Origin of the sequence: Leifsonia sp. Root112D2 (assembly GCF_001424905.1) — a bacterium.
Lineage (GTDB): Bacteria > Actinomycetota > Actinomycetes > Actinomycetales > Microbacteriaceae > Root112D2.
Window position 1 is genome coordinate 1,872,625 of sequence record NZ_LMCU01000001.1, and the last position, 112,496, is coordinate 1,985,120.

Consider the following 112,496-nt stretch of genomic DNA (forward strand, 5'->3'; position numbering starts at 1 on the left):
TCGGGGTCGACCGTGAGCCGGTTTCCTTGCACAGCCCGACCGGCGAAGATTCGGGCTCCGAACTCGGCGACCTCATTGAAGACGGTGACGCCGAACCGATCGCCGAGATCGTGAGCATCGGGGTGCGCAACGATGAACTGCATAAGAGGGTGCACGCACTGCCTCAACGCGAGGCAGAGATCGTGACCCACCGGTACGGACTCGACGGGTGCAGCCCCATGACTTTTGAACAAGTCGGAAAGCTGCTCGGTGTCTCGCGTGAGCGCGTGCGCCAGATCGAAGCCCGCGCGCTCAAGATGCTGGAGTGCCCGGAGCTCGAGGGATACCTCCAGGAGTGAGCCGGGGCGCGAGTCGCGCGAAACTCCCCCGTGTTACCGGGATTCCCGCGCGTGCCCACGTAGTGTGGCCGTGTGTGGCGACTCGATAGAAATCACGATGAAGACGACATGATGTCGGATGACGTGAGCGACGACGCTTTCCACCCGCAGAACACGACGGCTCCGCACACGCTCAGTCTGGGCGATCCGTCGATTCTGGCGGGCAACGTTGCCGATCCGGTGTGGCAGCGCTGGCGCGCGGAGCTCGAGAGCCTGGGCGGGCGCTCTCCGCTGCTGCACTTCGTGGACGGGCCGCGCACGCGCATTGAACTCAGCAACACGCATCCGGGTGGCCTGCCGCCGTTCATCACTGGCAAGAACACGTTGCTCTCCAGCCTGATTCGTGACGAGTTGGCGCTGCGCAACGCGCGTCTGGCCGCGAACGCCATCACCACCAAGGGCATCGAACTGCGCTCGGTGCGCGGCCTGGAGTCCGTACATCTGGCCATTGGGCTCGCGCAGTGGCGCCACGACGGTGACGAATTCACTGCACCCGTGCTGCTGCGTCCGCTGGCGATCCGCCGCTACGGCCGGGATTACGAGCTGAAGTTGCGCGGCAAGACTTTTCTGAACCCCGAGCTGGCCCGCGCGCTGCACGAACAGTTCCAGATCACTCTCGACGCGGATGCCTTCGTCGCGCTCTCTGTGAGCAACGGCGTGTTCAAGCCGCAACCGGTGATCGACAGGCTGCGCGGTCTCACCTCGCACCTGCCCTGGTTCAACGTGCAGCCGCGCCTGGTCGTCTCGTCGTTCGCCGATGTGGCGAGGGCGATGAGAGCGGATGCCGCTGACCTCGAGTGCACCGTTCTCGATGCGCTTGCCGGCAACGCTTCGGCCCGTCGACGGGTGGAGGAATCCTTCCACCCGGTCGAGACGGTGGATGCCGACCATCGCCCGCCGTCCACCGACACCCTTCTGCTTGACGCCGACGACGAACAGGAAAACGTGGTCGCCCAGATCGGGGCGGGCAATTCTCTCGTGGTGAAGACGCTGCCGGGCACCGGTGGAACGCAGACAATTGTCAACGCCATCGGCACCCTCGTCGCCCAGCACAAACGCGTGCTCGTCGTGAGCCCCCGGCGATCGAGCCTGGAGAGCATCACCCACCGCCTGGAACAGGTGGGCCTGACCGGAATGGCGGTGAGCCCGCGCACGCTGCGTCGCGACGTGATCCGTTCAATCACCCGCAGCGAGAAGGTGACCCAGCCGCGCGCGAGCGAGGTGGACGATGCCCTCGTGCGCCTGCGCAAGGTTCTGCTCGACTATCGCAGGGCGCTCGGCCGTCGCGACCCGGCGCTCGGCGTCTCGGTGCTGGATGCCCTCGGTGAGCTGGCAGCGCTGTCGCAGCGAGCGACGCCTCCATCGACCACTGCTCGCCTCGACCGGGCCTCGATCGAGGCACTCGCGGGCAAGAGGGAGAGCGCCGCAGCCACACTGAGCAAGGCGGCAGCCCTGGGCGAGTTCCGCTACGGCCCGAATGACTCGCCCTGGTACGGCGCGTCGTTCACCTCGAGCTCCGAGGCATCCGCCACGCACGAGCTCGCGAAGAAGCTCAACCGCACGGAACTGCCGCGGCTGCTTGAGCGCGCGAACGCCGTCATCGGGCAGACGCGCATGCGCCCCTTCGAGTCGATCACCGAGCTGGGCGTGTACCTGCGGCTGCTGCTGGACGTGCGCGAGACCCTCGACCGGTTCAGGCCGTCCGTCTACGACCGTTCCCTCGCCGAGCTGATAGCTGCAACGGCGAACCGTCGCGAGGCTCCCGGCATGTCGGGTGCGAACCGTCGACGCCTGCGCAAGCTCGCGCTCGAGTACGTGCGCCCCGGGGTGCACGTGACCGATCTCAACGAGAGTCTGCGTCGCATCCAGCAGCAGCGAACGCTGTGGCAGCGTTTCGCCGTCGCGGGAGTCACCCCCGAGGTGCCGGTCGGAACCGCCGACGTGCAGGTGGCCTACCAGCGCGTTTCCGAGGACATTGCGCGACTGGATGCCCCGCTCGGCCGGCTCGCGACGCCCGCCTCGCTCGCGCTCATGCCGATACCGCAGCTGACGGCCATGGTCGCCGGGCTCGCGGCCGAGTCGCAGGTGCTCGCGAATCTGCAGGAGCGCACCGCGTTGCTGGCAACGCTGCGCAGCCTCAACCTCGACCCGCTTCTCGCCGATCTCTCGTCGCGGCACGTTCCCGAGCGCGAAGTCGCGGCCGAACTCGACCTGGCCTGGTGGCAGTCCGTGCTCGAAACGCTGCTGGCCGATGAACGTGCCCTGTTGAATGCCAACACGGGCGTGCTCGATCGTCTCGAGGCCGATTTTCGTCTCGTGGACGAGGCGCACGCATCCGCCACGGGGCAGCAACTGGCATGGCAGCTGGCCGAGACGTGGAAGATCGGCGTGGTCGACTGGGCGGATGAGGCGGCCGAGTTGCGTCGTCTGCTTACCTCCGACCGCACCACGGCCGAGAGCCTGGAAACCGCTGCGCCGCACCTGTCGCGCTCGCTCGCTCCCGTGTGGCTGGCCTCGCCGTACGAGGTACCCCAGATCAGCGACCGGGTGACATTTGATGCCGTCTTCCTGGTAGACGCGGGAGCGTCGGGACTGGCGGAGAGTGTTGGTGTGATTCGCCGCGCCCGCCAGGTGGTCGCCTTCGGGGACCCGGTCACGCAGACTCCGTCACCGTTCGAGATCGCGGTGGGGGAGACATCCGAGACGCATGGCGAGCAGGATGTCGACGCCCTGCACGCGGATTCGGCGCTCGCGCAGCTCAGCGAACTGCTGCCGGTTTTCACGCTGACGCGTAGCTATCGCGCGGGCGGCGAAGACCTTGCCGACCTCGTGAATCGCCGCTTCTACGGTGACAAGATCGACTGCCTGCCCTGGGCGGGAACGTTCCTCGGGCACGGCAGCCTCAGCCTCAACTACGTGGAGGGCGGCCACGGCATGCCCGACGAAGACAGCGGGGCGGTCGAGAGCGTCGACGCCGAGGTGGCGAAGGTGGTGGGGCTGGTCATGGACCACGCCGTCAACCGACCGCGTGAATCGCTCATGGTCATCACCGCCAGCACGCGGCATGCGGTGCGCGTGCACCAGTCGGTGCTCGCGGCATTCGCCAAGCGCAAGGATCTGGCCGACTTCATTCTGAAGGATCGCGCCGAGCCGTTCACCGTTGTCACACTCGAGCAGTCGGTGGCGCAGAGCCGCGACCGGGTGATTTTCTCCATCGGCTATGGGCGCACTCCGCACGGTCGCCTGCTGTCGAACTTCGGTGCGCTGGCCGAGCCGGGTGGCGAGCGGTTGCTCGCCGTCGGCATGACGCGCGCGCGGCGTTCGATGGACATCGTCTCCTGCTTCCGCCCCGAAGACATCGACGAGTCGCGCATGCGCTACGGCATCCGGGCTCTCGCGCAGCTGCTCAGCGAGGCCGAGGCGCTCGAAAGCGCCGAGCACACGCCCGTGCGGAGCGAGCCGATGCTGGTCGATCTGGCCGCCAGGCTTGAGCGCCGTGGACTGAGAGTTCAGCTCGGTCACCGGGGCAAGCTGTCGCTCGTTGCCTCGCACGCCGGCCGGGCGGTCGTTGTCGAGACCGACAGCATCGTGAACGACGGCAGCCTGCGCGAATCGCTGCGACTGCGACCCGAGGTGCTACGACGGCTCGGCTGGCACTACCTGCGCGTGCACAGTTTCGAACTCTTCAGTGATCCGGATGCCGTGGCCGCCCGCGTCTCGCGTCTCATCGGCGTGACCGATGTGAGCACCGAGACGGCGCCGATCCACATCCCCGTCTGATCGCCGGGCAGGGCGCGGGAGCGCGAGGCGTTCGGCGAACACCGCGCGGCTATTCTTGAAGCATGGCTGACACGGAGCGTGGGCGACGGCATCGCCGCGTGCAGCGGCCGGGGGCCGCGGGCGCCGACCCGACCCCGAAGCGCGTGCCACGCGCTGTCACGCCGGCACGAGCATCCGATAACACGGGCGCAGCCCAGGCTCCTCGTGGCGACTCCAACGACGCCCGCCTGCGCGAAGACGTGCCTCCGCACTGGGGCTGACCCGCCCCGCGCGTGTGTACAAAACGACGGAGAAAGTGCCCGGATGCGACGCTTTCCGATGATTTCTGTGCGTTCCGGGCAAAATCTCCGTCGTTTTGGACACAGGCGCGGGTGGAGGGGGCAGGCGGGCGGACCGGGCGGGGAGGCGGCGCGCGGGAACAGCGCGGCGGCCGGTCCCCGAGGGGAACCGGCCGCCGTAGTGTGTGAACGGTCTGGGTGACTAGCCCTGGTGCTTGCCGCCGGTGGTGTCTTCGGGCGCGCGGGCCAGCAGGTCGCGGATCTCGGCGAGCAGATCGAGCTCGGTGGCCGGCACATCCTCGGCCTCCGGCACTCCCGCTGCCTTGCGGGCCGCCGCGCGCTCCTTGAACACATTGATCGGCATCACGAAAACGAAGTAGATGATGACGGCGACGATCAGGAAGTTGATCAGTGCCGCGATGACCGCGCCGAAGTACAGCGTGGCATGGCCGCCCGACGAGGTCGGAATAACCACGGGGAATGCCGTCGCCAGACTGTTTGCGTTGAAGAGAGCGCCGATGAGCGGGTTGAACACCTTCTCGACGAGCGCTGTCACCACCGTGCTGAACGCAGCGCCGATGACGACCGCAACAGCGAGGTCGAGCACATTGCCGCGGAGGATGAATTCCTTGAATCCCTTAATCATGAGTTTCCCCTACTTCCCTGATGACGAGGTATTACTTGTTGAACTGGATGAACTGCTCGAACTGCTCGAACTCGTTGAGCTGGATGATGACGTCGCGGGCGATGCCGCGGGGGTGCTGGACTTTCCAGCGGCTGCCGCCTCCTTGGTAGCGGGTCGTGACGGGGGTTCCGAGTGTGAGGTGCTCGCCCGTGAGTCCGTCCGGTAGAAACCGGAACCATTGAACGTAACGCCGATGGTATTGAAGACTTTACGCAGTGTTCCCCCGCAAACGGGGCACGTCGTCAGCGAGTCATCCGTGAATGCCTGCTGGGCGTCGAAGGCATTTCCGCATTCGGTGCACTTGTATGAATAGGTGGGCATGTCAGTCTCGACTCTCAAATGGTGTCAGTGATGCGGATGCCGCGCGCGGCATCCGTGGTTCAGCTTCAGGTGAATTGCACGATTCCGTTCGGCGTGACGGCGCCGTCGACGGGCTGATCGTGCTTCTCTCGTGGCACCGCGTCGAGCAGCTCTGCGTCGTAGAGAATCGCGTACACCGGGGGGCATTTCTCCATGCTGCCGAGCATCTTGTCGTAGTATCCGCGCCCCCAGCCCATGCGCAGGCCATCTTTGCCGACGGCGGCGGCGGGCACGAGGATGAGGTCGACATCGTTGATGGCGATGGGGCCGAGCAGCTCTCCAACGGCCTCGGGCATGCCGAACAGGCCTTCCATCTCGGTTTCGCCGTCACCGGTGGTCCAGTCAAGCAGTCCGTCTTCGCGGCTGATCGGCAGCAGCGTTCGCACACCGTTGTCGTTCGCCCAATTGAGAAAAGGGCGGGTATCCGGTTCCGTCGGGGTCGACAGATAGGCGGAGATAGAGCGAGCGGAAAGGTCAGTGGCGAGGTCGATGAGGTGCCGGGTGATGCCCGCCGTGGCCGCGGCGTTCTCGGTGCTGGTCATGTTCTGGCGGCGTTCGCGAAGCTCCGCGCGGAGTGCGCGTTTTTGGTTGCCGAGTTCTTCGCTCATATACGCCATCATAAATGCGGATAATCTACCCACATGGCAAACGTAGTTACCAAGGCCGTCATTCCTGCGGCGGGGCTCGGCACCCGCTTCCTTCCTGCGACGAAGGCAATGCCCAAGGAAATGCTGCCCGTTGTCGACAAACCGGCGATTCAATACGTGGTCGAAGAGGCCGTGGATGCCGGGCTCAGCGACGTTCTGATGATCACTGGGCGCAACAAGAACGCCCTCGAAAACCACTTCGACCGGGCCACCGAGATCGAGGCAACTCTCGAGCGTAAGGGCGACACCGACCGCCTGGAGAAGGTGAACTACTCCACGGATCTCGCCGATATGCACTACGTGCGCCAGGGCGACCCGAAGGGGCTGGGTCACGCGGTGCTGCGCGCGAAGATGCACGTGGGCAACCAGCCGTTCGCGGTGCTTCTCGGTGACGACATCATCGACAGCCGCGACGTGCTGCTGAAGCGCATGCTCGAGGTGCAGGCGGGTCGTAACACGACCGTTGTCGCCCTGCTTGAGGTAGACCCGAGCCAGATTCACATGTATGGGGCCGCGGCCGTTGAGACGACCGATGAAGACGACGTCGTGCGAGTGACGGGACTGGTGGAGAAGCCCGATGCCGACGTCGCACCGTCGAACCTGGCCATCATCGGCCGTTACGTGCTGCGCCCCGAGGTCTTCGAGATTCTCGAGCGCACCGAACCCGGCAAGGGCGGCGAGATTCAGCTGACGGATGCCCTGCAGGAGATGGCGGGAGACGTCGAGGGCACGGGCGGCGTCTACGGCGTCATCTTCCGCGGCCGTCGGTACGACACGGGAGACCGGCTCGACTACATCAAGGCCATCGTGCAGCTTGCCGTGGACCGCGAGGACCTCGGCCCCGGACTGCGCCCCTGGCTGAAGGCATTCGCGTCGAACCTCGATTCCGAGAAGCCCGCGACCGACAACGGTCACTGACCGGCGAATCATGGTCATTCCCACTCTGAGCGAGGGGCCGGTCACCTTGCGGCCGGTGCGCCTGCGCGACGCTAAGCCGTTGGAGCATTCCCTGCTCGACAACCGAAGCTGGTTGCGCAAGTGGGAGGCGACCAGCCCGTATGCGCCGACGAGCTTTGATACTCGCGCCAGCATCCGCTCTCTGCAGGCCAATGCGCGTGCGGGTCATGGGCTGCCGTTCATCATTGAATGCGACGGCGAACTCGGCGGGCAGCTGAACGTGTCGTCTATCACCTACGGCTCGCTGTCGTCGGCGACCATCGGCTACTGGGTGGCCGAGCGATTCGCCGGCCGTGGCGTGACACCGACCGCCGTGGCGCTCGCCACCGACTACTGCTTCTACCAGTTGGGCCTGCATCGCATGGAGATCTGCATCAGGCCCGAGAACCAGGCGTCCCTGCGCGTGGTCGAGAAGCTCGGCTTTCGCTATGAGGGCCTGCGCCGTCGCTACATCCACATCAATGGCGACTGGCGCGATCACTTCTGCTTTGCGCTGGTGACCGAAGAACTGGGGCAGGGCGTTCTGCGTCGCTGGCTCGATGGCAATGTTGCACCGGATGCCGCAACCGTCACGAGCGAGGACCGCGCGGCCGCCGCATTCCCGCTTCCCGTCGCACGAGATCGATGACACACCTGAAATCCAGCGGCCGTTCTCGAGGCGTCGCCCTTACCGTAGAGCCATGGGTGGAGTCTGGAGCGGTGGGCTGGTCGTTCTGGCTGCCGCTGCGCTCTGGCTCGTCTATCTGATTCCCACCTGGCTGCGCCGTCGCGAGTACCTCGCCACCGAGCGCAACGCGGTGCGACTGCAACAGACGCTGCGCATCCTGGCCGAGACATCCGAGGTGCCGGAGCAGGTGCGACTCGAGGCGAATGCCCGCACGGTGGCCGAGCAGCAGAAGCTGTTGCGTGAGGCCGAGGCTCGTGCAGCGGCGCTGGCACGCGCAGAGGCCGACGCGAAGGCTGCAGAAGACGCGCTCGCCGCCGCGCAGGCCACGGCTCGTGCACAGGCGACCGCGGCCGCGGCGCGCGCCGCGATGCCCGTGGTGCGGATGCCTGTCGTGCCGGCGGAGACCGGCACCGAGGCCGTGGACCGTCGCCGTCGCATCCGTCGCGCGCGAGCGAGCGTTTCGCTCGTGATGCTGCTTTCGCTTCTCGGCGCGGGTTTCGGCGTCTACGCGGTGCTCGCGCTGGCAACCTGGCTCGTGCTCGCAGCATCGCTCGTCGTGGCGCTCGGATGCGTCATCACGCTGAGCGCCCTGGCTCGCTCAACGCGCGCGGCGACCGCCGTTCGCGCGTCGGCTCCGTCTCGCACCTCACACGAGCTGTTCGACCATGCCGATCATGTCGAGGCAGCCCCGGAGGTCGCGGCGCCCACCTGGACACCACGTCCGCTGCCCAAGCCGCTGTACCAGTCGCAGGGTACCGCCGCTGCCGGCGCCATGGCGTCGGTGGATGCCGTGGTCGCGCTGCGCAGATCGGCCGCCGCTGCGGATCTCGCGCGACGTGCCGCGGAGCTGGAGCCTGCGGTGCCGAGACTGCGTCCGGCGGCGACACCGGCTGCCGTCTCGGTTGCGCCCGCTGCCGTGGCTGAGACGCCAGAGACGCCGGCCGCACCCAGCCGCTTTGCGAGCATGGGCATCGTGAATGGCGCCGAGGGCGCATCCATCGATCTGGATGCGGCGCTGCGTCGTCGTCGCGCCGCGGGCTGATGAGCGACGAGGGCGGGGACCCCGCCTGCTGGTTGCAGAACGTCTGCCCCGAGTGTGGTTTTCTGGTCGAGGGCCGACTGCCCGAGACGTGCCCGCGTTGTGGCGCCCCACTTGTAGAGAACGGGCCCCCCGAGATACCGGGCACTTCTGAGAGGTGAGGTGACAGATATCGACCTTCGTTCGCGAACGAACGTCGATTTGCGTCACCTCGGGAAGAGACCCGGCTGCGCTGCGTTGTATCCGGTACACCACCGAAAGGGAGAACTATGTCTTTTGTCGTCACCGGAGCCACCGGCCACCTCGGCCGCCTCGCTGTCGAGGCCCTGCTGAGGCGGGGCACCGCGCCCGAGCAGATCGTCGCGGTCGGTCGCACCGTGCAGAAGCTCGATGACCTCGCCGCCCGTGGTGTGCGTGTCGCGCAGATCGATTACACCAGGCCCGAGACTCTCGGTGCGGCATTCGAGGGCGCCGAAGCCCTGCTGCTCGTCTCGGGCAGCGAGGTCGGACAGCGTGTGGCCCAGCACACCAATGTCGTTACCGCTGCGAAGGCGGCCGGGGTAGCACGCATCGTGTACACGAGCGCTCCGCATGCCGACACCTCCGAGCTGGTGCTCGCGCCCGAGCACAAGGTCACCGAGCAGCTCATTCGTGACTCCGGCATCCCCTTCACGCTGTTGCGTAACAACTGGTACACCGAGAACTACGTGTCCACGCTCGAGCAGGCGCGCAAGACCGGCACGGTCGTGGGCAGCGCTGGTGCTGGCCGTGTCGCCAGTGCCACCCGTGCCGACTACGCTGATGCCGCGGCCGTGGTTTTGACAGGAACCGGTCACGACAACGCGGTGTATGAACTTTCCGGCGACGTGGCCTGGAGCTTCGATGAGCTGGCCGCCACCATTGCGACGATCGTCGGCCGCGAGGTGAGCTACGAGGCCGTGACGCCTGAAGAGCATCTCGCGATCCTCACAGCGGCAGGACTGGACGAGGGCACGGCCGGGTTCGTGGTAGCGCTGGATGGCAACATCCGAGACGGGGCGCTCGCCGAGACATCCGGTGAACTGAACGGGCTTATCGGGCGGCCGACCACATCGCTCGAGGCGGGCCTGCGCGCGGCTCTCGGCGCCTGACGTCGCTCACAGGAAGGGCGGGCACGGCACCAGGCGTGTCCGCGCCCTCCCGTGAACGCGTGATATCGTAGCTAAGCAGTTTGAGGGGCTATGGCGCAGTTGGTAGCGCGCTTCGTTCGCATCGAAGAGGTCAGGAGTTCGAATCTCCTTAGCTCCACCATTCAGGCGTAGAGGTCAGGCCGCGGGCGGCACGGCCACGACCTTGCCGTGGATCTCGCCTGCTTCGGCCTGCCGATGGATCGCGGGCAGCTCGCTCAGCGGCACACGCCTTGCGATCTCGACGGTCAGCTCACCGCTGTCGATCAGGGCGACGAGTTGCGTGAGCGCATCCGCGTCGGGGTGAAGGAAGATCGTGACCGCGCGAACCTGTCGCTGCTCGTCGCCGGGCGTCGGCACGGTCGGCGTCGTGGACACCACCACGCCGCCGTCTCGAACCCGCGCCACCAGGGCGGTGAACCCCTCGGGGCTGATCGGGGCCAGGTTGAGCAGCATGTCGACGGGCTCAGTAATTGCATCGAGCACCGTGGTCGCCGTGTGGTCGATGATCTCGTCCGCGCCGGATGCCGTGACGCTCTCGATGCTTCGCGGGCTCGCGGTGGCGATGACGAACGCGCCCGCACGCTTGGCGAGCTGAACCGCGTACCCGCCTACGGGGCCGCCGGCGCCGTTGATGAGCACTCGCTGACCGGCCGTGAGGTCGCCCGCCTCGAACAGTGCCTGCCACGCGGTGAGCCCGACAGAGGGCACCCCGGCGGCATCTACCAGAGGGATACTCGATGGGGCCTTCACCAATGACTCCGCCGGCGCGACGACATACTGTGCCGCCGATCCGTCCGCGGTCATCGGGATGAACCCGACGACGTTCTCGCCGACGGTGAGACCGTTCACCCCGTCACCGAGCGCGTCGATCGTGCCGGAAACGTCGTAGCCAGGAACGTGGGGGAGCGTCACCGGAAACGGCAGGAAACCGCCTCGGATGCCTCCGTCTGCCGGGTTGTACGCAGACCCGGCAACCCTGACACGCACCTCACCGGTGCCCGGAACGGGCCGCTCGGTGTCTTCGTAGCGGAGAACCTCTGGACCGCCTGTCTCGTGGAACCGTACTGCCTTCATGGTGTCTTCCCTTCAATGATGTACTTCGAATTTGAAGTAACTGACGATCACGCTAGCACTGCTTCGAATACGAAGCAAGTACTTTGAGTTCAAAGCACTGATACGCTGGGTTCATGAGCTCCTCGCCGCCGCCCCTGGATGCCACACAGCTGGGCGCGTACTTCGCCCTCATCGAGACGAGCAGCCTGCTCAAGCACGCCGTCGAGCAGCAACTCGTGGAGGTCGGAGGCCTCAGCTATGTGCAGTTCCAGCTCCTGGCCACCCTGGGTGACTCCCCGACGGGCAGTTGCCGAATGACCGACCTGGCCGACGGTGTCGTCTACAGCCGCAGTGGCCTGACCTACCAGGCCCAGGTGCTGGAGAAGCGCGGGCTCGTGGCCCGTTCGCACTCGGCCGACGACGAGCGCAGCATCACCGTCACCATCGCCGACGAGGGGCGAGCCGTGCTCGGAACCGTCTTCCCCGGTCACATCGCGGTGCTCGACGAGTTGCTGTTCGCACCCCTGTCGCGTTCCGACATCGAGACGCTCGCTGACATCCTCACCCGCGTGCGGGATCACATGCGCAGCACGCCGCCCCGCTCCGCGGCCCCACGCCGTCGCCGCAAAACGGCCGCGCACGACTAGCAACGCGCGATTGATGAGCATTGCGCTGAGGGTCGCATGCCTGCACTCAGTGGAATCTGGCTCAATCAGTTTTCACGCATGTGGCCGAAGCCACCCGCCTCCACCATCACTTGAGCAGGCGTGACAGCAGGCGATCGGCGAGCGGTTTGCCGCCGGTCTGGCAGGTTGGGCAGTACTGCAGGCTCGAGTCGGCGAAGATCACCTGCCGCACGGTGTCGCCGCAGACCGGGCATGCCTCTCCCGCGCGGCCGTGAACCTGCAGGCCGCTCTTCTTCTCCCGTTTGAGTTCGGATGCCGCGAGGCCGTCCGCGCGCGCTATCGCGCCGCGCAGGGTGGCTTGCATCGCTCCGTAGAGCCGGGAGCTGTCATCCGGGGGCATCGAGGCGGGCTTGAACGGCGACATGCGGGCGGCGTGCAAAATCTCGTCGGAGTATGCGTTGCCGATGCCGGCGATGATCGACTGGTTGCGCAGCACGCCCTTGATCTGCGACCGCCCAGCGGTGACGAGGATGTCGGCGAAGACCTGCTCGGTGAATGCCTCGTCGAGCGGATCGGGCCCGAGCCGCGCAATGCCCGGCACGTCCGCCGGGCGGCGAACCACATAAATGGCGAGGCTCTTCTTGGTGCCCGCCTCGGTGATGTCGAGTCCGGAGCCATCGTCGAGCACCAGCCGGGCGGCCAGCGGGCCCTTGCCCGGTCGGCCGGTGCGCACCGGTGCACCCTCGCGCCACCGGATCCAGCCCGCCCGCGCCAGATGAATGATGAGATGCACTTCGCCGACGGGAATGTCGAGGAACTTGCCGTGGCGCGTCACTGTCGCGATGACCCGGCCGGCCAGGGCGGAGACGGGCGGATCGAACGTCTTCAGCGCCGCGAACGACACGACCTCAAGCCGATCGACGGTGCGGCCGCCGAGGCGCGCGCCGAGATCTGTCACGAGCGCGTGGACCTCTGGCAGCTCTGGCACGCCACCAGTCTGCACCGCACGCCGGACATCCGGCTAGAGCCCGAGCGGCCGCCTGCACCACGGCGTCGCTCGGCGGCGACATTCAGCGCGCGGTCTGCGCATCCTCCGCGTCGATCTTCTCCAGCACGGTGCTCGCAATCTCGGCGAGGGTGTCGAGCTGCTGGGTGCTCAGAACATCTGCAACGTAGCGCCGCACGGCGGCCTCGTGGTGGCGACGGGCGGCCTCGGCGACGGTACGGCCCGCCTCGGAGGCGCGCACGATGAAACCGCGGTTGTCTTCGACGCACTCCTCCCGCACGAGGAGGCCGCGTTCGGTCATGCGGCGCAGTTGGTGCGAGAGCCGGCTCTTCTCCCAGTCGAGCCCGCAGCGCAACGCGAGCGAGCGAACCGAGCCGTCCGGTGATTCGATGACCGCTGCGAGAATCTCGTAATCGGCCTCGGAGAGCCCGGTCTCGCGGGCGAGCTCCCGGCCGAGCCGACCGCTGAGCTGCGTGCGCATGCGCTGATAGCTGGCCCAGGCATCCGCCTCGCGTGCGCTGAGTTCCGAATCGGCCATGACGTCATTCTAGTTGATGGATCAACCAAATGCGCTATGGTGGTTGATGTATCAACCTAGTGAGGAGCGGCGAATGACCACTATCGGCATTCTGGGAGCGGGACGGGTCGGCACGGCCATCGCGCGTGCAGCGGTGGGCGCGGGCTACCCGGTCAACATTGCCGCGTCGTCGGGTGCGGAAGATATCGCCCTCATCGTCGAGATCATGGCGCCCGGTGCCACGGCGATGACGGCTGCGGATGTCGCTGCATCCGCGGATATCGTCGTGCTCGCGATACCGCTGCATAAGTACCGCAGCCTCGAGGCGGAGCTGCTCAGCGATCGCGTCGTCATCGACGCCATGAACTACTGGGAGCCCACCGACGGCACCATGCGCGATTTCGCCGACGAGAAACGCGGCACGAGCGAGGTCGTGGCCGAGCACCTCGCCCATTCCCGCGTGGTCAAGAGTCTCAACCACATCGGCTACCACGAACTCGAGCAGGATGCGCTGCCCGCCGGGCATCCGCGGCGTCGCGCACTGGCCGTTGCCAGCGATGATGCGGATGCCGCGCAGCGCGTCATGCGGTTCATCGACGCGCTCGGTTACGACGTTGTGAACGCCGGACCGCTCGCATCCGGCCGCGCCCTGCAGCCGGGCGCGGTGATCTTCGGTTCTGCGCACGACCGTGCGCAACTCATCGACGAACTCAATCGGCAGCCGCGGGCGGATGTCGCGGACTCACCGACGGCGGTTGTCGCATGAGCGGCGACCAGGCGAAGGCCGACATGCAGATCGGCGCATACAGTTTCGGCGACACCCAGCGCACGAGCGACGGCGGACTGCACACCACCTACGGCGCCATTCGCAACCTGTTCGATGCGATAGTGCACGCCGACGCGGTGGGCCTCGACTATTTCGGGGTGGGGGAGCATCACACGCCCGAGATGCCTGCATCCTCGCCCGGCACCGTCGTCGCGGCCGCCGCCGCGGCCACCCGGCAGATCACGCTCGGCAGCTCGGTGAGCGTGCTCAGCACCGACGACCCCGTGCGGGTCTTCCAGCAGTTCGCGACAGCGGATGCCATTGCTCCCGGTCGCATCGAAATCACCGCCGGCCGCGGCTCGTCCACCGAGTCGTTCCCACTCTTCGGCTACGACCTCGCCGACTACGACCGGCTCTACGCCGAAAAGCTGGAGTTGCTGCTCGCCATCAACGCGAGCGAGCGCGTGAGCTGGTCGGGCACCGTTCGCCCGGCGCTGAACGACGCGGTGGTCGTGCCGCGGCCCACATCCGGTGCGCTGCCGATCTGGCTCGGAACCGGTGGCAGCCCCCAGTCCTCCGCCCGCGCGGGTTCGCTCGGCCTGCCCGTGGTGTACGGCGTCATCGGCGGCATTCCTGCCCGTTTTGCGCCGCTTGCCGACCTGTATCGCCGTGCCGCCGCACAGACCGGCCACAGTGGACCGAACATCAAGGTTGCGGTCGCCGGGCTGGGGTTTATCGCTCCAACGACGCGGGAGGCGAAAGAGCGCTGGTATCCGGGTTGGCACACGGCGTTCGAGGAAATCGGCCGCATCCGTGGCTTTTCGGCTCCGTCTCGAGCCGAGTTCGACGTGATGGCCCAAAGGGAGGGCGCCTACTTCGTGGGGTCTCCCGACGACGTCGCCGCGCGAATCGTCGAGCTGCACAGGCGCCTCGGGCATATGCGTCATTTTCTGCAGATGGATCTCGGTGGACTGCCGCAGGAGTACCTGCTCGAATCGATCACCCTGCTGGCGACCGAGGTGAAGCCGCGCGTCACGCGGCTGCTCGCGAAGAAATAGCTGCGGTCGGTCCAAGCGCGGACCCGGCACACGCGTCTGCCTAGGATGGAGGCATGGCCCGCACCCCCGTCTCCCCGCGTCGTGTCGTCTGGGCCCTCGTGCTCGACGTCGTTCTCGTTCTCGTCTTCGCGATCATCGGCCGCGCCAGCCACACAGAGAGCCTCGACGTCGTCGGCGTGCTGGCAACCTTCTGGCCGTTCCTGGCCGGTCTGGCCATTGGCTGGCTCGCCTCGCAGGCCTGGCGTCGCCCGTTCGGCATCGCGCTGCCCGGCATCTCGATCTGGTTGATCACGGTGATAGGCGGCATGCTGTTCCGCGTGATCAGTGGGCAGGGCACCGCCCTCGCGTTCGTGATTGTCGCAACGGTGGTGCTCGGCATCCTGCTGGTCGGATGGCGTGCCGTCGCGGTTGCGATCACCCGGCGGCGTGCTGGCTCCTGACGCCGCAGTACCAACGGGCGCCGCAGCGCCGATCGACCCGCCTCAAGGGAGAGGAAACGCATGTCGCACAGTTCATCGCACGACCCCGTTCGCATCGGCATCGTCGGCAGCGGCGCCATGGGGCGCCTGCACGCCGAGTACATCGCCCAGGAACCGCAGACCGAACTCGTGGCGGTGGCCGATCCGGTCAACGGCGCCGTGGCCGAGAGTTATGGTGTGCGCCAGTTCGCCGATCATCACGAGCTGATCGCATGGGGCGAGCTCGATGCCGTCATCGTCTCAAGCCCGAATTCCGTTCATGTCGTAACGGCGCTCGACCTGCTTGAGGCAGGCATCCCGACCCTCCTGGAGAAGCCGGTGGCCACCTCGTTTGCCGAGGCCCAGCAGCTCGTGGCGGCGACCAGGGATCACGCGACCCCGATTCTGGTGGGGCATCACCGGCGGCATCACCCGGCCGTTCACGCGGCGCACGAGCTGATCTCCTCGGGCGGGCTCGGCCGCATCGTGGCCGTCAACGGCATGTGGATGACGCGAAAGACGGATGCCTATTTCGAGCTGGAGTGGCACCGCAAGCCCGGAGCGGGCGTCATGCTCATCAACCTCGTGCACGACCTCGACCTGCTGCGACACCTCTGCGGCGAGATCGTGTCGGTGCAGGCGCGAACGAGCAATTCCGCCCGGGGCAACGAGGTGGAAGACACCGCGAGCGTGATAGTCGAGTTCTCCGACGGCGCCCTGGGCACCTTCGTCGTGTCGGATGCGGTGGTCGCGCCGTGGGGATGGGATCAGACGACACAAGACGACCCGTCGTATCCGTTCAATCCGGATGTCTCGGCCTTCTTCATCGCAGGCACCGAGGGCTCGCTCGCCTTTCCCGAGATGGCACACTACTTTCACACCGGCGTCTCCGACTGGAACCACCCGCTCAGCCGCAGCTTCGAGCCGCACCTGGCGGGCAACTCCTATGTGAGCCAGTTGCGGCACTTCGTGGATGTGGTGCGCGGCGAGGCGCAGCCGCTGGTCACGGTGGCCGACGCGGCGCAGACGCTCGCGGTCATCGAGACGGCGCACGAGGCCGCCCGCACGGGCAGTTCGACGCGGGTGCCGACCCTCGACGCGCCGACGAGCTGAGGTCACAGCACTCGCAGCGCCCGAAACCGAAAGCAGCCGGCGCTAGGCCTGCGCGCAGACCCAGCCCTCGGGCATCCGTCCCGCCTCGAGGAATGCGAGAAGCTCGGTACTGGCCTCGCCGTCGAGCACCGTGTCGGCCTGCGTGTAGATGATCGGCTCCTCCTTGGAGTTGTGCGCATCCAGCAGCGCCAGCAGCTCGCGGCAGGCGTCGAGCATCGTCGCCGAAGGCGTGTCGTCGCCGAGCAGCGCCTGCAGGGAATCCATGGTGCGCCAGAGCTCGCCGTGCTCGCGCAGCATCACGAAGATGGGCATGGTCATGCCGGCCTCGCGCAACGGCGGAAACAGGAACGCCTCCTCAAGATAAATGTGTCGGCGCAGGCCGTCCGTGGCGCGCACGAGCGGTTCGGTGTCGGTCGTGCCGACCGCAAGCGCCGCGGTGTAGGTCTCGATTCCGCCGTCGATCTCGCGGTGCTCGCGCTCGAGGGCGCTGCCCAGCGTTTCCATCGGTCTGCGGCCCCTTAGCTGCCGGCCGGATGCTCGGGCAGAGCCTGGTGCGTGCTGATGGCGAGCCGGTTCCACACATTGATCGCGGAGATCGCCATGAGCACGACCACAATCTCCTTCTCGTCGAAGGCGGCGGTGGCCCGGCTCCAGGTCTCGTCGGGCACGCCGCGTTCGCCGATGAGCGTGACCGCCTCGGTGAGCGCAAGCGCGGCCTGTTCCCGCTCGGAGTAGAGCGACGGTGCCTCGTGCCAACCGGCAAGCACGTCGAGGCGGCGCTCGTCGATTCCTGCGGCGCGTGCCTCGCGACCGTGCATGTCGAGGCAGTAGGCGCATCCGTTGATCTGCGAGGCACGAATCTTGATCAGCGCGAGCAGAACCTCGCCGAGGCCGCCGGAGTGAATGTATCTCTCCATGGCGAGCATCGGGGCGTATGCCGCCGCATCAATCTCCTGCACGGAAAGGCGTTGGTCGAAGGACATCGAGACCTCCTGGTCTGTGTGTGTGAACGTCGCAGCGTATCGGTTATATAAATGATCGTAGTCCTTCAAATTGCCAGGGACAGGCGATCTCAGGCGGGGTCATCGATCGGGCCGAGCCAGGCGTTGGCCACGGTGGAGTGCGCGGACTCGTCGTCGGAGGGATGGAAGAGCCCGGCCAGCACGTCGCGATACAGCCGCCCCAACTCGCTGCCGCTGAAGTACGAGCCGCCGCCCGAGACGCGGATGGCCTGGTCAACGACGAAGCGCGCGTTCTCGGTGGCGCGCACCTTCAACCCCACCAGTTTCGGGAACCACTGTGAGCCGTGGTCGGCCAGCGCGTCGACGTCGCGAGCCAGCGCATCCAGTTGCGGGCCGATGCCGTCCTGGGCGATGGCGGCATCCGCCACCCGCCAGCGGATGTCCGGATCCTGCGCGTAGGAGCGACCGTCGTTCTTCATCGAGGTTCGCCGCTTGGCGCCTGCGACGGCGAGTTCGAGCGCGCGAGCGCCGATGCCCGTGTAGACGGCGGCGAGCAGAATCTCGAAGTTGGCGAAGATGGCGAAAATGAGCGGGTCGGCATTGGGGCCGGGATCGAGACGCCGCACAATGCGATCCGCGGGCGCGAGTGCGCCGGTGAGCACCGTGGAGTTGCTCTGGCTGGCCCGCATGCCCACGGTGTCCCAGTCATCCTTGATCTCGAAGCCGCCGCCATCGCGCGTGATGAAACCGTAGACCAGCTTCGGGGCATCCGCGCTGGTGGCGTCCAGACCCATCGTGCCGAGGCGCGTCCAGGCGGGGGAGAGCGAGGTGAAGATCTTGGTGCCGACGAATCGATAGCCGCCATCGGACTCGGGGCGCGCATCCGTTCGGGAGCCGAATAGCACCAGATCGTTGCCGCCCTCGCTGATGCCGAACGCGAAGATTTCGCCCGCGCCCGCCTCACGCAGCACGAACTCGAGCGAGTCGTCGCCGCGATCGCGCAGTACCTTGGCCACGCCGGTCCACACCAGGTGCATGTTGACGGCCAGCGCGGTTGCGGGGGCCGCGGATGCCAGTCGCGACTGCTCGTGGGCCACACACTGAAGCGACAGGCCGAGGCCACCGAACTCGACGGGCACGAATGCCTTCAGGTACCCGGCCGCGGTCAGCTCGGCGAGATCCTCGGTGAAGAAGGCGTTCTCGCGGTCGTAGCCGGCCGCCCTCGAACGGATGCCCTCCAGCAGCTCATCGCTCAGCACTTCTTGGACCGGCACTTCTTGGACCGGCACTTCTTTGACCGGCACAGGCGCGTTCTCACTCACGCCCCAAGCCTACGCAGAGGGCGTCGGCCGCGCTGCCTGAGTTGAGGGACTCTGCGGCTTGCCGCGCCTCGTGCGGCGCACGATCAGCAGCACAACGCCGGCAATCACGGCGAGAACCACGAGCCACGGCAGCAGAACGCCGAGGGCCACCAGCACGCCGGCCCCCGTCGCGGCCAGGGCATTCCAGCCGGCGACCAGGCCACCCCAGAAGCTGTCGGGCGCGCCCGAGGCGACGGTGCCGAGCGGATGCAGGGTGAGCGTCAGCGTCGACATCGAGACCTGGTCTTTGAGGTAGGCCTGCTGCGCCTTCAGGCTGTCAAGGTCGGCCTGTCGGCTCGAGAGGGCGGACTCCAGATCGATGAGGTCCTTGGTGTTCGTGGCGGTGCTCATGAGCGTGAGCAGACGGTCGACGGATGCCTGCAGTGCGCTCACCCGCGCATCCGTGTCTTGCACCTGCGTGGTGACGTCGTTGGCATTGAGGGTCAGCTCGTTGACGGTGCCGAGCTTCTTCAGCGAGGCGATGGTGTTGTCGAGACGATCGGAGGGCACGCGGAGCGTGAGAGACGCGCTGGCCCGGTGCGTGTCGGTGGCCGGCTGTTCGCTCTGTTCGTCGACCCGACCGCCCGCGGTCGCCACGGTGCGCGTTGCGGTCTCGGCGGCGGCGACCGGGTTCTTCACGCTGATCGACAGGCTGCCTGTCGTGACGACCTGGCGTTGCACGATGGCGTTCTTCGATTCGCTGTCTATCGCGGTGCCGCTGGCGGCCTTCGGCTTCACGGGCTGCGCGAGAGACTGACCGCCGCCACCGTTTCCTGCATCGGCGCGCGAGGAGGTGCCGCCGGCCGTGCATCCTGCGAGCAGAAGAACGGCGGCGACGACCGCGACGGTCGAGAGTGAGCGCTTCATTCTTCAACCGTATGTGGAGGCCACGAGGGCGAGCGCCGAGAGCGATCACAATCCCGTCTCGTTACGGTCACGGAAAGGTTGCGGCGATAATGGGCGCATGGAGTGGCTGAGGGAGCTGGTAGGGCGGCGCTCGCGGCGGGCCCCGGTGCTGCACATCGCCGGCGACGAGGGAACCGGCCCCGTCGTGGTACTCGTGCACGGCATCGCCTCCTCGTCCGTGACCTTTCAGAACCTGGTGCCGCTCATCGAGCCGACCCATCGGGTCATCTCGGTCGACATTCTCGGATTCGGCCGCTCGCCCACGCCGGAGGGTGCGCAATACACGCTGGAGGAGCACGTGGACGCGTTGCGCGCCACGCTTCTCTCGCTGCGCTTGCGGGAACCTTTCACGCTCGTCGGCCATTCCCTCGGCAGCCTCATCGTGAGCCGCTATGCGGCGGTGCATCCGGCGCATATCGCCCGGCTCGTGCTCGTGGGGCCGCCCATCTACGTGGCCCCGGCCGAGATCGGTGACCGCCGCGTGCGGGCGCGGGTGGGCGCCTATTTGCGCGCCTATGAGTTTCTGCGACGGCGTAAGGAATTCACGCTGCTCAACGCACGCATACTGGGCCGGCTGCTGCCCATCAAAGGGGTCTTCGAGATCACCGAACGCACATGGGAACCCTTCGTGAAGTCGCTCGAGAACTGCATCGAGCAGCAGACCACCATCAGCGACCTGGCGGCCGTGCACGTGCCCGTCGAGGTGATCTACGGATCGCTCGACGCATTCATCGCGCCCGGCAGTCTCTCGGTGATCGAGCGGATGCGCCACGTGACGATGCACCGCGTCGAGGCTAACGACCACCTGATTCGCAAGCGGCTGGCCCGCGTGGTGGCAACGGCCATCGGGTGAGGTCCTGGCGTGACCTCACGCTCCACCGCGCATCTAGGCTTGAGTCATGGATCAGCGCACACTCGGAAGAACAGGGCGGACCGTTTCCGCCATCGGGCTCGGCACCTGGCAGCTGGGGGCCGACTGGGGAGACGTGACTGAGGCCGACGCAACCGCCGTACTCGCAGCATCCGCCGACGCCGGCGTCACCTTCTTCGACACGGCGGATGTCTATGGTGACGGCCGCAGCGAACAGATCATCGGGCGCTTTCTTGCCGCGAACCCCGGTCACGGCATCACGGTGGCCACCAAGATGGGGCGGCGCGAGGCGCAGGACGCCGCGAACTTCACTCTCGCGAAGTTCCGCGAATGGACCGACCGGTCACGCGCCAACCTTGGCGTCGACACGCTCGACCTGGTGCAGCTGCACTGCCCGCCGACGTCGGTCTTCTCCAGCGACGCCGTCTACGATGCCCTCGACACGCTCGTTGCCGACGGCGCCATCGCCAACTATGGCGTGAGCGTCGAGACCTGCGACGAGGCTCTCGCCGCGATTGCCCGCCCGGGCACGGCGAGCGTGCAGATCATTCTCAATGCGTTCCGGCTCAAGCCGCTCGAGAAGGTGCTGCCCGCCGCACGCGAGGCGGGGGTGGGCATCATCGCCCGCGTGCCGTTGGCATCCGGACTGCTGACCGGGCGTTACACGGCCGAGACGACATTCGCCGAGAACGACCACCGCAGCTTCAACCGGCACGGCGAGGCCTTCGATCAGGGCGAGACGTTCTCCGGCGTGGATTTCGAGTCCGGCGTTGCCGCGGCGCAGGAGTTCGCGGCACTCGTGCCCGAGGCTCTCACGCCGGCGCAGGCCGCCCTCGCCTGGGTGGCGCAGCAGCATGGCGTGAGCTCGGTCATTCCGGGCGCCCGGTCCATCGAGCAGGCGCGGGGCAACGCCGCCGCGGGCTCGGTGCCGCCCCTGGGCGAAGCATTCGAGGCCGGCGTGCGTGACATCTACGACCGCTACTTTCGCGCCGCCATCCACACGCGCTGGTAGCGGCCGCTGGAAGGTTGGTCAGTCGAGGTCGTCGGGGTCGCGACCGGTGCGTTCGCCGTTCTCGAGAGTGGCGATGGCCGCCAGGTCGTTGGCGTCGAGCGCAAAGTCGAAGACCTCGAAGTTCTCGCGGATGCGCTCTGCGTGCACCGACTTGGGAATCACCACATTGCCGAGCTCGATGTGCCAGCGGATCACCACCTGCGCCACCGATTTGCCGTACTTCTCCGCGATGCCGGCGAGCAGCTGCGAGTCGAGCAGGCGCCCGCGCGCGAGCGGCGACCACGCCTCGGTGAGTATGCCGTGGGCCGCGTCATAGGCGCGCACCGCGGTCTGCGGCAGCCGTGGGTGCAACTCCACCTGGTTGATCACCGGCGCGATCTCGCCCTCGGCGAGAACGCGGTCGAGGTGGTGCGTGTGAAAGTTCGAGACGCCGATGGATCGCGCGAGCCCGTCGGCGCGGATCTTCTCGAGAGCGCGCCATGCCTCGAGATAGCGCCCCTGCTTCGGTGCGGGCCAGTGGATGAGATAGAGATCCACGTAGTCGAGGCCGAGCCTGTCCAGGCTCTCATCGAATGCGCGCCGAGTCTCGTCGATGCCGTGCCGGTCGTTCCAGACCTTGGTCGTCACGAAGATCTCGCTGCGGTCGATACCGGATGCCGCGATGCCCTGGCCGACTCCGCGCTCGTTCTCGTAGAGCGCCGCCGTGTCGATGTGGCGGTATCCGGTCTCGAGGGCGAGGCGCACCGCGGTGGCCGCGTCGGCATCCGGAATCTTGTAGACGCCGAGACCCAGCTGGGGAATCGAGTGGCCGTCGCTCAGCGGCAGGATCGGGGAGGGGATGCTCATGCTCCCATTATCGCCGCGGTCGCCCCACGCTGGTTGAGGAGTGCGAGGAACGAGCGCGTCTCGAAACCAGAGCCGCGCGTGGGGGTTTCGAGACGCTCGTTCCTCGCTCCTCAACCGACGTGCTCAGCTGGGCTGAACCGCTATCGGCTCGGTGTCGGGAATGGGGCTGGCGTCGCGCCCGCGCAGGTCGGGATGCCAGCGCACGGCCACGACCGGAATGATGAACCCCACGAGCGCGAACGCTCCCGCAACCCAGAACGCACCGACCGCGCCCGAACTGTCGATGTAGAACCCGGCCAGGGCCGAGCCGAGGGCGGCGCCGATGAGCTGCCCGGTGCCCACCCAGCCGTAGGCCTCTGCCGTGTCGCTGAATTTGACGCTCGCCGACACAATCGCGAAGAGCACGGCCAGGGCCGGGGCGATGCCGAGCCCCGCGATGATGAGCGTGAGCGCGAGACCCCACCACGACCACAGCATGAACATGGAGATGGCGATGCCGACGAACACGATGAACATGCGTCGCGCGGTGGCCCACGGACCGATGGGAACGTGCCCGAGGGCGAGGCCGCCGACGAGCGAGCCGAGTGACCAGATGCCGAGCACAATGCCGGCGAACGGCGAGCCCTCGCCGAAGTTCGCGACGACGCCCGCCTCGATAGCCGCGCAGGAGCCGATCAGGAGAAAACCGACGACCGTGGCCAGCATCACGGGCGGTCGGCGCAGTACCGCGCCGAGCCTGCGTTTGCTGCGTGGGATGCGCACCCGGCCGACCTCCGGCGAGGCGATGAACCAGAGTCCGCCGGCCAGCATGATCGCCACGGACATGAGGATGCCCTCGACGGTGCCGAGCTGCGTGGCCACAAAGGTGATCACCACGGGGCCGGCGATCCAGATGATCTCCTGCGCCGAGGCATCCAGGGAGAACAGCGGCGTGAGCTGGCGGGAGTTCACCATCTTGGGATAGATGGTGCGAACCGCGGGCTGCACCGGCGGCATGGTGAGACCGGCGAACGCCGCGACGGCCATGGTGAGCGGAATTGGCAGGGGGAGCACGCCGATCACCGCGACGGCGACGGCGCACAGGCCGAGCGTGAGGCTCAGCACGAGCCGCATTCCCCATACCCCCATGAGGCGGCTCGTCAGCGGGCCGGCGACGGCCTGGCCGACGCTCATGGCCCCGAGCACGAGGCCTGCCGCGGCGTAGGAATGGTGCACGCGTTCGATGTGCAGGAGAAAGGCGAGCGAGAGCATCCCGAACGGGAATCTGGCCGTGAGCTGAGCCGCGATGATTCGCCCGACGCCCGGCGTCTTCAGAAGGCTCGAATAGATACTCACAAGGTCTCAAGTGTAGCTGGCCGCGCGCGTCTGAGCGGATGTCGGCGGTGCCGTTTAGCCTGTGTATAAGTCCGCGAAGTTATGCACATCTGTGGATGACACGCCCACTACATCTAGGGTTGGCCTTTGGCGATCAACCCGCTATATAGTGGTCACACGCCCGTTGAGCGCGAGGAAGAAAACCCCGCCAAAGGCCGTGAAAAGCAGTATGGAGCGCCGCATGGCGTGACCAGGGGAGCCGGTATCGCAGCGGCGTCGTACGCGACGCCGGCCGGCTGGAAAGATAGAGGGAGAAACTGTGGCAATCACTGTCGTCAAGCGCAACGGAGAGCGCGAGCCGTACGACGCGAACAAGATCAACCTGGCGATCGAAGATGCCTCGCAGGGTCTCGACGAGAACATCACCTGGGTGACCCAGATCGCCAGCGAACTCGAGCTCACGCTCTTCGATGGCATCACCACCCAGCAGCTCGATGAGGCCGTGATTCAGGTCGCCCTGCAGAACGTCAAAGATGACCCTGCATTCGACGTGGTTGCCGCTCGCCTGCTGCTCAAGACGATCTACAAGCGTGTTCTCGGCGACTACAAGAACAACGACGAGCTGATCGCCCTTCACCGCGACGGTTTTGCGGACTACATCGCGCGCGGCGTCGACGAGCAGCTGCTCGACCCGCGTCTCGCCACGCTCTTCGACCTTCCCCGTCTGGCCGAGGCCATCGAACCCGCGCACGACGATCTGCTCAAGTACATCGGCGTGGTCACGCTGAACAACCGCTACGGCATCAAGGCGCGCAACGGCGATCCGCTCGAGGTTCCGCAGTACTTCTGGCTGCGCATCGCCATGGGCCTCTCGCTGAACGAGGCCGACCCGACGGATGCCGCTATCTCGTTCTACGAGAAGATGAGCTGCCTCGACTACCTGGCCGCAGGATCCACCCTCGTCAACGCCGGCACCAAGTACCCGCAGCTCTCCAACTGCTTCGTCATGGAGATGCAGGATGACATCGAGCACATCGCCAAGACGACCCGCGATGTCATGTGGCTCACCAAGGGAACGGGTGGCATCGGGCTTTCTGTCACCAAGCTGCGTGCGCAGGGTTCGCCCATCCGCTCGAACAACACCACGTCGACGGGCCCGATCCCGTTCATGCACACGATCGACTCGATCCTGCGTGCCGTCAGCCGTGGCGGCAAGAAGTTCGGTGCGCTGTGCTTCTACATGGAGAACTGGCACATGGACTTCCCCGAGTTCCTCGACCTGCGCCAGAACTCGGGTGACCCGTACCGCCGCACCCGCACGGCCAACACGGCGGTGTGGATCAGCGACGAGTTCATGAAGCGCGTGCAGAACGATGACGCCTGGTACCTGTTCGACCCGCTGGAGGTGCAGGACCTCAACGAGCTCTACGGTAACGCCTTCAGCGAGCGGTACAACTTCTACGTCGCCGAGGCCGAGGCCGGCCGCATGAACATGTTCAAGAAGATCACCGCGCGCGAGCAGTTCAAGGCCATTCTCATGAGCCTGCAGACCACCAGCCACCCGTGGCTGACGTGGAAGGACACGATCAACAACCGGGCGCTCAACAACAACACCGGCACGATTCACCTCTCCAACCTGTGCACCGAGATCACGCTGCCGCAGGACCGCGAGAACGTGGCGGTCTGCAACCTGGTCTCGATCAATCTCTCCCGCCACCTGCACGACGGAAAGTTCGACTGGGCGCAGGTCGAGAAGAGCGCCCGCCTCGCGGTGCGCCAGCTGGACAACCTGCTCGACATCACGCTCTCCAGCGTGGCCGAGGCCGACTTCTCCAACCAGCAGAACCGGGCAATCGGTCTCGGCGTGATGGGCTTCACCGACGTGGTCGAGAAGCTGGGCTTCAGCTACGAGAGCGAAGAGGCATACGACCTCATCGACGAGATCATGGAGCACGTCTCCTACGCGGCGATCTCCGAGTCGGTGGATCTGGCCGAGGAACGCGGGGCGTACCCCAACTTCGAGGGCTCCCGATGGTCGCACGGCCTGGTGCCGTTCGACACCATCGCGCTCACCGAAGCCGACCGCGGGATTCCGATCAAGGTCAACCGCACGACCCGCCTTGACTGGGATGCCCTGCGCGAGAGGGTCAAGGGGGGCATGCGCAACGCAACCCTCATGGCCATCGCGCCGACGGCATCCATCGGTCTGGTTGCGGGAACCACGCCCGGATTCGACCCGCAGTTCACGCAGATCTTCAGCCGCTCCACCTCGTCGGGCAAGTTCCTCGAGGTCAACCGCAACCTCGTGCGCGACCTGCAGGGTCTGGGCTTGTGGGAGAGCGTGCGCGAGCCGATCCTGCGTAGCCAGGGCGACATCCAGGGCATCGAGGCGATTCCCGACCACATCAAGGCCGTGTACAAGACGAGCTTCCAGCTCTCCCCGTACGCGTTCATCGAGGTCGCCGCGCGGGCGCAGAAGTGGGTCGACCAGGCCATCAGCCGCAACATGTACCTCGAGACGCGTGACCTCGGCGACATGATGGACATCTACTACGCGGCCTGGGAGCGGGGCGTGAAGACCACGTACTACCTGCACTCCAAGCCGCGGCACCAGGCCGAGCAGTCCACCGTGAAGGTGAACAAGTCGGAAGAGATCTCGGGCGGCGCACGCAAGGGTTTCGGCGCGGCCAAGGCCACACCCGTCGGCGTCGCCGCGGGATCCGGATCCTCGGATGCCGCGCCCGAGCAGTCAGCACCGGCCGCGCCTCGTCGTGGCTTCGGTTTCGGTGGTCTCAGCAACGGGGGTGACAAGTAATGAACGAGAACGAGTACGTCGTGCCTGTTGACCCGATGGATGAGTTGCAGTGTGAGTCCTGCCAGTAGGCCGGGCATCCGCAACTTTTGATGTAACGAAAGAAGAGACAACATGGGTATTTTGGGCACCGGAATCCAGGAAGGCCTGCTGCTGAAGCCGGTCAAATACAAGTGGGCGATGGATCTGTACGACCAGGCTGTTGCGAACACCTGGTTCCCCAATGAGATTCAGCTCGGCGAAGATATCGCCGACTTCAAGAAGATGACCGACGAGGAACGTCACGCCGTCACCTTCCTGATGAGCTACTTCAACCCGAACGAGCTGCTGGTGAACAAGGCCCTCGCCTTCGGCGTGTATCCCTACCTGAACGCCGCGGAGGCCCACCTCTATCTGGCGAAGCAGATGTGGGAAGAGGCCAACCACTGCATGTCATTCGAGTACGTGCTCGAGACCTTCCCGATCAACCGGGACGAGGCCTACAACGCCCACGTCGACGTTCCTTCCATGGCGAAGAAGGAGGAATTCCAGGTCAACTTCATCAAGCGCATGACCGAGGAGACCCTCGACATCACGACGACCGCCGGCAAGCAGGACTTCGTGCGCAACCTGGTGGCCTACAACGTGATTCTCGAGGGCATCTGGTTCTACTCGGGATTCATGGTGGCGCTGAGTTTTCGCCAGCGCAACCTGCTGCGCAACTTCGGCTCGCTCATGGACTGGGTGGTGCGCGACGAGTCGCTGCACCTCAAATTCGGCATGAACCTGATTCTGACGGTGCTCGAAGAGAACCCCGATCTGCAGACGGCCGAGTTCGCCGAAGAGATCAAGCAGATGATTCTTGACGCCGTGGAGATGGAAGAGCAGTACAACCGCGACCTGCTGCCCGGCGGCATTCTCGGTCTGAACGCCAACTACATCAACCAGTACGTGCGGTACCTCGCCGATCGGCGCCTGGAAGAACTGGGCTTCGAGCCGGAGTACAAGGTGTCGAACCCGGCCAAGTGGATGGCGACGGCGAACGACACGCTCGAGCTGGTCAACTTCTTCGAGTCCACGAACACCTCATACGAGGCGAACGCGAAGGCCACGGTGGGCGCCAAGGCCGAGTAGTCACAACCGAGTGGCCGGCGGAGACATCGTCGTCGGCAACTCCGACGCCTTCCGCGCGCAGAATCTCAACGGTTCTGCGCGTGGTGGCGTTAATCGTGCGTTTGCGCGGCGATTATGCGCGGATGCGTGCGTGACGCGCGCGATTTGCGGTGATTGAGTGCCTGATCTCTGCGGTAGCCTCAAAACACCCTGCATCACCAGCTCAACGAAGAGAAGGCCCCCATGAGAAAACGATTTGTGGTCCCCGCGATTTTCGCGGTCGCCGCGCTTGCCCTCACCGGCTGCGTCAACAACACCCCTGAGACGGGCAGCTCGACGAAGCCGAGCGACTCGACGACCATCAGCAAGGACACTGCCGCCGCAGCCCTGCTGCCCGACGCGGTGAAGACATCCGGTCAGCTGCAGGTCGGCGTCGACGCGACATACCCGCCGAACGAGTCCAAGGACGCCAGTGGCAAGGCTGTCGGCTGGGACATCGACCTCTTCAACGCCGTCAGTGCCAAGCTCGGTGTGAAGGCCGTGTACAACATCGCCGGCTTCGACACGATCATCCCGAATATCACCGGCGGCAAGTTCGACGTCGGCGTCTCCTCCTTCACTGACACTGCCGAGCGTGAGAAGCAGGTGGACTTCGTCAACTACTACTCGGCAGGCATCCTGTGGGCGTCGGCGAAAGACAAGCCCGCCGTCGACCCTGACAACGCGTGCGGCCTGAAGGTCGCCGTTGAGTCGGGCACCGTCGAGGAGCAGGCGGAGGTTCCCGCGAAGTCGAAGGCATGCACGGATGCCGGCAAGGCCGCCATCCAGATTCTCAAGTTCGACGGCCAGGACCAGGCGACGAACGCAGTAGTGCTCGGCCAGGCGGATGCGATGAGTGCCGACTCCCCGATCACCGAGTACGCGATATCGAAGTCGAACGGCAAGCTGCAGATCGCCGGCAAGACGTTCGAGGTGGCCCCGTACGGTTTCGCTGTCGACAAGGGGTCCAAGCTGGGCGACGCCATCGAGAAGGCGCTGCAGGCGCTCGTGGATGACGGCACCTACATGAAGGTCCTGACGAAGTGGGGCGTTGAGGACGGCGCACTGAAGACGATCACGATCAACGCCACGACCAAGGGCTAATGATGTCCGAGGCAGGCTCCGGCCGTTCGGCGACGGGCAACGTTCCGTCGCCGGACGGCGCCGACGAGGCTGAGGTGATCAAGGCGGTCAAGCTGCGGCATCCGTGGCGCGCCCTCATCGCTGCCGTTCTGATCATTTACCTGATTGCGTTCCTCTGGGATGCGGCGTCGCGCAAGGCGTTCCAGTGGGACATCTTCGCCAAGTATCTCTTCGATCAGCGCATCTCGGAGGCAGCGCTCAATACGCTGCAGCTCACGGTGTATTCGATGGTCATCGCGATTGTTCTCGCGCTCATCCTGGCGGTGATGCGGCTCTCCTCGAACCCCGTCTTCAAGAGCATCGCCTGGTTCTACCTCTGGATCTTCCGCGGAACACCGGTCTACGTGCAGCTGACCTTCTGGGGGCTGCTGTCTGTCATCTACCCCACGCTGACGCTCGGGTTGCCGTTTCTGCCGCCGCTGGTGGCGTTGCCCACCCAGGGAACGCTGAGTTTCTTCACGCTCGCCATCATCGGTCTGGCGCTCAACGAAGCCGCGTACCTGGCCGAGATCGTGCGCGCAGGCATCCTGTCGGTCGATCGCGGCCAAGAGGAGGCCGCGACGGCACTCGGCATGAGTTGGTCGCAGACGATGTGGCGCATCGTGATTCCGCAGTCAATGCGCATCATCATTCCGCCCACCGGTAACGAGGTCATCTCGATGCTGAAGACCACCTCGCTCGTCACGGCGGTGCCGTACAGCTTCGATCTGTTCACGCGATCGCGGGACATCGCGTCCACGCTGTTCGCGCCGATTCCGTTGCTGGTGGTGGCATCCGTCTGGTACCTCGCCATCACGTCTGTGCTCATGGTGGGGCAGTACTTTCTCGAGAAGCGTTTCGCGCGCGGCGTCGGCGCGGCCAGGCCCGACAAAGGCGACGGTGCCTCGGTCACGGGGTCGACGGCTGCAATACAGGTGGATGCCCACGGTTCGGAGCACACGAAATGACCGACGTTCCCATGGTGGAGGCCGTGCAGGTCTCCAAGAGTTTCGGCTCGAACCGCGTGCTCAGGAGCATCTCGCTGACTGTCGCCAAGGGCGAGGTGCTGTGCATGGTCGGGCCGAGCGGCTCGGGCAAGTCCACCTTTCTGCGGTGCATCAACCACCTCGAGACCGTGGATGCCGGTCGGCTGCGGGTCGACGGAACGCTCGTCGGTTACCGCGAGAGGGGCGACAAGCTGCACGAACTCAAGCCGAAGGAGGCGGCCGGTCAGCGTCGCGACATCGGCATGGTGTTCCAGCGGTTCAACCTGTTTCCACACATGACGGCACTGGAGAACGTGATCGAGGCACCCATGCGGGTGAACAAGGTCTCTCGGTCGAAGGCGGTGGCGCGAGGCAAGGACTTGCTCGCCCAGGTAGGACTGGCCGAAAAGACCGGCTCATACCCGGCGCACCTGAGCGGCGGACAGCAGCAGCGCGTGGCGATAGCCCGGGCGCTGGCCATGGACCCGAAGCTCATGCTCTTCGACGAGCCCACCTCGGCCCTCGACCCCGAACTTGTCGGTGAGGTTCTGGATGTCATGAAGGGGCTGGCGCAGACCGGCATGACCATGATCGTGGTCACCCACGAGATGGGCTTCGCACGCGAGGTGGCCGACTCGCTGGTGTTCATGGACGGCGGCGTCGTGGTGGAGTCGGGCGATCCCCGCGAGGTGCTCGGCAACCCGCAGCACCAGCGCACCAAGGCGTTCCTGTCGAAGGTGCTGTAGGGGCGCTACAGCCAGTCGAGGCGCCGGAACTGAATGTAGAGCGTCACGGCGCTCGCCGCCATGATGCCGGATGACACCCAGAAACCCGCCACCGTGTTCAACAGCGGGAAGAGCACATTCTGCCCGAAGAAGCCGGTGACGAGTGTGGGAACGGCGATGATGGCCGCCCAGCTCGTGACCTTCTTCATCACCAGGTTCATGCGGTTGCTCTGATTAGTGAGGTTGGTGTCGATGACGGTGCTCACAAGATCGCGCAGGGAATCGGTCCAGTCGGCGGCGCGCAGCACGTGATCGTAGAGATCCTGAAAATACGGCTGAAGCACCTGGCGATCCAGGTCGACGTTACGGTGCAGCAGTGAGGAGACCACGTCGCGCATCGGAACCGTGAGCTGGCGCATCAGAACGAGATTCTTGCGCACACGATAGGAGCGCTCCTGAATCATGCGGATATCGGGTGTGGTGTCGAGCACATTGTCTTCCAGCAGCTCGATCGCGTCGTCCAGTCGCTGCACGGTGTCGAAGTGCGTGTCGACGATGACATCGAGCAGCCCCCAGAGCAGAAAGTCGACCCCGCAGCTTGCGATCTCGGTATGGGCGTCCCAGGTTTCGAGAACGGGCACCATCGAAAAGCTCTCGTCGGCGCGTACCGTGACCAGTGCTCGCTGGGTGATGAAGGCATCCACCTCGTGTCGCTGCAGATCGACTACCCCCTCGGGCAGGGCCAAAACATATGCCGCCATGAATTGGTGGGTGTTGTAGCGCTCCAGCTTGGGGCGCTGGTGCGGATGCATGGCGCTTTCGATCGCGAGCGGATGCAACTGCAACGCCTGCGCGAGTTGCGCGAGCTGCTCCTCGCTGGGGGCGACGTAGTCGATCCACAGCACGGCGGTCTCATCGTGCAACAACTCAAGGGTCTGGGACCAGGGCACGTCGTCGCGTTCGAGTGCGCCATTGCGATAGAGCCGGGTGCGGGGCATGGGTCGAGATTACCCCGCGAGCACCTTGCGGATGCGCTGCAGTGAGACCGATTCCGCTGTGCCGAGGCCTTGGGCGAACAGGCTGACGCGCAACTCCTCAAGCATCCAGCGGGCGTGACGCAGGGATTGCGTGGCGTTCGGCGCGAGCGGCAGGCGACCGCCGGCATCCGCATAGAGGGTTTCGGCGGTCTGCACCTCGGTGAGCCAGACGCGGTCGCGGCCGGGGTTCTCGCTCAGTTTCTCGACGCGGTGCGTGATGCCCGTGACGTACCGGGGCAGATGGCGCAGTTGCGCCAGCCCCGTTGCCGACACGAAACCGGGGTAAACCAGGTCGCCGAGCTGGGTGCGCGCATCGCTGAGGGCAGCCAGCAGGCTCATGCTGTTGGCCGCACCGATGGCCTTTTCGGCTGTGCGCGCGGCCGTGAGGATGCGGGCGAGAAGGGCGACCGTCTCGAACATCGAGTCCATCACCACGCCCGAGACACGGTCGCGGATGCTCTCGAATTCCGCGCGCATGAAGACCTGGCCGTCGGGGCGCATGCGATAGAGCACATCGTCGACGACCGCGGCGAGGCAGTCGTCGAACAAGGCCTTCGTGTTCGGGTACGGGCTCGCGGCGAGCGTGAGCTTCTCGGCGCCGGTGAGGTGTTGCTGAACGTACGAGACGGGCGAGGGCACCGCGTTCAACAGCAGCCGTCGCACGGCGGTCGGAAGCGACAGGGCCTGCTCCTGCGGTGTGCCCATGAGCCGCAGTGACACGGTCTGCGCGGAAGGGCCGTCGTCGACCAGCGTCGGGTACGCGCGAATGGTGTTCTGGGTGCCGCCGGGCCCGGGCTGGGTGCTGTCGAGAAATCGCGGCAACTCGTCGAAATCCCAGGTGGTGAGGCCGGAGCGTTCCAGGGCGTTGGGCACGCGGGCGGATGCGACGGCCGCGACGGACTCACGGGCCCGAGTGCGCAGGCGCTCCTGCAGGGCGGCGAGTTCCTTGCCCGCGGCGACGGTGCGACCGCGGCCGTCGATGACCCGGAACGTGACCCGCAGGTGCGCGGGTATGCGTTCGGAGTCGAAATCGGATGCCGTCATGAGCGTTCCGGTGAGGCGCTTGATGACGGATGCGACGGCATCCGCAAACTTCGCCGGTTCGGCGCCAGGCTCCGCCGGCAACTCCGCGACGATGCGCCTCGCCCAGTCGGCGGCGGGCACGACCGTGCGTCGAATCGCCTTGGGGAGTGACTTGATCATGGCCGTCACCAGATCGTGCCGCAGGCCGGGCACCTGCCAGTCGAAACCATGCGCGTCAAGGCCGGCCAGAAGCGCAAGTGGCACGTGCACCGTGACACCGTCGTCGTCGGCGCCCGGCTCGAAGCGATAGCTGAGGGTGAGACGCTGGTCGCGCTGCTGCCAGGTGGCGGGAAACGCCTTCTCGTCGATGTCGGGGGTCTCTTCGGGGGCGAGAGCATTCGCGGTCATCGTGAGCAGGGCAGGCGTCTTCGCCCGGGTCTCGCGCCACCAGGTCTCGAAGTCGCGGGTCGAGGCGATATCGGCGGGAACGCGCTTGTCGTAAAACTCGAAGACGGCCTCGTCGTCGAACAGAATGTCGCGACGCCGGGTGCGCTCCTCGAGTTCGGCGAGTTCTGCGCGCAGCGCACGGTTCTCGCGGTCGAAGTCGAAGGCATGGTCGCGACCGAGCTCAAAGGGCCATTCGCCATCCACGAGCGCGTGCCGAATGAACAGCTCGCGGGCGTACACGGGATCGATGCGCGCGAACTGCACGCGGCGGCGCACCACTATCGGCACGCCGTAGAGCGTCACGTTCTCGTAGGCGACCGCGGCGCCCTGCTTCTTCTCCCAGTGCGGCTCCCCGTAGCTGCGCTTGACGAGGTCACCGGCGAGCGGCTCGGCCCAGGCCGGGTTGATGGCGGCGTTCATGCGGGCGAACAGCCTGCTGGTCTCCACGAGTTCGGCGCTCATCACCGCGTTCGGCTGCTTCTTCGCGAGCGTGGAGCCGGGGAAAATCGTGAACCGCGCCTGCCGGGCGCCGATGTACTCGCCCTTGGTATTTCGACGCGGGGCGGGGATTCCGCGCCCGGGCGCACCTCGACCGGATGCGTTCGCGGCAGCCGCCTGCGCATCCTTGAGCCCGATGTGTGAGAGCAGTCCGGCCAGCAGCGATCGATGGATGCCGTCCGGATTCGTGCTGGGCTCGCCCATCGTCAGCCCGAGCGGTTTGGCGAGCCTGCGCAGCTGGCGGTAGACATCCTGCCATTCACGCACGCGCAGATAATTGAGAAACTCGGCCTTGCACAGGCGACGAAACGCGCTGGAGGAGAGCTCTTTCTGCTTGTCTTCCAGGTAGTTCCAGAGGTTCAGCAGGGTGAGAAAGTCGCTCGTGGGGTCGGCGAAGCGGGCGTGCTGCTGGTCGGCGGTGGCGCGGCGCTCGAGCGGTCGTTCGCGCGGATCCTGAATCGTGAGGCCGGCCACGATGGCCATGACCTCGCGACTGGTGCCCTGCGTGCGGGACTCGACGACCATGCGGGCGAAGCGCGGGTCGATGGGAAGCCGGGCGAGGTCGCGGCCTATTCTGGTCAGCTTCGGCGCAGCTACTCGACCAACGGCGGCGGGCTTGAGTGCGCCGAGCTCGGCCAGCAGGTCGAGCCCGTCCTTGATGCCACGTGAGTCGGGCGGCGTAAGAAACGGGAACGCCGCCACGTCGCCAAGCCCCAGCGAGATCATCTGCAGAATGACCGCGGCCAGATTGGTGCGCAGCACCTCCGGCTCGGTGAATTCGGGGCGCCGCGCGAAGTCCTCCTCGGAATACAGCCGGATGGCGATGCCGTCGCTCGTACGCCCCGACCGCCCCGAGCGCTGGTTGGCCGATGCCTGCGAGATGGCCTCAATCGGAAGCCGCTGCACCTTGGCGCGCACACTGTAGCGCGAGATGCGCGCCGTGCCCGCGTCTATCACGTAGCGGATGCCGGGAACCGTGAGGCTGGTCTCCGCGACGTTGGTGGCCAGCACGATGCGTCGCCTGACACCGGCGACCGTCGACGGGCGAAACACCCGGTGCTGGTCGGCGGAGGAGAGCCGCCCATACAGCGGCAGCACTTCCGTGGTGGCCGCGGCGCCCGTTGACTGCAGCCGCCCGCGAATCGCCTCCTCGGCATCCCGAATCTCGGTTTCGCCCGAAAGGAAGACGAGAACGTCACCGGCCGACTCGCGCGCGAGCTCGTCGAGGGCATCGATGATGCCGGTGATGTAGTCCCTGTCTGGCGTGCCCGACTTCCCGCGCGCGGTTTCTGAGTCGAGATCATCGTCATCCTCGAGCGCCTCCTCGGCCACGAGCGGCCGATAGCGCACCTCGACGGGATAGGTGCGCCCGGAGACCTCCACGATCGGCGCGGGCGTGCCATCCGGTTTCGCGAAGTGTGCAGCGAAGCTCTGCGGATCGATGGTGGCCGAGGTGACTATCACCTTGAGGTCCGGACGCCTGGGTAGCAGCTGCTTGAGGTAGCCGATGAGAAAGTCGATGTTGAGGCTGCGTTCGTGTGCCTCGTCGATGATGATCGTGTCGTACGCGGTGAGCATACGGTCGCGGTGCATCTCGTTGAGCAGGATGCCATCGGTCATGAGTTTGATGCGTGTTGCGGCGCCGACATGGTCGGTGAAGCGCACCTGGTAGCCGACGATGCCGCCGACCTCGTCGCCCAGTTCCTCCGCGATGCGCTCGGCGATGGTGCGCGCGGCGATGCGTCGCGGCTGGGTGTGCCCGATGGACGTGCGGCCCAGTTCAAGGCAGATCTTCGGCAGTTGTGTGGTCTTGCCCGAGCCGGTCTCGCCGGCCACTATCACCACCTGGTTGTCGCGAATGACGCGCGCTATCTCTTCTCGCTTCTGGCTGACGGGCAGTTCCGGCGGGTAGGTGATCGGCGGCAGCACCGGGGAGGAGGGCGGCGGCGCCGGCGGGGAGGTGGAAGACATGAGCCTTCCATCGTAAGGCGAAGCGACACTTCTTCGGAACTCACATACGAGATGTGGTGTGGACAGTCTGGTCAATCGGCATGAGATTCCTCCTGGGTGAACTGGCAGCGGGGGAGCGAACGCTCGGCCGCGTCGTCGAGAAGCGCCGCGAGTGCCTCGCGGCGGCTGGTGAGTTCGTGGATACGATCGCCCGCGCTGCCGGCATCACCCAGGCGTATATCTTCCGTATGTTCGGCACCAAGAAGGCGCTGTTCCTTGAACTCGTCGGTGCCGCGTTCGACCGTTTCAGCGACGGCATGAAGCAGGCTGCCGACGGGGCCGACGGCCTCGATGCGCTGGCGCTGATGGGCGCCCAGTACTCCGAGTTGCTCGCAGACCGAACCACTCTGCTGTTGCAGTTGCAGGGATTCGCCGCGTGTGGGGACGGCGAGGTCCGTGATTTGGTGCGCACACAACTCGGCCGCATGTGGAACACCGTTGCAGACACGACCGGCCTCGATCCGGTGACCGTCAAGTCGTTCCTCGCCTTCGGCATGCTTCTCAACACCGGCGCGGCCGTCAACGCTGACGAGCTGGACGAGCCCTGGGCCGATGGCATCCGCACCCGCATTCAGGCCGGACTGTTCGAGCACATCACCACGGAGACCAACCGGTGAGCAACGGCCAGACACGCACCGTCGAGCCGACCGCAGCACGGCGTTTGGGACGAGCGCTTGTGGCGATAGCGCTACTTGCGGCGGTGATCGGCAGTGTCGGGGCGCCACTGATCACAGCGGTGGCAACCGGGATGCATGTGTCGCTCGGCGCGGCGCAGTGGACGCTCACGATCACGCTGTTTACGGGCGCGATAGCAGCACCCGTTCTTGGGCGGCTCGGTTCCGGTCCGCACCGGCGCCGCACGATCCTCTTCACTCTCGCGCTCGTCGCATTGGGCGGGGCGCTGGCTGCTGCCCCGCTGCCGTTCGCCGTCCTGCTTGCGGGGCGCGCGCTGCAAGGCCTCGGGCTTGGTGTCATTGCGTTGTTGATGAGCGTCGCCCGCGACCAACTGCCCGCGGAGCGATCCGGGTCCACCATCGCGACGCTCTCGGTCGCCTCGACCGTTGGAATCGGCGTCGGGTACCCGTTGATCGGGTTCCTCGATCAGATCGCCGGGCTCCGGTTCGCATACGGGTTCGGTTTCGTTCTCTCCGTCGGCGCCCTCGCCATCGCCTGGCGCGCACTGCCGGCAGACGTGCAACGGCCCCAGGCTCGCGTGGATGCGCCCGGTGCGCTTCTGCTCGGTGCCGGAACGCTCGGCGTGCTGCTGGTCATCGCCGAACCCGCCGTGTGGACGAATCCGTGGTTCGGCGGGTCGATCCTTGCGGCAACCGCCGTCGTGCTCGGCACCTGGGTTGCTGTGGAGCTTCGCGCGGCATCCCCGCTGGTTGATCTGCGACTACTCGCGCAGCCCCCCGTCCTTCGCGCGAACACGGCGATGCTCGTCGCCGGGATCGGCATGTACCTGTTGTTCAGTCTGCTTACCCGATACGTGCAAACCCCCGCGACGGTCAGTTACGGTTTCGGCCTTCCCGGGGTCCTCGCCGGTGCGGCATTGATCCCGTTCTCCGTGCTCGGTTTCGTGGCAGGCAAGCTCGCACCGAAAGGCGTTAAGCGTCTCTCCGAAGGGTGGGTCTACACCGCGGCCGCCGTCTCGGTCATGGCCGCGGCCGCGCTCTTCGCCACAGCGCCGGGTTCGCTATTCGCGGTCCTCATCGCGATGGCGATCCTCGGCTTCGGTGTCGGCGGTGTATCCGCCATCATGCCGACACTCGTCCTGGTCAACGTGCCCCAAACCGAAACCGCCAGCGTTCTCTCCATCAACCAGATCGTCCGCAGCATCGGATTCAGCATCGGCAGCGCCCTCGCCGGCCTGCTCCTCGCTGCCGCCACCCCACCCGGCGCGCTGCTCCCGCACCAACACGGTTACGTGGCCGCGGCACTGTGGGTGCTTCCCCTGCTGGCGATCAGCGCCATAACGATTCTCATCGCGCGCCGATCCGGAACGCGGTGAAGGTTGTGCCTACAGACAGTACGCTCGGCATAACGCCGCGACTGGTGCAGGAAGAAGGAGTGCAACGTGGAGATGCGACTGGAACTGGTGCCACTGCCTTCGACGGACGTGGATCGAAGCAAGGCGTTCTATGTCGAGCGTGTGGGCTTCACCCTCGATCACGATGTCGAACCCGGCAACGGCATGCGCGTCGTGCAGTTGACACCGCCTGGATCGGCGTGCTCCATCGTGATCGGCGTCGGCATCAGCGATCCCGATGCCGCACCGGTTCTCGGCCTTCATCTGGTTGTGGACGATGTGGATGCCGCTCGTCGAACGCTCGTGGGCAACGGTGTTGATGTCTCGGACGTCAGCGATATGGGTGGCGGCGTGCGCTACGCATACTTCAGCGATCCCGACGGCAATTCCTGGGCGCTGCAACAGATATCGCGGTGAGTGTTCGCCGGTGTCTGCCCGGCCGAATGCGGACGAAGCTCGACTCATCTGCCAGTGCGGCCAATGCATGGGTGGTCAATGCCTGTGCGGTCAATTGACGCGGAACTCAGACGACGAAAACGCGGGCACCGCGCCCGCTCTGGCGTAACGTCAGAGCAAGCCGCAACGGCGGCCTCTCGAGTCAACGAAGACATCAGGGAGTGACACCACTAATGACGAATACCGGTTTTGCCACCATGTCGGTCGCGGCGCTGCTCGCCGAGACCGCGAACCGACTGCCCGAGAACGTTGCGGTGATCTTCGGCGATCAGCACATCAGCTACCGCGAACTCTGGGATCAGACGCGAGCGTACGCTGGCGCGCTGCGCGCTCGCGGCATCGGCCCGGGCAATCCGGTGGCCGTGCTCATCCCGAACGTTCCCGACTTTCCCCGCGTCTACTACGCGATCCTCTCGCTCGGTGCAGTCGTGGTTCCGGTGCATGCGCTGCTCAAGGGCGAGGAGATCGACTACGTGCTGCGCGACAGCGGCGCGAAGGCGCTGGTCTGCGCAGCCCCGCTGCTGGGTGAGGGCGCGAAGGGGGCGGCACTGGCCGGCATCGATCTGCTGACGGTGCTCGTGCCCGATGACAGGCTCGCGGAACTGCCGTTCCCGCGCCTGGAGGACGAGGCCGCGAACGCCGAGCCGATCGTCACCTTCGAGCCGCAGAGCCCCTTCGCCACGGCCACGATCCTCTACACGAGCGGCACAACGGGCAAGCCCAAGGGCGCGGAGGGAGGCCATTTCTCCCTCGTGGAACAGGTGAACACCCTGCTGGCAGGCACGCTCGACATGGGCGCAGACGATGTGATTCTCGGATGCCTGCCCCTCTTCCACACCTTCGGCCAGACCTGCGTCATGAACGTGGGATTCCGTGTCGGGGCGACCATCGTGATGGTTCCGAAGTTCGACGGCGCGACCGCGCTCGCCCTCCTCAACACCCATCGCTGCACCATCATGACGGGCGTGCCCACGATGTACATCGCGTTGTTTGAGGCCGCGAAGACGAACGCCGAGCGGCCACCGCTGCGCTACGGCGTCTCCGGCGGCGCGGCGATTCCCGTCGCCGTGATCGAGCGCGTGAAGCAGGTGTACGACATCGACATTCACGAGGGTTACGGCCTCACCGAGACCTCGCCCGTCGCCACCTTCAACCACCGCGGCAAGCCCACGCGGGCAGGAACCGTCGGCCAGCCGGTCTGGGGTGTCGACGTTGAGATCGCCGACGCCGAGAACGACGCCCACATCGAGCTGCTGCCGCGCGGCGAACTCGGCGAGATCGTCATTCGCGGCCACAACCTGATGAAGGGCTACCTCAACCGACCGGATGCCGACGCGGAGGCGGTGGTCGACGGCTGGTTCCGCACCGGCGACCTCGGTACGAAGAGCGATGACGATTACGTCACCATCGTCGACCGCAAGAAGGACATGATCGTGCGCAACGGCTACAACGTGTACCCGCGGGAGGTGGAGGAGGTGCTGTCCACGCATCCGGCCGTCGCCATGGTCGCGGTCTTCGGCATCGGTCACGAGACGCATGGGCAGGAGATCATGGCGGCCATCACGCTCTCGCCGGGCGAATCGGTGCACGCCGACGAGCTCATCGCCTTCGCGAAGGAACATGTCGCGGCGTACAAATACCCGCGCCGCGTGGAGATTCTCGAGTCCTTGCCGCTGGGGCCCAGCGGCAAGGTGCTCAAGCGTGAACTGGTGGCGCGCTTCGAGGAGGCCTAGCGTGGAGGAATGACCGCATCGAATCCCGTTCCCACCATCGCCCTCAACAACGACACCTCCATTCCCCAACTCGGCTTCGGTGTCTTCAAGGTCGACCCGCCAGAGACCGAACGCATCGTCACGGATGCGCTCGAGGTGGGCTACCGGCACATCGACACGGCGGCGGCGTACGAGAACGAAGGCGGTGTCGGTGCCGCGCTGAAGGCGTCCGGAATCGCGCGCGACGAGCTTTTCATCACCACCAAGCTTGCGAATCCGCGACAGACACAGGCGTCTGCGGCTTTCGAGGAGAGCCTGGAGAAGCTGAGCCTCGACTATGTGGACCTTTACCTGATTCACTGGCCGACGCCCGAGCGCGACACCTACGTGCAGGCGTGGAAGGAGCTCGAAACCATTGCCGAGTCCGGAAGGGCGAAGGCCATCGGCGTCTCCAACTTTTTGGTTCCGCACCTGCAACGCCTGTTCGAGGAGACGAGCATCGTGCCTGCCGTCGATCAGATCGAACTGCACCCGGCATACCAGCAGCCCGACGTGACCTCCTTCGCGCATGAGCACGGCATCCACATCGAGGCGTGGGGACCGCTCGGCCAGGGCAAATACGATCTGCTCGAGCTGCCGCAGATCACCGAAGCCGCCGCCGCGCACGGTAAGACCCCGGCGCAGATCGTGATTCGCTGGCACCTGCAGCGGGGCAACATCGTGTTTCCCAAGAGCAATCGTCGCGAGCGCATGGCCGAGAACTTCGATGTCTTCGATTTCACCCTCACGGATGCCGAGCTTGGCGCCATCACGGCGCTCGAGCGCGGTGGCCGGGTGGGTGCGCACCCCAACGAGTTGAACTGAGCACGGTGTTGAACCGAGCACGGTGTTGAACCGAAAAGTCAGGAGAAGGCATGTCGACCGACCAGTACCACGAGCCACCCGCCGAGCTGAGCGCCGAAACGCGCACATTCGCACGCATGTGCGCCAGTCTCTCGGAGGAGGCAGAGGCCATCGGCTGGTACGAGCAGCGCATCGCCGTCGAGGCTGACGAGGTGGCGCGGGCCATCATGGTCGACTCGCTCGGCGAGGAGTACAAGCACTTCTGCATGGAGCTTGAGTTCCTGTTCCGGGCGAAGCCGCTGTGGCGAGAGACGGCCCAGGGAGTCCTGTTCAAGGATGGCGACATCGTTGAGAACGGCGAGGCCTCGGAGGCCGCAGCCGGCAGCGATGAGTCGCCGTCGTCATCCGATGATGGTACAAGCTCATCGCTGGGCATCGGCACGCTGAAAGGACACGGGCTATGAACCACCTGCTGCGCGAACACGCGCCGATCACGGATGCCGGCTGGTCGCTTCTCGACGATGAGGCGACCGAACGCCTGACGGTGGCGCTCGGCGCTCGAGCGCTCGTGGACTTCTCGGGACCGCACGGCTGGAAGCACTCGGCCACGAACCTCGGGCGCGTCGGGCCCGCCGTTAAATCGTCCGCAGACGATGTGGTCGCCCGACCCCGTGTCGTGCTTCCGCTGGCAGAGGTGCGTGCCGATTTCGTCGTGCAGCGTGACGAGCTTGCCGACTATTCCCGCGGCGCCGCAGATGCCGACCTGTCGAGTCTCGACGAGGCGGCATTGCGCATAGCCGCAGTGGAGAATGCCGCAGTATTCCACGGCTGGAAAGAGCTCGGCATCGTGGGAATCATCGACGCGTCACCGCATGAGCCGATCACGCTCGGAGACGACAGGAACCGGTACGCGCAACAGGTGGCCACGGCGGTTGCCACGCTGCGTCGTAGCGGTATCGGCGGACCATACGGTCTCGCGTTGAGCCCCTCGGCATACACGACGGTCATCGAGACGAGCGAGCACGGCGGATACCCGCTGCTCGACCACCTGCACAAGATTCTCGGTGGTCCCATCGCGTGGGTGCCCGGCATTCGCGAGGGAGTGGTGATGAGCACGCGCGGGGGAGACTTCCTCTTCGAATCCGGCGAGGACTTCTCGCTTGGCTACGCGAATCATGATGCGGATACGGTGTCGCTGTATATCGAGGAGACGTTCAGCTTTCGTGTGGCGACGCCCGAGGCCGCAGTGGCGCTCGCGGAATAGCCAGTGCTTTACGTTGTGTTGCGCGCGCGATGGCGCTCGAGCAGGCGTGGGCATAACGTCGGATCATGTCCGAGTCTCTGATTCCCCGCCCGCTCAAGGTCGTCGCTGTCTCCGGGAGCCTGCACGCGCCCTCGAAGACGACGGCGCTGGTCAACGAGATTCTCGCCGCGTTCGGACGCGAACTCGAGATCGATGCTCACCTCATCGAGGTCAACGAGATCGGGCCGGAGTTCGCCGGGGCGCTGCGCAGGGACCAGGTCTCCGCTGCCGTCGAGGAGGAGTTGCAACGCATCGAAAGTGCAGACCTGCTCGTGGTGGCCAGCCCCGTGTATCGCGCGTCGTTCACCGGCCTCTTCAAGCACCTCTTCGATTTCGTGGGTCAGTATGCCCTCGTCGATACCCCGGTGTTGCTCGCCGCGACGGGGGGCAGTGACCGGCACGCCCTCATTATCGAGCACCAGTTTCGGCCGCTGTTCGGCTTCTTCCAGGCGCTCACGCTGCCGATCGGCGTGTATGCCAACGACTCCGACTTCACCGAACACCGCGTCACGAGCCTCGACCTGCAGGAGCGCATCGACCTGGCGGTCTCTCGGGCATTGCCGCTCATCCGCTTGAATGTGGCCGAGTCCGACTCCATCGCCCGGTACCTGCAAGGCCAGTCGTGAGCACGCCTGACCCGACATCGACGCCCACCCCAGCATCTACGCCGGCATCCGCACCGCTGAAGGTCGTCGCTGTCTCGGGAAGCCTGCACGCGCCCTCGAAGACCACTGCACTCGTGAACGAGATTCTCGCGACGCTCGCCGGGCACATCGACATCGAGTCGAGCGTGATCGAGCTCAGCGTGATCGGGCCCGACTTCACCGGGGCGCTCGTGCGTGACGATCTTCCCGAGTCGATCGAAACCGTGTTGCAGAGCATCGAGTCGGCGGATCTGCTCGTGGTTGCGAGCCCGGTGTATCGCGCCTCGGTCACGGGGCTGTTCAAGCACCTCTTCGACTTCGTGGGCCAGTATGCGCTCATCGGCAAGCCCGTGCTGCTGGCGGCCACGGGTGGCAGCGACCGGCACGCGCTCATCATCGAGCACCAGCTGCGGCCCCTTTTCGGTTTCTTCCAGGCGCTCACCTTGCCGCTCGGGGTCTATGCGAGCGATGCCGACTTCACCGACTACCGCGTGAGCAATCCTGCCCTGCAGGAGCGCATCGAACTCGCCCTCACGCGTGGGCGCCTGTTCATCCGTCGTTTTGAACCGGTGTCGCCGCATGCCGGCGGCTGGTGAGCACAGCGGTCCACACCACAGGCGAACGGGGCCAGGGCGGTCCATGCCGAGCGCGATCTAGGCTGGGTGCATGGCCAACCGGCTCGCGGATGCGATAAGCCCCTATCTGCGCTCCCACGCCGAGAATCCCGTCGACTGGTACCCGTGGGGCGAAGAGGCATTCGCCGAGGCCACACGGCGCGACGTGCCCGTACTGGTCTCGATCGGTTACTCGACGTGTCACTGGTGCCACGTGATGGCGCGCGAGACGTTCTCCGATCCGGCGCTCGCGGCCCGGCTCAACGAAGGATTCGTGGCGATCAAGGTGGACCGGGAGGAGCATCCGGATGTCGACGCGAGTTATCTCGCCTCGGCCGGCGCGTTCACGCCCAACCTCGGCTGGCCGCTGAACGTCTTCGTGACCCCGAACGGTCGTGCGTTCTTCGCCGGCACGTACTTTCCCCCGCGGCCGGCGCCGGGGCAGGCCTCGTTCGCCCAGGTGCTCACCGCGGTCTCCGAGGCGTGGACCGACCACCGCGCCGAGGTGGAGGGCAGCGCGGCACAGGTGGCCGAGGCGCTGGCCGCGGCATCCGGCTCGACGCAGCTCTCGGAGTTGCCGGATGCGACAGCGCTCGATCGTGTCGTGACGCAGCTTGCCGGTTTCGAGGACACGCTCTTCGGCGGGTTCGGCGCCGCGCCGAAGTTTCCCGTCGTGCCGGTGCTCGGCTTTCTGCTCGAGTACGGGGCCCGGCCCGGCATCGCGGGTGGTGGTGGCGAGGCGCTGGCGCTCGCGCGACGTGCGCTGGAGGCCATGGCAGCCTCCCCGTTGCGCGACCCGGTAGAAGGCGGCTTCTTCCGCTACGCCGTGAATCGCGATTGGAGTCAACCGCACTACGAGCGCATGCTCTACGACAACGCGCAACTGCTCGACGCATACACGCGAGCGTGGCAGCTCGCAGAGTATGCCGATGACGGAATATACCGGGCGGCGACGGGTATCGCGCGCTTTCTGACCGCTGTGATGCAACTGCCGTCCGGCGGTTTCGCCTCGGCACAGGACTCGGAGAGCACGGTCGATGGAGAGCGCGTCGAGGGCGGCTACTACGCGCTCGGCGCTGAGGATCGAGCCGAGCAGATCGCGCCGGCCCTCGACGAGAAGGTGCTCACCGGCTGGAACGGTCTCGCCATCGGCGCCCTCGCCCGCGCCGGTTTCGCGTTCGGCATGCCGCAGCTGGTCGATGCAGCGCGTCAGGCAGCGGATCATCTGCTCGCGACGCATATTCGCGCGGACGGCACGCTGGTGCGGGCATCCATCGGTGATCGCGTGTCGGACGCGTCGGCCACGCTCGAAGACTACGGACTGTTCTCCGGCGGCCTGCTCGAGTTGGCTCGTGCCACCGGCGATGCGCGCTACGCGCAGGCGGCGCGCAGCCTCGTGGATGCGACACTGGCGGCTGCCGACGCCGCAGCGGTCATGCCGTTCGCTGTTCCGGGAGGAGCGGATCGGGTGCTCGCCGCACAGGGGCTCGCCCTCGAGGCCGACCCCTCCGAAGGGGCATACCCATCGGGGCTCTCCGCCACCGCCGCGGCCGCGCGCGGTCTCTTCCTGCTCACCGCCGAGCGTCGATATGCGGATGCCGCGCGCGCGGTACTCGCGCATGTCGTGGCCCCGGCGCAGCAGCGTCCCGTCGCCTTCGGGGCCGCGCTCGCGCTGGCCGCCGCGTTCGCCGGTGACATCTCCCAGCTGGTCGTGGTGACTGCGGAAGCCGCGCCCGCGGGTACGGGCGAGCACGTCGCATCCGGTGGCCTCGTTGAGCGTGCCCGGCGCCGAAGCGATGCGCTCGTCGCCGTGGTGACCGACGAGCAGGCTCGGGCGTTCGCGCGCGCCGGCTTCGAGCTCTTTGCCGATCGAAGCAGCATTGACGGGCTGCCCACCGCTTACCTCTGCCGCGATTTCATCTGCCAGCTGCCCGTCACCGACGCTGCCGAGCTGCCCGACTGACATCGAGCTGCCGAACGCCGGCACCGTGATGGCGGAGTGCGACTAGACGGTCAGCGGCTGCGACGTCGCAAGCACCGAACCCGTGGCATCCAGCGCCTGCACGGCGACCACCGTCGCCGTACCGACCAGCGCGGAGGTCTCGAAGCCCGAGCGATGCACGGTTTTGACCGCTGCGAGGGCGCCCGCCGTCGTGCCCGTGAGCACGCGCCAGCGGTGCACGGTGGTCGCACCGTTCCAGCTCGCGTGTACCTTCATGCGGCCGCCGCTCGCCGGCTTGACGCCTACATCGGGCACCGTTGCAGGCTGCGCCCTCCACACCGAACGGTTCGCGCGGTAGGAGATGGCCGTGAGGTCTGCCTCGAAAACGGCCGTGCCCTCCGCAGAGAATTCGGTCACCGATGCGTCGGTGCCCCAGCCCACGAGCACATTGCCGTTCTCCAGCAGTTGGGCGCTGCCCATGGCCGTTCCCAGGTGCCGATCGTATGTGTACTTGCGCACAAGCGTCGAGGTGCGCGCCTGTTCGTCGATCGTGAAGAACATGGCGCTGGAGACGCCATCCGTGCCCGAATAGAGGTGATTGTCGAACAGCGAGAGGGTGCCGTCGATGTGCCGGCGCACGTCGTGCTGCCAGGCGAAGACGGCATCGGATGCGACGGAGATGTCACTGCGTTTGCCGCCCCATCTCCACAGCACGGCCCCGGAGCCTCGATCAATCTTGTAGATCGCGTGCGTATGACGTGCCGAAATGTACAGCGCATCGCCGTCATCGTCGACGGCGTTCAGGTGATAGGCGTCGAACGCGCGGCCCGGAGTCTTGCCGTCGTGTCCCTCGTCTTGCGTCAGGCCGAGATAGGTCTCGGCGATATCCACGTGTCCCAGGGCGTTCCAGTCGAGCAGCACGGCGCCCGAGCGCACGTCGATCTCCTGCACATGGCAGTTGTAGACGTAGCCGTCCTTCGGCCCGCCGATCGAGCTCAGATCGGCCTTCTCCGTGTTGTAGATGGTGATGAGGGCCGTGCCTCGGTCGGTGAGATTGAACTCGTGCAGATCGGCCTGCAGCCCGTTCCCCGCGTCCACCGTGGCGACCGTGCGATAACTCGTGTCGAGAACGGTAGCGCTGCCCGCCCCATGGCCGCCGGTGCTCTTTCCCGACCAGTAGGTGAGCACGGGCTTGCCCTCAAACCGTTGCACGCGCAAGTCGGTGAGGTTCTTTCTGGTCGGTTCGATCCAGATCGGTTCCCCGGAATCCTGCAGGATGAGGCCGTTGAACCCGTCGCCTTGCGGTTCGACGAAGAGGTAGCCCGCGGCGGTGTCGCCGTGCTTCCAGCTGGAGACCGGCGGGGCCGTCAGCTGGGTACTCACGAAACTGCGGGGCACGATCTTCGGCGCGGCATCGGATGCGGCGTTGGCGGCTTCACCCGTGCCATACGGAAAGGAGCGGCCGGCAAAGAAGGTGCCGACGAGGGCCGCGGCGCCCACGAGTCCGCCGCCGAAGAGCAGGCTGCGCCTACTCAAACCACGGTGCTGGTGGCTCTGCTCGGGATCGGGATTATTCGTATTGTCATCATCAGTAGCGAAGGTCTTCACGCCCTCAGGACTATCCGAATTGTCTGGGTCGGAGCTATGAGAGGGCACTCTGCACGCTATGGGCCACGGGCGCACAACCGCTTAAGATCACCGGGCCGAAAAGAGGAAGTGCCGCCGAGATACCCGAAACCTCGGCGGCACTTCATGGGAGAGGCAAAGCCTTCATCCCATCGGGATTACCCCTTTGCACCAGAGTAATCGAAAGAGTGATAGCGCTTCCAATCTTTCTTTTCAGATAGTGAACGCGCTGGAGGACGTGCAGTGGGTCCGGCACATGCTCAGAGGGTGGGCACATGCTCAGAGGGTGTACGAAGCGGCCGCCGCCGTTGCAGTCGGACCTATCCCATAATGCTCTGTGCCGAGCTTCACCGAGAGCTGCAGCGCCGCCGACTGCAGCTTGCGAATCGAGTCTTCGACACTGCCGGTCGGCTGACCGTGCGGCAGCGAGATGGCGAGTGAAGCGAGCACGCCCGGTGCGACAACGGGAACCGCGATGCAGGTGTAACCGAGTGCGTATTCTTGATGCTCCATGGTCGATCCGTCTGCCCGCTCCAGTTGGCTGAGGAGCGCTCGTCGGTCGCTGATCGTGTGTGGGGTCAACTCTTCGAGCGGGTGTCGTGAGAGGTAGTCCAGCCGTTCTTCGGCGGTGAGCTCGGCCAGAATCTGCTTGCCCAGCGCCGTGGCGTGGGCGCTGCGGTTGATGCCGACCCAGAGTTCCACGCGGGGCGAAGCCACGGCATCCACGATGTCGACCACCTGCACCTCGCCATCGTCATAGCGCGAGAGGTAGGCCGTCACGCCGAGTTCCTCAGTGACCGTGCGCAGGGTATTGCGCGTTTTGGCCAGAAAGATTCCCTCGTCGTCGCTGGGCCGCAGCCCCGGGAAGCGTTGTCCGAGAACGAGGCCGTCTGGCTCCGAGGAGAGATAACCCTCGTGGATGAGCGTGCGTGCGATGTTGTATGCGGTGCCCAGGGAGAGGCCAGAGGCTCGCGAGATGGCCTTGACCGGAACAGGTCGCGGCGCGTTCGCCACGATGTCCACGAGCGTTAGTGCTCGCTGAACAGACGCGATAAGTGTCTGCGTGCGTTCCTGAGACATCTGTGCCTCCTCTCTGGAGGATATCCCGTAACGGCCGGTTTCGGTCGCTGGATTCGTGATCGACGATGCCGCGCGAGTCAGGCCGCGTTGATGCGGCCGAGCATCCCCCACACGGCGGAGGTCAACTGCGGATGATCGAGTGCGATCTGGCGCAGCAGGCGATATTCGAAGGTATCGGCGCGCTCGCGGTCGGCCGCGGGGTGGTAGGCGCGTGCACGCTCCTCGCCCAGCCCGTGGGCATCGACCGTCTCGGCCCGCAGGGTGAGAATGACATGTTCATCCACAGTGGGTAGTTCCGGCATGAATTGCCAGGGGTCGTCGCCGAGCCGACAGCGGTATTCGATCACCGCATCCAGTTCGTCGCGTGCCTCCTGGCGCAGCAATTCGAGGCTGATGGGTAGACGTCGCGCCACGCTTTTTCCCCTCCCCAGGTGCGGTTCGTTCCAACAGGGTACGTCGCAGCGGCGACCTCGCGCGAGTCGGTGTCCGCACCTTTCGTTCTGGCGCGGCTCGTCCCACCTCAGACGCCACCGGATGCGCCCGGCACAAGATAGGGCATCCTCCCGATGTGAGACGCCCACCTCAGAAACCAGCATGGATATCAGCGAAAGAGAGTGAAGGTGGTCGCGATGAATTACGGGGATATCGTCGGGTTGGAGCAGGGCAGACGTTATGCCGAGGCGCGCCTGGCGCGTGACATCGAACGTCGGCGGGTGGCGCGCGAGCGTGCCCAGGAGCGTCGGAACCGGGAGGTGGAGAGGGGCACGACGGCCGACAGCGCGGCCGGCGTGGCTGTCGGCCGGACGGTGGTCGATCGGGTGGTCGATGCGGGGTCGGAGACGGCAGATGGTGCCCGCGTGGAAGAGGCTCGCATTCTGATCCATTCGTGACGTGGCTTCTCCAGCGGCAGAGCCCCGGACCGGCGTCGGGGGTGCGTGGCACGATGGTGCCATGAAGTCACTGGTGGCCAGTCCGGCAATGATCGGGCGGGAGAGCGACCTGGAGTCGCTGAACCAGGAACTCGCGGCCAGTCTGGGTGGGTTGTCGCGGGGCGTGGTGATAGGCGGTGAGGCGGGCATCGGCAAGACTCGGTTGTTCGAGGAGTTTGCCGCATCCGCCGCACGAAAGGCCTTCGTGCTGGTCGGTCGATGCGTCGATCTCGGGGCAGACAGCCAACCGTACGCGCCGATTGCGGCGGTGTTGCGTTCCCTCGCTGCTGCGCTGGAGCGCGAGGGTCGTGAACACGTCGCCGACGAGGCACCCGCGGCGTCGGGTGAGAGATCTGAGACGGGCATGTCCGCGGGTATGACCATGCTGCTCGATGCCGCCGGTCCCGGCCGTGCCGGTCTCGCGGCGTTGTTGCCGGAGCTGACCGGTACGGAGTCGGAATCACAGCGCATTGGTGCCGAACGCCTATACGAACTGGTCGCCGTGCTGCTTGAGACGGTGTCGCACCAGCATCCGCTTCTCGTCATGATTGAGGACATTCACTGGGCGGATGCCGCGACGCTTGACCTGCTGCGTTTTCTGCTGAGAATGCTCTCGAATTCTCGCATTCTCATCGTGCTGAGCTATCGCAGTGACGAAGTGCCGCGGGGGCATCCGCTGCGCGCTACCCTGCCCGAGCTCGATCGCAGTCGCTCGGTGGTGCGCTGGGAGCTGGGGCGGTTGAGTCGTGAACAGGTCGCCGCGCAGGCTGAGGCTATTCTGGGCCATCCGGCCGACATACAGACCGTTGACTGCGTGTACGAACGCAGCGAGGGCGTGCCCTTCTTCGTGGAGGAACTGCTCGGCCTCGATGGTGCGGATGACGGCGATGTTCTGCCGCAGACGTTGAGGGAGTTGCTGCTCGCGCGATATGAGCGGTTGAGCGAATCGACCCAGCAGGTGCTGCGGATGCTTGCGGCCGGGGGAGTCTGCGTCGACTACCTGCTGCTCGAAGCAGTGCACGACGGGTCGGCCGACGCGCTCGATGCCGCGGCGCGTGAGGCCATGCTCGCCAATGTACTCACGGCCGACGAGAGACAGTATTCGTTTCGACACGCGCTCGTGCGTGAGGCGGTGCTGACCGACCTGTTGCCGGGCGAGCGCACGCGCTTTCACACCCGGTATGCCCGGGCATACGAATCGGGGGTCGGCGGCGAACGCGTCGCCAGCAAGGTGTCTTACCACTGGATGGCCGCGCACGAGATGGCCATGGCGTTTCCCGCGACGGTCGAAGCCATGACGGAAGCACGCGCCGCCTACGCGTACGATACCGCAGCGCGCATGGGCGAGCGTGCGCTTGAGCTGTGGGATCGAGTGCAGAATGCCGAGCAGATCGCGGGTCTGAGCAGGGTCGACATGCTCGGTCAGACGGCGTACATGCTGCGCAACGCGGGCGACAGCGAGCGGGCGATAGCCCTGGTCACCATCGCCCTGGAGCAATGCGATCCCGCCGACCGGGCGCGCCGGGCGCGGCTGTTGCGCGACAAGGCGTCCTACCTGGCCAATCTGGGCCGCATCGGGTCGACCCAGATGCTGCGCGACGCTATCGAATTGCTGCACGGAGAGCCGCCGAGCGAGTTGCGGGCCGTGATCACGGGCGAATTGGCGGCCCGGCTGATGCTCGAGGCTCGCTATGACGAGGCGATCGAGGCCGCGTCGGTCGCGTTCGAGGAGGCGAACGCGGTCGGTTCAGTCAAGCGGATGTCCGTATCCAGCAACCTGCGCGGGGTCGCGCGGGTGAACCACGGCGACATCGTGGCGGGGCAGGCCGATCTGGAGCGGGCGCGCGAGCTCGCGGAAGGACCGGATGGCGACGATGGGGCGCTGCTGCGCTACCGCGTGAATGCCTCGGATGTCGCGGCGATGCTCGGCAGATACGACGAGGCGGTGCGCATCGCCGAGGAGGGCATCCGACGAGCAGGGGAACTGGGGGTGAGTCGCACCTCAGGCGTGATGCTCGCGGCGAACACCATCGAACCGTTGCTGGCCGCAGGGGAATGGAAACGTGCGGGCGAGTTGCTCGATGCCGCGCTTGCGCTTGCGCCGCCGCCGGGGTTTCGCATCCAACTGCAGCGATTGAAGCTGTGGATCACGGTGTGGGGTGGTGATGCCGTTGCCGCGGATGAACTGCTACGCGAGTGGCGGCCCGCGATGCGCGTGCACGCAGAGATCGACATGCAATCCGGGCTCGCGATAGCGTACGTCGCGGCGGAGATCGCGATGGCACTCGGTGACGCCCAGCGTGCGTGGGCGGAGTCGAGTGTCGTCATCGCGCAGGATCACCGCATCATGCCCTCACAGGATCAGCGACTGATCGTCGTGGCCGCCCGCGCACTCGCCGTTCTGCGCGCGGGCGCAGCGGACGCGAGAGACGACGAGGGCCGAGCCAAGAATGAGGCGGCAGAGGAGTGGGGCACCGACGCCTCGAATGCCGCCGAGTGCCGCCTTCGCGCCGCACTCGACTCGATTGCCCGGTGGCCGACGGCGGCGATCTGGATCGCTCTTCTCGACGCAGAACTGGGTGGCGACGCTCGTGACGGTACGGATGTCGCGGCCTGGCAGCACGCGGTCGAGCTCGCCGGAGAGGCGATGGTTCCGGTTCACATCGAGCCCTATGCCCGTTACCGGCTCGCCCGGGTGCAGGCGCGTGCCGGAGATCGTCGCACCGCGGCACGGAATGCCACCGTCGCCCGCGAGGCGGCCTCGCGCATCGGTGCGCAACTCGTGGTCGATTGGGTCGACACGCTCGTGGAGCGTGCCGGCCTGGAGAGGCCGGCTGCGGGCGGTGATCCGGCCGGCGGTTCTCGGCTGACCGACCGGGAGTCTCAGGTGCTCGAGCTGCTCGGCCAGGGCCTCAGCAACCGCCAAATCGGCGAACGCCTGTTCATCAGTGCCAAGACGGCCAGCGTGCACGTCTCGGCGATTCTCAAGAAGGTCGGAGCCTCGACCCGAACGGAAGCGGTATACCGGGCGCGCGGATCGGGAGACTAGGTTGAGTTCTCCCAGTGTGAGCTCTCCCAGGCTGAGGAGTGTCTCGCGGATCTTTGCTGAGCGGATGCGCCGCGGCGGTCAGGCGCTCGGCGTACGGTAGAGCATTGGTGCGTCGCGGTCAGGTGGCGCCACAGAATTGACGCGAAAGAGGAGCATCGATGGGCGAGCAGAATGAGGAGAAGGCCGCTCTTGAGGCGTTGCTGAGTCAGGAGCGTGAGCTTCAGTTCGACTCGTTCAATCATGACGATGCATGGGCGGTGGGCGCGCATCTGGTGCAACTGGCCAGCGAGCGCTCGCTCGCCGTGGCGATAGCCATCGTGCTGGGTGAGCAACGTGCTTTTCATGCTGGCCTGGCGGGAGCGTCCGCGGACAACGATGACTGGCTGGAGCGCAAGTTCCGCGTGGTGAGGCGTTATGGGCACTCGTCGCTCACGGTGGGCACGCAATTTCGTGCCAGGGGCGGCGATTTCGACACCGACTCGCGGCTCAGTGTCGCTGAATACGCCGCGCACGGAGGAGCGTTCCCCATCGTCGTTCGCGGCGCCCTCGTCGGAGTGGTCGGTGTCTCCGGTCTGGCTCAGCGCGACGATCACGCCCTCGTGGTTGAAGCGCTCTCGGCCCACCGTGACCGGGCCCTGGCGGCCAACGGTGCCCGTCGCCGCAAGCGTGCGGCTGCCGCCAGCGGTGAATGAGGTGTCGCCGGCGCGGCGAATCGGGTTGAGCCTGAGCTACTGAATCCGACCCAGCTCGACGAGCTTCGCCCGCAGCTCCGCGTCGCTTGGTTCGACCACATGCGTCGCATCCGGAAAGAGGATCACGGGAATGTTGGTGCGCCCGCTGATCTCGTGCGCGCGCTCTGCGGCATCCGCAACCGCTTCGAGGTCCACGTAGTCATAGTCGATGCTCAGCCCGTCGAGCAGCGCCTTCGAGCGGCGGCAATCGCCGCACCATTCCGCACCGAACATCGTGATGCGTGGGGACGAGGTAGCGGAAACTGGAGAATCGGACATAGCTCAATTGTATGTATTCGCATGATTTCATGCGGCCGATGTCCGCGTCGCATCCGCACGCCGTAGGCTCGAGTAGATGCGACTCCTCCTCATTCGACACGGTCAGACGATCGACAACGTGCGTGGCGCGCTGGGTACAGAGGTGCCCGGACCGCCACTCACGGAGCTCGGGCGGAAACAGGCGGATGCCGTGCCCGCGGCGCTCGAGTCAGAGCAGATTGAGGCCATCTACGTTTCAACGATGCTGCGCACCCAGCTGACGGCGGCGCCGCTGGCACGCGCTCGCGGAATTGATGCCCGGGTGGTCGACGGCCTCCAGGAGATTTACGCCGGCGAGCTGGAACAGCGAGCCGATTCCGCCAGCGTCCACCAGTACATCGGGGCGATTGTGGCTTGGCAGAGCGATCTGCGCGTGCGCATTCCCGGCGGCGAAGACGGGCACGAGTTTTTCGCGCGCTACAACGCGGTGATCGACGACATCGCCGCCGACCATGACGGTACCGTTGCCCTCGTGAGCCACGGCGCGGCCATTCGCACGTGGGCGTCGTGGGCGGCCGGCAACATCGACGGCGACTTCACGCGCATCCGCGGCCTCGATAACACCGGCGTCGTGATTCTCGAGGGATCCCCTACCGACGGCTGGTTGGCGACCCAGTGGGAGGGCGAGCCCATCGGCGGCGAGAGCCTCGCGGACGCCGACGCCCCAGACCCGACGGGTGAAGCCTCGGCCAGCTAGCCTTGAAGCCATGACTTTCTCCGACACTCCCATCGATGCCGCAGCCGCCGAGCGACTCAACGAGCATGGCCTGCGCCTCGGCCTTGTCGACACGAGCGATGCCGTGGCGTTCACCGCGTGGCTGCAGGCGGATGCGCGAGGCTTTTACGGCCCGCAGACTGCCCGACGGGAGATCGATGAGCAGCTGACCGGCACCGCATACCGCCGCACCACAGGCGTCTGGGACGACACCACGCCGGATGCCTCCACTCCCGTCGCGACGGTCAGCTCCTGGCCGACCCCGCTCACCGTTCCCGGCGTCGGCACGGTGTCGTCCTGGGCTATCAGCTCCGTCACCGTGGCGCCCACGCACCGTCGTCGTGGCATCGCCCGTGCACTGCTCGAATCCGAGCTGCGCACCGCCGCGAGCCTGCGCATTCCGCTTGCCGTGCTCACCGTCTCCGAGTCCACGATCTACGGGCGCTACGGATTCGCTCCGGCGGCGATGGCGGCCGAGCTCACGATCGACACGCGACGGGCGCGCTTCACCGGCCCGGAGGCATCCGGTCGTCTGCATTTCGTGTCGCTCGAGCGGTTGCGCGAGCAGGGCCGCGAGGTGATGGATCGGGCTCGTCTGCGGGCACCGGGCGAGATTCAGCTCGACGATCACCTGTGGGACCGGCTTGTCGGCACCGCGGGCGACCCCAAGAAGGAGTCACCGCAGCGCCGCGTCGTGCGCTACGACGATGCCGACGGCATCGCGCAGGGCTTCGTCGTGTACCGCGTGACCGAGGGGGAGCCCGATTTCACGCAGCACACCGTCGTGGTGGAGTACCTGCTGGCCGCCACCGATGAGGCCTACGCAGCACTGTGGCGGTACCTGCTCGAGATGGATCTGGTGAGCACTGTTTCGGCGCCGCTGCGTTCGGTCGACGAGCCACTGCTCTGGCAGGTCTCCGACGTGCGCGCGGTGCGGCGAGTACCGACGGACCATCTCTGGGCCCGCATTCTCGACGTGCCGGCCGCGCTCTCCGCGCGCAGCTACGGCGCGCCCGGGCGCATCGCGCTCGACGTCTCAGACCCGCTTGGACTGGCCGCCGGGCGCTTCCTGCTCGAGATCGACGCGCACGGGGTCGCCGAGGTGACACCGTTGGCCGGCAACGCCGATCTTCCCGCCGACGCGGCAGGCCTCGCCCTCACGGTGAACGAGCTCGCAGCCCTCTACCTGGGCGGCACCTCTGCACACACGCTGCTGCGAGCCGGCCGCCTCACCGAGTTCACTTCCGGTGCAGCGGATGCCGTGGCCGCGTCGTTCCGCTCGGCCACCGCCCCGTGGTTAAGCACCTGGTTTTAGCGCCGGGCCAATTTTCGTTGGTCGAGCAGCGTTCGTATCGAGACCGTGCCGCGATGGGTCACGCCGCCTGACGCCGATTACAGCCGAGTTGTCGATTTCCTCTCCCGCTTCGCGTCGATGTAGTGAATGCTCGAAACACGAGCTCAGGCGAAAGGGTAATGAGATGGCCAAATATTTGATCCTGATTTACCAGGACGAGGCGAAAATGCGTCAGTCGGAGGGCGAGTCGATGAGCGCCGGCTACCAGGAGTTCGGCACGCGAAACGCCAGCGCGCTGCTCGGCGGGGCCGCGCTTCAGCCGTCCTCTACGGCCACGTCCATTCGGCGCGACGACGCCGGTGGCTTCACCGTGACGGATGGCCCGTTCCTCGAATCGAAGGAGGTGATCGGCGGCTACTACCTCATCGAGGCGGCCGATCTTGACGAGGCGCTGCGGATCGCCAAAGAGGTTCCCGCCGGCGCCGGTGTGGACGTCTGGCCGGTGCGAGTGTTCACCCCGTAATGCCCGAGCCGCACGAGAGCGGTCTCCGGGCCGGCGGTCACCCCGTCGGCCCGGAGGTCGCCGCCGCGGTGGCGGATGCACACCGCAGCCAGTGGGCCTTCGTGCTCGCCTCCACCGTGCGCGTCGCCGGCGACATCGACACCGCCGAGGAGGCTGTTCAGGATGCCTACGCGAGCGCCCTCGAGACGTGGGGCACCCGCGGCATCCCCGACAACCCCGGCGCGTGGCTCACCGTCGCCGCCCGCCGGCGCGCCCTCGACGTGCACCGCAGGGCCGCGACGGCGCAGCGGGCGCTACCCAAGCTGCTGGAGCCGCAACCGGAGGAGGTGTTTCCGGATGACGCGAGTGGCGGCATCCGCGACGACCGGCTGCGTCTGATCTTCACCTGCTGTCACCCCGCTCTGGCGCTGGAGGCGCAGGTGGCGCTCACGTTGCGACTGGTCTGCGGCCTGTCGACGGCGGATGTCGCCCGCGCGTTCCTCGTGCCCGAACCGACGATGGCGGCCCGCCTCACGCGCGCGAAGAAGAAGATCAGCTCGGCGCACATTCCGTATCGGGTGCCACAGGCATCCGAACTGCCCGAGCGCATCGACGGCGTTCTCACCGTCGTCTATCTCGTCTACACGACCGGCCACACGGCGCCGAGCGGCGAGAGCCTGATGCGCCGCGACCTCGCCGAGCGCGCACGCGAGCTGGCCCGGATGCTGCGCGTGCTGCTGCCGAGCGACCGTGCGGTGGCCGGCCTGCTGGCCCTCGTGCTGCTGACGGATGCGCGCCGCGACACGCGCCTCGACGCTCAGAGCGGCCTCGCCGTTCTCGCAGACCAGGACCGCTCCCGCTGGGATCGCCCGGCGATCGCCGAGGGCGTCGCGCTCGTGCGGGAATCCCTCAGTGGGCGCCCACCGCACCGTTTCGCGCTGATGGCCGCGATAGCGGCGGTGCACGACGAGAGCGCATCCTGGTCGGAGACCGACTGGGAGGAGATTCTCGGCCTGTATGACCTGCTGGTCGAGACGTGGACGTCGCCGGTCGTGCGCATGAACCGCGCAATAGCCCTCGGCTTCGCCCGTGGTTTCGCACAAGGTCTGGCCGAGCTGGACGAACTCGGCGGCGACCCGCAGCTGGCCCGCTACCCCTACCTGGCCTCGAGCCGCGCCGATTTCCTGGTGCGCCTCGACCGCCCAGCGGATGCGCGCATCGCCTACGAGGAGGCCCTCGTGCTCACCGACAACGCCGCCGAGCGCGCCTTCCTCGAGCGCCGCCTGGCGGCTGTCGCGGGTTAATGCCCCGGTCATTGCACGACGACCGCGAACCCGCTCAGAACAGGATCAACCCCGCAAGATAGCTGATGCCGAGTGTGCCGACTCCGACCGTCAGGGTGCGTGCGATGGTGCGCCAGACGGGGGTATGCCCGCTGCGCGCACCGATGATCGAGGTGAGGGTCAGCGAGGCAACTACAACGAGCAGGATCGCCCAGCTCTCGAGCTTGCCCGGCACCAGCAGGGAGATGAGGAGGGGAATAATAGCGCCCAGCATGAACGCGATACTCGCCGCGACTCCACCCCATGCTGGCGCCGAGCGAGACATGACCTGGCGAATACCATGTTCCGTTTCCAGCTGCGCCGCGAGCGCGTCGTGAGCGGTGAGTTGCTCTGCCACTTGCGCGGCGAGATCCGGCGCAACCCCGCGGCCTTCGTAGTGCGCAGCGAGTTCGAGGAACTCCTCCTCGGGGGTGGTTGCGAGCTGTTCCGCTTCTTCTGCGGCCAAGAGCAGCTGGGCTTCCCGTTCGGCCGACTCGTGCGACCATCTCGCACCGCCCAGGCTCAAGCCACCAGAAATGGCAGCCACGACCCCGGCCGTAATCAGTATCGAATCGTTCGCACCCGCGCCCGCGAAGCCTCCAAAATACCCGCCGTCGCGATGATCCCGTCATTGGTGTCAAAGGTCCACAACCGAAGCGACGATGCATCGCTCACCGCGGCGCGGAAGCGGGCAAGCAGACTGGGCATGGGCCATCGTCTCACGACCGCGCGCTCCTCGAGCGAAGCGGCGGTACCGCAGCAGACCCCCCTTGCACTGGGGCGCGCCAGGTCTCCCCGACTGCGCAAGACTCAATCCCATGCCACCTCCTGATAATGACGTCGCCGTGCCCACGCCCAGCGCGTCGCTCAACGAGAATGCGCAACCCACCCGGCGGCTCCTTGATCGCGTCGCCGGCCAATCGGTCATGGAGAACCTCACGCGACTGCAATCATCGATCCCTGCGCGTTCCGCATGGGCGCGCTTCTGGGGGTATTCACCGCTGATTGCGGATGCCGCCAGCTGGTATTCCGGAGCGCTCGGCGAACGCGCAGTGGGCCGACTCCTCACCAACCTCGACGGCTCCTGGACGGTCATCCATGCCGTCCCCGTCGGCAAGGCCGACTCTGACATCGATCACATCGTCATCGGCCCCGGTGGCGTCTTCACGATCAATACGAAGCGTCATCCCGACAAGAATGTTTGGGTCGGCAGCCGCGCCTTCATGGTCTCGGGCCAGAAGGTTCCCTACCTTCGCAACGCTCGCCATGAGGCCGCTCGTGCAACGAAACTCTTGGCCGCGGTGCTGCCCACCGGCATTGAGGTCGTCCCAATCATCGCGGTTGTGAACCCGCGCAAACTCACCATCCGGGAAGCGCCCGCTGATGTCGTCGTGCGCGACGCCAGCGGCCTGGTCCGTTGGTTGCGCAAGCGCCCACATGTGTTGGATGCTGCACAGGCCACAATCATCGTCTCCGCAGCGACCCGAGCAAACACTTGGCACACCAATTCGACGACGCCAGACGCGGATGTGCGCACAACGCTCGCTGGGTTCGATCGACTCGACCGTGAGGTCAGATCGGCGGCCCTGCGACGACGACTCTGGGCCGCCGCAGGCGTCCTGGCTCTCGTTTCCGCGGCCCTGCTGCTGATGCCCACCCTGATTCACCTCCTCACGACCACGATCATCAGCTCGTTCTGAACCGGAGCCGAGGGGATCGCGTGGACGTTCTATGGCAGCCGTCTCGCCTCGGTCGTCGCACCAGGCACGGCGGCTGGAAGCTCGCGCTCGACAACGACTTCCTCGTGCTGGAATCCGATGGCGTCTATCGCCAGAGCGACATTTGCTACTCGCTTGAGATTCGCGCAGCGTTCGGTCTCCCATGGGCATCCCTCGAATTGCGATTCGGCAACGTTAGTGATGAGAACCCGCTGCAGCAGTACCTGCTCGGTGGCATCACGTACTACCGCGCACGACGCATCGCCCGCACGCTTGAATCGACGAGAAGCGCGACTGCGCACCGCCGCAGGTTGCAATCGCTCATCTCCGACTTCGACAATGCCGCGCAGAAGTTGCTGGGCTGGGTCGGCGCGCTCCAGGCCGAGGCCAGAGAGCATCTCGCTACGAGAGGGTGGCTGACCCGCGAATTCGCAGAGCTCTGGGCAGCGAAGAAGGATGCCACCGATTTTGGCCGCCTTCTCGAAATGATCGATGTGCAGTCTCACGTCGAAACACGGTCGGCGATCTACGCCAAGACGATCCGCCTGTGGCAGTACAACCTTGCCGACTACATCGCCCAGGCGAACGCCGATTATCTTGCGCGAGAACTCGATGAGTGCCGTGACCTCTTTGACACCGTCGAGAAATCACCGCTGACCGAAGAACAGACCAAGGCGGTCGTCTGCTTCGACAACCGGATGCTCGTGGTCGCGTCCGCTGGCTCCGGAAAGACCTCGACGATGGTCGCCAAGGCTGCCTATGCGCTACATCGCAAGCTGGTGGACCCCGACAAGATCCTCATGCTCGCCTTCAATACGGCCGCGGCCAAAGAACTCAAGCAACGCACCATAGAGCGTCTAGTTCCTCTCGGGCTTGATGCCGAGCAAGTCGCAGCGAAGACGTTCCATGCGTTTGGGCTGGAAGTCATCGGCAAGGCAACCGGACAGAAACCTTCACTGGCACCATGGCTCGATGGTGGGGGAGACATCGAACGCATGGGCCGTATCGTCGAAGACCTGCGCGCATCCGACCCGGTTTTTCGCAAGCAATGGGACTTCTTCCGCGCCGTACTCGCTCGCGACTACTCGGACACCGACGTTAGCGATCCGGCAGAAAGAGATGATGACGGCGCCGATTCCAACGCTCTAGTCTTCCGAACCGCGCAGGGCGAGATCGTGAAGAGCGCCGGCGAACGCATGATCGCCAACTGGCTCTTTTACAACGGGGTTGATTACGTCTATGAGCGGTCGTATGCCGTTAATACCGCGGACCCCGAACACGGGCAGTATTACCCGGACTTTTACTACCCGAAGATCGACGTCTACCACGAGCACTGGGCCGTGGATGAGAATGGCAGGGCGCCGGAGGAGTTCACCGGTTATGAGGATGGCATGCGGTGGAAGCGCCAGCTTCATCAGCAGCATGGAACCACACTCGTTGAGACCACAATGGCCGAGCTATGGGGCGGCCGCGCGCTCAACGATCTTGCAGAAGAGCTGACGCACCGCGGTATCCGCTTGAACCCGAATCCCAATCGTGCCGCGGCAGGGCAGAAGGTCGTCGAGAACAAGGAACTCGTGCAGACGTTCCGCAGCTTTCTGATTCACGCGAAGGGCAATCGCCTGTCTGAGGAGCAACTGCGCGAGCGCCTCGAGAGCGGTTCCGACGGCCACGTGAGATATCGCGACTCGTCGTTCTTAGAGCTCTTCGCGGTCATCAGACGCGAATGGGAGTCCAGATTGAGGGCCGAGGCTTGCATCGACTTCGAAGACATGCTCAATCTCTCGGCAGATCACCTCGAGGCCGGTGACTGGGAGAGCCCCTATGAGCTTGTTATGGTCGACGAGTTTCAGGATGCGAGTCTGGCACGAGCGAGACTAGTGCAAGCCCTCGTCGCCAAGCCCAGTCGGTACCTATTTGCTGTCGGCGACGATTGGCAGAGCATCAACCGCTTCGCCGGCAGCGACCTCTCCGGTATGACCCAATTCGAGCAGCGGTTCGGAGCCGCCGAGGTGATGCGGCTCGAACGCACGTTCCGGTTTCCCCAATCGATAGCGGATGTCTCAAGTCAGTTCGTTCTCAAGAATCCCAGCCAGCTGACTAAGACCGTCGTCTCGTCAACTCCGGAGTTTCCGCCCACGATCGGCATCGTCTCCGTCGACAAGGAGGCGGCCGTGGCGCCGGCCATTCTCTATCGATTGAAGCAGCTGCGCTCGCAGGTTCTGAGCGGCGCGGTGCCTCAGCCAGACGGTCGCAAGCTCACGGTATTCGTGCTTGGACGATACCGTCACCAGAGCGATTACCTGACGGGCACTCGGGAGCTCGCGGACTGCCTCGACGTGCGCTTCATGACGACACACGCCTCGAAGGGCGCCGAGGCCGACTACATCGTGGTCCCGGGTATGGTCTCGGGCAAGTGGGGCTTTCCCAGCACGATCCCGAACGACCCGGTCTTGCGCCTGGCGATGCCCGCAGCCGAGGAGTTTCCGCGCGCAGAGGAGCGCCGGCTCTTCTACGTGGCACTGACGAGAGCGCGCCGTGGAGTGCTGCTGGTGACGATCGACAAGCGCGAATCGCCCTTCCTCATGGAGATGGTCAGAGACTTCGGGCTGATCCGCACGAATGCGATAGGCGAAACGCTCGAGTCCATCGTCTGCCCGCGATGCAACCGCGCGTTCATGGTGCGGCGAAACAGCAAGCGCGGCCCGTTCTACGGGTGTCGCCGATACCCCCGCTGCAAAGGCACACGAGACCTCGCCTAGCCGTTCGTCGGTTCCGCTGTCGCGGCGCCCCGCGCCCGCTCCTCCGCGGCAGCCTCCACGTACCGAACAACATCGGCCAGCGCGAAGCGCCGATGCGTTCCGCGATACTGAACCGGCAGCTTGCCCCCGTCGGCCAGCCGCAGCAGGTAAGTGTGCGAGATCCCGATCATCTCGGCGGCCTGCGACGTGGTCAGCAGCGACTCGGTCGACGCGATCACCACATTGTCGCCCGCCGCAACCCGCTGCAACAGATCGACAACCGCCTCGCGAACGGATGCCGGCAGCTCGACTTCCGCGTCACCCACCACGAGCCGCAGCGGGGCGCCGGATGCCGCGAGCAGCTCGAGACGCTTTCCCACCTCTGCAGCCTGCCCGGCATCTACGGCCTGCACGTGGTGTGGTTCTCTTAGCGACATAGTGCCTCCCTCGCTTACAAACCTAGGCTGTTGCGATGTGCCATTCCGCTTCTTTATAACGACAGGATTGTGGGTCTACCGGTCGTTCATCGTCTGGCCAGCTGTCGCTCATTCGATCGGAGGGCTAAATCAGCTGGATTTTCCAAATCCATATGTGTACTCGCCGGTTGTCCAGTTGATGTTGGCGTTGTAGAAGAATCCGCTCTGCGTTCCGTCTCCGTTGTCCTCATTCGCCACAAAGCAATCGAAGGCAGTTGTCTGATCCGTGAGGTCATCTGTGGAGCCTCCGTTGACGGGGTTGCAGCTGACTTTGAGTACAGGGCCGTCATGTAATCCCTTTGCGACATTTTCTTTGGCCATCTTCGTTATCGAAGCCTCGACTGTAATAACGGTGGCCGCGCGATCAGCACGTTCTGCGTCGTCCGACGCTTCTTGAGCAGCCTTCGCGGCATCTTCCTGGGCCTGTTTTGCAGCTGCTGCGTCAGCTAGAACCGCCGCCTTCTTGACTGCTGCTTCATGCTTCGCGGTCGCAACGGCCTCGTTGTGAGCATTCTGAACCAAGACGGCCGTCGTGACTCCAGCACCCAGCAAGATCACCAGCACGATGGCACCGACCCAGATCAGCCGCGAACGGCGATTTCTGTGTCGTGTTGCAGGGGCGACCGCGTTGCCGGTCTCGCCGCGGATCGCTGTTGGGCCATCGGCCACGGTCCCCTCGGCTATGGACTGAAGATCAGGGGACGGCTCTTCGGGTTGGTCAGCCGGAGCGCTCGTGTCTGATTGGATCGATCTCGAGGTGCCAGTCCACTGTGTGCCGTTCCAGTACACCTCTTCTGAGGGATCACTCGGGTTTGGGAACCATCCGCTAGGCATGCTGCTCATGAGGCAATCGTCCCATCTCGCAGGGGGACAATATTCAAATAGGTGACACCCAATCAAGGGGCCAGCCTTCGACGGATCTGAGCCTCAACGGGCTTCATGCGCGAGCGCTGCCGCCTACTTAAGCGCCGTGCGTAACAAAATCCTCGAAACGAGCAGCGAGTCGATCGCGCGATGGTCATTCCGCCTGACGGGCGGGCAACGAAAGTGCTGTCCCATGCGTGTCTTGTAGTCCATGCCGAAGCATCGGCCCGTCGACTTCGTCCAGCAGTCCGCGATTGATGCGTACCTCGTAGTCTGCAGTGATGCTGAGGAGATTGCGGTCGTAGGCGGCGTGGTGAAGCTTGCACATGGCTAGGCCGTAGGTGACATGAGCACCTCCGCTAGCAGCCGTGGCCGGTTGGCTATGGGCGGCGTCGAGCAGATCCGGATGTTTCAAGCGACAAACTGCGCATGACCTCTCGTACGCATGCATGACGCGTGCACGAAACACCGGCTGATGGAGTCGCTGCAACGCAGTGCGCTCGGCGTAGCGTCGCTGGTCACCGACCATGTGCAGTGGGTCACCGAAGAAGCGCATCGACTCATCGAGCGCGATAGCGAATGAACGATGCGCGATGTCATCGGCGACGACGTACACGGGATAGATCGGAACAAAAATGCCGGGTAGATTCCCCTGAAAATGAATGAGTGGCACTTGCAGTTCTAGGGCGCGCCTCAGTTTGAGACTGTCACCGCCTTCTCGTGATTGATAGCTGTAGCGGACCAGTCCGTCCCCGCCGACAAGGTCCTCATAGGGACCGTTGACGCTCGTCATGATGCTCAGAGTTGCGTCAAAATCTCGCGGATTTCGGATTCATCTCGCGCTATCCAGCAGCGGGATACGTACGTTCCAGTAGAAGTAGTTGACGAGGTGCGCACGCGTAAGCTCGTTGACTCCTGATCCGATTTGCTCGTCAAGCCATCGGAAAATGTCCTCCCGAATAAGCGCTTGCTCAACCGCTGAGTACATACCTGCATTCTTACCAGAGCGCCGTCGCCACCGCGCGAGGGCAGTATTCGCTTGAGAACCTCTAGCGCCGCTCGTCGGCAAACGGTATGCCCGTGGTTCGCGGCAAGCCTCGGCCCGGATCAGGGCTCCTGAGCCCATGGTGTCCGCGGGGCGCTGACCGAAAACGTCGAGGGTGAGTCGCGCCAATGAGGACGGCCGAATGGCGCCCACGATAGTGGTCCTCGGGCGCGGCATATCGCTGCGCTCGACCGCACAGATCCGGTCGAAGCCACCAAAGACTTCCATCGACGGGCACCGCGTGTAGAGACCCGGCTGTGCCAGTATCGACCGCGAGACGACCGGACCGTTTCCCCAGCGGGCATGACCGCATTGTCGAGGGACGCGGTCGTGCACTTCTCACGCGGCGGCCAGGCGGTGGCGGGGGAGACACTCGTGAACTCGGAACGCGACCTGGGCGCGCAGCATGTTGATGGCATCCGCTCGGCGAGGCTACGCCGGGCGCTGTGAGCAAGTTGTGTTGCCGACCACGTAGATCTATAGTTATGTGGTCGGCAACCAATAATGAAGATGAGGCTGGTCATGCAGATAGGTATCTTCTCCATCGGGGATCGCACCCCTGATCCCGCCACCGGGCTGCGGCCCACGGAGCATCAGCGAATCCTTGCCACGGTGCAGCTCGCGGTGCAGGCTGAAGCCGCCGGTCTCGACGTGTTCGCCACGGGTGAGCATCACAATCCGCCGTTCGTGTCATCGTCACAAACGACGCTGCTGGCCTTCATCGCGGCGCGCACCGAGCGGCTGCTGCTGTCGACCGCGACAACCCTCATCACGACCAATGACCCGGTCAAAATCGCCGAGGACTTCGCACTGCTGCAGCACCTCTCGGAGGGGCGTTCTGACCTCATGCTCGGCCGCGGAAATACCGGACCTGTGTATCCCTGGTTCGGTAAGAAGATCGAGGACGGCATCCCGCTGGCCATCGAGAATTACGCACTGCTGCGCCGACTGTGGAACGAGGATTCCGTCGATTGGTCGGGGAATTTCCGTACGCCGCTGCAGGCATTCACCTCGGTGCCCAGGCCGCTCGATTCCACGCCGCCCTTTGTGTGGCACGGCTCTGTCAGGAGTGTCGAGATCGCCGAACAGGCGGCCCGCTATGGTGACGGCTACTTCGCCAACCACATCTTCGGACCGGCGCAGCACACGGCCGACATGGTTCGAATCTATCGAGAGAGCTTCGAGCAACACGGTCATGGGCCGGCCTCCCGCGCCGTCGTAGGGCTGGGAGCGCACGCGTTCATGCGGCCTCGCTCCCAAGACGCCCGCGCCGAGTACGAGCAGTACTTTGCGAACGCACCGATGTTCGCCGGCATGTCGCTCGAGCAGTACATGTCGCGCACGCCCACGATCGTTGGCAGCCCGCAGGAGGTCATCGACAAGGTCATGGGGTTCCGCGACTACGCCGGCGACATTCACCGACTGCTTTTCGCCCTCGAAATCGGCGGCGTGCCCACCCCGGTCGCCCTCGAGCAGATCGATCTGCTCGGTTCCGAGGTCGCGCCCACCCTGCGGCGGGAGATGGCGCCCACTGAGCCCGCCGCCGTCCCCTTCACGCACGACACTCGGCTCTCCGTCTCCGAGACGGATGCTGCGCCCTCCCTCAGCCGCGCGTAGCACCTGCGATGGTGCAGGCGAGGGTGTAGCGGCCGCTCTCCACAGTGAGCAGGCGGGGCGAGGTTTCCACAGATCGCGCATTCTCGGGTCTTGACGATGGCGCCGCCTCGTAGCGTCGCTACATGATCATCGGCGTCCGTGCTCAGATTGGAAGCAAATGAGAAGTATTACTGCGGTAAGTAAGAACTATACTGTGACGGTGAGAATTACGTCGAAGGGCCAAGTGACCATCCCGCAGTGGGTACGGGAACGCTATGGATTCATGCCGGAGACCGACGTTGACTTCATCGAGCGCGACGGAATGGTTGCGCTTACGGTGGCGGGGGTGCCCTCCAAACCGGATCGCGCCGATCGGCTTCTCTCCCGCATGCGCGGGTCGGCGCAGCGAGAGCTGACGACCGACGAAATCATGCAACTCAGCCGCGCATACGACGATGAGTGACTCCACAGACGACTCGGTCGGCTACCTTGTCGACTCAAATGTTCTCCTCGACATCATTACCGACGACCCGGTCTGGGCAAGCTGGTCCGCGCAGGCGCTGGCAGAGGCCGTCCGGCGCAGCGCCGTGTGGATCAACCCGCTCGTCTACTCAGAAGTCTCGTTGGCGTTCGACACACTTCCTGCGCTCGACGAGGCGATCCCTTCCGATGTCATCCGCCGCGCTGACCTGCCATGGTCGGCTGGATTCCTCGCGGCCAGGGCGCATCAGGCCTATCGCAAGCGCGGCGGCACCCGGGCGACCACCCTGCCCGATTTCTATATCGGTGCGCATGCGGTGGTGCAGCGTCTGACATTGATCACGCGCGACGCGCGACGGTATCGCACTACCTTTCCGGGGCTTCGGGTCGTCAGTCCGCCTGCCGCAGTGTGATGAGGCGGCGGTCTCGATACGCGCGCTTCGCGGCGCTACTCGACCAACGAGTGTGTTACTGCGCGCCGTGCCCGGCGGGCACGAGCTCGCCCGTGCGCGGCGGGCCCGGCGGCGTACCGTCGCCAAAGGGGCGACCACCCAGCTGCTCGCGGCCGTGCCCGGTGAGCCAGCCCGAGGCATCCGGCCCCACCGGAACGATGCCGGTCGGATTGATGTCGCTGTGCACGATGTAATAGTGCCGTTTGATCTGCACGAAGTCGATGGTGTCGCCGAAGCCCGGGGTTTGGAACAGGTCGCGCGCGTACGCCCACAGCACGGGCATCTCAGTGAGCTTGTTGCGGTTGCACTTGAAGTGGCCGTGGTAGACGGCGTCGAAACGGGCCAGTGTCGTGAAGAGGCGGATGTCCGCCTCGGTGATCGTCTCTCCCACCAGATAGCGCCGGGTCGCCAACCGTGTCTCGAGCCAGTCGAGCCGGTCGAAGAGGCGGTGGTAGGCCTTCTCGTACGCCTCCTGGGATCCGGCAAAACCGGCCCGGTACACGCCGTTGTTCACGTCGCGGAAGACGACGTCGTTGACCTCGTCGATCTCGGCGCGCAGGGCCTCGGGGTAGAGGTCGGGGGCGCCGTCGCGGTGCGAGTCCACCCATTCGGTCTCAAGGTCGAGCGTGATCTGCGGGTAGTTGTTAGTGACGACCTGGCCGCTGGGCACATCGACGATGGCGGGCACGGTGATGCCGCGCGGGTAGTCGGGAAAGCGGGCGAAGAACGCCTGCTGCAGGCGCTCGATGCCGAGCACCGGGTCGACCCCGCCGGGGTCGAGGTCGAAGGTCCAACTGCGTGCGTCGTGCGTGGGGCCGGGCATGCCGAGTGAGATGGCATCCTCCAGCCCCAGCAGGCGGCGTACGATCACCGAGCGGTTCGCCCACGGGCAGGCGCGGGCGGCGATCAGCCGGTAGCGGCCGGGCTCGACGGGCCAGCCGTCCCGGCCGTCACGCGTGATGCGATCCTCGATGTAGTTCGTGTCGCGGGTGAATTCCTTGCCCGGCTCGACATAGCTACCGGGCGTGCTCTCAGAGTCGGCGCTCATGACTCGACGGCGGGCGCGTCGGCCGGGATGTCCAGCGTGCGCGCGGCATCCGAGATCTGCCGGGCCAGCGCGACATCGCGCTGGCTGAGACCATCGACGTCGTGCGAGATGAGGCGCACGGTGACGGAGGGGTAGCGCAGATCCACGTCGGGGTGATGGTTGGCGGCATCCGCGAGCCTGCCGATCTCGTCGATCAGCCTCACGCCGGTGGCGAACGACCCGGTGCGGAAGGTGGTGGCAGCCGCGCCGCTGGAAAGTATGCGCCAATCATCGACGCCGGAGGCGTGCCTGAACTGGCTCGGGGTGATCTGGTCGGTCATGTTTGCACGGTAACACCGGGGCGGCGGAGTGCACAGTACCGGGGCACGCTAGCCTGACAGGATGCTCGTGCCCGAGGTGTGCGTCTGCTACATTCTGCGCGACGGACCCGGCGGTCACCAGGTGCTGCTCGGCCGTAAGAAGAAGGGGCTCGGACTCGGCAAGATCGTGGGACTCGCTCATCTCAGTTGCCGCCCCGCACGATAGTCTTTCGGGTATGAGCGATCACCCGAATTATCCCGCCAAGGCCGGTGCAGGCAGCGTCATCATCTGGGTCGCCGTGGTCGTCGCGATAGCGCTCGTGGCCGGCTTCGTGTGGCGGTTGCTGCAGTAACAGCACACGGAGACGCGCGGGCGCTTCGGCGGGCTCCGCGACCGCGCTGTCTCAACGACGGGGCTGGCTCAGGGGGCGGGAGTCTCGGCCTCGACGACCACGGTGGACTGCTCGCCGATTCCGCGGCCGAGCATGGCCGCCATGAATCGTGCCAGCACCGCTATCCAGCCGAAGAGGATCGCGAACGCCACCACCTCGAACGCCGTGAGGTTGAAGTAGCTCGCATTCAGGTACAGAAGCACGGCGCCGACGAGCAGCGCGAGGCATCCGAGCGTCAGCAGCAGAAACGACCACGGCATGCCCCGCAGCGCGACGGGTGCTATCAGCAGAAGCGCGGCGAATGCCAGGGAGGTCGAGGCCGCTATCGTGTTGTGGCCCGGGGTGGTCACGTTCTCGGGTACGAGCCCGATGCCGGCCAGCAGTATGCCGAGAACGATGAACATGACGGTGATCGTCGGGGTGCTCCAGCGATAGCGCACGATGCCGCGATCGTGCAGCGTGCGCAGATCCCGGTTGACGTACATGGCGAAGGTGGTCACCAGAACGCCGGCGACAATGAGGGTCCCGTTGAAGATCCAGCTTGGCTGATCGCCGAATGTGCCCAGGTAGCTGAACTGGCGCTGCCACCAGAGCGGATCGGGCGAGGTGGTCATGCTCAACAGAACTCCGCCGCCCATGAACAAGAGCAGCCGATGCGCCAGCGCCATGGTGCTGAGCTGGGCGACGCTGAGATAGAGCGTGTACGTGGTGAGCGAAACGGCGGCCAGCACCATGGCGGTGCCGACGTACTGGCCGACCGCGAGACGGCGGAACGCGAGTTGTGCGACAGAGAACACCGTTCCCGTCACCATCACGGCCAGCGCCGTGTGCACGAGCGAGACGGCGACCGTGTCGACCAACGCCTTCCAGCGCGGAAGCCCCCTGCGCCAGAGCTGTTCGGGCAGGCGACGGCAGCGGTGGTAGCTCACGATGCACGTGGCCAGACCAAGCACGATGACGGCAATCATCGCGGCAGACCCCACCGACCAGCTGGCGTTCCAGCCAGCCCAGATGAGCGTATAGGTGCCCCAGAACATGACGGCGGCGAACGCTGAGCCGAGCACGCCGGCGACGATCGCCGCGATGAGGGCTTCCGTCTCGATGCGAATTGAGCGGCTCACGCGTTCGGTGCGCGTCTCGGCGGGTACGGGCTCGGCAGCGGTTGCGGTGTCAGCGGTAGGCGGGGTGGTGGTCATCTCTTTCAAGGCTAGCCGCCGATGCCGAACGGTGCGGTTCTCCGTCGGCTTGGGGCCTGCAGCGCCCCGCTTGCCTCCTGCAGCTCTCGGCTCGGTAAGCGGTGAAGCCGAAACGCCCGTAACGTAGAGATAGCGCCCGTGGAGCGATTCTCGCGACTGGTCGGCGCTCTTCGGGAAGGTTTGCAAGTGGGCGAGTGTATTCATGGACTCGAGGACGGTCTCTGTGACACGTGTTTCCCCAAGGCCCAGCCCGAGGTGGCAGCCGCACCGGCTGTCGGCCAGCGTGGTGGGCGCGCGGGCGGCCGGGCTCGCACCGCGGGGCGCACCGCAACGTCTGTGGTGACCACGGCATCCGCGTCTCGCTCGGCTGGCGCGAAGGCGGCCGCGGCGAAGCGGCACCTCGATGTCGGCGAGCAGCGCATCTACCACCTCACCCACATCAGCAACCTGGCTGGCATTCTTGAGCGTGGCGCCATGCTGGCGGATGCGAGCGAGGGCTGGGAGTCGCGGCCTGCCGTGGACATCGCCTCCGCGGCGAATCGTGAGGCGCGCCGCAGCATGATGGTGGCCGGCGAGAGCGAGCCGAGCGTCGCGGGCTATGTACCCTTCTTCCTGTCTCCGAACGCGGGGGTGTGGGAGAGCATCCGTACTCACGCGGCGGATCCGCGGCTGTCGTCCGAGGCGTACGGGCATGACGTATACGACTATGTGATTCTCGTAAGCACCGTGAAGACGGCCTTCGCTCACACCAGCGAACTCGGCAGTGTCGATGACGCTTCGGTCATGGTGGCCAATGGTGATGCGACGGCCACCTTCACGCGTTTCGCCACCTCACACGAGGCAAGCGAGCGGATGCTGCGCATCATGCGCGCAGACGAGGAATCTGAGGCCATGCTGGCCGCGGAATTTTTGGTGCGGGACGCATTCCCCATCGAGCATGTAACGCTGATCGGGGTGGCGAACGACAAGGTGCGCCAGGCGGTGCGCGCGGTCGTCTCGTCGTCGCAGTCGCCGCACCGACCGAAGGTGGCGGTGTATCCACCGTGGTTCCAATCGGCGGCCGAGAACGGTCTTTCTGAGGCGTAGCGGCGCAGACTGCCGGCGCAGTCGCGGGAGGCGCGCTCTACCGGCTGAGCAGTGCCGAGCGGTTCGGATGCGCCTCGAACCAGTCGGCGACGTACCAGCACATCGGCACGATGTGTAACTCGGTGGTGGCTTCGACATCGTCGACAGCGAATGCGACGAGTTCGGCCGCAAGCCCCTGCCCACGGTGGCTCGGCTGGGTGAACGTGCGCGTGAAAGATATGGCGTTGCCGTTCACGGAGTAATTGAGCACGCAGACCAACTGGCCATCGATGTGCAGGGCGTATCGACGGGCATCCGCTTCGTGTGTGAGTTCATGGGTCACGGTTCAAGGGTAGCCGCGCGGGCTGGGAGACGCTGTGGTTCTGCACAGGGCTCGCGAGTGGCGAGTTTTCCACAGATGTGGGTCTGCGGCGCGCGGTTCGGTCTGCAGGGCGGGCACTATCGACCGCATGACACTCACCGCTGAAGAAGCTGCCCAGCTGCCGATCGTTACCGACGCCGAGGTCGAGGAGCGCGTCTCGCGCCTTGTCGGCCACGCCGTTCGAAGGCAGCTGTGGTTGTTGTTCCTCGATTCCTCGGGCGTGCAGTTGCCCACGCTGATTCCCATCGAGGACTACCCGACGGGGCCCGACGCGAGTTTCGCCGCCGCCCTGGCGCAATCCATCCGACACGTCATGAGTGAAACGGATGCCGCGCAGCTTGTTCTCGTGTGGGAACGTTGCCTCGGCGCCGACCCCGTATCGGCGGATCGCGCCTGGGCGAAGGCACTCGCGGCCGCCTGTGTCGACGCGAATGTCATGGTGCGCGCCCAACTGATCAGTCACCGCAAAGGCGTGCGCTGGCTGGCTCCCGCCGACTACGCGTGAGGTCGTGGAGCGCCCGCCCGAGCGAGGGGTTTCGACTCGTGCCCGCTTCGATCTCGTGAGCGATCACTGGTTGGCGCTCAGGCGGGGAGGGCGCCTTCGATCACGTCGATGATCTCGGGCGCATCCGGCTCCGTGGCGGGACGAAAGCGGTGAACCTCGCCGGATGGCGTGATGACGAACTTCTCGAAGTTCCACTTGACCTTGCCGGCCTTGCCCGCGGCATCCGGAGTCTTCGTCAGCTCGGCATAAAGCGGGTGCTGTGACTTGCCGTTCACCTTGATCTTCTCGAACATCGGAAAGGTCACGCCCCACGTCGTCGAGCAGTACTCCTTGATCGCGTCGCTACTGCTGAGCTCCTGCAAAAACTGGTTGCTGGGGAAGCCCAGAACCGTGAAGCCGCGCTCGCCATAGCTCTTCTGCAATTGCTCGAGCTTCTCGTATTGCGGGGCGAGGCCGCACCGCGAGGCGACATTGACGATGAGTAGAACCTTGCCGGCGTATGCGGTCAGGGTGGTCGCCTCGCCATCGATAGTGGTGAGGGGGATGTCGGCGATCGAGGGGTTGGTGATGGTCATATCGCGAGCGTAGAACCGCTCGCTGGGAACTGAGTGGGTCAGGCTCCGCCGGGCGAATTGTCTTCTTCGGAGAGGTCGACGAGTGTCACCAGCGGCAGTGCAGGATCGGCGGCCCATTCGTTGAGAGAACCGTCGTATACGGCGACATTCGTGTGACCGATGACCGCCAGGGCGAGCGCGTCCGCCGCCGCGGCGATGCCGCCGGCGCAATACGCGATGATGTGCTCAGAGCTTGCGAGGGCGTTCGCGAAGGTGGCACGCAATTCGTGTGCGGGAAGGAGGGCGTTCGTCTCGCGGTCGACCAGCCGGCCGGCCGGCGCACTGAAACTGCCGGGAATGTGTCCGCGTCGTGGTCGCTGCCCGGTTTCGCCGGTGAACTCGCGCGCGGGCAGACCGCACACCAGGGCCGCATCCGTTTCTCCGGTGACGATGGAGCGGACCCGCGATGTGTCCGCCCAGAGTTCGGGGCGAGGCGATGCGGTGAACGTCGCTGTCTCGAGAGGAGCGATCCAGCCGCGCTCGGTGGGGCGCTCCTCGACTATCCACTTGGTGAGCCCGCCATCGAGCACCGCGACGTTGTCGTATCCGAACGCGCGAAACAGCCACCAGATGCGGGCCGCCCATTGGCCGACGGAGGTGTCATAGACCACGACGGTCGTCTCATTGTTGACGCCGAGAGCCGCTGCGGCCGCCTCGAATTGCCGCGCGCTGGGTTTCGCGAATCCGTGGAGTCCCGCCGGGTCGCTGAAGGAATCGAGCAGTTCGGCAAAGAGTGCGCCGGGCACATGTCCGTTGACGAGGTACTGGTCGAATCCGCTCAGCCAGTGGTACCCGCCGTCGGGGCGCTGAATCTGCACGACAGTGGCATCGAGCACGATCAGGCGATCCGAGCCGAGATGATCGGCGAGCCACTGCGTCGAAACGACGGGCGAGGCCAGCTGCGGCCCGGATTCCAGGGCGGGCGATGAGAGGGTCACGAGCCCACGGTAGCCATGCCCCTGCGCTGGAGGCGAGGCATGCGCAACGGGGCGTAACACGGTGACCGTCGCCAGCGCCGGCGAGCGGGTTAGCTGCGGCTCACAGCCCCTTTGTGACGAGGGCACGTTCGTTGGGCTCCACCGCTCCCTGTTGTTCGTGTGCGATGCGTGCAACGCGTCGTCGTGCCCGGGCGCTCAGCAGCAGATCGACCGAGACACCCAGCGTGACAGCGATCACGATGCCGACGAGCGCGGCGAGAAGAGGCTGGCTGTGAGCCCACTGTCCGGCGAGGATCCCGATCAGCACCGAGTACACCGACCAGCAGGCGCCGGCCGCGAGTGTGAGCGGCCAGAACGTTCGCCACCGAAAGCCGGTCGCTCCCGCCGTCATGTTCACGGCGATGCGGCCGACAGGAATGTACCTGGCCGTAAGAATGAGGGTGGCAGCCCGACGTTCGAGGCCTTGGGCGGCTCGGTCGACGGCTCGCACGACACGGGGTCGTCGCATCCAGGCGAATCGGCGCACTCCGATGCGGCGGCCGATGAAGAAGGCGATGTTGTCGCCGATTGCCGCGCCGATGGCCGCGAGGAGCACGATCACCCAGGTATTCGGCGCACCGGCCGAGACGCCGATCGCCGCGACGGCCACCACCAGGGTCTCGCTCGGTACGGGCGGAAAGAATCCGTCGATGACGACGAGCGCGAACACGATGGCGTAGATCCACGGCGAGGCCACGGCCTGCATCACCAGCTGGGTGATCGCATCCATTGCGTACCGTCCTCTCGATTGCTTCTCGTTTCAAGAACACTATGCGGCAGCACGCAAGGGCCACATCCCCCGCACGTATGGGTACGGGTCACTCTCAGGGACCGTATTGGTCGTGAGGAGACCGAAGACGGATTGGGACGCAGCTGTCGTCGACCGCTTACACCGGCTTGAGCGCGGTGTTGGCGACTGTAAGCGCCCCGTGAGTGCTTCGTCAGTGCGGTGTAAGTGCCGCACGACACCATGAATTCATCACAACGCAATCCGCGTGAAAGGACAATCATGAGCATCACAACCGACTGGGCCATCGAAGCCCACGGGCTCGTCAAGACTTTTGGAGACAACCGAGCGGTCGACGGCGTCGACCTCAACGTTCGCACCGGCACCGTCTACGGCGTGCTCGGCCCCAACGGGGCAGGCAAGACCACCACCATCAGCATGCTCGCCACATTGCTGAAGCCCGACGGCGGCGAGGCGAGCATCTTCGGTCACGACGTGGTCAGGCAGTCGCAGATCGTGCGCCAGCTGATAGGCGTGACCGCGCAGTTCGCCTCCGTTGACGAGAAACTCAGCGCCACCGAGAACCTCATCATCTTCGCCCGTCTGCTCGGGCTCAGCCGCTCCGAGGCCCGGGCGAAGGCGAGCGAGCTGCTCGAGGCTTTCAATCTCACCGAGGCCGCCCGCCGCCCGCTGGCGAAGTTCTCCGGCGGCATGCGTCGCCGGCTCGACCTCGCCGCGAGCCTCATCGCGCAGCCGCCGCTCATCTTCCTCGACGAGCCGACCACCGGACTCGACCCGCGCACCCGCGCCCAGATGTGGGATACCGTTCGCGGTCTCGTCGCCAGTGGGTCCACCGTGCTGCTCACCACGCAGATGCTCGACGAGGCCGACCAGCTCGCCGACCGCATCGCGGTGATCGACACCGGGCGCGTGGTGGCCGAGGGAACCGCCGACGAGTTGAAGGCATCCGTCGGCACCTCGTCGCTGCAGTTGCGGCTGGAAGACACGGCCGACACCGAGGATGCGCTTCGTGCGATCCAGGCCGTGCTCGGCGCGCAGGGAACCATCTCGCCCGAAGCGGCCCGCATCACCGCACCCATGGCGGATGCCGACCGCGTCACCGACCTGCTGGTCACGTTGCGGGAGGCGGGCATCCACCTGACCGAGATGAGCGTGCAGAAGCCGACGCTCGACGAGGTCTTTCTCACCATTACCGGGCACGGCGTCGAGGACGAGACGTCCGCAGAAACGGATGCCGACCCGCGTCAAGCCGAAAGGATCAGCGCATGAGCGCCATCACCATCACGCAGGGCACCATCACCCCCGGAGTCCAGCGCCAACTCAAGAATCACACGAGCGTCGGCCAGACCGTGCGCAACTCGTTCACCATGGCCTACCGTGGCCTGCTGAAGATCAAGCGCACGCCGGAGCAGCTCGTCGACGTGACGGTGCAGCCGATTCTGTTCACCCTCATGTTCACCTACCTGTTCGGCGGCGCCATCGCGGGCAACATCGCGAGCTACCTGCCGCTGCTCATACCGGGCATTCTCGTGCAGACCGTGATCACGACATCCGTCGTCACGGGCGTGCAGTTGCGGGAGGACATGGACAAAGGCGTGTTCGACAGGTTCAAGTCGCTGCCGATAGCGCGCATCTCGCCGCTGGCCGGCGCGCTGCTCGCCGACACGATTCGCTACGCGATAGCCACAACGCTGACCTTCGTGATGGGCTACATCATGGGCTACCGCCCCGGCGGCGGCTTCGGTGCCGTCGTTCTTGCCGGCCTGCTCGTGATCGCCTGCTCGTGGGCCATCAGCTGGATCTTCGCCTTCTTCGGGGTGATAGCGCGCAGCGCGTCGAGCGTGCAGGGCATCTCGATGATCATCCTGTTTCCGCTCACCTTTCTCTCGAACGCGTTCGTTCCGGTCGACTCGCTGCCCAGCTGGCTGCAGGTGTTCGTGAACGTCAACCCGATCTCACACCTGGTGACGGCGGTGCGCGACCTCGCGAACAACGGCACCGTCGGCGTGGACCTCGTCATCTCGCTCATCGGCGCCGCCGTTATCGTCGCGATCTTCGCGCCGCTCACGGTGCGGGCGTACATGCGCAAGGCCTGAGTGCCGCCGCTGGTCGGGTAGTGCGTATCGAGACCCCTGCAGAGAATTCTGCGGGGGTCTCGATACGCTTCGCTCGTTCCTCGCTGCGCTACTCGACCGGCGCAATCGCGAACCTCGCGAGCAGCGCCCTGTTTCTGAGCAGCTCGAAGCCCTGCGTCATCGCCTCGCGCGGCGTCAGCGCCTCGGCGTGAAGACGGGCCGCGTCAACGGCGGCCGAGCCGTGGGCCGCGACCGCGGCATCCGTGAGCCTCGTGATGTTCAGAGTGGGCAGATCCTGGCGGGAACCCATGCGGTCGCCGAGAAAGAGCATCCGCAGGGCGATTTCGGTGACGGCGGCGGATGCTCCGGCCCGGCCCGGCCACGCCAGCCACGCGGCGAGAGCCACAAGACCACTGCCCGCGACGGGCATATCGCTGTTGTCGACCTGAAGCCGCCGGGTGACGAGCAGGCGTGTTCGGAGTTTCGCCGCGATGGCGTCGGCGCGTGCGTACTCTCGCACGTCGGCGCGTACCTGCGCGGCAAGCGCCGCCGAGGTCACGATGGTGAGCCAGGGGGAGCGGTGACTGGTGCCGAAGCTGTCCACCGCCTGAAGGTAGAGACTCACGGCATCAGGGGAGCGTCCGTCATGGAACGCGATTTCGGCCAGGCCGGAGTACCCGATGGAGCGCAGGTCGTGAAAGTCATCGCCGAGAGTGGCATCGTCGTCGTCAACGAAGTGCTCGAAGGTCGCACGCGCGCCTTCGGCATCGCCCATGGAGACCTCATTCAGGCCGATCATCCAGTTCAGCTGCTGCAGATCGCCGTGCGCCTGCAGGGCGTTGAGGCCCTGCCTGGAACGTTCTGCCCACATGAGCGCCTCGCGGGGGCGGCCACGTTGGCTGTGTAACTCGGCGAGGGACTGCGCGGCTGTGGCCTCCGACCAGACGTTGCCGCGCCCCTGTGCGAGTTCGTAAGCGCGGGTCGAGGAGGCGAGGGACTGCGCGAGCTCTCCATCGTTCTCATACATCTGCGCACTGAGAAGAGAGGCCAAGCCTGCGACACCTGGGTCGTCCGAGCGCGTGTATCGCTTGAGCTCGCCGCGGAAAGAGTCGAACTGCGTCGTGGCGGTCAGCAGCAGTTCGCTCATCGCCTCGAGGCGGGGATCGTGGGCCGCGCCGAGACGTTTCATCGCCCGCAAGCGACCGATCGCGAGCAGGCTGGTGCGTGGATCTCCGAAAAAGGCCATGGTGCCGGCTAGCGAATACGACATGATTGCCGCATCCCGGTGCGCCTCATCGGGAGTGTAATGGCGGGTGACGGTGACGACGGATGCGCCGAAAGCGGCGACATCCGAGTGGGCGCCGCGCATCGACCAGTAGTAGCCGAGCAAGGAGAACAGGGTGACGGTGGTGTCGGCGGCGCCCGCATCGATCGCCTCGCGCAGCACGGCGATGAGATTGTCCTGTTCGGCCGTGACGAGGGCGAAAGCTCGAATCTGCGCGTCGCTGTCGAGCTCGGCTATGGTGCTGATCGCGAATTGCTCGGCCCAGCGGAACATCGCGCGCTGAATCCGGGCATCCTCGCCGGCGTCGACGAGCGCCATCGAGCCGAACTCGCGCACCGTCTCGAGCATGCGATACCGCATCAGGCCCGTCGCGTCGTCCTCCGAGACGGCGACGAGTGATTGGTTGACGAGACCGTCGAGATCGTTGGTGACATCGTGGGCGTCATCGTCCTCGCCCACGAGCTGCGCGGCATCCGCTCCGAAGCCGTCGGGAAAACTGGAGAGGCGGCGCAGCAGCCGCTGTTCGGAGGCGCCGAGCAGATTCCAGCTCCAGTCGATGACGGCCGTGAGCGTGCGATGCCGCTCCGGCGCGGTGCGCTCGCCACCGGTGAGCAGCGCGAAGCGATTGTTCAGGCGGCGCTCGATCTCCTCGACGGGCATCGACCGCACGCGTGCCGCCGCCAGCTCGATGGCCAGCGGCAGGCCATCGAGGCGTGTACACAGCCGCGCTATGGCCTCGAGCGGGAGGTTCACGCCGGGGCGGGCCGCGCGGGCGCGCTCCACGAACAGGGTGACGGCGGGTGCGGCATCCTCACCGGGGTTGCTCGCGAGAGAGTCGAGTGGGTAGACCTGCTCTGCGCTGATCGCCAGCGGTGCACGGCTGGTGGCGAGCACCCGAACCGTGGTGGTGGAGGCCAGGATGTCCGCGATCCAGGACGCCGCGGCATCCACGATGTGTTCGCAATTGTCGATGACCAGCAGCGTCTCGCGCTCGCCGAGAGTGGCGAGAATACGTTCGTGCACGTCGAGGCGCACGCCCGGGTCGTTGAGCTTGAGCCGGCCGGTGCTCGCCTCGCGGATGCCGAGGGTCGACGCCAGCGCGAGCGTCACGTCTTCGCCGGTGCGCACGCTGGCGAGCTCGACGACGATGACGGCGGGTGTGTGCTCGGCGGCCGTGCGGGCGAGCTCCTGGGCCAAGCGGGTCTTGCCCAGGCCGCCGGGGCCCAGAATCGTGGTGAGTCTCGCGGTGCGCAGCAGCGCCTTGAGTGCCTCGATATCGTGTTCGCGACCGAGCAGCTCATTCGGTGCCGTGCGCAGACCGATGCGGATCGCGGCCGGTCTCGTGGCGGTTTCCTCGCGCAGCAGCTCGGCGTTCAGGCTCACCAGGGCGGGCGAGGGGTCGGTGCCGAGTTCGTCGCGCAGAAGTGCACGGAAGTCGCCGAAGACGCGCACCGCATCGTTACGGCGCCCGGCGGCTGCGAGCGCGCGCATGCGCAGCGTGACGAGCTCCTCGTCGAATGCGGATGGCACTGTCGCTCCGGATACGGCTGTCGCTTCGGATGCGGCACTCGCCGCGTCGAGGTCCGTCAGCGCCCCAGCATTGTCGCCCTCACCCAGACGGGCGGATGCGCGCAGTCGCAGCAGCTCGCCGCGCAGCGCGGCGGCGCGCGCCTGCAGCTCGCTCGCGAGTTCGGTGGCGCCGAGATCGGCACCAGGCTCGCCCCGCCAGAGCGCGAGGGCATCGGAGGTGAGGCGCACGGCCTCGTCGGTGTCGCCGCGACGGTGGGCGTCGCGAGCCTCGGCCAAGAGGGCGGAGGCGAGGCCGGCATCCGTCTGGCGGGGGGAGAGATTCAGTGCGTATCCGGAGGGGCCGGATTCGATCAGCCCTTCGGCGCTGGCCTGTCGAAGCCTGGAGACAAGGGTCTGCAGGGCCGCTCTGGCGCCCTTCGGTGGTTCGTCCTGCCACAACTCGTCGATGAGCTGGGCAACCGAGACGCTGACGCCGGGGGAGGCGGCGAGGGCGACGATGAGCGCCTTGCCGCGGGCGCCGGCCGGTTCGACGAGTGTGGTCGCGCCAGCCGCCAAGCCTGGCCCGGCAACGCGCACCGGCCCGAGCACCGCGACACGAATGTCGGCGATGGTCGGGGAGGAAGGCACCTGCCGAGTTTAGCGACCGCCGCCCGGCCTGTGCTCCGGCCGGGCGTCTACTGCGCACCGGGAGCGAATAGCCTGTAGCGGTGACCATTGTGCCGCCCGGGCAACCGGTGCCCTCCCGCGCAGCCGTGAAGCCGCGGCTGGGTCGCGACGTCTACGTGCTCGGCGTCGTGGCCTTCTTCGTCATGGTGGGCTTCGGTGTCGTCGTGCCGGTGCTACCGGTCTTCGTGCGCAGCTTCGGCGTCGGCTACCTCGAGATCGGCGCCGTCGTCTCGGCCTTCGCCCTCATGCGGCTGGTCGCCAGCCCGTTCTGCGGCTGGCTCATCAACAGGGGCGGCGAACGTACGATTCTCGCGGTGGGCATTGGCATCGTGGCGGTCTCGAGCGCGCTCGTCGGTGTGGCGCAGAACTACCCGCAGGTGCTGATTCTGCGCGGAGCCGGCGGCATTGGCTCGGCGATGTTCAGCGTCTCGGCCATGACCCTGCTGCTCGGCACGACACCCGTGGCTCTGCGCGGCCGCGCCGTGGGCTTCTACCAGGGCGGCTTTCTGATCGGCGGAATGGCGGGGCCGGCGCTCGGTGGCGTGCTCTCGCTGGTCTCGCTGCGCGCGCCCTTCTTCTTCTATGCCGCGACGCTCACGATCGCCGGTCTCGTCGGCCTGTTCCTGCTCAAGGCAAAGACGCAGGCGGTGACGGATGCCGCCGCCGCGCCTCCGCGCCCGTTCCGTGAGGTGCTGGCAGACACCCGTTATCGTGCCGCCTGCCTTGCCAACTTCGCGCAGGGCTGGGCGGCCCTCGGTGTGCGCAGCGCGCTCGTGCCTGTGCTCGTCGTTGAGGTGCTGCACCACGAGACGGTGTGGACGGGCATCGCCTTCGCGGTGGCGGCGGTGGCCCAGACGCTCACGCTCGCTCCGGCGGGCACCTTCGTGGACAAGGTGGGCCGCCGCCCGGCCATCATCGCCTCCTTCGCCGTCGGCGCCGTGGCAATGGTGATGCTGCCGCTCGCGCCGGGCATCGCCGCGCTCATCGCGCTGCTCTGCGTGTACGGGGTGGCCGCGGCGTTCATGGGAACGGCCCCCGCCGCAGCCGTGGGCGATGCTGCGGGGTCGAGGGGCGGGCATCCGGTGGCAGTGTTCTCGATGTTCTCCGACGCGGGCGCCATCGTCGGCCCGCTCGTGGCGGGTTACCTCGTTGACGCCGTCTCGTTCGAGGCGGCGTTCGGCCTGGCTGCGGTGCTCATGCTTGCGGCATCCGCCTACGCACTGCGGATGCCGCGGGCACGGGTCACGTCGGTGCGTGCACCCACCACGAACCCGGCGATCATCGACCCCGGTGAAACCGGAACCGACGTCACGGGTTCAGGCATCACCGACTAGCGAATGGTCTTGCGGCTGGTGATCTGCCCGGTGTCGAAGCCGAGCAGGTGCAGGCCGCCGTGGAAGCGGGCGTGCTCCACCTTGATGCAGCGGTCCATGACCACGGTGAGGCCCTTGGATTCGCCGTAGACGGCGGCATCCTGGTTCCAGATTCCGAGCTGCACCCACACGGTCTTGGCACCGATGGCGAGCACGTCGTCAATGACAGAGGGAATGTCGCTGGCCTTGCGAAAGACGTCGACGATGTCGGGAACCTCGGGCAGCGACGCCAGGTCGGGGTACGCCTTCTGGCCCATGATCGTGTCGGCATTCGGGTTCACGAAGTACAGGCGGTAGTTGCTCGACTGCGAGAGATAGGTGCCCACGAAATAGCTCGACCGCGCCGGGTTGGGCGATGCGCCCACAATCGCCACGGACTTGGCCTCACGCAGAATCTTCAGGCGCTGCTTGGCGTCCGGGCCCACCCACGTGCGCTGCGATTTGAGCAGCTTCGCCAGCGGCGATGAGGCCGGCAGCTCGCAGCTGAGGCCGTTGGAGAGGTGGGTGGTGACGACGTCATCCGTTGCGGTGCTCATGGTGTGTCCTCCTGTGCCCTACGCGGTTGCCTGCGCGAGCGCCTGATCGAGATCGTAGATGATGTCATCAACGTCCTCGATGCCCACACTAATCCTGACCAGGCCGGGCAGAACCCCGGCGTCGTTCAGTTGTTGTTCGGTCAGCTGCGCGTGCGTGGTGGAGGCGGGGTGGATCACGAGGGTCTTCGCGTCGCCGATGTTAGCCAGGTGACTGGCCAGGTTCACCGATTCGATGAACGTCTGGCCGACGGGCCGACCACCCTTCACCACGAAGCTGAAAACGGAACCCGGACCCTTGGGCAGGTATTTCTGCGCGCGCTCGTGATGCGGATGCGCGGGCAGGCCCGCCCAGTACACATGCTCGATGCGTGGGTCGGCATCCAGCCACTGGGCCACGGCGCGGGCATTGTCAACGTGGGCCTGCACCCGGAACGGCAGCGTTTCCACGCCCTGCGCGAGCAGAAAAGCCGAGTGCGGCGCGAGCGTTGGACCGATGTCGCGCAACTGCTCGGCGCGCAGCCGGGTGAGAAAGGCGTATTCGCCGAAGTTTCCCGACCATTCGAGGCCGCCGTACGTCGGCACCGGCTGGCCGAACAGGGGGAACTTGTCGCTGTGCCAGTCGAAGCGACCGCTTTCGATGACCACGCCGCCCATGGCGGTTCCGTGGCCGCCGAGAAACTTGGTTGCCGAGTGCACGACGACGTCTGCGCCCCACTCGATCGGACGGTTGAGGTACGGCGTGGCGATGGTCGAGTCGATGATGAGGGGGAGCCCTGCGGCGTGTGCGACCTCGGCCAGCCCCTCGATGTCGGCGATCTCGCCGGAGGGGTTCGCGATGGTCTCGGCGAAGATCAGCTTGGTCTTGTCGGTGATGGCCGCGGCGTACTCAGCTGGGTCGGAGGAGTGCACGAATGTGGTCTCGACCCCGAAGCGACGCAGCGTCACATCCAGTTGCGTGACCGAGCCGCCGTAGAGACTCGCGGATGCCACGATGTGGTCACCGGCGCCGGCGAGCGACGCGAAGGTGATGTACTGCGCGGAGAGCCCGCTGGCCGTCGCGACGGCACCGAGGCCGCCCTCGAGGCTCGCCACGCGCTCCTCGAAGGAGGCCACCGTGGGGTTGGAGAGCCGGGAGTAGACGTTGCCGTACTTTTGCAGCGCGAAGCGGGCAGCGGCATCCGCGGTGTCGTCGAAGACGAAAGCGCTCGAGATATAGATGGGCAACGCACGCGACCCCGTCACCTGGTCGGGGATGTTGCCCGCGTGAATTGCACGCGTGCGAAAGCCGTATTCGCGATCTGCCATGGCAGCCACGCTACCGGATGCCACCACCCGCCCCGTTCGCCCCCGTAACAGTCCGCAACCCGTTGGCGCTCGCCTCGAGTTCGCCATTTGTGTGGGTTTTCGGGCATCGCGACCCGCACAGATCCCGAATTCGCGAGGCTCGTGAGCGCGCTTAGCGCGACAGCCAGACGGCGCCGAGGGCGAGGGCCGCGATCAGTGCCCATGACAGCAGCGCCACGACCAGTGCGCGCCAGCCGGTGCCGACGAGTGTGCGCAGGCGCACCGCGGCGCCGAGGCCGAAGAGCGCCATCGCGAGCACGGCGGTCTGGAGCGTATCCGCCGAGTCGAGCACCACGTGCGGAAGCGGCAGGAACGAGCGCAGCAGCATCGCCACGATGAATCCCGCAACGAACAGCGGCACGATCGGCGGGCGCTTGGCGGTGGGATCGGGGTTCACGTTGCGGCGGCGCTCGACCACTCCGGTGATGGCCACGATGGGGGCGAGCATGAGCACGCGGGTGAGCTTCACCACGATGGCCACCGCCAGCGCGGCGGACCCGGCGATCTGTGCCGTCGCCACGACCTGGCCCACGTCGTGCACGCCGGCACCCACCCAGTGGCCGAACTGCACCGCGTCGAGACCGAACGGATGCCACAGCACCGGCAACACGAAGATCGCGAGCGTTCCGCACAGGGTCACCAACGCAACGGGCGTTGCCGTCTCCTCATCCTTTGCCTTGATCACTCCGCTCATCGCGCCAATAGCGGATGCGCCGCAGATCGAGAACCCGGTGGCCACCAGGAGCGGCTGATGACCGGGCAGCCGCATCAGCCGGCCCAGCGCGATGGTGCCGAAGAAGGTGATGATCACGATGGCGATGGTCGAAGCGATGGTCACCCAGCCCAGGTGCCCGATGTCGATGAGGCTGAGTTTGAGGCCCAACAACACCACGCCGATGCGCATGAGCCGCTTCGCCGCAACGGAGAGGCCGGGCGCGAGAACACCCGTGAGCAGGCCGCGCACCGCGGGTACCTGTCCCACGATGATGCCGAGCGCGACGGCGGCCGTGAGCAGCGGCACGGCGGGCGCGACCCAGTGGATGCCCCAGGCCAGCAGCGCGGCGGCGCCCGCGACGGCGACGCCGGGAAGCCAGGGGAGAGGGGTGGTGCGGGGCGGGGTCTGTGTTGCGGATGCCATCGCATCCATTCTCGCGGATGCGCGCGGTGCCATTGCCGCCCGACGCCGTTGCTGGCGCGTCGCGAAGAGCTAGTGGTTGCGGAATTGCGCCGTCATGGGGCAGTCGAACGGGTCGCGGGCGGCGAGCCCCACCCGGTTCAGGTACTCGATGACGATGCGATACGACTGCGTCAGCCGGGTCTCGGTGTACGCGATGTTATGGGCCTGGCAGTACTCGCGCACGATCTCCTGGGCCTTGCGCAGGTGCGGCCGCGGCATGTTCGGGAACAGGTGGTGCTCGATCTGGTAGTTGAGGCCCCCCATGAAGGTGTCCATGCTGAAGCCGCCGCTGATGTTGCGCGAGGTCAGCACCTGGCGACGCAGGAAGTCGACCTTGCTGTCGTGCGGCAGAATCGGCATGCCCTTGTGGTTGGGGGCGAACGACGCGCCCATGTACAGGCCGAAGACGGCCATCTGCACGCCGATGAACGCGAACGCGAGACCGAGCGGCATGAAGTAGAAGATGACCGCGAGATAACCGATGACCCGGATGCTCAGCAGCGTGATCTCGAGACTGCGACGGTCCACCTTGCCCCTGCCGAAGACGGTGCGGAACGCGTGATGGTGCAGGTTGAAGCCCTCGAAGAGCAGGGCGGGAAAGAAGAGGTAGCCCTGACGGCGGGCGAGGAAGGCGGAGATGCCCGTGAGCTTCTCGGCGTGCTCGGTCTGGAACACGATGAAGTCCGGCTCGATATCGGGGTCGAGTCCCACCTGGTTGGGCTTGCCGTGGTGGCGGGAGTGCTTGTTCATCCACCACGAGTAGCTGATGCCGACGACGAGGTCGGCAAGCCAGCGGCCCGCGCGATCGTTGGCCTTGCCCGACTCGAACACCTGGCGGTGCGAGGCCTCGTGGGCGAGGAAGGCGAATTGCGTGAGGATCACGCCGAGGGCGCCGGCCATGAGCAACTGGTACCAGGAGTCACCGAACAAGACCATGCCCGTGACCACACCACCGAGGCAGGCCATGAGAACACCGAACATGACAAAGTAGAACGAGCGGCGTCGTCGCAGCAGGCCCAGGTTGCGTACCGTCTGCAGCAGCGCAGAGTAGTCGGAGGTGGGGTTCTTGCCCGTTCCGCCGGGGCGGGTCTTGATGATGCGGACGGATGGTGCAGGCGTAATGGCTGACATGAGTCCCTCAATGGATTTGGACTTCTCAGCCGAATGTAACGAGCAACGTGCCCTGAGTGGTGCAGATGACTTAGCTTAAGCCCCGGCCCTGTGAAAGCTCTGCGCACAATACATTCCAATTTCGGCATATATTCGGCCAGTCATCGGGCTTATTTTCGTGGGCTTTCGAGTGCTGTCTCAGCGCCAGCTCGGTAACCAGATGTGCAACTGCCAGTACCAGAACGGCACCTGTTGTCCTGTCCAGAGCGGGTAGAAGAACACGCTGATGGCGAGTACGAAGGCCAGGAATATCGCGGTCACCAGCAGTCCGCGCTTGCGCCGCCATGCGGCATCCGTTCGTGTTCCGATGATCAGGCTTATCACGAAGGCGAGGCCGAGAATCAGGTACGGCTCGAAGGCGATCGTGTAGAACTGGAAGACCGTGCGACCGGTATAGAGCAGCCAGGGCAGGTAGCCCGCGGCGAGGCCCATGAGAATAAGGCCGACCTTCCACTCGCGGTAACGCGCCAGCCTGTAGACGAGGTAGAACGCGCAGGCGGCGGCGGCCCACCAGATCAGCGGGTTGCCGATCGAGGTGATAGCCGACGAGCAATTGGCCGAGGCGCAGCCGTTCTGCCCGAGCGAGGAGCCCGCGTAGTACATGCTGGTGGGCCGAATCATGAACAGCCACGTCAGCGGATTCGCCTGGTAGGGGTGCGGCACGTGCAGGTTGATGCTGTAGCCGTACATCGCGGTCTGGTAGTGCCAGAGGTTCTGGAACCACAACGGCACCCAATTGAGCGCGCCGGCCCACGGCTGCCCATCCGTCTGGGCCCAGTGCCGGTAGTAACCGCCGCTTGTGACGAGCCAGCCCGTCCACGTGGCGATATACGTGACCAGCGCGAGCGGAACCATGAGCAGGAAGGTTGCCGGGCCCTGCTTCAGGATGCTTGCGCTGATCCAGAACGGAATGCCGGCGCGCCGTCGAGCCACGGCATCCACCACGACAACGTAGACGGCGAAGAACGCGAGAAAGTAGAGCCCGCTCCATTTGACTCCGCTGCACAGGCCGAGCAGAACCGCGGCCGTAAGCAGCCAGGGGCGCCACCACAGGGTCGGCCCCCAGTCGGCGGGGCCGCCGGCCAGACGCCGTCGTGCGACCTTCGCGTCGAGCCGCCGTTGAAACCAGCCGCGGTCCAACAGCAGGCAGCCGAAGGCGAGCAGAGCCAGAAACATGACCGAACCGTCGAGCAGCGCCACCCGGCTCATCACGATGGCATGGCCGTCGACCGCCATGAGCAGGCCGGCAATGGTGGCCACGAGCGTGGAGCGGAACAGGCGCCGCGCGATCAGCATGACGAGCACGACCGCGAGAATGCCCACGATGGCCGTGCTGATGCGCCAGCCCACGCTGTTGCCCGCGCCGAAGACGGCAAGACCGAGCGAGATCATCCATTTGCCGAACGGCGGATGCGCGACAAACGACGGCGCGGAGGTGAAGATATCGGTGTCGCCGGCATTGAACTTCGTGTCGGCGTCGGCCGGCCAGCTGGCCTCGTAGCCGAGGTGCATGAGCGTGTACGAGTCCTTCACATAGAAGGTCTCGTCGAAGACGAGCACGTGCGGGTTGCCGAGATTCCACAGCCGCAGCACCGCCGCAAGCAGCGTGACGGCGAGCGGCGCGCCCCAGTACCAGAGACGCTGGCGCGCGGGCGTGTACACGGTGCGAGCCCACCAGTCGTCGAAGCGGCTGCCGCGCGGTTCGGCCGCGTGCTCGGCGGTGTGTTCGAGGGTCGGGGTCGTCACGGCCGACGGCGCTGCGCCCACAACGGCGTCGAAGTCGTCGGGAGGCGTCGAGGTCACCCTGCCATGCTAGTGAGCGTAAGGCTGTCAGACTGGCAGCATGATCATCCTGGCCGGCACACCCATAGGAAATCTGAAGGATGCGTCGGCCCGGCTCGTCGAGGCCCTGGAGCAGGCCGCCGTGGTAGCCGCGGAGGACACGCGGGTGACCCAACGTCTGTTGGCCGGGCTCGGCATCCGAAACCGGCCACGCCTGATAGCGCTGCACGACCACAATGAGCGCGAGAAGGCCGCCGAACTCGTGGAGCTCGCGCGCGACGCGGACCTTCTGGTTCTCAGCGACGCGGGCATGCCCACCGTCTCCGACCCCGGCTTCCATCTCGTGGATGCCGCGATCGCCGCCGACGTGCAGGTCACCGCCATTCCCGGCCCGTCTGCCGTGCTGACCGCGCTCGCCGTCTCAGGGCTGCCCACCGATCGGTTCACCTTCGAGGGCTTTCTGCCGCGCAAGAGCGGTGATCGGCTCGCGAGCCTGCGACGGCTCGCGAACGAGCAGCGCACGATGGTGTTCTTCGAGTCGCCGAACCGCATTGCCGCCTCGCTGGCGGATGTCGCATCCGCGCTGGGCGAGAGCCGGCGCGTTGCCGTGTGCCGTGAGCTCACCAAGCTCTACGAGCAGGTGAAACGGGGCACAGCGGCCGAACTGGCCGAATGGGCCGCCGAGGGCGTGCGTGGCGAGATCTGCATCGTGGTAGCCGGCGCGCCCGCTCGCGACGCCGATCCGGATGCCGCGCTCGGCCAGGTACTCGCGCTCGTCGCCGATGGCATGCGTCTCAAAGAAGCCGCCGCCGAGGTGGCTGACGCCACCGGCCTCGGCAAACGCGAGCTCTACCAGGCTGCGCTCGCCGCACGCCGTTCGTAATCCGGCCTTGACGCCCGACCGGACTTTTCACGCAAGACCGGACAAATCGACGGAATCTTCCGGTTGAGCGCCAAAAGTCCGGTCTAGCGTGCGCGCCCCGTGCGCCTCGTGCGCCCCGTGCGCGGCCCGTGCGTGCCTGCGGGCGTGCGTGACTGCGGGCGTGCGTGCAGGCAGGCAGCGGCGCGGGGGCCGCAACCGTTACGGTGGGGCCATGAAGTTCGTCATCGCCGGTGGAAGCGGCGCCTTGGGGCGCGCCGTCGCCGACCACCGCACGCGGCTCGGTGACGACGTTGTTGTACTGACGCGTCGATCAACCGGTGCATCCGGTGCCCGCGAGGTGCTCTGGGATGGTGAAAGCCCGGGGCCCTGGCAGCAGGAACTCGACGGCGCCGTGCTGCTCAACCTCGCCGGCGAGATAGTTGACCAGCGTCCGACAAGGCGCACGATCAACCGCCTGGCGGAGTCGCGGGTGCGCCCCACACGGGCACTCGTCGAAGCCGCGAGACAGGCGCCGCCGATCCGGTGGCTGCAGATGAGCACGACGGCCATCTACGGAGACGGCGGCGACACGGTGATTCGGGAGGGGTATCCGGTGCGGGAGGGCCCGGCCCAGATGACCGGCGTCGCCACGGCATGGGAGCGGGCGGCGCACCCCGCCGCCGCGCTCACGAGCCAGGTGATCCTGCACACCGGCATCGTGCTGCAGGCCAACACCCCGGCGCTGGATCGCCTGCTCTCGATGACGCGCTGGGGACTCGGCGGCCGAGTGGGCCCGGGCACCCAGTGGATCACCTGGCTGCACATCGCCGATTTTCTTGGCATCGTCGACGCGCTCGTTTCGGGCGACGGTGCAATGGAGGGCGACGGTGCAACGCACGGCCTCGGCACCATCGACGGCGTCGTGCACGTGTGCACACCTGGGCCGGTGCGGAACGCCGAACTGATGGCGCAACTCCGGCATGCGCTGGGGCGCGGATGGGCGCCGCCGACACCCGCACCCCTGGTCAGGCTGGGTGCGCCCCTGCTGGGCACGGATGCGAAGCTCGCGCTTCTCGGGCGTCGCTGCCTTCCGCAGCGGCTCACCGACGGCGGCTACGAATTCCGTTATCCCGAACTTGGCGCGGCGATCAGCGACCTCATCTCCGAGGCGCAGCTTTCGAAAGCACAGGCCGCGAAAGCGTAACCGACCGCTCGGCGACCATGGCGGCATTGCAAGCTGAGGCCTAGCGTGGGCAGCGAATCCACGGCCGCGCGTTGTGCGGCGGGCAAGGGGGCACGAGATGAGCGTGAGCAAACTGGCCGTTCGAGTCGTTATCGGGGGCCTCTTCTTCGGGCATGGCATGCAGAAGCTGACGGGCTGGTTCGGCGGCGGCGGGCTGGAGGGCACGGACGCGATGATGGAGGCCACCGATATGCGGCCGGCTCGGCGTAACTCCATTGCGGCGGGTGTGACAGAGGCCGCGAGTGGCACGCTGCTCGCCGCTGGCCTGGCCACGCCCGTTGCCGCGGCAGGGCTGATCGGCGTCATGACCACGGCCATTCGCAAGGTGCACGGCAAGAATGGGCCGTGGAACAGCGACCGCGGCTGGGAGTACAACGCCGTGCTCATCGCCACCCTCACCGCGCTGGCGGCCAACGGCCCCGGCAGGCTCTCGCTCGATGCCGCGCTGCATCGTGTGCGTTCGGGGCCGCAGTGGGGCTTCTTCGCGCTCGCGGCGGGGGTCGTGTCATCCGCAGTGCTCATCGAACTCGGCCGCAGGGGCGCACGAGCCACGGATGCGGGGGCCACGAACGCTGGAACGCAGCCGCCTGAGCCGCCCGAGGCGGAACAGGAGGAGGCCGAGGACAACGCCTGAACACCGTGCCCTCATCGCCCCGCGGTAACAGAAGCGGATGCCTCGCGCCCGCCGTTTAGACTGGTCACCATGCCCGACGCCTCCTCGTTCTACATCACGACGCCGATTTTCTATGTGAATGATGTTCCGCACATCGGGCACGCCTACACGGAGGTGGCGGCGGACGTGCTGGCACGCTGGCATCGCCAGGCCGGAGACGACACCTGGCTGCTGACCGGCACGGACGAGCACGGCCAGAAGATTCTGCGCACGGCGACGGCAAACGGCACGACGCCCAAGGAATGGGCGGACAAACTCGTCGCCGAATCGTGGCAGCCGCTGCTGAAGACCGTCGACATCGCCAACGACGACTTCATCCGCACCACCGACGAGCGGCACGAGAAGAACGTGCAACTGTTCGTGCAGCGCCTGCACGATGCCGGGCACATCTACGCCGGCGAATACGAGGCCCTGTACTGCGTGGGCTGCGAGGAGTTCAAACCGCAGAGTGAGATCATCGACGGCACCGGCGAATATGAGGGCCAGAAGGTCTGCGCCATCCACTCGAAGCCGCTCGAGCTGCTGCAGGAGAAGAACTACTTCTTTCGCATGAGCGAATTCGCCGACAGGCTGCTCGCCCTCTACGAGAGCCGCCCCGACTTCGTGCAGCCCGAGTCGGCGCGCAACGAGGTCATCGCCTTCGTGCGCCAGGGCCTCTCCGACCTCTCGATCTCGCGTTCCAGCTTCGACTGGGGCATCAAGGTGCCGTGGGACGACTCGCACGTCGTCTACGTGTGGTTCGACGCGCTGCTCAACTACATCACCGCCGTCGGCTACGGCCAGGACGATGCCGCCTTCGACCGCCGCTGGCCCGGCACTCACATCGTGGGTAAAGACATCCTGCGCTTTCACGCCGTGATCTGGCCCGCCATGCTCATGGCCGCCGGTCTCGAGGTTCCTGCAAAGGTGTTCGCCCACGGCTGGCTGCTTGTCGGCGGCGAGAAGATGAGCAAGTCGAAGCTGACGGGCATCGCGCCGAGCCAGATCACCGAGACGTTCGGCTCCGACGCCTTTCGCTACTACTTCATGCGCGCCATCAATTTCGGCCAGGACGGCTCGTTCAGCTGGGAGGATCTGGCCGCGCGCTATCAGGCCGAACTCGCCAACGGCTTCGGCAACCTGGCCTCCCGCGTTGTGGCCATGGTCAACCGGTACTTCGACGGCGTGGTGCCCGGGGCCGGCGCATACACGTCCGCCGACGAGGCCGTGCAGCGCGTGGTCGCCGAGGCGACGGATGCCGCTGACGCGTCGATCGCCTCGTTTGCGATCCACGACGCCATGAGCGCCATCTGGCGCATTGTCGACGAGCTCAACGGCTACATCACGATTCAGGAGCCCTGGGTGCTGGCCAAGGACGAGGCCAGTCGCGAGCGACTCGGCACGGTGCTGTACACGGCGGCCGAGGGCCTTCGCGCGCTCGCCGTCTTGCTCAGTCCGGTCATTCCCGTCGCCACGACGAAGCTCTGGGCGGCGCTCGGCGCCTCGGCGCTCGGCCCGCTCGAGGCCCAGCCGCTTCGCGATGCGGGGCGCTGGGGCCAGTTGCCGCCCGGCGCATCCGTGAGCCCGCTCGAGGCCCTGTTCCCGCGTATCGAGGCCAGCAGTGAGTGACAACGCGCCCGTGCGATCGCGGCATCGCGACGGCAGTCGCGATCTCAGCTATCCTCCGCTGCCCGAGCCGCTCGTGGTGCCGGTTTACGACAACCACACGCATCTCGAAATCGCGGACGGGGAGAATCCGCTCGGGTACCGGGAGCAGCTCGATCGCGCATCGAGCGTCGGCATCCGCGGTGTCATCCAGGTGGGCACGGATGTCGAGACCTCGAGGTGGTCGGCCGAGACCGCCGCGATCGAGCCGCGCATGCTGGCGGCCGTGGCCATCCACCCCAATGATGCTCCCGAACTCGACAAGCGCGGTGAGCTCAACGACGGTCTGGCCGCGATAGCGGAGCTCGCCACCCGGCCCCGCGTGCGCGCCGTGGGTGAGACCGGCCTTGACTTCTTTCGCACCGAGGCGCCGGGGCGCGACGCACAGTTCCGTTCCTTCGAAGCCCACATCGAGATCGCGAAGCAAAATGATCTGGCGCTGCAGATTCACGACCGCGATGCCCACGCCGAGGTCATAGCAACGCTCAAGCGGGTCGGGGCGCCCGAGCGCACCGTCTTCCACTGCTTCTCGGGTGATGCCGAACTGGCCGAGATCTGCAGCGAGAACGGCTGGTATATGTCGTTCGCCGGCACCGTGACGTTCAAGAACGCCGACAATCTGCGCGCAGCGCTCGCCGCGGCGCCGCGCTCCCTGCTGCTCGTGGAGACGGATGCCCCGTACCTCACGCCCACGCCGTACCGAGGCCGCCCCAACGCGCCGTACCTGATTCCGCACACGTTGCGGGCCATGGCCGAGCACCTGAACACGGATGTCTCGATGCTGGGCGCCCAGATCTCCTCCAACACCGAGCTGGTGTACGGCCGCTGGGATTCGGAGCCGGTCACCGCGCCCCCGACCGGCCCCCTCGGAGCCGTCGCGTGAAGCTGTTGGGCCCGGCGGAGATTCGCGATCTGGCCGAACTGCTGAATCTCACACCCACCAAGAAGCTCGGTCAGAACTTCGTGATTGACGCCAACACCGTGCGCCGCATCGTGCGCGTTGCAGGGGTGCAGGCGGGCGACACGGTATTGGAGATCGGCCCAGGACTCGGCTCGCTCACCCTGGGCCTGCTCGAGGCGGATGCCGCGGTTGTGGCGGTCGAGATCGACGGCCGTCTTGCCGAGCAGCTGCCGCTCACCGTGCGGGCAATGGGGAGTTCGCTCCCTGCGGAGGCCGCTCGCGGCCGTCTCGATGGGCCGATCGCCGCGCTGACCGTGCTGCACCAGGACGCCATGCGGGTCACCGAGCTGCCCGGCACCCCGACGCGCCTCGTCGCCAACCTGCCGTACAACATCTCAGTTCCGGTGCTGCTGCACCTGCTCGAACACTTTCCGTCGATCCGCTCCGGCGTCGTCATGGTGCAGTCAGAAGTGGGTTTGCGCCTCGCGGCCGAGCCCGGTTCGAAGGTCTACGGCGGCCCGAGCGTGAAGGCGGCGTGGTACGGCCTATGGCGCGCTGCCGGGCAGGTCAGCCGCCAGGTTTTCTGGCCGGTGCCCAATGTCGACTCGATCCTCGTCGCCTTTCAGCGCGATGCCGAGCAGCCAGGCGACGACGCGCTGCGGCGGCGCACCTTCGAGATCGTGGATGCCGCCTTCGGGCAGCGCCGCAAGATGCTGCGGCAGTCTCTCGCGAGCGTCTTCGGGGACTCGGCAGCGGCATCCGCGGCGCTGGAGAGCGCCGGGGTGCCTCCCACCTCGCGCGGCGAGCAGCTGACGATGCAGCACTTTCTCGCAATAGCCCGGGTTACGACTCCCGCTGGTTGAGGAGCCGTCAAGGAACGAGACGGCGTCTCGAAACCTGCGTGGCGCCACGCAGGTTTCGAGACGCTCGTTCCTCGCTCCTCAACCGGCGGGTGTTGGCGTCGCCCACCAGGTGAGCGGCAGCGCGTCGTTGAGTTCGAAGTCGCCGAGCAGGCGTTCGCGATAGATCGCCGGGTTGTGCGCGGCGATGGTTCGTGCGTTGCGCCAATGCCTGTCGAGCCTGCGACTCTCGGCGGTTGCGGATGCCCCACCCACCTCGAACAGCAGCGTCGTGGCATCCAGCACGGTCGGCAGAACCACCTGCTGGGCGCGGAAGGCCGCCAGCTGCGCGGCCGTGTGCAACTCGTCATGCGGAATGCCGGCCAGGCGGGCCTCGTCCACGGCATCCAGGCGCGCCGCCGCGGCCAGGGTGAGCTCCTCGGCGCTGAAGGCGAGGCTGGAAAGCTTGCCGACCACACGCTGTACGAGCGGGTCCTCCCGAGGGCTGGATGCGCCGGAGACCCCGAAGGTGCGCGTGCGCGGGCGCACAAATGCCACGGCGTCGCGCAGCACGGCACGCGCGATGCCGGAGAGGGCCGAGAGCAGCACGAGTTGGAAGAAGGCCGTCACGCTGGCGTGGCTGCGCTCCTCATCCGGATCGTGCGAGAAGACGTGGCCCGGCTCGACCCAGGCGTTGTCGAACCGCGTGGTGCCGCTGCCCGTCATGCGCTGGCCGAAGCCGTCCCAGTCGTCGCTTGCGGTCACACCGTCTGCGGTGGTGCGCACCAGCACGGAGACGTGCTCATCGCCGCGTTTGGCGGAGGTGATGGTCCAGTCGGAGAAGATCGTGCCGGTCGTGTAGTACTTCTGGCCGGTGATGCGCCAGCCGTCGCCGTCCGCGGTGAGCTGCGCGGTGGTGCCCGTCTCTGCGCCGCGTTCGGCCTGCGAGTTTCCGACGAGTGCACCTCCCACGATGCGCTCGAACCATTCGCTGCGGGAGGCCTCGTCTGACGAGCGCAGCCGGCCCTCGACGAAAGCGAAGTGGCCACGCAGCGCCTGCGGAAGATTGGAATCGGCCTCGCCGAGCTCGATCAGCAGACGGAACAGCTGGCGCGGTGTGGCGCCCAGCCCGCCGTGCTCGCGCGGAATGCGGAGCGTGCCGAAGCCTGCGTCGCGCAACAGGCCGATGGCATCGAACGGCAGCTGGCGCCCCTGCTCGCGTTCGACCGCGCCCTCGGCAATCTGCGCGAAGACGGGGCGGAAGCGTTCCAGCAACTCCTCATCGCTCGGCGCAGCCGGCCCAGTGGCGGTCTCTGTCGTTGCGTCGATGAGTGTCATGCTTCTGCCCTTTCGTCGAGGTTCGCGCCGTCGAGGTTCGCGCCGTCGAGGCTCGCGCCGTCGAGGTTCGCGCCGCCGCGGTATCGCGCACCGGGGTGCTCGGGGAACAGGCGCTGGTTGCCGAGGCCGAACAGCCGCTCTCGCAGCGTCGACTCCTCGTATTTTGTGCGATACAGCCCGCGGCGCTGCAGTTCGGGCACCACGTACTCGATGAAGTTCTCCGCGCTGCCCGGAGTGAGGAACTGGCGCAGATTGAAGCCGTCGAGATCGGTCTCGGCCACCCAGCGCTCCACGGCATCCGCCACATCACCGGGAGAGCCAGCGACATAGAACGGGTTGCGATCGAAACGCGTGAGAGTCTCGAGCGCCTCGCCCACGGTGGCGCCCGGTGGGTAGCGGCGATTGTTCGCGGAGTTGTCGCGGCCCTGCTTGTTCTCCGCCGCAAGAATGTCGGCGATGAGGGCATTCTTCGGGTAGGCAGCGAGGTCGATGCCCCCACCGCCGGCGTGGGCCAGATAGCCTTCCGCGCTCGAGCGACGACGGAACTCCTCGGCCTTGGCCTCGGCCGATTCCCGGTCTTTGTCCACAATGATCACGGCGCTGGCGAAGGCCTTGATGTGGGCGCCGCCTCGACCGTTCTCGTCGGCGAGGCGTCGGATGTCCGCGACATTCGTTCGGTACTGCTCGAGTGTCGAGCCCCCGACGAACACCGCCTCGGCATGTTTGGCGGCAAAGGCTTTGCCACGCGGGCTGCTGCCCGCCTGGAACAGCACCGGGGTGCGCTGCAACGATGGCTCGCTCAGGTGCGGGCCGGCAACCCGGTAGAACTCACCACGATGGTTGATGTAACGCACCTTGCTCGGGTCGGTGTACACGCGGTTGTCGCGATCGCGGATGACCGCGTCGTCATCCCACGAGCCCTCCCACAGCTTGTAGAGCACGTCGAGGTATTCGTCGGCGATGGCGTAGCGGTCGTCGTGGGCTATCTCGTCGTCGAGGCCGAAGTTGCGTGCGGCGTTCGGCAGGTACGAGGTCACGATGTTCCAGCCGAAACGTCCCTTGGTGAGGTGGTCGAGCGTGGAGGCCCGCCTGGCGAACGCGAACGGCGGCTCATACGTCGTGGAGAAGGTCGCGGCGAAACCGAGATGCTTCGTCACGGCCGCCATCGCGGGAATCACCAGCAGCGGATCGTTGCTGGGAATCTGCACGCCCTCGCGCAGTGCTGTCTCGGGGCCGGCGCGGTATCCGTCGTACGCTCCGACGACATCCGCGAGAAAGACGGAGTCGAACAGGCCCTCCTCCAGGAGTTTCGCCTCCTCGATCCAGAAATCGAGGTCGTTGAAGCGATGCCGGTTGTTCTCCGGATGCACCCACAGGCCGTGTGAGATGTGACCGACCGTGTTCATCTCGAACAGGTTGAAAGAGATCTGTTTCGTCATTCGGCTTCCTTGTGGCCCGCGGCTCGGGCCCTGAAGCTACATCCTGCACGCGTGTACGAGCGCCGCGCGAATTGTGTTTCAGTTTGTTCCTTTCGGTGTGTTCCGGTCGCTGGGTTAGGTTGGAGACATGACCTCGCCGGACTCGTTACCCATGGTCCATGTGAGAGCGCCCGGCAAGATCAACGTGTTCCTTCGCGTGGGCGCCGTCATGGACGACGGCTACCACGACGTTGCCACCGCCTACCAGGCCGTCTCGCTGTACGAGGACGTTCGGGCCTGGCCCGCCGACGATTTCTCGGTCTCCTTCACGGGCCCGATCGACACCTCATCGCTGGCCACCGACGGTTCGAATCTGGCCATCAAGGCGGCGCGCATGCTCGCACGCAAGGCCGACTACCGGGGCGGGGTGCGGCTCGAGATCGAGAAGCGCGTGCCGATCGCCGGCGGCATGGGCGGTGGCTCCGCGGATGCCGCGGCCACGCTGGTCGCGTGCGACGCGCTGTGGGGAACCGAGCTCAGCCGGGAGGAACTGCTTACCCTGGCCGCCCGGCTCGGTGCGGATGTGCCGTTCGCCCTGACGGGGGGCACCGCTCTCGGCACGGTGCGCGGCGACCACCTCAGCCCGGCGCTCGCCAAGGGGCAATACCACTGGGTGCTCGTGTTGCGCGAGGAGGGCATGAGCACGCCGCAGGTGTACGAGGAGCTGGACCGGCACCGTGAGCGGCACGCGCTGGATATCTCGCCGGCCGAGGAACGGCCGACGGTTGACGCGAACGTGCTGCAGGCCCTGCGCGCCGGTGATCCGGAGATGCTGGCCGAGTCACTGTCGAACGATCTGCAGGCGCCCGCCATCCACCTCTCGCCCAGCATCGGCGAGGTCATCGAACTGGGGGAGATGAACGGCGCGCTCGCGGGCTTCGTGTCGGGATCCGGTCCGACTGTCGCTTTTCTCACGGCCGATCTCGACAGCGCTCTCGACCTGCAGATCGCCCTCAGTGCGGCCCGGCTCACGGCGGTGCGCGCCATCGGTCCGGTGCACGGAGCCCGGGTCATCACCGACTGACGACCCGTTTTAAAGTGGGACACCCCGCAAACGCCATTTCTCACTGCGGGGAGTCGTGTGCGGGGGTGAGTCGTTACGTTTGAGCGAAAGCGAATCCACACGATTCGTATGAGAAATATTTGCATTCCGGGGTGTGCTTTCACGATAGTGAATGGCGGATGCGCCGCGCCAGCCACACGATGAAAACTGTCAATTCTTGACGGGAGACCGCCTGGTCGCGGTACCCAGCTTGCGCGCCGGAGCGAGCCTTTCGCGCGCCGCACTCGCGAGCCGTCGCAACTCTCGTCTGGACGTCAGGCCCAATTTGGCAAGGATGTTGCGCACGTGGAAGTTCACCGTGGTGACAGAGACGTACAACCGCTCCGCAATCTCCTTGTTCGTCATTCCCGCAACGAGCGCGTGCGCAACCTGGCGCTCGCGCGTCGTGAGCGCGCTGAACGGATCCTCGTCAACGGGGGCGGCGGCATCCTCGCCCGACAGCGTGGCCAGGAGCGCCATACAGCGTTCAAGGTAGCCACCGGCACCGAGCCCGCCGAAAATGGCCATGGCGCGGGTGAGGGCGGCGGCGGCATCGTGTCGCATGCCCGCCTGGGCCATCAGCCTGGCGGCATCGCTGAGAGCCACGGCAAACGGCAGCGGAAATTCTTCGGCATCGGGGGCTTCGCATGCCCTGGTGTAGAAGGCATGGGCCGCGGCCGTGTCGCCCTCGGCCTCGGCAACCCGGCCCTCAAGCCACGCGAGGGAGCCGTAGTACGGCTGCCAGCGCCGGGCGGGGTCGGTGCATCCGGCCAGGGCGGCGCGGGCCTCCGCCGCGCGCCCGAGGGCGGCGAGGGCGTCGACGCGGTACGTCAACCAGCCCAGGGTCGAGGCAGGCGAGGAGCGTTCCATGGCGGCATCGGCGGCGCTCAGCTGCTCATCGCGCCTGTCGAGGGCACGAGCAAGCTCCGCGCGGGCGATCCACGGCAGGTCGAGATCGTAGGAACCGGCGATTCCCGGCTTTGCCTGGCCTGCCGATTCGAGACGCTCCGCAACGGCATCCGCCTCGCCTCGTCCTGCCCGCACGAGTGCCGACGCGGTCAACGCGCTGGGCCAGCCCGAGAGATCGGTCTCGTCGAGTGCGAGCGCCACAGCGCTGTCGGCCACCGTCACGGACTCGTCCCATTCTCCGAGCAGGAAGAGCACGTGCGCGTAGATGGTGCGTCCGTGCCCGGCGGTCCAGCTCATCGGAAAGCTGCGGATGAGACGGTTTGCCTTCTCCAGGTCGGTGTATGCCCGTGTGAGCTGCCCGTTCATGATGAAGATGCGGGCACGGGTGACGAGCGCGTCGGCGAGGCCCGAGGAGTCGGCGGCGCTGACCGACAACGCGTCCATCTCCTCGACCGCTTTCCGCAGCACGTCGTCGCGGCGGGTGTGGCCGGCCGCTGTCATCAGCCAGCCGAGCAGGCGCAGCAGCTCGTCGACAGGCTCGACCATCCAGCGCACGGCGGGGTCCGCGATCTCGTCGGGGTCGCTCGGCGCCGCGGCCAGAATGGTGCGGGCGGATGCGATCTGCTCGATCACGGGAAGAAAGTCGCGTGTGGCCATCTGCAGCTTCGGAACCGCGCCGGCGACACGGGAACGCAGGACGCGGGCATCCGGTGAATCGTCGTCGTCTGCCAGCGCCGCAAGGGCGACGGTGAAGGCGCGCGGCACGTCGCCGGTGAGGATGCGCAGTTCCACGAGAATCGTGTCGCGCACAAGCGATTGGGGCAGCGCTTCGATGTCGGGGTGCAGATCGAAGATGCGCTGGTGCTGCCTGGTGCGCATGGCCAGCAGACCGATCTCCAGCAGGCAGCGCTCGCGTTTGGCACCGGCGGGTGCGAGGTGCACGGCGGAACGCGCGTAGCTCATTGCCTGCTCGCTCTGGCCGAGGTCGGCGGCGTCGCGGCTCGCGGCCAGGAGTTCATCGACGAGCTTCGAGTCGGAACGATCGGCGGCCTCGACGCGGTGCCGAAGGGCGCGGTGGCCGGAGAGAACCTCGGCGGCGACGCGGTGGATCTCGACGCGGCGCCCGGTGTCGACCTCCGCGCTGAGGGCATCCGCCAGCATGGCATGGGCCGGCTCGAGCCACACGATGCCGTCGCGGTCGACGGAATGCACGAGCCCGGCACGAATGGCGCCGTCGGCGTCTGTCTCCTCGCCCAGCCGCTCGGCAATGCTGCCGAACTGCGGCGTGGGGATCGGGTCGCGCAGCAGGGCGATCAACTCGGCGGTTGCCCGGGTCGACGGGGAAGCCCCCTCGAGCGCAGCAGTGACGGCGGCGGTCAGCGGTGCCACCGCCACGGATGACGGCATGTCCCATCCGGCGGGATGCAGCGCGCCGGTGATGGACTCGCGCAACTGGCGCAGCAGCATGCTGAGCAACAGCGGCGAACCCTGCGTTGCGGCCGTCAACCGGGTCGCGGTGCGCAGCGAGATGCTGTGGCCGAGAATGCTGCGAGAGAGCTCTTGGCAGTCGGTGGTGGTCAGCGGTGTGAGGGCGATGTCCGTGTGGTGGGCGGAGCCATCCACCAGACTGTCGTACATGCTCGGCGATTCGTTCGTGGGCGGCCTGGTCGCCCCGATGATCAGGAACGGGCGATCGGTGATTCGGCGTGCCACGAAGCGCAGCGTGCGGCTGGATGCCTCGTCGATCCACTGCGCGTCGTCGAAAATGAAGCACACCGGCCCCTGCAGCGTGTCGATGGCATCCAGGAGCACCCGCCCGACGGTGAGCGCATCGTCGTACATTCGTGGTCGTTGCAATGGTGTGGCAACGAGCGAGCCGATGCGCCGCATCAGCGTCTCGACCGTGGCATAGCTCAGGTCGGACTCGAACGAATCGGAGGGAACGCTCAGCACTTTCCAGCCCTCGAGTCGCGCCACCACCTCGGCGAGCAGCGCGGTCTTTCCCATTCCAGCCTCGCCCGTGATGCGCACGATGCCGCCCTCGGCCAGAGCGTCGGCGGCCACCTCGAGCACGGTGTTGAGAGCCGCATCCCTTCCGACCAGCAATGGCCGCGAGTGCATGCTGCTTCGTGCCGCTGCCATCGACCCTCCCCAGGGTGCATTCATGACGACCATCGGCTGCCGCCCGGGCGGAGATCTTCGGGTCGATTTTTCAGTCTCCCACACGCGGGGCCCCCGCGGCAGCACCCATCCGGGCTACGCGGGGCGCCCAGGCGCTCCGGCACGACGTAGGCTGGTTCGACGTGGCCCATCTGCTGGGAGCCGAAGCGCTCCACCTCGAATACCCCACACGCGTAGTCTTCGACAGCGTGACCGTCGGCCTTAACGAGGGCGACCGGGTGGGCGTCGTCGGCCGCAACGGCGACGGCAAGTCCACCCTGCTGTCGCTCTTGAGCGGGCGGCTCGAAGCGGATGCCGGCCGGGTCACGCGCCGTCGCGGCACCACCATCGGCGTACTCGACCAGTCCGACACTCTCGACCCCGATCTCACGGTGGGTGCCACGATCGTCGGCGAGATGGACGAACACGTGTGGGCGGGGGACGCCCGGGTGCGCGACGTGCTTGCGGGGCTGGTGACCGACATCCGCTGGGATTCACGTGTCGGTGAGCTCTCGGGGGGCCAGCGTCGCAGGGTGGCGCTTGCGGCGTTACTGGCCGGCGATCACGACGTGCTGTTCCTGGACGAACCGACCAACCACCTGGACATCGAGGGCATCGCCTGGCTCGCGGGGCACCTGAAGTCACGCTGGTCGGCCAACGCCGGCGGCCTCATCGTCGTGACCCACGACCGCTGGTTTCTCGACGAGGTGTGCACCGCGACCTGGGAGGTGCACGACCAGATCATCGAGCCGTTCGAGGGCGGATACGCCGCTTACATCCTGCAACGGGTGGAGCGCGACCGCATGGCGGCCGCCAGTGAGTCGAAGCGGCAGAACCTGATGCGCAAGGAGCTCGCCTGGCTGCGCCGCGGCGCGCCGGCCCGCAGCACCAAGCCGAAGTTCCGCATGGATGCCGCCTACGAACTGATCGAGAACGAGCCGCCGCCCCGCGACACCGTTGCCCTCTCGCAGATGGCCATGCAGCGCCTCGGCAAAGACGTGGTTGAGCTTATCGACGCCACCGTGCAGTACGGCGAGAAGACCGTGCTCAACACGATCAACTGGAATGTCGCCCCCGGTGAGCGCACCGGCATCCTCGGTGTCAACGGCGCGGGCAAGAGCACCTTGCTCTCACTCGTCGCCGGCACGCTGAAGCCCACGCACGGGCGTGTGAAGCGCGGCACCACCGTCAAGATCGCGGTGCTCGACCAGCAACTCGCCGAACTTGCAGAGGTCGCTCACGAGCGCGTCAGCACGGTGGTCGGCCGATTGCGCAGCAGCTACACGGTCGGCGGCAGTTCGGCGGGCTCGGCCACCGCGCTGACGCCTGGACAGCTGCTTGAGCGTCTCGGCTTCAGCACGGCGCAGCTCTCGACGCCGGTCAAAGACCTCTCCGGTGGCCAGAAGCGCCGCCTGCAGCTGCTGCTCGTTCTGCTCGAGGAGCCGAACGTCTTGATTCTCGACGAGCCCACCAACGACCTCGACACCGACATGCTCGCGGCCATGGAAGACCTGCTCGACTCCTTTCCCGGCACCCTGCTCGTCGTCTCGCACGACCGCTATCTCATCGAGCGCGTCACCGACAACCAGTACGCGGTGCTGGGCGGCGGATTCCGCCACCTGCCGCGGGGGGTCGACGAATACCTTGAACTGCGCAAGACGGTGACGGATGCCGCAAGCGGCTCCCCGACGCTGGCCGCCACCGCGGGGGCCGGCTCCGCACCCGTCGCGGCGGGCGCATCCGCTCTGCAGGGCGCCGAGCTGCGCTCGGCCGAGAAGGAGATAGCCTCCATCGGCCGCAAGCTGGGCAAGCTCGACAACCAGATTCAGGCCGCGCATCAGCGTCTGGCCGAACATGACCAGGGCGACTACGAGGGCCTCGGCGCGCTCACCGAGGAACTGCGTGCTCTCGAGGGCACGGTCGCCGATCTGGAGACGCGCTGGCTGGAGCTCTCCGAGGCGGTCGGCGGCTAACACACGCCGCGGCTTCGGGCGGCCGGTTCTACACACTTCGTCATCTGCTGTCACACTTCGCCGCGCGAATTGATCTGTCGCGGGTGCCGGCGCGATGCTGATACTCGCAATTCACGCATCGAGACACAGCAGAGAGAACCCCACCATGTCGCAGAATCTCCCACCCGCCGCAGCATCCGGCGCCCCACAGCTGCCGCAGAAGCAGGGCGGAACGAGCAGGAAGACTACGGGCTGGCTGATTGCCGGCGCTGTCGTGGTGATAGCCGCGATCATCGCCGTTATCGTGGTCGTCTCGACCAACGCCAACAAGCCCGCAGACGCCGCGGGCACGGCAACCAAGACCGTGAAGATCGGCGTCACCGACATCGCCCAGCCGTACTGGAAGACGTACGCCGCGCTGGCGAAGAAGCAGCTCAACGTGAACGTCGAGCTCGTGAACTTCACTGACTACAGCCAGCCGAACCCGGCGCTGAGTCAGGGCCAGACCGACCTCAACGAGTTCCAGCACATTCAGTACCTGGCCAACTACAACGTCTCGAGCAACGACACGCTGCAGCCGATCGGCGCAACGGCGGTCTACCCGCTCACGCTGTACTCCCTCAAGTACGCCAAGCCGTCTGAGATTCCGGCCGGCTCCACCGTCGCGATTCCCAACGACACCATCAACCAGGCGCGTGGCCTGCTGGTGCTGCAGGCGGCAGGCCTGCTCACCCTGAAGAACGGTGGCAGCGCGTTCTCCAGCGTCTCCGACATCGACACGCACAAGGTCAACGTCATCGCGGTAGACGCGGCGCAGACTGCTGTCGCTCTGAAGAACGGCTCGGCGGCGGCATCCATCGTCAACAACAACTACGCCACGGATTCCAAGCTGGTGGCGAAGAACGTGATCTTCAAGGATGACCCGTCCAGCGACATCGCTGCACCGTACGTGAACGTGTTCGTCGCCAGGGCGAAGGACAAGGACAACGCGCTGTACCTCAAGCTCGCCGCGCTGTACCATGACCCCTCGGTCGAGAAGGGCGTGCAGGCGTCGAACGGGGGAACTGCCGTGTTCCGCACCACGAAACCCGCCCAGCTGCAGGCAGATCTGAAGAAGGTCGAAGCCGACGCGAAGGCCGCAAAGAAGTAACGCGCTCCCGCCGCGTGCGCCGTGAAAGCGGCGTGCGCGGCGTTCTGCGCGTGTGGCAGCGCCGCGCAGAACCACACGCATTTTCACCGAAGGATTCCGACACGATGACCGCACTCGTTCGACTCGAACACGTCTCGAAAACGTACCCGGCCGCATCCGCTCATGGCGCGGTGACGGCCGTCGATGATGTGAGCCTCACGGTTGACTCGGGTGACATCTTCGGCATCATCGGGTATTCGGGTGCGGGTAAGAGCACACTCGTGCGCCTCATCAACGCGTTGGAGCGTCCCACCCGCGGCAAGGTCTTCGTCGGTGAGGAGGAGCTGACCGCCATGACCGAGCGTCAGCTTCGTGCCGAGCGGCGCCAGATCGGCATGATCTTCCAGCAGTTCAACCTGTTTCGTTCACGCACCGTCGCCGGAAATGTGGCGTACCCGCTCAAGGTTGCCGGTGTGGGCCAGCCCGAGCGTGACGAGCGCGTGGCGCGGCTGCTCGACTTCGTGGGGCTACTCTCCAAGGCACACAGCTACCCGGAACAGCTCTCCGGTGGCCAGAAGCAGCGTGTGGGCATCGCCAGGGCGCTGGCAACCAGCCCGCGCCTTCTGCTCGCCGACGAGGCCACCAGTGCGCTCGATCCCGAGACGACAGCCGATGTGCTGGCACTGCTGCGCCGGGTCAACCGCGAGCTCGGGGTCACCGTCATCGTCATCACGCACGAGATGGAGGCGATTCGCAGCATCGCCAATCGCGTTGCCGTCATGGACTCGGGCCGCATCGTCGAGAGCGGTACCGTGTACGACGTCTTCTCCAGGCCGTCGACGGATGCCGCTGCGCGCTTCGTGAGCACCGTGTTGCGTAACCGCCCTTCCGCGCAGACCTTGGAGCGCCTGCGCCGCGTGCACACGGGCCGCATCGTGAGCGTCGAACTGCAGGAGTCGCGCGGCTTCCAGGCGCAGCTCACGCGTACCTTCGCCGAGCACGCCGTGGACTCGGAGATCATCTTCGGCGGTATCAGTGAGCTGCAGGAGCGGTCCGTCGGCAGCCTCACCTTTGAACTCAGCGGTGATGGCGCGGCGGTGCAGCGATCCATTGACCGGCTCAGAAGCGACGGCATCCTGGTTGCGGAGGAGGTCTGAGATGAACGAGTTTCTGTCTGAACTGCCGATCTTCTTCCAGGCCATCTGGGAGACGCTGTACATCGTTGTGATCTCCGTGGTCGTCAGCGGTCTGCTCGGTCTGGCGATGGGAATCGGTCTCACGGTGACGCGGCCGGGAAACATCCTGGCCCATCGCGGTTTCTTCGCGGTGATCAACGTGATTGTCAATATCGTGCGCCCGATCCCGTTCATTATCTTTCTCGCCGCGATAGGGCCGCTCACTCTGGCTGCGGTACACACGACCATCGGCAATGCAGCCGTCATTTTCGGGCTCTCGCTGGCGGCATCCTTCGCCGTGGCTCGCATCGTCGAACAGAATCTCGTCACGGTCGACCCGGGCGTGATCGAGGCGGCGCGGGCCGTGGGTGCCAGCCCGTGGAACATTATCTTCACGGTGCTGATTCCCGAGGGTCTGGGCCCGCTCGTGCTTGGTTACACCTTCATCTTCGTGGGGGTCGTGGACATGTCGGCGCAGGCTGCGCTCATCGGTGGTGGTGGCCTCGGCACCTTCGCCATTACCTACGGCTACCAGCGCTTCAACTGGACAGCCGTCTACATCACGGTGGCCGTCATCATCGTCATCGTGCAGGCCGGCCAGTTCTTCGGCAACTGGCTGGCACGCAAGGCCCTGCGCCGCTGAGGTCCTCCTCTGCGCGCCCCGAGTTGAGGCATCGTTAGGCTGGGGCGCGTGCCAGAACGCGACGAGACGCCCGAAGACGAGACCGAAGACCGGCCTGATGACACGCGGGGGGAACTGCCCGAGAAATCATCGGTCCGCATCGCGCGCTTCTTCAATACCGGTGTGAACACGGAACGCACCATCTTCTTCAGCGATGCGGTCATGGCCATCGCCATGACGCTGCTCGTGCTCGAGATCACGCTGCCCGACTCGGCCGATGTGTCTGTAGCGGAGCTGCCCAGCGCGATTCTCAACGACGTGACAGCGTTCGCCGCGTATGCCCTCAGCTTCGCGCTGATCGGCATCAACTGGATCACCCACCATCGCAAATTCACGGTCATCGTGCGCTATGACACTCGGTTGCAGTGGATCAACCTGGGTTTCCTGTTCTTCATCGCCATTCTTCCCCTGCCCACGCGCATCCTCAGCGATTATGGGCCCGTCACCATCGCCGTGGTGCTGTATGCGGCGGTGGTGGCACTCACGTCGGTATTCCAATTCTGGCTGTGGTCACACGCGCGACGAGCGGGGCTGTTCAGCGAGGTCGTCGATGACGAGATGTATCGATACTCGCGCCGCAACATGCTGGCGCTGCCCATCGCATTCGCCTTCTCCGTCGTGGTGTGCCTCGTGATCGGACCCGACATCGCCATGTATTCGTGGTTCCTCATGATTCCGATCATGATCTTCATCGGCCGATACCTGCCTCCCGCCGAACGGCGCGCGCGCAGGGCCCAGCGCGCGGCGAGGGGCGCCACCTCGTCGCAGTGACGCCCCCAACCGATCACTCGGCGAGACTCTCGGCGTTGCGGCCAACCAGCGCGAGCGAATACCCCTCGCGCCCGAATCGCTCCGCCGTCGCATGCGAGATTCCCGGACCGTAGCCGAACACGATCAGCACAGACACTCTCGAGGTCCTCTATTCCGTCACGGCTGCCAGCGCCGAGTAAGCGCCCGCATCGATGTCTTCGATCAGGCCAGGGCCAGTGGGCGCCCAGCCGGTGAGTTCGCGGGTCAGGATGCTGGTGGCCGTCACATCCATGCCGAAGAATCCGCCGAGCCATCCGAAGTGCTCCTGGGCATCTTCGGGCGCGATCGAGGCGACCGGCAGCGAGAACGCCCGACCGATGGCCTCCGCGATCTCCCGGGTAGTGATGCCTTCCTCGGCGACCGCGTGCAGGATGGTGCCGGCCGGCGCTGTCTCGAGCCCACGGGCTACGAGGCGCCCGGCGTCAGAACGGTGCACGGCGGGCCAGCGGTTGTCTCCGTTTGCGACGTAGCCAGAGACCCCCTTGTCGCGGGCGATGGCCGCGAGTGCGGCGACGAAGCCGTGGTCGTTAAACCCGTGCACGGTCGGTGCGAAGCGCAGGCACACCGTGCGCACGCCGCGCTCGACGAATTCCAGCGCGAGGTTTTCGCTGCCGCCGCGCGGAGCATCCGGTCCGTGAAAAGGGTACGCGTCGTTCTCGGTAATGGCCCTGCCCAGGTTGGGAATCGCCACGCCCGAGGCGAACAGGAACGGGCGGTCGCTGCCCACCAGGGTGTCGCCGATGGTCTGCACGGCGCCACGCTCGGCCGCATTCGAGGCGGCCGGGTTGGAGAAGTCGTGCTTGTTGGCGAGGTGAAGCACTGCCTCTGCCGCCTCGGCGCCGGCGCGGATGCTGCCCAGGTCATCGAGATCGCCACGGCGCACGTGAACGCCCTTTGCCGTCAGTGCTGTCGCGGATGCCTCGGATCGGGCGAGGCCGGTGACCTCATGCCCCGCAGCGAGCAATTCGTCTACGGCGGCGGAGCCGATCCATCCCGAGGCTCCTGTAACGAAAACGCGCATGAGTGTGATCCTCCTATTTGTGATGTCAGTGACTGATGTCAGCTGCAGACATCACGATACACCTTCACGACAGTGCCTGTCATCACTAGACTCGTCACCATGGTGCGATGGCAACCGGGCGCGCGCGAGCGCCTGCAGGAGGCGGCGCTCGAGCTGTTCGCCACCCAGGGCTTCGAGCAGACGACGGCCGCCGAGATCGCGCAGTCCGTCGGCCTGACCGAGCGCACCTTCTTTCGTCATTTCAGCGACAAGCGTGAGGTGCTCTTCGACGGCCAGAGCATCTTCCTCGACGCCTTCCTCGAGGGGATCGAGGCGGCGCCCCCGCACGCATCCGCCCTGCAACTCGTTGCCGCCGCCCTTGATGCGGCAGGGGCGTTCTTCGTGAACGAGCGTCGACCGCACTCACGGATGCGATACTCCGTGATCGCGCAGAATCCCGCGCTGCAGGAGCGCGAGTTGCACAAATTTTTCGTGCTCGCCTCGGCTGTTGCCGAGGCGTTACGCGCGCGCGGCGTGGCAGAACCGTTGGCAACCCTCGCGGCCGAGTCGGGTGCCACCATGTTCGGAATCGCTTTTGCCCAGTGGATCCGGGAAGGCGAAGAGCGCACCCTCGCCGTGATCGGGCGGCAGGTGCTTCGTGAGTTTCAGTCCCTGACCGCAGAGAGCATCGAGCCGGCCAGAAGCTCTCAGGACGCTAGTCGAAGTCGAGGCTGAGCTTGCGCAGCAGCCCCGCCAGGCGGCGCTGGTCGCCGGCGGAGAGCACTGAGAGCAGTTCCGACTCGGCATCGACCAGCCGGGTGATGGCGGCATCCACTCTCGTGAGCCCCCGCGGGCTCATCACCACCAGCACGCCGCGACCGTCGTGTGGATCGCCGCGGCGCTCGACCAGTCCACGGGAGACGAGCCGGTCGATGCGGTTGGTCATGGTGCCACTGGAGACGAGGGTCTGCTGCAGCAGCGCCTTGGGGCTGAGCTGGTATGGCGTGCCCGCCCTGCGCAGCGCGGAGAGCACATCGAACTCCCACGAGTCGAGATCCGAGCGGGTGAACGCCGTTCGCCGGGCGCGGTCGAGGTGCTTGGAGAGACGGGCGACGCGAGAGAGCACCTGCAGCGGCGTGAAGTCCAGATCGGGCCGTTCGTGCAGCCAGGCGTCGACAATGCGGTCGACTTCGTCGCTTCCTTCGGGCATCCTCCCATTATCGCGGGTGCGTGGCGGCGTCGCTTTCGGCCGATTTCGAGTTCATCAATAAACTGGTACATGGCACGCGCACGGTGTTCCCGAGACCCGAAGACCCGAGGAGAGAACGGCCGATGGACGCTTCGCCGAATAGGCCCCCGCAGTTGGTGGCCTTCGATCTGGATGACACGCTCGCCGCGTCGAAGTCCCCGATCAGCGCGCAGATGGCGGCACTGTTGTCGCGTCTGCTGGCGCGCGTCGAGGTCTGTGTGATCTCCGGGGGCCAGTTCGGGCAGTTTCGGGCGCAGGTCATCGACAAGCTCGATGAGAGTTCACCCGAAGACCTGCAACGCCTGCACCTGATGCCCGCCTGTGGCACCCAGTACTATCGCTTCGCCGGTGGTGCGTGGCGGTGCGTGTATTCCGAAGATCTCAGCGAGAGCGAGAAGCAGAGCGCTCTCGCGGCGCTCGAGCGGTGCGCGCGCGACCTCGGCTACTGGGAGAGCGAGACGTGGGGCCCCATTCTCGAGGACCGCTCCTCGCAGATCACGTTCTCCGCACTGGGACAGTCGGCGCCGGTGGAACGCAAGATGCAGTGGGATCCGACGGGTGCGAAGAAGCTTCTGCTTCGGGAGAGAGTCGCGGCGGAACTGCCCGATCTCGAGGTGCGCGCCGGAGGCTCGACCTCCCTGGACATCACGCGGCGCGGCATCGACAAGGCGTACGGGATGCGCCGGCTGGCCGAGCTGACGCAGCTCGGCCTCTCAGAGATGCTCTTTGTCGGCGATCGGCTTGATCCCGGCGGCAACGACTACCCGGTGAAGCAACTCGGGGTTCCCTGCATTGCCGTGGAACGCTGGCACGACACGGTGCCGCTCATCGAGGGGCTCCTGGGCCGGCTGTGATGCGCGCCCCGGCGCGTCTGGCAGACTTATCCAGTGCGGCGAGCGTCGCACGATCCGCCTTGGTGTAATGGCAGCACGACAGCCTTTGGAGCTGTTAGGTCCAGGTTCGAGTCCTGGGGGCGGAGCTGTAAAAGGGGCGCTGCGCGCCGCTTTTACAGCTCCGCGACGGGAACGAGAAGCTCTTGAGACGGTTCGTCCCAACGCAGAGAAGGCCGCCACGGGAACGAACATCTCTTGAGAGGTTCGTCCCCATGCGGAAAAGGACGCAATGGGATACGAAACGGAACAGAAGCACATGACCGACAACTCACTTGCCATCGTCATTCTCGCCGCAGGCCAGGGAACGCGCATGAAGTCGGCGACACCCAAGCTGCTGCACGAGCTCGCGGGCGTTCCCATCATCAGCCACGTGCTGGCAACGGCTCGAGAGCTGGATGCCGCGCAGGTCATCACCGTGGTGCGTCACGAACGCGATCGTCTGGTCGAGGTGATCTCCGCGGAGCTTCCCGCGAGCGTCGTGGTCGATCAGGATGAGATTCCCGGCACCGGTCGCGCGGTCGAACTGGCTGTTGCGGCGCTTCCGGCCGGTTTCGACGGGGATGTTCTCGTGGTCAACGGCGACGTTCCGCTGCTGAATGCTGCCACGCTGTCGAACCTCATCGATGCGCACCGTGCGGGCGCGGCTGCGGCCACAATCCTTTCGACGTTCCCCGCCGATGCGACGGGCTACGGCCGCATCATCCGCACCGAGGATGGCTCGCTCGACCGCATCGTCGAACACAAGGACGCCACGGATGCCGAGCGTGCGGTCTCGGAAATCAACGCCGGTGTGTACCTCTTCGGCCTCTCCGCACTGCGCGATCAGCTGGCTCACCTTACGACGGATAACGCCCAGGGCGAGAAATACCTGACGGACATCATCGGCCTGCTTCGCGCGGCCGGCAGCGAGGTTGCCGCCCTCTCCGTCGCCCAGTCCTGGCTCGTCGAGGGCATCAACGATCGCGCGCAGCTCAGCGAGGCCGCGGCCCGGCTCAACGCCCTGATCGTGCGGGGCTGGCAGCTGAACGGCGTGACCGTGCAAGACCCCGCCACCACTTGGATCGACCTCAAGGCCACCCTCGCCGAAGACGTCACCGTGCTGCCGGGAACGCAGATTCTGGGCGCGACCGCCATCGCCCGAGGAGCGAGTGTCGGCCCCGACACCACCCTCGTGCACTGCGAGGTGGGGGAGGGGGCGACCGTGAAGCGCACAGACGCGACGCTCGCCGTGATCGGCGCCGGCGCATCCGTCGGTCCTTTCGCCTTTCTGCGACCGGGAACGGAACTCGGCGTGGACGGCAAGATCGGCACCTTCGTCGAGACGAAGAACGCGAAGATCGGCGAGGGCAGCAAGGTGCCGCACCTGAGTTACGTGGGAGATGCCACGGTGGGCGTCGGCTCGAATGTGGGCGCTGGCACCATCTTCGCCAACTACGACGGAGTGAACAAGCACAGCTCGGTGATCGGCTCGCATGTTCGAAGCGGGTCGCACAACGTGTTTGTCGCCCCCATTAGAATTGGTGACGGAGCTTACACAGGAGCGGGGACGGTCGTGCGCAAAGATGTGCCGGCAGGTTCGCTTGCGATCAATGTGGCACCACAACGCAACATCGAGGGCTGGGTGGCCACAAACCGTCCCGGCACTGACGCGGCGAAGGCCGCGGCGGAGAGCGGAGAGTAGATGTCCGGCATCAAGGCGAACGGTCAGAAACGTCTGGTCTTGATCTCCGGCAGGGCGCATCCCGCTCTCGCCGAGCAGATCGCCGATGAACTGGGTAGCGAGCTCGTGCCCACCGACTCACGCACCTTCGCCAACGGTGAGATCTACGCGCGCTTCGACGAGAGCGTGCGTGGTTCGGATGCCTTCGTCATCCAGTCGCACACGCAGCCCATCAATGAGTGGCTCATGGAGCAGCTCATCATGGTGGATGCGCTCAAGCGCGCCTCGGCGAAGCGCATCACCGTCGTCGCCCCGTTCTATCCGTATGCCCGGCAAGACAAGAAGGGTCGTGGCCGCGAGCCGATCTCGGCCCGTCTCGTCGCCGACCTGTTCAAGGTCGCGGGTGCCGACCGCATCATGTCTGTCGACCTGCACGCCGCGCAGATTCAGGGCTTCTTCGATGGCCCCGTTGATCACCTCTTCGCGATGCCCGTGCTGCTGGAGCACTTCCGCAACCAGCTGGATGCCTCCACCCTCACCGTCGTCTCTCCCGACATGGGCCGCGTACGCGTTGCCGATATGTGGAGCGACAAGCTCGGGGCGCCGCTGGCCATCATCCACAAGCGCCGCGACCCGCTCGTGCCCAACAAGGTGACGGTGCACGAGATCGTCGGCGATGTGAAGGGTCGGGTCTGCCTGGTGGTCGACGACCTCATCGACACGGGTCGCACCATCGTGCACGCGGCGGAGGCGCTCAAGGCGGCCGGCGCCGTCGGCGTCGTCATCGCCGCAACGCACGCCGTCTTCAGCGACCCGGCCGTCGAGCTGCTGAGTTCGGATGCCGTCGATTCCGTGGTCGTGACAGACACCCTTCCTCTGCCCCCCGAGAAGATCTTCGACAAGCTCACCGTGCTGCCCATCGCGCCCCTGCTCGCTCGCGCGATCAAGGCCGTCTTCGAAGACGACTCGGTCACGAGCATGTTCGACGGCGCCGCCTAAGCCTTCCTTCACCCCGGTCGCTGAGCCTGCCGAAGCGCCCGCGCCCGCTCAGCTGCCAGTCAACTCCGCCGGCGGCAGCGGCGCGCTCGGAATCAGCCCGAGCAACACCAGGAACGTCTCATTCTGTGCCGTGTCGAGCGTGTAGCAGTCCCAGCCCGGGCCGCGCGGCCCGAACAGGTCGAAGTGCACGGATGCTCCCACGGCGTTCGGCTGGTAGCGCGCGACGTACACGGCGCATGTCTGCTGCGCTGTGTTTGCCGCGAGGGAGACGGTGCTGAGAATGCCGGGCACCACCAGTGCAGCCACGGCCACGAGCACCAGCACGCGCATGGCCTGCCGACGCCGGCGGCTGTACAGCGGCCGCTGCTCCATCGGCTCATAGCCGAGCAGCTCCGGCTCCTCGTGCTCCACGGGGTCGTCCATAGTGCCAGCGTACGACGCGGGCGCCGCTGATGCGGTGTTGCGCTACCGGATGACGAGCACGGATGTCACGCCCGCAGCGCACGCGAGCAGCGTAGCCAGCGCGACGAGCGCCACCGCCCCACTCGGGGCCGCTGGCGGCACATGATGGCCGTCATGCCCGGAGAGCGCGCGGCCGCGTCGGTTGCCGTAGACCACGGCGGCCGCGGCGGTGAGCAACAGCAGCACCCCTATCACGGTGAGCTCGATATGCCCGTCGACCCAGCCCGTGCGCAGCGCGAGCAGTGCATTCACTCCGAGCGCGAGCCCGGTGCGATTCCACGACAGCGCCGTGCGCTCGCCCTGCAGACCGGGGTCGCGACCGGCGGATGCCACGCCCGGCGTGGCCTCGCTCACGGCAGAACCAGCAGCACGGCTATCACCGCTGCGACGCCGAGTCCGATGCCGGCCAGAAGCGGGATGGCGACGGTGTGCGGCAGCTTGTGGCTGTGCCGCATCGCTATCTCGTTGGCGCGCCAGCGCAGATAGGCGATGACACTCAGCGCAGCGGAGAGCACGGCGAGCACGATCGCCAGCACCACTACGAGCACGTGTGGACCGATGTGCGTCGAGAACTGTTCCAGCAGCACCCCGCCGGCCAGCAGCGCAAGGGCCGTGCGCACCCAGGCCAAAAAGGTGCGCTCGTTGGCCAGCGAGAACCGGTAATCGGGGTCGTCGCCGTTCTGTCGCCACTTCGGTTCGCGCATCAATGGGCCTCCGGGCTGACGGTGCGGAATCCCGTGTTTCCGCTGGATGAATCCGGGGTGTTCGAACTGCGGGCCGAGAGACGGTACCGGCTGCAGTACGAATGATGGCAGAGGTAGGAGCCGCCGCGGGTCACCCGGTTGCTGCCCGTTTCGGGTCCCCTGGGCGCCTGTCGCGGGGACGTGGAGTAATAGTCAACAGCGAACCAGTCGCTGCACCACTCCCACACGTTGCCGCTGGTCTCGTAGAGCCCGTAATCGTTGGGCGCGAAGCTGCGCACGGGGGCCGTGGCGAGCCATCCGTCCTCCGCGGTGTTGACGCGGGGAAAGTCCCCCTGCCAGACGTTGGCGTGGTGGGTACGGCCCTGTTCGAGTTCGTCTCCCCACGGAAAACGCCGGCCGACGTGCCCGCCCCGCGCGGCGAACTCCCA

General features: G+C 66.2%; 109 protein-coding genes, 2 tRNA genes and 2 pseudogenes (2 of these 113 only partly in view). 67 read left to right on the forward strand and 46 right to left on the reverse strand.

The window, feature by feature from the left end; genetic code table 11:
* The 3 genes from ASC63_RS08715 to ASC63_RS16285 form a co-directional block, all read left to right on the forward strand.
* A protein-coding gene (locus ASC63_RS08715) for a sigma-70 family RNA polymerase sigma factor (RefSeq protein ID WP_082487419.1) crosses the window boundary here: on the forward strand, positions 1-338 show its final stretch. 673 nt of this gene lie to the left of the window's left edge; the window shows 338 of its 1,011 coding nt (coding positions 674-1,011); its start codon lies beyond the left edge, outside the window; the stop codon is at positions 336-338.
* A gap of 108 nt (positions 339-446) precedes the next feature.
* On the forward strand, positions 447-4,157 hold the full coding sequence (locus ASC63_RS08720) for an AAA family ATPase (RefSeq protein WP_442915054.1): 3,711 nt from the start codon (positions 447-449) through the stop codon (positions 4,155-4,157).
* A gap of 62 nt (positions 4,158-4,219) precedes the next feature.
* The gene (locus ASC63_RS16285; protein ID WP_157487642.1) at positions 4,220-4,417 is read left to right on the forward strand and encodes a hypothetical protein; all 198 of its coding nucleotides are present in this window, start codon (positions 4,220-4,222) and stop codon (positions 4,415-4,417) included.
* A gap of 220 nt (positions 4,418-4,637) precedes the next feature.
* On the opposite strand, the gene mscL is transcribed toward ASC63_RS16285, so the two are convergent.
* Positions 4,638-5,081, reverse strand: coding sequence for a large conductance mechanosensitive channel protein MscL (gene mscL, locus ASC63_RS08725; protein WP_055812031.1), 444 nt, complete (start codon positions 5,079-5,081; stop codon positions 4,638-4,640).
* Between mscL and ASC63_RS16800 the strand changes: the two genes are divergently transcribed.
* Positions 5,080-5,286 (forward strand): hypothetical protein, encoded by a 207-nt coding sequence (locus ASC63_RS16800; protein WP_055812034.1) that lies wholly within the window; start codon positions 5,080-5,082, stop codon positions 5,284-5,286. The two genes, mscL and ASC63_RS16800, sit on opposite strands and share 2 nt — an antisense overlap.
* A 14-nt stretch (positions 5,287-5,300) precedes the next feature.
* Here ASC63_RS16800 and ASC63_RS16805 read toward each other — a convergent pair.
* Together ASC63_RS16805 and ASC63_RS08735 are read right to left on the reverse strand one after the other, a co-directional pair.
* Positions 5,301-5,441 (reverse strand): annotated as a pseudogene (locus tag ASC63_RS16805) (FmdB family zinc ribbon protein); the annotation flags it as partial.
* 65 nt (positions 5,442-5,506) lie between these two features.
* Entirely contained in the window at positions 5,507-6,088 is a 582-nt protein-coding gene (locus tag ASC63_RS08735; RefSeq protein WP_055812037.1) for a 5-formyltetrahydrofolate cyclo-ligase, read from the reverse strand.
* A 33-nt stretch (positions 6,089-6,121) separates the two neighbouring features.
* Here ASC63_RS08735 and galU point away from each other — a divergent pair, with 33 nt between their 5' ends.
* From galU to ASC63_RS08760, 5 genes are all read left to right on the forward strand, one after another.
* Positions 6,122-7,045 (forward strand): UTP--glucose-1-phosphate uridylyltransferase GalU, encoded by a 924-nt coding sequence (gene galU, locus ASC63_RS08740; RefSeq protein ID WP_055812041.1) that lies wholly within the window; start codon positions 6,122-6,124, stop codon positions 7,043-7,045.
* Positions 7,046-7,055: 10 nt separating this feature from the next.
* The gene (locus ASC63_RS08745) at positions 7,056-7,712 is read left to right on the forward strand and encodes a GNAT family N-acetyltransferase (protein WP_055812044.1); all 657 of its coding nucleotides are present in this window, start codon (positions 7,056-7,058) and stop codon (positions 7,710-7,712) included.
* A 52-nt stretch (positions 7,713-7,764) separates the two neighbouring features.
* Positions 7,765-8,793, forward strand: coding sequence for a hypothetical protein (locus ASC63_RS08750; RefSeq protein WP_055812046.1), 1,029 nt, complete (start codon positions 7,765-7,767; stop codon positions 8,791-8,793).
* Positions 8,794-9,059: 266 nt separating this feature from the next.
* Positions 9,060-9,920: an SDR family oxidoreductase gene (locus tag ASC63_RS08755; RefSeq protein WP_055812049.1), complete on the forward strand. Its 861-nt coding sequence runs from the start codon at positions 9,060-9,062 to the stop codon at positions 9,918-9,920.
* A gap of 84 nt (positions 9,921-10,004) precedes the next feature.
* A tRNA-Ala gene (locus ASC63_RS08760) sits at positions 10,005-10,080 on the forward strand.
* A 14-nt stretch (positions 10,081-10,094) separates the two neighbouring features.
* Here the strand turns inward: ASC63_RS08760 and ASC63_RS08765 are convergent.
* Positions 10,095-11,033, reverse strand: a complete 939-nt coding sequence (locus ASC63_RS08765) for an NADP-dependent oxidoreductase (protein WP_055812050.1) — start codon at positions 11,031-11,033, stop codon at positions 10,095-10,097.
* A gap of 113 nt (positions 11,034-11,146) precedes the next feature.
* On the opposite strand from ASC63_RS08765, the gene ASC63_RS08770 reads away from it, so the two are divergent.
* Positions 11,147-11,659: a MarR family winged helix-turn-helix transcriptional regulator gene (locus tag ASC63_RS08770; RefSeq protein WP_055812053.1), complete on the forward strand. Its 513-nt coding sequence runs from the start codon at positions 11,147-11,149 to the stop codon at positions 11,657-11,659.
* Positions 11,660-11,765: 106 nt separating this feature from the next.
* Here the strand turns inward: ASC63_RS08770 and ASC63_RS08775 are convergent, their stop codons facing one another.
* Together ASC63_RS08775 and ASC63_RS08780 are read right to left on the reverse strand one after the other, a co-directional pair.
* Positions 11,766-12,626, reverse strand: coding sequence for an Fpg/Nei family DNA glycosylase (locus tag ASC63_RS08775; protein ID WP_055812056.1), 861 nt, complete (start codon positions 12,624-12,626; stop codon positions 11,766-11,768).
* 82 nt (positions 12,627-12,708) lie between these two features.
* Positions 12,709-13,182, reverse strand: a complete 474-nt coding sequence (locus ASC63_RS08780) for a MarR family winged helix-turn-helix transcriptional regulator (protein WP_055812060.1) — start codon at positions 13,180-13,182, stop codon at positions 12,709-12,711.
* A gap of 46 nt (positions 13,183-13,228) precedes the next feature.
* Between ASC63_RS08780 and ASC63_RS08785 the strand changes: the two genes are divergently transcribed.
* Genes ASC63_RS08785 through ASC63_RS08800 form a run of 4 tightly spaced genes read left to right on the forward strand, consistent with a single transcriptional unit; the run spans position 13,229 to position 16,556 of the window.
* On the forward strand, positions 13,229-13,927 hold the full coding sequence (locus ASC63_RS08785; RefSeq protein ID WP_082487422.1) for an NADPH-dependent F420 reductase: 699 nt from the start codon (positions 13,229-13,231) through the stop codon (positions 13,925-13,927).
* Complete coding sequence (locus tag ASC63_RS08790) at positions 13,924-14,985, forward strand: LLM class flavin-dependent oxidoreductase (RefSeq protein WP_235492026.1); 1,062 nt, start codon at positions 13,924-13,926, stop codon at positions 14,983-14,985. Before ASC63_RS08785 ends, ASC63_RS08790 begins: the two co-directional genes overlap by 4 nt.
* A 53-nt stretch (positions 14,986-15,038) precedes the next feature.
* Positions 15,039-15,425 (forward strand): DUF3054 domain-containing protein, encoded by a 387-nt coding sequence (locus ASC63_RS08795; RefSeq protein WP_055812066.1) that lies wholly within the window; start codon positions 15,039-15,041, stop codon positions 15,423-15,425.
* Between the two features lie 60 nt (positions 15,426-15,485).
* Positions 15,486-16,556, forward strand: a complete 1,071-nt coding sequence (locus ASC63_RS08800) for a Gfo/Idh/MocA family protein (protein WP_055812069.1) — start codon at positions 15,486-15,488, stop codon at positions 16,554-16,556.
* A gap of 42 nt (positions 16,557-16,598) precedes the next feature.
* Here the strand turns inward: ASC63_RS08800 and ASC63_RS08805 are convergent, their stop codons facing one another.
* The 4 genes from ASC63_RS08805 to ASC63_RS08820 form a co-directional block, all read right to left on the reverse strand.
* Entirely contained in the window at positions 16,599-17,060 is a 462-nt protein-coding gene (locus tag ASC63_RS08805; RefSeq protein ID WP_055812071.1) for a hemerythrin domain-containing protein, read from the reverse strand.
* Between the two features lie 14 nt (positions 17,061-17,074).
* A complete protein-coding gene (locus ASC63_RS08810; RefSeq protein WP_055812073.1) occupies positions 17,075-17,539 on the reverse strand; it encodes a carboxymuconolactone decarboxylase family protein in 465 nt (154 codons plus the stop codon).
* 89 nt (positions 17,540-17,628) lie between these two features.
* Positions 17,629-18,792, reverse strand: coding sequence for an acyl-CoA dehydrogenase family protein (locus ASC63_RS08815; protein WP_157487710.1), 1,164 nt, complete (start codon positions 18,790-18,792; stop codon positions 17,629-17,631).
* 57 nt (positions 18,793-18,849) lie between these two features.
* Entirely contained in the window at positions 18,850-19,746 is an 897-nt protein-coding gene (locus tag ASC63_RS08820; RefSeq protein ID WP_055812076.1) for a DUF4349 domain-containing protein, read from the reverse strand.
* Between the two features lie 97 nt (positions 19,747-19,843).
* On the opposite strand from ASC63_RS08820, the gene ASC63_RS08825 reads away from it, so the two are divergent.
* Both ASC63_RS08825 and ASC63_RS08830 read left to right on the forward strand, forming a co-directional pair.
* Positions 19,844-20,638: an alpha/beta fold hydrolase gene (locus tag ASC63_RS08825; protein WP_055812079.1), complete on the forward strand. Its 795-nt coding sequence runs from the start codon at positions 19,844-19,846 to the stop codon at positions 20,636-20,638.
* A 46-nt stretch (positions 20,639-20,684) separates the two neighbouring features.
* Positions 20,685-21,668, forward strand: coding sequence for an aldo/keto reductase (locus ASC63_RS08830; protein ID WP_055812081.1), 984 nt, complete (start codon positions 20,685-20,687; stop codon positions 21,666-21,668).
* Between the two features lie 18 nt (positions 21,669-21,686).
* On the opposite strand, the gene ASC63_RS08835 is transcribed toward ASC63_RS08830, so the two are convergent.
* Complete coding sequence (locus ASC63_RS08835) at positions 21,687-22,514, reverse strand: aldo/keto reductase (RefSeq protein WP_055812086.1); 828 nt, start codon at positions 22,512-22,514, stop codon at positions 21,687-21,689.
* 123 nt (positions 22,515-22,637) lie between these two features.
* Complete coding sequence (locus tag ASC63_RS08840; RefSeq protein WP_055812089.1) at positions 22,638-23,849, reverse strand: MFS transporter; 1,212 nt, start codon at positions 23,847-23,849, stop codon at positions 22,638-22,640.
* A gap of 298 nt (positions 23,850-24,147) precedes the next feature.
* On the opposite strand from ASC63_RS08840, the gene ASC63_RS08845 reads away from it, so the two are divergent.
* From ASC63_RS08845 to ASC63_RS08865, 5 genes are all read left to right on the forward strand, one after another.
* Positions 24,148-26,643: a ribonucleoside-diphosphate reductase subunit alpha gene (locus ASC63_RS08845; protein ID WP_055812091.1), complete on the forward strand. Its 2,496-nt coding sequence runs from the start codon at positions 24,148-24,150 to the stop codon at positions 26,641-26,643.
* A gap of 111 nt (positions 26,644-26,754) precedes the next feature.
* Positions 26,755-27,753 (forward strand): ribonucleotide-diphosphate reductase subunit beta, encoded by a 999-nt coding sequence (locus tag ASC63_RS08850; RefSeq protein WP_055812094.1) that lies wholly within the window; start codon positions 26,755-26,757, stop codon positions 27,751-27,753.
* Positions 27,754-27,975: 222 nt separating this feature from the next.
* Positions 27,976-28,875 carry an ABC transporter substrate-binding protein gene (locus ASC63_RS08855; protein ID WP_055812097.1) on the forward strand — a complete coding sequence of 300 codons (900 nt, stop codon included), beginning with the start codon at positions 27,976-27,978 and terminating at the stop codon, positions 28,873-28,875.
* Positions 28,875-29,861, forward strand: a complete 987-nt coding sequence (locus ASC63_RS08860) for an amino acid ABC transporter permease (protein ID WP_442915055.1) — start codon at positions 28,875-28,877, stop codon at positions 29,859-29,861. Before ASC63_RS08855 ends, ASC63_RS08860 begins: the two co-directional genes overlap by 1 nt.
* Positions 29,858-30,625, forward strand: coding sequence for an amino acid ABC transporter ATP-binding protein (locus ASC63_RS08865; protein ID WP_055812102.1), 768 nt, complete (start codon positions 29,858-29,860; stop codon positions 30,623-30,625). The genes ASC63_RS08860 and ASC63_RS08865 overlap by 4 nt, the downstream gene beginning before the upstream one ends.
* A 5-nt stretch (positions 30,626-30,630) precedes the next feature.
* Here ASC63_RS08865 and ASC63_RS08870 read toward each other — a convergent pair whose 3' ends face one another.
* Together ASC63_RS08870 and hrpA are read right to left on the reverse strand one after the other, a co-directional pair.
* A complete protein-coding gene (locus tag ASC63_RS08870; protein ID WP_055812105.1) occupies positions 30,631-31,602 on the reverse strand; it encodes a magnesium transporter CorA family protein in 972 nt (323 codons plus the stop codon).
* Positions 31,603-31,611: 9 nt separating this feature from the next.
* Entirely contained in the window at positions 31,612-35,580 is a 3,969-nt protein-coding gene (gene hrpA, locus ASC63_RS08875; protein ID WP_055812108.1) for an ATP-dependent RNA helicase HrpA, read from the reverse strand.
* An 80-nt stretch (positions 35,581-35,660) separates the two neighbouring features.
* Between hrpA and ASC63_RS08880 the strand changes: the two genes are divergently transcribed.
* The 10 genes from ASC63_RS08880 (at position 35,661) to ASC63_RS08925 (ending at position 45,183) form a co-directional block, all read left to right on the forward strand.
* On the forward strand, positions 35,661-36,236 hold the full coding sequence (locus tag ASC63_RS08880) for a TetR/AcrR family transcriptional regulator (protein WP_055812111.1): 576 nt from the start codon (positions 35,661-35,663) through the stop codon (positions 36,234-36,236).
* On the forward strand, positions 36,233-37,630 hold the full coding sequence (locus ASC63_RS08885; RefSeq protein WP_055812115.1) for an MFS transporter: 1,398 nt from the start codon (positions 36,233-36,235) through the stop codon (positions 37,628-37,630). Before ASC63_RS08880 ends, ASC63_RS08885 begins: the two co-directional genes overlap by 4 nt.
* A 66-nt stretch (positions 37,631-37,696) precedes the next feature.
* Positions 37,697-38,065: a VOC family protein gene (locus ASC63_RS08890; RefSeq protein WP_055812117.1), complete on the forward strand. Its 369-nt coding sequence runs from the start codon at positions 37,697-37,699 to the stop codon at positions 38,063-38,065.
* A gap of 212 nt (positions 38,066-38,277) precedes the next feature.
* A complete protein-coding gene (locus tag ASC63_RS08895; RefSeq protein ID WP_055812120.1) occupies positions 38,278-39,837 on the forward strand; it encodes a long-chain-fatty-acid--CoA ligase in 1,560 nt (519 codons plus the stop codon).
* Positions 39,838-39,846: 9 nt separating this feature from the next.
* Positions 39,847-40,680 carry an aldo/keto reductase gene (locus tag ASC63_RS08900; RefSeq protein WP_055812123.1) on the forward strand — a complete coding sequence of 278 codons (834 nt, stop codon included), beginning with the start codon at positions 39,847-39,849 and terminating at the stop codon, positions 40,678-40,680.
* Between the two features lie 50 nt (positions 40,681-40,730).
* Positions 40,731-41,123, forward strand: coding sequence for a ferritin family protein (locus tag ASC63_RS08905; RefSeq protein ID WP_055812126.1), 393 nt, complete (start codon positions 40,731-40,733; stop codon positions 41,121-41,123).
* Positions 41,120-41,923 carry a family 1 encapsulin nanocompartment shell protein gene (locus ASC63_RS08910; protein WP_055812129.1) on the forward strand — a complete coding sequence of 268 codons (804 nt, stop codon included), beginning with the start codon at positions 41,120-41,122 and terminating at the stop codon, positions 41,921-41,923. Before ASC63_RS08905 ends, ASC63_RS08910 begins: the two co-directional genes overlap by 4 nt.
* A 65-nt stretch (positions 41,924-41,988) precedes the next feature.
* Entirely contained in the window at positions 41,989-42,588 is a 600-nt protein-coding gene (gene msuE / locus ASC63_RS08915) for an FMN reductase (RefSeq protein WP_055812132.1), read from the forward strand.
* The gene (gene msuE / locus ASC63_RS08920) at positions 42,585-43,202 is read left to right on the forward strand and encodes an FMN reductase (protein WP_082487424.1); all 618 of its coding nucleotides are present in this window, start codon (positions 42,585-42,587) and stop codon (positions 43,200-43,202) included. Before msuE (ASC63_RS08915) ends, msuE (ASC63_RS08920) begins: the two co-directional genes overlap by 4 nt.
* Before the next feature lie 70 nt (positions 43,203-43,272).
* On the forward strand, positions 43,273-45,183 hold the full coding sequence (locus ASC63_RS08925) for a thioredoxin domain-containing protein (protein WP_055812137.1): 1,911 nt from the start codon (positions 43,273-43,275) through the stop codon (positions 45,181-45,183).
* Positions 45,184-45,225: 42 nt separating this feature from the next.
* Here ASC63_RS08925 and ASC63_RS08930 read toward each other — a convergent pair whose 3' ends face one another.
* The 3 genes from ASC63_RS08930 to ASC63_RS08940 form a co-directional block, all read right to left on the reverse strand.
* Positions 45,226-46,698 (reverse strand): arylsulfotransferase family protein, encoded by a 1,473-nt coding sequence (locus tag ASC63_RS08930; protein WP_162242887.1) that lies wholly within the window; start codon positions 46,696-46,698, stop codon positions 45,226-45,228.
* 369 nt (positions 46,699-47,067) lie between these two features.
* Positions 47,068-47,868, reverse strand: a complete 801-nt coding sequence (locus ASC63_RS08935) for an IclR family transcriptional regulator (RefSeq protein ID WP_055812143.1) — start codon at positions 47,866-47,868, stop codon at positions 47,068-47,070.
* 77 nt (positions 47,869-47,945) lie between these two features.
* Positions 47,946-48,281 carry a hypothetical protein gene (locus tag ASC63_RS08940; protein WP_055812146.1) on the reverse strand — a complete coding sequence of 112 codons (336 nt, stop codon included), beginning with the start codon at positions 48,279-48,281 and terminating at the stop codon, positions 47,946-47,948.
* Positions 48,282-48,482: 201 nt separating this feature from the next.
* Between ASC63_RS08940 and ASC63_RS08945 the strand changes: the two genes are divergently transcribed.
* The 3 genes from ASC63_RS08945 to ASC63_RS08955 all read left to right on the forward strand — a co-directional run bounded on the left by ASC63_RS08945 (position 48,483) and on the right by ASC63_RS08955 (position 52,538).
* Complete coding sequence (locus tag ASC63_RS08945; protein WP_055812149.1) at positions 48,483-48,758, forward strand: hypothetical protein; 276 nt, start codon at positions 48,483-48,485, stop codon at positions 48,756-48,758.
* Positions 48,759-48,819: 61 nt separating this feature from the next.
* Entirely contained in the window at positions 48,820-51,846 is a 3,027-nt protein-coding gene (locus ASC63_RS16810; RefSeq protein ID WP_055812152.1) for a helix-turn-helix transcriptional regulator, read from the forward strand.
* 158 nt (positions 51,847-52,004) lie between these two features.
* Entirely contained in the window at positions 52,005-52,538 is a 534-nt protein-coding gene (locus ASC63_RS08955) for a heme-degrading domain-containing protein (RefSeq protein WP_055812155.1), read from the forward strand.
* Positions 52,539-52,574: 36 nt separating this feature from the next.
* On the opposite strand, the gene ASC63_RS08960 is transcribed toward ASC63_RS08955, so the two are convergent.
* Positions 52,575-52,856, reverse strand: a complete 282-nt coding sequence (locus ASC63_RS08960) for a glutaredoxin family protein (RefSeq protein WP_055812157.1) — start codon at positions 52,854-52,856, stop codon at positions 52,575-52,577.
* Between the two features lie 76 nt (positions 52,857-52,932).
* On the opposite strand from ASC63_RS08960, the gene ASC63_RS08965 reads away from it, so the two are divergent.
* The 4 genes from ASC63_RS08965 to ASC63_RS08980 all read left to right on the forward strand — a co-directional run bounded on the left by ASC63_RS08965 (position 52,933) and on the right by ASC63_RS08980 (position 56,710).
* Positions 52,933-53,592 (forward strand): histidine phosphatase family protein, encoded by a 660-nt coding sequence (locus ASC63_RS08965; protein ID WP_055812160.1) that lies wholly within the window; start codon positions 52,933-52,935, stop codon positions 53,590-53,592.
* 10 nt (positions 53,593-53,602) lie between these two features.
* A complete protein-coding gene (locus tag ASC63_RS08970) occupies positions 53,603-54,925 on the forward strand; it encodes a GNAT family N-acetyltransferase (RefSeq protein ID WP_055812163.1) in 1,323 nt (440 codons plus the stop codon).
* Positions 54,926-55,088: 163 nt separating this feature from the next.
* A complete protein-coding gene (locus ASC63_RS08975) occupies positions 55,089-55,427 on the forward strand; it encodes a YciI family protein (protein ID WP_055812166.1) in 339 nt (112 codons plus the stop codon).
* The gene (locus ASC63_RS08980) at positions 55,427-56,710 is read left to right on the forward strand and encodes an RNA polymerase sigma factor (protein WP_055812168.1); all 1,284 of its coding nucleotides are present in this window, start codon (positions 55,427-55,429) and stop codon (positions 56,708-56,710) included. The genes ASC63_RS08975 and ASC63_RS08980 overlap by 1 nt, the downstream gene beginning before the upstream one ends.
* Before the next feature lie 34 nt (positions 56,711-56,744).
* Here the strand turns inward: ASC63_RS08980 and ASC63_RS08985 are convergent, their stop codons facing one another.
* Positions 56,745-57,275, reverse strand: coding sequence for a VIT1/CCC1 transporter family protein (locus ASC63_RS08985; RefSeq protein ID WP_235492034.1), 531 nt, complete (start codon positions 57,273-57,275; stop codon positions 56,745-56,747).
* 271 nt (positions 57,276-57,546) lie between these two features.
* On the opposite strand from ASC63_RS08985, the gene ASC63_RS08990 reads away from it, so the two are divergent.
* Together ASC63_RS08990 and ASC63_RS08995 are read left to right on the forward strand one after the other, a co-directional pair.
* Positions 57,547-58,428 (forward strand): nuclease-related domain-containing protein, encoded by an 882-nt coding sequence (locus tag ASC63_RS08990; protein WP_162242888.1) that lies wholly within the window; start codon positions 57,547-57,549, stop codon positions 58,426-58,428.
* Positions 58,429-58,448: 20 nt separating this feature from the next.
* Positions 58,449-61,208: a UvrD-helicase domain-containing protein gene (locus ASC63_RS08995; protein ID WP_055812174.1), complete on the forward strand. Its 2,760-nt coding sequence runs from the start codon at positions 58,449-58,451 to the stop codon at positions 61,206-61,208.
* Here ASC63_RS08995 and ASC63_RS09000 read toward each other — a convergent pair.
* From ASC63_RS09000 to ASC63_RS16105, 4 genes and pseudogenes are all read right to left on the reverse strand, one after another.
* Complete coding sequence (locus ASC63_RS09000; protein ID WP_082487430.1) at positions 61,205-61,624, reverse strand: helix-turn-helix domain-containing protein; 420 nt, start codon at positions 61,622-61,624, stop codon at positions 61,205-61,207. The genes ASC63_RS08995 and ASC63_RS09000 overlap by 4 nt on opposite strands.
* A 129-nt stretch (positions 61,625-61,753) precedes the next feature.
* The gene (locus tag ASC63_RS09005) at positions 61,754-62,332 is read right to left on the reverse strand and encodes a hypothetical protein (protein WP_055812180.1); all 579 of its coding nucleotides are present in this window, start codon (positions 62,330-62,332) and stop codon (positions 61,754-61,756) included.
* Between the two features lie 81 nt (positions 62,333-62,413).
* Positions 62,414-62,506 (reverse strand): annotated as a pseudogene (locus ASC63_RS16870) (DUF2510 domain-containing protein); the annotation flags it as partial.
* Between the two features lie 175 nt (positions 62,507-62,681).
* Positions 62,682-63,320, reverse strand: a complete 639-nt coding sequence (locus ASC63_RS16105; protein WP_200936823.1) for an HNH endonuclease — start codon at positions 63,318-63,320, stop codon at positions 62,682-62,684.
* 555 nt (positions 63,321-63,875) lie between these two features.
* Between ASC63_RS16105 and ASC63_RS16295 the strand changes: the two genes are divergently transcribed.
* The 4 genes from ASC63_RS16295 (at position 63,876) to ASC63_RS09020 (ending at position 66,061) form a co-directional block, all read left to right on the forward strand.
* Positions 63,876-64,022, forward strand: coding sequence for a hypothetical protein (locus ASC63_RS16295; protein WP_157487643.1), 147 nt, complete (start codon positions 63,876-63,878; stop codon positions 64,020-64,022).
* Positions 64,023-64,094: 72 nt separating this feature from the next.
* The gene (locus ASC63_RS09010) at positions 64,095-65,189 is read left to right on the forward strand and encodes a CE1758 family FMN-dependent luciferase-like monooxygenase (protein WP_055812183.1); all 1,095 of its coding nucleotides are present in this window, start codon (positions 64,095-64,097) and stop codon (positions 65,187-65,189) included.
* Positions 65,190-65,388: 199 nt separating this feature from the next.
* Positions 65,389-65,631, forward strand: a complete 243-nt coding sequence (locus tag ASC63_RS09015) for an AbrB/MazE/SpoVT family DNA-binding domain-containing protein (protein WP_055815221.1) — start codon at positions 65,389-65,391, stop codon at positions 65,629-65,631.
* The gene (locus ASC63_RS09020; RefSeq protein ID WP_055812186.1) at positions 65,624-66,061 is read left to right on the forward strand and encodes a type II toxin-antitoxin system VapC family toxin; all 438 of its coding nucleotides are present in this window, start codon (positions 65,624-65,626) and stop codon (positions 66,059-66,061) included. Before ASC63_RS09015 ends, ASC63_RS09020 begins: the two co-directional genes overlap by 8 nt.
* A 55-nt stretch (positions 66,062-66,116) precedes the next feature.
* On the opposite strand, the gene ASC63_RS09025 is transcribed toward ASC63_RS09020, so the two are convergent.
* Positions 66,117-67,148 carry a glutathione S-transferase family protein gene (locus ASC63_RS09025; RefSeq protein WP_055812189.1) on the reverse strand — a complete coding sequence of 344 codons (1,032 nt, stop codon included), beginning with the start codon at positions 67,146-67,148 and terminating at the stop codon, positions 66,117-66,119.
* Entirely contained in the window at positions 67,145-67,468 is a 324-nt protein-coding gene (locus tag ASC63_RS09030) for a 4a-hydroxytetrahydrobiopterin dehydratase (protein ID WP_055812192.1), read from the reverse strand. The genes ASC63_RS09025 and ASC63_RS09030 overlap by 4 nt, the downstream gene beginning before the upstream one ends.
* A 61-nt stretch (positions 67,469-67,529) precedes the next feature.
* Here ASC63_RS09030 and ASC63_RS16300 point away from each other — a divergent pair, with 61 nt between their 5' ends.
* Positions 67,530-67,673, forward strand: coding sequence for a hypothetical protein (locus tag ASC63_RS16300; protein WP_157487644.1), 144 nt, complete (start codon positions 67,530-67,532; stop codon positions 67,671-67,673).
* Positions 67,674-67,868: 195 nt separating this feature from the next.
* On the opposite strand, the gene ASC63_RS09035 is transcribed toward ASC63_RS16300, so the two are convergent.
* Positions 67,869-69,035, reverse strand: a complete 1,167-nt coding sequence (locus ASC63_RS09035) for a DUF998 domain-containing protein (protein ID WP_055812196.1) — start codon at positions 69,033-69,035, stop codon at positions 67,869-67,871.
* A gap of 255 nt (positions 69,036-69,290) precedes the next feature.
* Between ASC63_RS09035 and ASC63_RS09040 the strand changes: the two genes are divergently transcribed.
* A complete protein-coding gene (locus ASC63_RS09040) occupies positions 69,291-70,121 on the forward strand; it encodes a DarT ssDNA thymidine ADP-ribosyltransferase family protein (RefSeq protein WP_162242889.1) in 831 nt (276 codons plus the stop codon).
* 37 nt (positions 70,122-70,158) lie between these two features.
* Here ASC63_RS09040 and ASC63_RS09045 read toward each other — a convergent pair whose 3' ends face one another.
* Positions 70,159-70,443, reverse strand: a complete 285-nt coding sequence (locus tag ASC63_RS09045; protein ID WP_055812202.1) for a GNAT family N-acetyltransferase — start codon at positions 70,441-70,443, stop codon at positions 70,159-70,161.
* A gap of 127 nt (positions 70,444-70,570) precedes the next feature.
* Between ASC63_RS09045 and ASC63_RS09050 the strand changes: the two genes are divergently transcribed.
* Complete coding sequence (locus tag ASC63_RS09050) at positions 70,571-70,987, forward strand: hypothetical protein (RefSeq protein ID WP_055812205.1); 417 nt, start codon at positions 70,571-70,573, stop codon at positions 70,985-70,987.
* A gap of 77 nt (positions 70,988-71,064) precedes the next feature.
* Here the strand turns inward: ASC63_RS09050 and ASC63_RS09055 are convergent, their stop codons facing one another.
* The 3 genes from ASC63_RS09055 to ASC63_RS09065 form a co-directional block, all read right to left on the reverse strand.
* Positions 71,065-71,562 carry a glutathione peroxidase gene (locus ASC63_RS09055; protein ID WP_055812208.1) on the reverse strand — a complete coding sequence of 166 codons (498 nt, stop codon included), beginning with the start codon at positions 71,560-71,562 and terminating at the stop codon, positions 71,065-71,067.
* 38 nt (positions 71,563-71,600) lie between these two features.
* Positions 71,601-72,539 (reverse strand): sulfurtransferase, encoded by a 939-nt coding sequence (locus ASC63_RS09060; RefSeq protein ID WP_055812210.1) that lies wholly within the window; start codon positions 72,537-72,539, stop codon positions 71,601-71,603.
* Positions 72,540-72,639: 100 nt separating this feature from the next.
* On the reverse strand, positions 72,640-73,308 hold the full coding sequence (locus ASC63_RS09065; RefSeq protein WP_055812212.1) for a DedA family protein: 669 nt from the start codon (positions 73,306-73,308) through the stop codon (positions 72,640-72,642).
* 279 nt (positions 73,309-73,587) lie between these two features.
* Here ASC63_RS09065 and ASC63_RS09070 point away from each other — a divergent pair, with 279 nt between their 5' ends.
* Positions 73,588-74,595, forward strand: coding sequence for an ATP-binding cassette domain-containing protein (locus ASC63_RS09070; protein WP_055812215.1), 1,008 nt, complete (start codon positions 73,588-73,590; stop codon positions 74,593-74,595).
* The gene (locus ASC63_RS09075; protein WP_200936825.1) at positions 74,592-75,422 is read left to right on the forward strand and encodes an ABC transporter permease; all 831 of its coding nucleotides are present in this window, start codon (positions 74,592-74,594) and stop codon (positions 75,420-75,422) included. Before ASC63_RS09070 ends, ASC63_RS09075 begins: the two co-directional genes overlap by 4 nt.
* A gap of 88 nt (positions 75,423-75,510) precedes the next feature.
* Here the strand turns inward: ASC63_RS09075 and ASC63_RS09080 are convergent, their stop codons facing one another.
* Positions 75,511-78,843, reverse strand: coding sequence for a BTAD domain-containing putative transcriptional regulator (locus ASC63_RS09080; protein WP_235492037.1), 3,333 nt, complete (start codon positions 78,841-78,843; stop codon positions 75,511-75,513).
* 80 nt (positions 78,844-78,923) lie between these two features.
* Between ASC63_RS09080 and ASC63_RS09085 the strand changes: the two genes are divergently transcribed.
* Positions 78,924-80,216 carry an MFS transporter gene (locus ASC63_RS09085; protein ID WP_235492039.1) on the forward strand — a complete coding sequence of 431 codons (1,293 nt, stop codon included), beginning with the start codon at positions 78,924-78,926 and terminating at the stop codon, positions 80,214-80,216.
* Here ASC63_RS09085 and ASC63_RS09090 read toward each other — a convergent pair.
* From ASC63_RS09090 to ASC63_RS09110, 5 genes are all read right to left on the reverse strand, one after another.
* Positions 80,213-80,791, reverse strand: a complete 579-nt coding sequence (locus ASC63_RS09090; protein ID WP_055812218.1) for a CoA-binding protein — start codon at positions 80,789-80,791, stop codon at positions 80,213-80,215. The two genes, ASC63_RS09085 and ASC63_RS09090, sit on opposite strands and share 4 nt — an antisense overlap.
* Before the next feature lie 18 nt (positions 80,792-80,809).
* Positions 80,810-82,096, reverse strand: a complete 1,287-nt coding sequence (locus tag ASC63_RS09095; RefSeq protein WP_055812221.1) for an O-acetylhomoserine aminocarboxypropyltransferase/cysteine synthase family protein — start codon at positions 82,094-82,096, stop codon at positions 80,810-80,812.
* 151 nt (positions 82,097-82,247) lie between these two features.
* Positions 82,248-83,273, reverse strand: a complete 1,026-nt coding sequence (locus tag ASC63_RS09100) for a YeiH family protein (protein WP_055812224.1) — start codon at positions 83,271-83,273, stop codon at positions 82,248-82,250.
* A 69-nt stretch (positions 83,274-83,342) separates the two neighbouring features.
* On the reverse strand, positions 83,343-84,443 hold the full coding sequence (locus tag ASC63_RS09105) for a fatty acid desaturase family protein (protein ID WP_055812227.1): 1,101 nt from the start codon (positions 84,441-84,443) through the stop codon (positions 83,343-83,345).
* 177 nt (positions 84,444-84,620) lie between these two features.
* Positions 84,621-86,285 (reverse strand): dolichyl-phosphate-mannose--protein mannosyltransferase, encoded by a 1,665-nt coding sequence (locus ASC63_RS09110; protein WP_082487438.1) that lies wholly within the window; start codon positions 86,283-86,285, stop codon positions 84,621-84,623.
* Positions 86,286-86,325: 40 nt separating this feature from the next.
* On the opposite strand from ASC63_RS09110, the gene rsmI reads away from it, so the two are divergent.
* The 6 genes from rsmI to rsmA all read left to right on the forward strand — a co-directional run bounded on the left by rsmI (position 86,326) and on the right by rsmA (position 92,450).
* A complete protein-coding gene (gene rsmI / locus ASC63_RS09115; RefSeq protein WP_055812230.1) occupies positions 86,326-87,147 on the forward strand; it encodes a 16S rRNA (cytidine(1402)-2'-O)-methyltransferase in 822 nt (273 codons plus the stop codon).
* A gap of 211 nt (positions 87,148-87,358) precedes the next feature.
* Positions 87,359-88,330, forward strand: a complete 972-nt coding sequence (locus ASC63_RS09120; RefSeq protein WP_055812233.1) for an epimerase — start codon at positions 87,359-87,361, stop codon at positions 88,328-88,330.
* A gap of 97 nt (positions 88,331-88,427) precedes the next feature.
* On the forward strand, positions 88,428-89,003 hold the full coding sequence (locus ASC63_RS09125) for a DoxX family protein (RefSeq protein ID WP_082487440.1): 576 nt from the start codon (positions 88,428-88,430) through the stop codon (positions 89,001-89,003).
* A 69-nt stretch (positions 89,004-89,072) separates the two neighbouring features.
* Positions 89,073-90,650, forward strand: a complete 1,578-nt coding sequence (gene metG / locus ASC63_RS09130; RefSeq protein WP_055812237.1) for a methionine--tRNA ligase — start codon at positions 89,073-89,075, stop codon at positions 90,648-90,650.
* The gene (locus tag ASC63_RS09135; RefSeq protein ID WP_055812240.1) at positions 90,643-91,569 is read left to right on the forward strand and encodes a TatD family hydrolase; all 927 of its coding nucleotides are present in this window, start codon (positions 90,643-90,645) and stop codon (positions 91,567-91,569) included. Before metG ends, ASC63_RS09135 begins: the two co-directional genes overlap by 8 nt.
* On the forward strand, positions 91,566-92,450 hold the full coding sequence (rsmA, locus tag ASC63_RS09140; protein ID WP_055812244.1) for a 16S rRNA (adenine(1518)-N(6)/adenine(1519)-N(6))-dimethyltransferase RsmA: 885 nt from the start codon (positions 91,566-91,568) through the stop codon (positions 92,448-92,450). The genes ASC63_RS09135 and rsmA overlap by 4 nt, the downstream gene beginning before the upstream one ends.
* Before the next feature lie 78 nt (positions 92,451-92,528).
* On the opposite strand, the gene ASC63_RS09145 is transcribed toward rsmA, so the two are convergent.
* Together ASC63_RS09145 and ASC63_RS09150 are read right to left on the reverse strand one after the other, a co-directional pair.
* Entirely contained in the window at positions 92,529-93,764 is a 1,236-nt protein-coding gene (locus ASC63_RS09145; RefSeq protein WP_055812247.1) for an acyl-CoA dehydrogenase family protein, read from the reverse strand.
* Entirely contained in the window at positions 93,761-95,203 is a 1,443-nt protein-coding gene (locus ASC63_RS09150; protein ID WP_055812250.1) for an LLM class flavin-dependent oxidoreductase, read from the reverse strand. The genes ASC63_RS09145 and ASC63_RS09150 overlap by 4 nt, the downstream gene beginning before the upstream one ends.
* A 127-nt stretch (positions 95,204-95,330) precedes the next feature.
* Here ASC63_RS09150 and ASC63_RS09155 point away from each other — a divergent pair, with 127 nt between their 5' ends.
* The gene (locus tag ASC63_RS09155) at positions 95,331-96,266 is read left to right on the forward strand and encodes a 4-(cytidine 5'-diphospho)-2-C-methyl-D-erythritol kinase (protein WP_055812252.1); all 936 of its coding nucleotides are present in this window, start codon (positions 95,331-95,333) and stop codon (positions 96,264-96,266) included.
* 189 nt (positions 96,267-96,455) lie between these two features.
* Here ASC63_RS09155 and ASC63_RS09160 read toward each other — a convergent pair whose 3' ends face one another.
* Complete coding sequence (locus ASC63_RS09160; RefSeq protein ID WP_235492041.1) at positions 96,456-99,335, reverse strand: helix-turn-helix transcriptional regulator; 2,880 nt, start codon at positions 99,333-99,335, stop codon at positions 96,456-96,458.
* 161 nt (positions 99,336-99,496) lie between these two features.
* Between ASC63_RS09160 and ASC63_RS09165 the strand changes: the two genes are divergently transcribed.
* The 5 genes from ASC63_RS09165 (at position 99,497) to ASC63_RS09185 (ending at position 105,062) form a co-directional block, all read left to right on the forward strand.
* Entirely contained in the window at positions 99,497-101,326 is a 1,830-nt protein-coding gene (locus ASC63_RS09165) for an ABC-F family ATP-binding cassette domain-containing protein (RefSeq protein ID WP_055812255.1), read from the forward strand.
* Positions 101,327-101,471: 145 nt separating this feature from the next.
* Positions 101,472-102,455, forward strand: coding sequence for a MetQ/NlpA family ABC transporter substrate-binding protein (locus ASC63_RS09170; RefSeq protein ID WP_055812258.1), 984 nt, complete (start codon positions 101,472-101,474; stop codon positions 102,453-102,455).
* A 104-nt stretch (positions 102,456-102,559) separates the two neighbouring features.
* A complete protein-coding gene (locus ASC63_RS09175; protein ID WP_055815232.1) occupies positions 102,560-103,591 on the forward strand; it encodes a methionine ABC transporter ATP-binding protein in 1,032 nt (343 codons plus the stop codon).
* A 1-nt stretch (position 103,592) separates the two neighbouring features.
* Positions 103,593-104,252, forward strand: coding sequence for a methionine ABC transporter permease (locus ASC63_RS09180; protein WP_055812261.1), 660 nt, complete (start codon positions 103,593-103,595; stop codon positions 104,250-104,252).
* Positions 104,253-104,300: 48 nt separating this feature from the next.
* A complete protein-coding gene (locus ASC63_RS09185; protein ID WP_235492047.1) occupies positions 104,301-105,062 on the forward strand; it encodes a TMEM175 family protein in 762 nt (253 codons plus the stop codon).
* 13 nt (positions 105,063-105,075) lie between these two features.
* Here the strand turns inward: ASC63_RS09185 and ASC63_RS16745 are convergent, their stop codons facing one another.
* A complete protein-coding gene (locus ASC63_RS16745; protein ID WP_268765147.1) occupies positions 105,076-105,198 on the reverse strand; it encodes a hypothetical protein in 123 nt (40 codons plus the stop codon).
* 12 nt (positions 105,199-105,210) lie between these two features.
* Entirely contained in the window at positions 105,211-106,122 is a 912-nt protein-coding gene (locus ASC63_RS09190) for an SDR family oxidoreductase (protein WP_055812264.1), read from the reverse strand.
* A 99-nt stretch (positions 106,123-106,221) separates the two neighbouring features.
* On the opposite strand from ASC63_RS09190, the gene ASC63_RS09195 reads away from it, so the two are divergent.
* On the forward strand, positions 106,222-106,836 hold the full coding sequence (locus tag ASC63_RS09195; protein WP_055812267.1) for a TetR/AcrR family transcriptional regulator: 615 nt from the start codon (positions 106,222-106,224) through the stop codon (positions 106,834-106,836).
* Here ASC63_RS09195 and ASC63_RS09200 read toward each other — a convergent pair.
* Positions 106,817-107,311 (reverse strand): MarR family winged helix-turn-helix transcriptional regulator, encoded by a 495-nt coding sequence (locus tag ASC63_RS09200; protein WP_055812270.1) that lies wholly within the window; start codon positions 107,309-107,311, stop codon positions 106,817-106,819. The two genes, ASC63_RS09195 and ASC63_RS09200, sit on opposite strands and share 20 nt — an antisense overlap.
* A 122-nt stretch (positions 107,312-107,433) precedes the next feature.
* Here ASC63_RS09200 and ASC63_RS09205 point away from each other — a divergent pair, with 122 nt between their 5' ends.
* From ASC63_RS09205 to ASC63_RS09220, 4 genes are all read left to right on the forward strand, one after another.
* A complete protein-coding gene (locus ASC63_RS09205) occupies positions 107,434-108,204 on the forward strand; it encodes an HAD-IIB family hydrolase (RefSeq protein WP_055812273.1) in 771 nt (256 codons plus the stop codon).
* 53 nt (positions 108,205-108,257) lie between these two features.
* A tRNA-Gln gene (locus tag ASC63_RS09210) sits at positions 108,258-108,329 on the forward strand.
* 170 nt (positions 108,330-108,499) lie between these two features.
* A complete protein-coding gene (gene glmU / locus ASC63_RS09215; RefSeq protein ID WP_055815234.1) occupies positions 108,500-109,924 on the forward strand; it encodes a bifunctional UDP-N-acetylglucosamine diphosphorylase/glucosamine-1-phosphate N-acetyltransferase GlmU in 1,425 nt (474 codons plus the stop codon).
* Entirely contained in the window at positions 109,925-110,902 is a 978-nt protein-coding gene (locus tag ASC63_RS09220) for a ribose-phosphate diphosphokinase (RefSeq protein WP_055812276.1), read from the forward strand.
* A 48-nt stretch (positions 110,903-110,950) separates the two neighbouring features.
* On the opposite strand, the gene ASC63_RS09225 is transcribed toward ASC63_RS09220, so the two are convergent.
* The 4 genes in view from ASC63_RS09225 to ASC63_RS09240 are tightly spaced (at most 42 nt apart) and all read right to left on the reverse strand, a layout consistent with a single transcriptional unit that may run on beyond the window.
* Entirely contained in the window at positions 110,951-111,325 is a 375-nt protein-coding gene (locus ASC63_RS09225) for a hypothetical protein (RefSeq protein ID WP_055812279.1), read from the reverse strand.
* Positions 111,326-111,367: 42 nt separating this feature from the next.
* Positions 111,368-111,718: a DUF202 domain-containing protein gene (locus ASC63_RS09230; protein ID WP_055812282.1), complete on the reverse strand. Its 351-nt coding sequence runs from the start codon at positions 111,716-111,718 to the stop codon at positions 111,368-111,370.
* Positions 111,715-112,068: a YidH family protein gene (locus tag ASC63_RS09235; RefSeq protein ID WP_055812286.1), complete on the reverse strand. Its 354-nt coding sequence runs from the start codon at positions 112,066-112,068 to the stop codon at positions 111,715-111,717. Before ASC63_RS09235 ends, ASC63_RS09230 begins: the two co-directional genes overlap by 4 nt.
* Positions 112,068-112,496 carry the end of a formylglycine-generating enzyme family protein gene (locus tag ASC63_RS09240; RefSeq protein WP_055812288.1) on the reverse strand. The gene runs 573 nt beyond the window's last position, so only the last 429 of its 1,002 coding nucleotides appear in the window; its start codon lies off the right edge, out of view; it ends in the stop codon at positions 112,068-112,070. Before ASC63_RS09240 ends, ASC63_RS09235 begins: the two co-directional genes overlap by 1 nt.

What these genes read in the sequence shown, in the direction of transcription:
- ASC63_RS08790 (WP_235492026.1), top strand. Translation starts at nt 13,924, where the DNA reads ATGAGCGGCGACCAGGCGAAGGCCGACATGCAGATCGGCGCATACAGT.
- ASC63_RS08895 (WP_055812120.1), top strand. Translation starts at nt 38,278, where the DNA reads ATGACGAATACCGGTTTTGCCACCATGTCGGTCGCGGCGCTGCTCGCC.
- ASC63_RS08855 (WP_055812097.1), top strand. Translation starts at nt 27,976, where the DNA reads ATGAGAAAACGATTTGTGGTCCCCGCGATTTTCGCGGTCGCCGCGCTT.
- rsmI (WP_055812230.1), top strand. Translation starts at nt 86,326, where the DNA reads ATGATCATCCTGGCCGGCACACCCATAGGAAATCTGAAGGATGCGTCG.
- ASC63_RS09190 (WP_055812264.1), bottom strand. Translation starts at nt 106,122, where the DNA reads ATGCGCGTTTTCGTTACAGGAGCCTCGGGATGGATCGGCTCCGCCGCC.
- galU (WP_055812041.1), top strand. Translation starts at nt 6,122, where the DNA reads ATGGCAAACGTAGTTACCAAGGCCGTCATTCCTGCGGCGGGGCTCGGC.
- ASC63_RS08780 (WP_055812060.1), bottom strand. Translation starts at nt 13,182, where the DNA reads ATGGCCGATTCGGAACTCAGCGCACGCGAGGCGGATGCCTGGGCCAGC.
- hrpA (WP_055812108.1), bottom strand. Translation starts at nt 35,580, where the DNA reads ATGTCTTCCACCTCCCCGCCGGCGCCGCCGCCCTCCTCCCCGGTGCTG.
- ASC63_RS09150 (WP_055812250.1), bottom strand. Translation starts at nt 95,203, where the DNA reads ATGACGAAACAGATCTCTTTCAACCTGTTCGAGATGAACACGGTCGGT.
- ASC63_RS09195 (WP_055812267.1), top strand. Translation starts at nt 106,222, where the DNA reads ATGGTGCGATGGCAACCGGGCGCGCGCGAGCGCCTGCAGGAGGCGGCG.
- ASC63_RS08880 (WP_055812111.1), top strand. Translation starts at nt 35,661, where the DNA reads ATGAGATTCCTCCTGGGTGAACTGGCAGCGGGGGAGCGAACGCTCGGC.
- ASC63_RS09020 (WP_055812186.1), top strand. Translation starts at nt 65,624, where the DNA reads ATGAGTGACTCCACAGACGACTCGGTCGGCTACCTTGTCGACTCAAAT.
- ASC63_RS09225 (WP_055812279.1), bottom strand. Translation starts at nt 111,325, where the DNA reads ATGGACGACCCCGTGGAGCACGAGGAGCCGGAGCTGCTCGGCTATGAG.
- ASC63_RS08865 (WP_055812102.1), top strand. Translation starts at nt 29,858, where the DNA reads ATGACCGACGTTCCCATGGTGGAGGCCGTGCAGGTCTCCAAGAGTTTC.
- ASC63_RS08770 (WP_055812053.1), top strand. Translation starts at nt 11,147, where the DNA reads ATGAGCTCCTCGCCGCCGCCCCTGGATGCCACACAGCTGGGCGCGTAC.
- ASC63_RS08935 (WP_055812143.1), bottom strand. Translation starts at nt 47,868, where the DNA reads ATGTCTCAGGAACGCACGCAGACACTTATCGCGTCTGTTCAGCGAGCA.
- ASC63_RS08805 (WP_055812071.1), bottom strand. Translation starts at nt 17,060, where the DNA reads ATGGAAACGCTGGGCAGCGCCCTCGAGCGCGAGCACCGCGAGATCGAC.
- ASC63_RS16800 (WP_055812034.1), top strand. Translation starts at nt 5,080, where the DNA reads ATGAGTTTCCCCTACTTCCCTGATGACGAGGTATTACTTGTTGAACTG.
- ASC63_RS08975 (WP_055812166.1), top strand. Translation starts at nt 55,089, where the DNA reads ATGGCCAAATATTTGATCCTGATTTACCAGGACGAGGCGAAAATGCGT.
- ASC63_RS09035 (WP_055812196.1), bottom strand. Translation starts at nt 69,035, where the DNA reads ATGACCACCACCCCGCCTACCGCTGACACCGCAACCGCTGCCGAGCCC.
- ASC63_RS16285 (WP_157487642.1), top strand. Translation starts at nt 4,220, where the DNA reads ATGGCTGACACGGAGCGTGGGCGACGGCATCGCCGCGTGCAGCGGCCG.
- ASC63_RS09105 (WP_055812227.1), bottom strand. Translation starts at nt 84,443, where the DNA reads ATGTCAGCCATTACGCCTGCACCATCCGTCCGCATCATCAAGACCCGC.
- ASC63_RS08925 (WP_055812137.1), top strand. Translation starts at nt 43,273, where the DNA reads ATGGCCAACCGGCTCGCGGATGCGATAAGCCCCTATCTGCGCTCCCAC.
- ASC63_RS09200 (WP_055812270.1), bottom strand. Translation starts at nt 107,311, where the DNA reads ATGCCCGAAGGAAGCGACGAAGTCGACCGCATTGTCGACGCCTGGCTG.
- ASC63_RS08830 (WP_055812081.1), top strand. Translation starts at nt 20,685, where the DNA reads ATGGATCAGCGCACACTCGGAAGAACAGGGCGGACCGTTTCCGCCATC.
- ASC63_RS09120 (WP_055812233.1), top strand. Translation starts at nt 87,359, where the DNA reads ATGAAGTTCGTCATCGCCGGTGGAAGCGGCGCCTTGGGGCGCGCCGTC.
- ASC63_RS09125 (WP_082487440.1), top strand. Translation starts at nt 88,428, where the DNA reads ATGAGCGTGAGCAAACTGGCCGTTCGAGTCGTTATCGGGGGCCTCTTC.
- ASC63_RS09065 (WP_055812212.1), bottom strand. Translation starts at nt 73,308, where the DNA reads ATGGATGCGATCACCCAGCTGGTGATGCAGGCCGTGGCCTCGCCGTGG.
- ASC63_RS08735 (WP_055812037.1), bottom strand. Translation starts at nt 6,088, where the DNA reads ATGAGCGAAGAACTCGGCAACCAAAAACGCGCACTCCGCGCGGAGCTT.
- ASC63_RS09205 (WP_055812273.1), top strand. Translation starts at nt 107,434, where the DNA reads ATGGACGCTTCGCCGAATAGGCCCCCGCAGTTGGTGGCCTTCGATCTG.
- msuE (WP_055812132.1), top strand. Translation starts at nt 41,989, where the DNA reads ATGTCCGAGTCTCTGATTCCCCGCCCGCTCAAGGTCGTCGCTGTCTCC.
- mscL (WP_055812031.1), bottom strand. Translation starts at nt 5,081, where the DNA reads ATGATTAAGGGATTCAAGGAATTCATCCTCCGCGGCAATGTGCTCGAC.
- ASC63_RS09095 (WP_055812221.1), bottom strand. Translation starts at nt 82,096, where the DNA reads ATGGCAGATCGCGAATACGGCTTTCGCACGCGTGCAATTCACGCGGGC.
- ASC63_RS08905 (WP_055812126.1), top strand. Translation starts at nt 40,731, where the DNA reads ATGTCGACCGACCAGTACCACGAGCCACCCGCCGAGCTGAGCGCCGAA.
- ASC63_RS16105 (WP_200936823.1), bottom strand. Translation starts at nt 63,320, where the DNA reads ATGACGAGCGTCAACGGTCCCTATGAGGACCTTGTCGGCGGGGACGGA.
- ASC63_RS08965 (WP_055812160.1), top strand. Translation starts at nt 52,933, where the DNA reads ATGCGACTCCTCCTCATTCGACACGGTCAGACGATCGACAACGTGCGT.
- ASC63_RS09030 (WP_055812192.1), bottom strand. Translation starts at nt 67,468, where the DNA reads ATGACCGACCAGATCACCCCGAGCCAGTTCAGGCACGCCTCCGGCGTC.
- ASC63_RS08980 (WP_055812168.1), top strand. Translation starts at nt 55,427, where the DNA reads ATGCCCGAGCCGCACGAGAGCGGTCTCCGGGCCGGCGGTCACCCCGTC.
- ASC63_RS08910 (WP_055812129.1), top strand. Translation starts at nt 41,120, where the DNA reads ATGAACCACCTGCTGCGCGAACACGCGCCGATCACGGATGCCGGCTGG.
- ASC63_RS09050 (WP_055812205.1), top strand. Translation starts at nt 70,571, where the DNA reads ATGACACTCACCGCTGAAGAAGCTGCCCAGCTGCCGATCGTTACCGAC.
- glmU (WP_055815234.1), top strand. Translation starts at nt 108,500, where the DNA reads ATGACCGACAACTCACTTGCCATCGTCATTCTCGCCGCAGGCCAGGGA.
- ASC63_RS08745 (WP_055812044.1), top strand. Translation starts at nt 7,056, where the DNA reads ATGGTCATTCCCACTCTGAGCGAGGGGCCGGTCACCTTGCGGCCGGTG.
- ASC63_RS09220 (WP_055812276.1), top strand. Translation starts at nt 109,925, where the DNA reads ATGTCCGGCATCAAGGCGAACGGTCAGAAACGTCTGGTCTTGATCTCC.
- ASC63_RS08990 (WP_162242888.1), top strand. Translation starts at nt 57,547, where the DNA reads ATGCCACCTCCTGATAATGACGTCGCCGTGCCCACGCCCAGCGCGTCG.
- ASC63_RS16295 (WP_157487643.1), top strand. Translation starts at nt 63,876, where the DNA reads ATGACCGCATTGTCGAGGGACGCGGTCGTGCACTTCTCACGCGGCGGC.
- ASC63_RS08800 (WP_055812069.1), top strand. Translation starts at nt 15,486, where the DNA reads ATGTCGCACAGTTCATCGCACGACCCCGTTCGCATCGGCATCGTCGGC.
- ASC63_RS09100 (WP_055812224.1), bottom strand. Translation starts at nt 83,273, where the DNA reads ATGGCATCCGCAACACAGACCCCGCCCCGCACCACCCCTCTCCCCTGG.
- ASC63_RS09170 (WP_055812258.1), top strand. Translation starts at nt 101,472, where the DNA reads ATGTCGCAGAATCTCCCACCCGCCGCAGCATCCGGCGCCCCACAGCTG.
- ASC63_RS08960 (WP_055812157.1), bottom strand. Translation starts at nt 52,856, where the DNA reads ATGTCCGATTCTCCAGTTTCCGCTACCTCGTCCCCACGCATCACGATG.
- ASC63_RS08810 (WP_055812073.1), bottom strand. Translation starts at nt 17,539, where the DNA reads ATGTCCTTCGACCAACGCCTTTCCGTGCAGGAGATTGATGCGGCGGCA.
- ASC63_RS08955 (WP_055812155.1), top strand. Translation starts at nt 52,005, where the DNA reads ATGGGCGAGCAGAATGAGGAGAAGGCCGCTCTTGAGGCGTTGCTGAGT.
- ASC63_RS08900 (WP_055812123.1), top strand. Translation starts at nt 39,847, where the DNA reads ATGACCGCATCGAATCCCGTTCCCACCATCGCCCTCAACAACGACACC.
- ASC63_RS09145 (WP_055812247.1), bottom strand. Translation starts at nt 93,764, where the DNA reads ATGACACTCATCGACGCAACGACAGAGACCGCCACTGGGCCGGCTGCG.
- ASC63_RS09000 (WP_082487430.1), bottom strand. Translation starts at nt 61,624, where the DNA reads ATGTCGCTAAGAGAACCACACCACGTGCAGGCCGTAGATGCCGGGCAG.
- ASC63_RS08835 (WP_055812086.1), bottom strand. Translation starts at nt 22,514, where the DNA reads ATGAGCATCCCCTCCCCGATCCTGCCGCTGAGCGACGGCCACTCGATT.
- ASC63_RS09055 (WP_055812208.1), bottom strand. Translation starts at nt 71,562, where the DNA reads ATGACCATCACCAACCCCTCGATCGCCGACATCCCCCTCACCACTATC.
- metG (WP_055812237.1), top strand. Translation starts at nt 89,073, where the DNA reads ATGCCCGACGCCTCCTCGTTCTACATCACGACGCCGATTTTCTATGTG.
- ASC63_RS08860 (WP_442915055.1), top strand. Translation starts at nt 28,875, where the DNA reads ATGATGTCCGAGGCAGGCTCCGGCCGTTCGGCGACGGGCAACGTTCCG.
- ASC63_RS09160 (WP_235492041.1), bottom strand. Translation starts at nt 99,335, where the DNA reads ATGGCAGCGGCACGAAGCAGCATGCACTCGCGGCCATTGCTGGTCGGA.
- ASC63_RS09075 (WP_200936825.1), top strand. Translation starts at nt 74,592, where the DNA reads ATGAGCGCCATCACCATCACGCAGGGCACCATCACCCCCGGAGTCCAG.
- ASC63_RS08820 (WP_055812076.1), bottom strand. Translation starts at nt 19,746, where the DNA reads ATGAAGCGCTCACTCTCGACCGTCGCGGTCGTCGCCGCCGTTCTTCTG.
- ASC63_RS08825 (WP_055812079.1), top strand. Translation starts at nt 19,844, where the DNA reads ATGGAGTGGCTGAGGGAGCTGGTAGGGCGGCGCTCGCGGCGGGCCCCG.
- ASC63_RS09010 (WP_055812183.1), top strand. Translation starts at nt 64,095, where the DNA reads ATGCAGATAGGTATCTTCTCCATCGGGGATCGCACCCCTGATCCCGCC.
- ASC63_RS09155 (WP_055812252.1), top strand. Translation starts at nt 95,331, where the DNA reads ATGACCTCGCCGGACTCGTTACCCATGGTCCATGTGAGAGCGCCCGGC.
- ASC63_RS08785 (WP_082487422.1), top strand. Translation starts at nt 13,229, where the DNA reads ATGTATCAACCTAGTGAGGAGCGGCGAATGACCACTATCGGCATTCTG.
- ASC63_RS09070 (WP_055812215.1), top strand. Translation starts at nt 73,588, where the DNA reads ATGAGCATCACAACCGACTGGGCCATCGAAGCCCACGGGCTCGTCAAG.
- ASC63_RS08970 (WP_055812163.1), top strand. Translation starts at nt 53,603, where the DNA reads ATGACTTTCTCCGACACTCCCATCGATGCCGCAGCCGCCGAGCGACTC.
- ASC63_RS09180 (WP_055812261.1), top strand. Translation starts at nt 103,593, where the DNA reads ATGAACGAGTTTCTGTCTGAACTGCCGATCTTCTTCCAGGCCATCTGG.
- ASC63_RS08720 (WP_442915054.1), top strand. Translation starts at nt 447, where the DNA reads ATGATGTCGGATGACGTGAGCGACGACGCTTTCCACCCGCAGAACACG.
- ASC63_RS16300 (WP_157487644.1), top strand. Translation starts at nt 67,530, where the DNA reads ATGCTCGTGCCCGAGGTGTGCGTCTGCTACATTCTGCGCGACGGACCC.
- ASC63_RS08750 (WP_055812046.1), top strand. Translation starts at nt 7,765, where the DNA reads ATGGGTGGAGTCTGGAGCGGTGGGCTGGTCGTTCTGGCTGCCGCTGCG.
- ASC63_RS09235 (WP_055812286.1), bottom strand. Translation starts at nt 112,068, where the DNA reads ATGCGCGAACCGAAGTGGCGACAGAACGGCGACGACCCCGATTACCGG.
- ASC63_RS08795 (WP_055812066.1), top strand. Translation starts at nt 15,039, where the DNA reads ATGGCCCGCACCCCCGTCTCCCCGCGTCGTGTCGTCTGGGCCCTCGTG.
- ASC63_RS08850 (WP_055812094.1), top strand. Translation starts at nt 26,755, where the DNA reads ATGGGTATTTTGGGCACCGGAATCCAGGAAGGCCTGCTGCTGAAGCCG.
- ASC63_RS09090 (WP_055812218.1), bottom strand. Translation starts at nt 80,791, where the DNA reads ATGAGCACCGCAACGGATGACGTCGTCACCACCCACCTCTCCAACGGC.
- ASC63_RS09025 (WP_055812189.1), bottom strand. Translation starts at nt 67,148, where the DNA reads ATGAGCGCCGACTCTGAGAGCACGCCCGGTAGCTATGTCGAGCCGGGC.
- ASC63_RS08870 (WP_055812105.1), bottom strand. Translation starts at nt 31,602, where the DNA reads ATGCCCCGCACCCGGCTCTATCGCAATGGCGCACTCGAACGCGACGAC.
- ASC63_RS08755 (WP_055812049.1), top strand. Translation starts at nt 9,060, where the DNA reads ATGTCTTTTGTCGTCACCGGAGCCACCGGCCACCTCGGCCGCCTCGCT.
- ASC63_RS16810 (WP_055812152.1), top strand. Translation starts at nt 48,820, where the DNA reads ATGAAGTCACTGGTGGCCAGTCCGGCAATGATCGGGCGGGAGAGCGAC.
- ASC63_RS08765 (WP_055812050.1), bottom strand. Translation starts at nt 11,033, where the DNA reads ATGAAGGCAGTACGGTTCCACGAGACAGGCGGTCCAGAGGTTCTCCGC.
- ASC63_RS09175 (WP_055815232.1), top strand. Translation starts at nt 102,560, where the DNA reads ATGACCGCACTCGTTCGACTCGAACACGTCTCGAAAACGTACCCGGCC.